This is a genomic window from Mycobacterium sp. C31M (genome assembly GCF_053345865.1).
Genome location: NZ_JBKFAX010000014.1, coordinates 113,909 through 199,314 on the forward strand (window position 1 = coordinate 113,909; position 85,406 = coordinate 199,314).

At 67.6% G+C, this 85,406-nt stretch carries 89 protein-coding genes, 1 pseudogene and 2 riboswitches; of the genes and pseudogenes, 45 read left to right on the plus strand and 45 right to left on the minus strand.

Annotated elements, in window-relative coordinates:
- Positions 1 to 67: 67 nt before the first annotated feature.
- On the minus strand, positions 68 to 511 hold the full coding sequence (locus tag ACLBYA_RS21300; RefSeq protein ID WP_447711431.1) for an SRPBCC family protein: 444 nt from the start codon (positions 509 to 511) through the stop codon (positions 68 to 70).
- A 105-nt stretch (positions 512 to 616) separates the two neighbouring features.
- Between ACLBYA_RS21300 and ACLBYA_RS21305 the strand changes: the two genes are divergently transcribed.
- The 7 genes from ACLBYA_RS21305 to ACLBYA_RS21335 are packed head-to-tail and all read left to right on the plus strand — an operon-like array spanning position 617 to position 7,782.
- Entirely contained in the window at positions 617 to 3,484 is a 2,868-nt protein-coding gene (locus ACLBYA_RS21305) for a Na+/H+ antiporter subunit A (RefSeq protein ID WP_447711432.1), read from the plus strand.
- Positions 3,481 to 3,945: a Na(+)/H(+) antiporter subunit C gene (locus tag ACLBYA_RS21310; protein WP_447711433.1), complete on the plus strand. Its 465-nt coding sequence runs from the start codon at positions 3,481 to 3,483 to the stop codon at positions 3,943 to 3,945. Before ACLBYA_RS21305 ends, ACLBYA_RS21310 begins: the two co-directional genes overlap by 4 nt.
- Positions 3,945 to 5,537: a Na+/H+ antiporter subunit D gene (locus tag ACLBYA_RS21315; protein ID WP_447711434.1), complete on the plus strand. Its 1,593-nt coding sequence runs from the start codon at positions 3,945 to 3,947 to the stop codon at positions 5,535 to 5,537. The genes ACLBYA_RS21310 and ACLBYA_RS21315 overlap by 1 nt, the downstream gene beginning before the upstream one ends.
- Entirely contained in the window at positions 5,534 to 6,067 is a 534-nt protein-coding gene (locus ACLBYA_RS21320) for a Na+/H+ antiporter subunit E (protein ID WP_447711435.1), read from the plus strand. The genes ACLBYA_RS21315 and ACLBYA_RS21320 overlap by 4 nt, the downstream gene beginning before the upstream one ends.
- Entirely contained in the window at positions 6,067 to 6,336 is a 270-nt protein-coding gene (locus ACLBYA_RS21325) for a monovalent cation/H+ antiporter complex subunit F (RefSeq protein ID WP_447711436.1), read from the plus strand. Before ACLBYA_RS21320 ends, ACLBYA_RS21325 begins: the two co-directional genes overlap by 1 nt.
- Positions 6,333 to 6,647 (plus strand): monovalent cation/H(+) antiporter subunit G, encoded by a 315-nt coding sequence (mnhG, locus tag ACLBYA_RS21330; RefSeq protein WP_447711437.1) that lies wholly within the window; start codon positions 6,333 to 6,335, stop codon positions 6,645 to 6,647. Before ACLBYA_RS21325 ends, mnhG begins: the two co-directional genes overlap by 4 nt.
- Positions 6,625 to 7,782 (plus strand): alanine racemase, encoded by a 1,158-nt coding sequence (locus tag ACLBYA_RS21335; protein WP_447711438.1) that lies wholly within the window; start codon positions 6,625 to 6,627, stop codon positions 7,780 to 7,782. Before mnhG ends, ACLBYA_RS21335 begins: the two co-directional genes overlap by 23 nt.
- Here ACLBYA_RS21335 and ACLBYA_RS21340 read toward each other — a convergent pair.
- From ACLBYA_RS21340 to ACLBYA_RS21360, 5 genes are read right to left on the minus strand one after another with little or no spacing between them, the layout of a single operon-like run.
- Complete coding sequence (locus ACLBYA_RS21340; RefSeq protein WP_447711439.1) at positions 7,779 to 8,411, minus strand: LON peptidase substrate-binding domain-containing protein; 633 nt, start codon at positions 8,409 to 8,411, stop codon at positions 7,779 to 7,781. The two genes, ACLBYA_RS21335 and ACLBYA_RS21340, sit on opposite strands and share 4 nt — an antisense overlap.
- 5 nt (positions 8,412 to 8,416) lie before the next feature.
- Positions 8,417 to 9,547 (minus strand): glutamate--cysteine ligase, encoded by a 1,131-nt coding sequence (locus ACLBYA_RS21345; RefSeq protein ID WP_447711440.1) that lies wholly within the window; start codon positions 9,545 to 9,547, stop codon positions 8,417 to 8,419.
- Entirely contained in the window at positions 9,528 to 10,205 is a 678-nt protein-coding gene (gene sodC, locus ACLBYA_RS21350; RefSeq protein ID WP_447711441.1) for a superoxide dismutase[Cu-Zn], read from the minus strand. Before sodC ends, ACLBYA_RS21345 begins: the two co-directional genes overlap by 20 nt.
- A 10-nt stretch (positions 10,206 to 10,215) precedes the next feature.
- The gene (locus tag ACLBYA_RS21355) at positions 10,216 to 10,686 is read right to left on the minus strand and encodes a LytR C-terminal domain-containing protein (RefSeq protein WP_447711442.1); all 471 of its coding nucleotides are present in this window, start codon (positions 10,684 to 10,686) and stop codon (positions 10,216 to 10,218) included.
- An 18-nt stretch (positions 10,687 to 10,704) separates the two neighbouring features.
- Entirely contained in the window at positions 10,705 to 11,013 is a 309-nt protein-coding gene (locus ACLBYA_RS21360; RefSeq protein WP_019513723.1) for a DUF3263 domain-containing protein, read from the minus strand.
- Between the two features lie 127 nt (positions 11,014 to 11,140).
- Between ACLBYA_RS21360 and ACLBYA_RS21365 the strand changes: the two genes are divergently transcribed.
- Genes ACLBYA_RS21365 through ACLBYA_RS21395 form a run of 7 tightly spaced genes read left to right on the plus strand, consistent with a single transcriptional unit; the run spans position 11,141 to position 19,426 of the window.
- Entirely contained in the window at positions 11,141 to 11,734 is a 594-nt protein-coding gene (locus ACLBYA_RS21365) for a peptide deformylase (protein WP_447711443.1), read from the plus strand.
- Between the two features lie 3 nt (positions 11,735 to 11,737).
- A complete protein-coding gene (locus ACLBYA_RS21370) occupies positions 11,738 to 12,616 on the plus strand; it encodes an N-acetylglutamate synthase, CG3035 family (RefSeq protein WP_447711444.1) in 879 nt (292 codons plus the stop codon).
- Positions 12,609 to 14,009 (plus strand): DUF3375 domain-containing protein, encoded by a 1,401-nt coding sequence (locus ACLBYA_RS21375; protein WP_447711445.1) that lies wholly within the window; start codon positions 12,609 to 12,611, stop codon positions 14,007 to 14,009. Before ACLBYA_RS21370 ends, ACLBYA_RS21375 begins: the two co-directional genes overlap by 8 nt.
- Positions 14,006 to 14,665, plus strand: coding sequence for a DUF4194 domain-containing protein (locus tag ACLBYA_RS21380; protein ID WP_447711446.1), 660 nt, complete (start codon positions 14,006 to 14,008; stop codon positions 14,663 to 14,665). The genes ACLBYA_RS21375 and ACLBYA_RS21380 overlap by 4 nt, the downstream gene beginning before the upstream one ends.
- Complete coding sequence (locus ACLBYA_RS21385) at positions 14,662 to 18,000, plus strand: ATP-binding protein (protein WP_447711447.1); 3,339 nt, start codon at positions 14,662 to 14,664, stop codon at positions 17,998 to 18,000. Before ACLBYA_RS21380 ends, ACLBYA_RS21385 begins: the two co-directional genes overlap by 4 nt.
- A complete protein-coding gene (locus ACLBYA_RS21390) occupies positions 18,000 to 18,767 on the plus strand; it encodes an exodeoxyribonuclease III (protein WP_447711448.1) in 768 nt (255 codons plus the stop codon). The genes ACLBYA_RS21385 and ACLBYA_RS21390 overlap by 1 nt, the downstream gene beginning before the upstream one ends.
- Positions 18,767 to 19,426: a hypothetical protein gene (locus tag ACLBYA_RS21395; RefSeq protein WP_447711449.1), complete on the plus strand. Its 660-nt coding sequence runs from the start codon at positions 18,767 to 18,769 to the stop codon at positions 19,424 to 19,426. Before ACLBYA_RS21390 ends, ACLBYA_RS21395 begins: the two co-directional genes overlap by 1 nt.
- On the opposite strand, the gene ACLBYA_RS21400 is transcribed toward ACLBYA_RS21395, so the two are convergent.
- From ACLBYA_RS21400 to ACLBYA_RS21410, 3 genes are all read right to left on the minus strand, one after another.
- On the minus strand, positions 19,401 to 20,039 hold the full coding sequence (locus tag ACLBYA_RS21400; RefSeq protein ID WP_447711450.1) for a class I SAM-dependent methyltransferase: 639 nt from the start codon (positions 20,037 to 20,039) through the stop codon (positions 19,401 to 19,403). The genes ACLBYA_RS21395 and ACLBYA_RS21400 overlap by 26 nt on opposite strands.
- 39 nt (positions 20,040 to 20,078) lie before the next feature.
- Positions 20,079 to 20,393, minus strand: coding sequence for a hypothetical protein (locus tag ACLBYA_RS21405; RefSeq protein WP_447711451.1), 315 nt, complete (start codon positions 20,391 to 20,393; stop codon positions 20,079 to 20,081).
- 297 nt (positions 20,394 to 20,690) lie between these two features.
- A complete protein-coding gene (locus tag ACLBYA_RS21410; RefSeq protein ID WP_447711452.1) occupies positions 20,691 to 21,011 on the minus strand; it encodes a hypothetical protein in 321 nt (106 codons plus the stop codon).
- On the opposite strand from ACLBYA_RS21410, the gene ACLBYA_RS21415 reads away from it, so the two are divergent.
- Positions 21,010 to 21,216, plus strand: coding sequence for a hypothetical protein (locus ACLBYA_RS21415; protein WP_447711453.1), 207 nt, complete (start codon positions 21,010 to 21,012; stop codon positions 21,214 to 21,216). The genes ACLBYA_RS21410 and ACLBYA_RS21415 overlap by 2 nt on opposite strands.
- Positions 21,217 to 21,335: 119 nt before the next feature.
- Positions 21,336 to 22,772 (plus strand): DUF222 domain-containing protein, encoded by a 1,437-nt coding sequence (locus ACLBYA_RS21420; RefSeq protein ID WP_447711454.1) that lies wholly within the window; start codon positions 21,336 to 21,338, stop codon positions 22,770 to 22,772.
- On the opposite strand, the gene ACLBYA_RS21425 is transcribed toward ACLBYA_RS21420, so the two are convergent.
- Positions 22,751 to 24,487 carry an MFS transporter gene (locus ACLBYA_RS21425; protein WP_447711455.1) on the minus strand — a complete coding sequence of 579 codons (1,737 nt, stop codon included), beginning with the start codon at positions 24,485 to 24,487 and terminating at the stop codon, positions 22,751 to 22,753. The genes ACLBYA_RS21420 and ACLBYA_RS21425 overlap by 22 nt on opposite strands.
- Before the next feature lie 79 nt (positions 24,488 to 24,566).
- A riboswitch (TPP riboswitch) is annotated at positions 24,567 to 24,675 on the plus strand.
- Here ACLBYA_RS21425 and thiC point away from each other — a divergent pair.
- From thiC to ACLBYA_RS21470, 9 genes and pseudogenes are all read left to right on the plus strand, one after another.
- Positions 24,668 to 26,233, plus strand: coding sequence for a phosphomethylpyrimidine synthase ThiC (thiC, locus tag ACLBYA_RS21430; RefSeq protein ID WP_447711456.1), 1,566 nt, complete (start codon positions 24,668 to 24,670; stop codon positions 26,231 to 26,233). (Overlaps the previous riboswitch by 8 nt.)
- Positions 26,230 to 27,072 carry a bifunctional hydroxymethylpyrimidine kinase/phosphomethylpyrimidine kinase gene (gene thiD / locus ACLBYA_RS21435; RefSeq protein WP_447711457.1) on the plus strand — a complete coding sequence of 281 codons (843 nt, stop codon included), beginning with the start codon at positions 26,230 to 26,232 and terminating at the stop codon, positions 27,070 to 27,072. Before thiC ends, thiD begins: the two co-directional genes overlap by 4 nt.
- Positions 27,062 to 27,679, plus strand: a complete 618-nt coding sequence (locus ACLBYA_RS21440) for an alpha/beta hydrolase family protein (protein WP_447711458.1) — start codon at positions 27,062 to 27,064, stop codon at positions 27,677 to 27,679. The genes thiD and ACLBYA_RS21440 overlap by 11 nt, the downstream gene beginning before the upstream one ends.
- Positions 27,676 to 28,365, plus strand: a complete 690-nt coding sequence (locus tag ACLBYA_RS21445; protein ID WP_447711459.1) for a septum formation family protein — start codon at positions 27,676 to 27,678, stop codon at positions 28,363 to 28,365. Before ACLBYA_RS21440 ends, ACLBYA_RS21445 begins: the two co-directional genes overlap by 4 nt.
- Before the next feature lie 18 nt (positions 28,366 to 28,383).
- A complete protein-coding gene (locus ACLBYA_RS21450) occupies positions 28,384 to 29,859 on the plus strand; it encodes a flavin-containing monooxygenase (RefSeq protein WP_447711460.1) in 1,476 nt (491 codons plus the stop codon).
- Positions 29,860 to 29,870: 11 nt separating this feature from the next.
- A complete protein-coding gene (locus ACLBYA_RS21455; RefSeq protein ID WP_447711461.1) occupies positions 29,871 to 30,140 on the plus strand; it encodes a hypothetical protein in 270 nt (89 codons plus the stop codon).
- 24 nt (positions 30,141 to 30,164) lie between these two features.
- Positions 30,165 to 31,373 (plus strand): APC family permease, encoded by a 1,209-nt coding sequence (locus tag ACLBYA_RS21460; protein ID WP_447711522.1) that lies wholly within the window; start codon positions 30,165 to 30,167, stop codon positions 31,371 to 31,373.
- The gene (locus ACLBYA_RS21465; RefSeq protein ID WP_447711462.1) at positions 31,373 to 32,611 is read left to right on the plus strand and encodes a uracil-xanthine permease family protein; all 1,239 of its coding nucleotides are present in this window, start codon (positions 31,373 to 31,375) and stop codon (positions 32,609 to 32,611) included. The genes ACLBYA_RS21460 and ACLBYA_RS21465 overlap by 1 nt, the downstream gene beginning before the upstream one ends.
- Position 32,612: 1 nt before the next feature.
- Positions 32,613 to 33,473, plus strand: a pseudogene (locus ACLBYA_RS21470) (PE-PPE domain-containing protein); the annotation flags it as partial.
- A gap of 217 nt (positions 33,474 to 33,690) precedes the next feature.
- Here the strand turns inward: ACLBYA_RS21470 and ACLBYA_RS21475 are convergent.
- The 12 genes from ACLBYA_RS21475 to thiO form a co-directional block, all read right to left on the minus strand.
- Positions 33,691 to 34,707 carry an NAD(P)/FAD-dependent oxidoreductase gene (locus ACLBYA_RS21475; RefSeq protein ID WP_447711463.1) on the minus strand — a complete coding sequence of 339 codons (1,017 nt, stop codon included), beginning with the start codon at positions 34,705 to 34,707 and terminating at the stop codon, positions 33,691 to 33,693.
- Positions 34,704 to 35,198 (minus strand): isoprenylcysteine carboxyl methyltransferase family protein, encoded by a 495-nt coding sequence (locus ACLBYA_RS21480; protein ID WP_447711464.1) that lies wholly within the window; start codon positions 35,196 to 35,198, stop codon positions 34,704 to 34,706. Before ACLBYA_RS21480 ends, ACLBYA_RS21475 begins: the two co-directional genes overlap by 4 nt.
- 1 nt (position 35,199) lies before the next feature.
- Positions 35,200 to 36,267 carry a type III polyketide synthase gene (locus ACLBYA_RS21485; protein WP_447711465.1) on the minus strand — a complete coding sequence of 356 codons (1,068 nt, stop codon included), beginning with the start codon at positions 36,265 to 36,267 and terminating at the stop codon, positions 35,200 to 35,202.
- A gap of 52 nt (positions 36,268 to 36,319) precedes the next feature.
- On the minus strand, positions 36,320 to 38,443 hold the full coding sequence (locus tag ACLBYA_RS21490; protein WP_447711523.1) for an MMPL family transporter: 2,124 nt from the start codon (positions 38,441 to 38,443) through the stop codon (positions 36,320 to 36,322).
- 41 nt (positions 38,444 to 38,484) lie between these two features.
- On the minus strand, positions 38,485 to 38,745 hold the full coding sequence (locus ACLBYA_RS21495; protein WP_447711466.1) for a hypothetical protein: 261 nt from the start codon (positions 38,743 to 38,745) through the stop codon (positions 38,485 to 38,487).
- A 7-nt stretch (positions 38,746 to 38,752) separates the two neighbouring features.
- Entirely contained in the window at positions 38,753 to 40,174 is a 1,422-nt protein-coding gene (locus tag ACLBYA_RS21500; protein WP_447711467.1) for a M28 family peptidase, read from the minus strand.
- Positions 40,171 to 41,676 (minus strand): M28 family metallopeptidase, encoded by a 1,506-nt coding sequence (locus tag ACLBYA_RS21505; RefSeq protein WP_447711468.1) that lies wholly within the window; start codon positions 41,674 to 41,676, stop codon positions 40,171 to 40,173. The genes ACLBYA_RS21500 and ACLBYA_RS21505 overlap by 4 nt, the downstream gene beginning before the upstream one ends.
- Positions 41,677 to 41,691: 15 nt before the next feature.
- Positions 41,692 to 42,369 (minus strand): ABC transporter permease, encoded by a 678-nt coding sequence (locus tag ACLBYA_RS21510; RefSeq protein ID WP_447711469.1) that lies wholly within the window; start codon positions 42,367 to 42,369, stop codon positions 41,692 to 41,694.
- Positions 42,366 to 43,253, minus strand: coding sequence for an ABC transporter ATP-binding protein (locus ACLBYA_RS21515; protein WP_447711470.1), 888 nt, complete (start codon positions 43,251 to 43,253; stop codon positions 42,366 to 42,368). Before ACLBYA_RS21515 ends, ACLBYA_RS21510 begins: the two co-directional genes overlap by 4 nt.
- Positions 43,250 to 44,008: a thiazole synthase gene (gene thiG, locus ACLBYA_RS21520; RefSeq protein ID WP_447711471.1), complete on the minus strand. Its 759-nt coding sequence runs from the start codon at positions 44,006 to 44,008 to the stop codon at positions 43,250 to 43,252. Before thiG ends, ACLBYA_RS21515 begins: the two co-directional genes overlap by 4 nt.
- Positions 44,001 to 44,198, minus strand: a complete 198-nt coding sequence (gene thiS / locus ACLBYA_RS21525; protein ID WP_447711472.1) for a sulfur carrier protein ThiS — start codon at positions 44,196 to 44,198, stop codon at positions 44,001 to 44,003. Before thiS ends, thiG begins: the two co-directional genes overlap by 8 nt.
- The gene (gene thiO, locus ACLBYA_RS21530) at positions 44,195 to 45,196 is read right to left on the minus strand and encodes a glycine oxidase ThiO (RefSeq protein WP_447711473.1); all 1,002 of its coding nucleotides are present in this window, start codon (positions 45,194 to 45,196) and stop codon (positions 44,195 to 44,197) included. Before thiO ends, thiS begins: the two co-directional genes overlap by 4 nt.
- Positions 45,186 to 45,297: riboswitch (TPP riboswitch) on the minus strand. (Overlaps the previous gene by 11 nt.)
- An 11-nt stretch (positions 45,298 to 45,308) precedes the next feature.
- Between thiO and thiE the strand changes: the two genes are divergently transcribed.
- On the plus strand, positions 45,309 to 45,950 hold the full coding sequence (gene thiE / locus ACLBYA_RS21535) for a thiamine phosphate synthase (RefSeq protein WP_447711474.1): 642 nt from the start codon (positions 45,309 to 45,311) through the stop codon (positions 45,948 to 45,950).
- Here the strand turns inward: thiE and ACLBYA_RS21540 are convergent.
- A complete protein-coding gene (locus ACLBYA_RS21540) occupies positions 45,919 to 46,401 on the minus strand; it encodes an NUDIX domain-containing protein (protein WP_447711475.1) in 483 nt (160 codons plus the stop codon). The two genes, thiE and ACLBYA_RS21540, sit on opposite strands and share 32 nt — an antisense overlap.
- A gap of 86 nt (positions 46,402 to 46,487) precedes the next feature.
- Here ACLBYA_RS21540 and glnX point away from each other — a divergent pair, with 86 nt between their 5' ends.
- Genes glnX through ACLBYA_RS21560 form a run of 4 tightly spaced genes read left to right on the plus strand, consistent with a single transcriptional unit; the run spans position 46,488 to position 51,234 of the window.
- Positions 46,488 to 47,807, plus strand: a complete 1,320-nt coding sequence (gene glnX / locus ACLBYA_RS21545) for a protein kinase G-activating protein GlnX (protein WP_447711476.1) — start codon at positions 46,488 to 46,490, stop codon at positions 47,805 to 47,807.
- Entirely contained in the window at positions 47,807 to 48,763 is a 957-nt protein-coding gene (locus ACLBYA_RS21550; protein WP_447711477.1) for a transporter substrate-binding domain-containing protein, read from the plus strand. Before glnX ends, ACLBYA_RS21550 begins: the two co-directional genes overlap by 1 nt.
- Complete coding sequence (locus tag ACLBYA_RS21555; protein ID WP_447711478.1) at positions 48,763 to 51,021, plus strand: serine/threonine-protein kinase PknG; 2,259 nt, start codon at positions 48,763 to 48,765, stop codon at positions 51,019 to 51,021. The genes ACLBYA_RS21550 and ACLBYA_RS21555 overlap by 1 nt, the downstream gene beginning before the upstream one ends.
- Entirely contained in the window at positions 51,022 to 51,234 is a 213-nt protein-coding gene (locus ACLBYA_RS21560) for a hypothetical protein (protein ID WP_447711479.1), read from the plus strand.
- Here ACLBYA_RS21560 and ACLBYA_RS21565 read toward each other — a convergent pair.
- Genes ACLBYA_RS21565 through ACLBYA_RS21575 form a run of 3 tightly spaced genes read right to left on the minus strand, consistent with a single transcriptional unit; the run spans position 51,194 to position 55,616 of the window.
- Complete coding sequence (locus ACLBYA_RS21565) at positions 51,194 to 52,309, minus strand: acetate kinase (protein ID WP_447711480.1); 1,116 nt, start codon at positions 52,307 to 52,309, stop codon at positions 51,194 to 51,196. The two genes, ACLBYA_RS21560 and ACLBYA_RS21565, sit on opposite strands and share 41 nt — an antisense overlap.
- Positions 52,306 to 54,375 (minus strand): phosphate acetyltransferase, encoded by a 2,070-nt coding sequence (pta, locus tag ACLBYA_RS21570; protein ID WP_447711481.1) that lies wholly within the window; start codon positions 54,373 to 54,375, stop codon positions 52,306 to 52,308. Before pta ends, ACLBYA_RS21565 begins: the two co-directional genes overlap by 4 nt.
- Entirely contained in the window at positions 54,372 to 55,616 is a 1,245-nt protein-coding gene (locus ACLBYA_RS21575) for an aspartate aminotransferase family protein (protein WP_447711482.1), read from the minus strand. Before ACLBYA_RS21575 ends, pta begins: the two co-directional genes overlap by 4 nt.
- A gap of 141 nt (positions 55,617 to 55,757) precedes the next feature.
- Here ACLBYA_RS21575 and ACLBYA_RS21580 point away from each other — a divergent pair, with 141 nt between their 5' ends.
- Genes ACLBYA_RS21580 through ACLBYA_RS21590 form a run of 3 tightly spaced genes read left to right on the plus strand, consistent with a single transcriptional unit; the run spans position 55,758 to position 58,337 of the window.
- Positions 55,758 to 56,738: a phosphotransferase enzyme family protein gene (locus ACLBYA_RS21580; RefSeq protein WP_447711483.1), complete on the plus strand. Its 981-nt coding sequence runs from the start codon at positions 55,758 to 55,760 to the stop codon at positions 56,736 to 56,738.
- An 8-nt stretch (positions 56,739 to 56,746) separates the two neighbouring features.
- Positions 56,747 to 57,511 carry a 3-oxoacyl-ACP reductase FabG gene (gene fabG / locus ACLBYA_RS21585; protein ID WP_447711484.1) on the plus strand — a complete coding sequence of 255 codons (765 nt, stop codon included), beginning with the start codon at positions 56,747 to 56,749 and terminating at the stop codon, positions 57,509 to 57,511.
- A gap of 4 nt (positions 57,512 to 57,515) precedes the next feature.
- Positions 57,516 to 58,337 (plus strand): GntR family transcriptional regulator, encoded by an 822-nt coding sequence (locus tag ACLBYA_RS21590; RefSeq protein ID WP_447711485.1) that lies wholly within the window; start codon positions 57,516 to 57,518, stop codon positions 58,335 to 58,337.
- Here ACLBYA_RS21590 and fgd read toward each other — a convergent pair.
- Positions 58,240 to 59,250 carry a glucose-6-phosphate dehydrogenase (coenzyme-F420) gene (gene fgd, locus ACLBYA_RS21595; protein WP_447711486.1) on the minus strand — a complete coding sequence of 337 codons (1,011 nt, stop codon included), beginning with the start codon at positions 59,248 to 59,250 and terminating at the stop codon, positions 58,240 to 58,242. The two genes, ACLBYA_RS21590 and fgd, sit on opposite strands and share 98 nt — an antisense overlap.
- A 23-nt stretch (positions 59,251 to 59,273) precedes the next feature.
- Between fgd and ACLBYA_RS21600 the strand changes: the two genes are divergently transcribed.
- Positions 59,274 to 60,005, plus strand: coding sequence for an MBL fold metallo-hydrolase (locus ACLBYA_RS21600; protein WP_447711487.1), 732 nt, complete (start codon positions 59,274 to 59,276; stop codon positions 60,003 to 60,005).
- Here ACLBYA_RS21600 and ACLBYA_RS21605 read toward each other — a convergent pair.
- The 3 genes from ACLBYA_RS21605 to ACLBYA_RS21615 are packed head-to-tail and all read right to left on the minus strand — an operon-like array spanning position 59,995 to position 61,822.
- Entirely contained in the window at positions 59,995 to 60,204 is a 210-nt protein-coding gene (locus ACLBYA_RS21605) for a hypothetical protein (RefSeq protein WP_447711488.1), read from the minus strand. The two genes, ACLBYA_RS21600 and ACLBYA_RS21605, sit on opposite strands and share 11 nt — an antisense overlap.
- 17 nt (positions 60,205 to 60,221) lie before the next feature.
- Positions 60,222 to 61,331, minus strand: coding sequence for an LLM class flavin-dependent oxidoreductase (locus ACLBYA_RS21610; RefSeq protein WP_447711489.1), 1,110 nt, complete (start codon positions 61,329 to 61,331; stop codon positions 60,222 to 60,224).
- Complete coding sequence (locus tag ACLBYA_RS21615; RefSeq protein ID WP_447711490.1) at positions 61,328 to 61,822, minus strand: GNAT family N-acetyltransferase; 495 nt, start codon at positions 61,820 to 61,822, stop codon at positions 61,328 to 61,330. The genes ACLBYA_RS21610 and ACLBYA_RS21615 overlap by 4 nt, the downstream gene beginning before the upstream one ends.
- Positions 61,823 to 61,949: 127 nt before the next feature.
- On the opposite strand from ACLBYA_RS21615, the gene ACLBYA_RS21620 reads away from it, so the two are divergent.
- Positions 61,950 to 62,822 (plus strand): SDR family oxidoreductase, encoded by an 873-nt coding sequence (locus ACLBYA_RS21620; RefSeq protein WP_447711491.1) that lies wholly within the window; start codon positions 61,950 to 61,952, stop codon positions 62,820 to 62,822.
- Here the strand turns inward: ACLBYA_RS21620 and ACLBYA_RS21625 are convergent.
- Genes ACLBYA_RS21625 through ACLBYA_RS21655 form a run of 7 tightly spaced genes read right to left on the minus strand, consistent with a single transcriptional unit; the run spans position 62,768 to position 66,825 of the window.
- Positions 62,768 to 63,025, minus strand: coding sequence for a hypothetical protein (locus ACLBYA_RS21625; protein WP_447711492.1), 258 nt, complete (start codon positions 63,023 to 63,025; stop codon positions 62,768 to 62,770). The two genes, ACLBYA_RS21620 and ACLBYA_RS21625, sit on opposite strands and share 55 nt — an antisense overlap.
- Before the next feature lie 16 nt (positions 63,026 to 63,041).
- The gene (locus tag ACLBYA_RS21630) at positions 63,042 to 63,446 is read right to left on the minus strand and encodes a hypothetical protein (RefSeq protein WP_447711493.1); all 405 of its coding nucleotides are present in this window, start codon (positions 63,444 to 63,446) and stop codon (positions 63,042 to 63,044) included.
- A gap of 3 nt (positions 63,447 to 63,449) precedes the next feature.
- The gene (locus ACLBYA_RS21635) at positions 63,450 to 64,670 is read right to left on the minus strand and encodes an O-succinylhomoserine sulfhydrylase (protein ID WP_447711494.1); all 1,221 of its coding nucleotides are present in this window, start codon (positions 64,668 to 64,670) and stop codon (positions 63,450 to 63,452) included.
- Entirely contained in the window at positions 64,667 to 65,098 is a 432-nt protein-coding gene (locus ACLBYA_RS21640; RefSeq protein ID WP_447711495.1) for a rhodanese-like domain-containing protein, read from the minus strand. The genes ACLBYA_RS21635 and ACLBYA_RS21640 overlap by 4 nt, the downstream gene beginning before the upstream one ends.
- A 16-nt stretch (positions 65,099 to 65,114) precedes the next feature.
- Positions 65,115 to 65,585 carry an Rv0361 family membrane protein gene (locus ACLBYA_RS21645; RefSeq protein WP_447711524.1) on the minus strand — a complete coding sequence of 157 codons (471 nt, stop codon included), beginning with the start codon at positions 65,583 to 65,585 and terminating at the stop codon, positions 65,115 to 65,117.
- Positions 65,573 to 66,580 carry an ATP-grasp domain-containing protein gene (locus ACLBYA_RS21650; protein ID WP_447711496.1) on the minus strand — a complete coding sequence of 336 codons (1,008 nt, stop codon included), beginning with the start codon at positions 66,578 to 66,580 and terminating at the stop codon, positions 65,573 to 65,575. Before ACLBYA_RS21650 ends, ACLBYA_RS21645 begins: the two co-directional genes overlap by 13 nt.
- A 23-nt stretch (positions 66,581 to 66,603) precedes the next feature.
- On the minus strand, positions 66,604 to 66,825 hold the full coding sequence (locus tag ACLBYA_RS21655; RefSeq protein ID WP_447711497.1) for a UBP-type zinc finger domain-containing protein: 222 nt from the start codon (positions 66,823 to 66,825) through the stop codon (positions 66,604 to 66,606).
- 26 nt (positions 66,826 to 66,851) lie between these two features.
- Between ACLBYA_RS21655 and ACLBYA_RS21660 the strand changes: the two genes are divergently transcribed.
- The gene (locus ACLBYA_RS21660) at positions 66,852 to 68,420 is read left to right on the plus strand and encodes a Na+/H+ antiporter (RefSeq protein WP_447711498.1); all 1,569 of its coding nucleotides are present in this window, start codon (positions 66,852 to 66,854) and stop codon (positions 68,418 to 68,420) included.
- Here the strand turns inward: ACLBYA_RS21660 and ACLBYA_RS21665 are convergent.
- Entirely contained in the window at positions 68,407 to 68,871 is a 465-nt protein-coding gene (locus ACLBYA_RS21665) for a MarR family winged helix-turn-helix transcriptional regulator (RefSeq protein ID WP_447711499.1), read from the minus strand. The genes ACLBYA_RS21660 and ACLBYA_RS21665 overlap by 14 nt on opposite strands.
- 48 nt (positions 68,872 to 68,919) lie before the next feature.
- Between ACLBYA_RS21665 and ACLBYA_RS21670 the strand changes: the two genes are divergently transcribed.
- The 4 genes from ACLBYA_RS21670 (at position 68,920) to ACLBYA_RS21685 (ending at position 73,131) form a co-directional block, all read left to right on the plus strand.
- Complete coding sequence (locus ACLBYA_RS21670; RefSeq protein ID WP_447711500.1) at positions 68,920 to 70,896, plus strand: MMPL family transporter; 1,977 nt, start codon at positions 68,920 to 68,922, stop codon at positions 70,894 to 70,896.
- Positions 70,897 to 70,975: 79 nt separating this feature from the next.
- Positions 70,976 to 71,713: an alpha/beta fold hydrolase gene (locus ACLBYA_RS21675; protein WP_447711525.1), complete on the plus strand. Its 738-nt coding sequence runs from the start codon at positions 70,976 to 70,978 to the stop codon at positions 71,711 to 71,713.
- 9 nt (positions 71,714 to 71,722) lie between these two features.
- On the plus strand, positions 71,723 to 72,928 hold the full coding sequence (locus tag ACLBYA_RS21680) for a cytochrome P450 (protein ID WP_447711501.1): 1,206 nt from the start codon (positions 71,723 to 71,725) through the stop codon (positions 72,926 to 72,928).
- A gap of 2 nt (positions 72,929 to 72,930) precedes the next feature.
- Positions 72,931 to 73,131 carry a ferredoxin gene (locus ACLBYA_RS21685; RefSeq protein ID WP_447711502.1) on the plus strand — a complete coding sequence of 67 codons (201 nt, stop codon included), beginning with the start codon at positions 72,931 to 72,933 and terminating at the stop codon, positions 73,129 to 73,131.
- A gap of 7 nt (positions 73,132 to 73,138) precedes the next feature.
- Here ACLBYA_RS21685 and ACLBYA_RS21690 read toward each other — a convergent pair whose 3' ends face one another.
- The 3 genes from ACLBYA_RS21690 to ACLBYA_RS21700 are packed head-to-tail and all read right to left on the minus strand — an operon-like array spanning position 73,139 to position 77,147.
- Entirely contained in the window at positions 73,139 to 75,055 is a 1,917-nt protein-coding gene (locus ACLBYA_RS21690; protein ID WP_447711503.1) for an acetoacetate--CoA ligase, read from the minus strand.
- On the minus strand, positions 75,052 to 75,795 hold the full coding sequence (locus tag ACLBYA_RS21695) for a 3-hydroxybutyrate dehydrogenase (protein WP_447711504.1): 744 nt from the start codon (positions 75,793 to 75,795) through the stop codon (positions 75,052 to 75,054). The genes ACLBYA_RS21690 and ACLBYA_RS21695 overlap by 4 nt, the downstream gene beginning before the upstream one ends.
- Positions 75,792 to 77,147 carry an MFS transporter gene (locus tag ACLBYA_RS21700; protein ID WP_447711505.1) on the minus strand — a complete coding sequence of 452 codons (1,356 nt, stop codon included), beginning with the start codon at positions 77,145 to 77,147 and terminating at the stop codon, positions 75,792 to 75,794. Before ACLBYA_RS21700 ends, ACLBYA_RS21695 begins: the two co-directional genes overlap by 4 nt.
- 74 nt (positions 77,148 to 77,221) lie before the next feature.
- On the opposite strand from ACLBYA_RS21700, the gene ACLBYA_RS21705 reads away from it, so the two are divergent.
- Genes ACLBYA_RS21705 through ACLBYA_RS21715 form a run of 3 tightly spaced genes read left to right on the plus strand, consistent with a single transcriptional unit; the run spans position 77,222 to position 79,903 of the window.
- A complete protein-coding gene (locus ACLBYA_RS21705; protein ID WP_447711506.1) occupies positions 77,222 to 78,115 on the plus strand; it encodes a LysR family transcriptional regulator in 894 nt (297 codons plus the stop codon).
- 13 nt (positions 78,116 to 78,128) lie between these two features.
- Positions 78,129 to 78,908: an alpha/beta fold hydrolase gene (locus ACLBYA_RS21710; protein ID WP_447711507.1), complete on the plus strand. Its 780-nt coding sequence runs from the start codon at positions 78,129 to 78,131 to the stop codon at positions 78,906 to 78,908.
- Positions 78,896 to 79,903, plus strand: coding sequence for an Rv2253/PknI dimerization domain-containing protein (locus ACLBYA_RS21715; RefSeq protein WP_447711508.1), 1,008 nt, complete (start codon positions 78,896 to 78,898; stop codon positions 79,901 to 79,903). Before ACLBYA_RS21710 ends, ACLBYA_RS21715 begins: the two co-directional genes overlap by 13 nt.
- Positions 79,904 to 79,916: 13 nt before the next feature.
- On the opposite strand, the gene hsaB is transcribed toward ACLBYA_RS21715, so the two are convergent.
- The 4 genes from hsaB to hsaA are packed head-to-tail and all read right to left on the minus strand — an operon-like array spanning position 79,917 to position 83,492.
- Positions 79,917 to 80,510, minus strand: coding sequence for a 3-hydroxy-9,10-secoandrosta-1,3,5(10)-triene-9,17-dione monooxygenase reductase subunit (gene hsaB, locus ACLBYA_RS21720; protein WP_447711509.1), 594 nt, complete (start codon positions 80,508 to 80,510; stop codon positions 79,917 to 79,919).
- A 2-nt stretch (positions 80,511 to 80,512) separates the two neighbouring features.
- Positions 80,513 to 81,412 carry an iron-dependent extradiol dioxygenase HsaC gene (hsaC, locus tag ACLBYA_RS21725; protein WP_447711510.1) on the minus strand — a complete coding sequence of 300 codons (900 nt, stop codon included), beginning with the start codon at positions 81,410 to 81,412 and terminating at the stop codon, positions 80,513 to 80,515.
- Between the two features lie 20 nt (positions 81,413 to 81,432).
- Positions 81,433 to 82,305, minus strand: a complete 873-nt coding sequence (gene hsaD / locus ACLBYA_RS21730; RefSeq protein ID WP_447711511.1) for a 4,5:9,10-diseco-3-hydroxy-5,9,17-trioxoandrosta-1(10),2-diene-4-oate hydrolase — start codon at positions 82,303 to 82,305, stop codon at positions 81,433 to 81,435.
- A gap of 2 nt (positions 82,306 to 82,307) precedes the next feature.
- On the minus strand, positions 82,308 to 83,492 hold the full coding sequence (gene hsaA / locus ACLBYA_RS21735) for a 3-hydroxy-9,10-secoandrosta-1,3,5(10)-triene-9,17-dione monooxygenase oxygenase subunit (protein ID WP_447711512.1): 1,185 nt from the start codon (positions 83,490 to 83,492) through the stop codon (positions 82,308 to 82,310).
- A gap of 149 nt (positions 83,493 to 83,641) precedes the next feature.
- On the opposite strand from hsaA, the gene ACLBYA_RS21740 reads away from it, so the two are divergent.
- Both ACLBYA_RS21740 and ACLBYA_RS21745 read left to right on the plus strand, forming a co-directional pair.
- Positions 83,642 to 84,697 carry a 2Fe-2S iron-sulfur cluster-binding protein gene (locus ACLBYA_RS21740; protein WP_447711513.1) on the plus strand — a complete coding sequence of 352 codons (1,056 nt, stop codon included), beginning with the start codon at positions 83,642 to 83,644 and terminating at the stop codon, positions 84,695 to 84,697.
- 37 nt (positions 84,698 to 84,734) lie between these two features.
- Complete coding sequence (locus tag ACLBYA_RS21745; RefSeq protein WP_447711514.1) at positions 84,735 to 85,310, plus strand: hypothetical protein; 576 nt, start codon at positions 84,735 to 84,737, stop codon at positions 85,308 to 85,310.
- Positions 85,311 to 85,406: the final 96 nt, after the last annotated feature.

Here is an 85,406-nt window from a genome sequence, read left to right on the forward strand (position 1 = left end):
TTTGTCCCCCTCGTCAATCTGAAGAATCAGGATGGGGGACCGCGGTGGCGGCGAGCTGAGTAGAGCGCTACTCGGATCCGGTGGCCAGTGCCGCCAGCCGGTCGATCGAGGCCGCCAGCTTGTCCGCAGTGGTGGCCCGGGCCCGCACCAGGCGCTGCTCATCGGTCAGCCGGGTCCAATCGTAGGTGTGGGTCACCCGCGAGCCGCCGTCGGCCAGCGGCTCGATCTGCCAGCGCCACAGATGCCCCGGCGGCTCTTTGCCCTCCTCGGACGGCAGCCAGGCGATCAGCCTGCCCTCGGCGAATTCGACGATGTGGTTGACCCGCACGGCGCCGGTGTAGATGGTCATCGCGAACACGTCGCCGACGGCATGCACCCGTTGCCCGGCGGCCGCCTCGACATTGTTGTCGTTACCGTCCCAACGGGGATGCTGGGCCGGATCGGCGATCAGCTCGAAGATGACGTCGGCGGCCGCGGCGATATCCCGGCCGGCACTCACGATCTTGGTCACCGCATCAGCCTACGGTTCGATGACGCCAAAACCGCCCAGGTAGGATGGCATCTGAACCAATCGTCATGCCTCTATGACACCCCGACCCAACACGATCGGAGTGCCATGCTCGTCGTCCTGCTCGCCCATGTCATCGCCACCGCGGTGGCGCCCCTTCTGGTCGCCAGATGGGGTCGACTCGCCTTCTACCCGCTGGCCCTGGTACCCCTCGGATCGCTCGTCTGGGTGGGACTGAACTGGCCGAGCGACGAGCACGTCCCGACGGTGCACATCCCGTGGGTGCCCGAACTGTCGATGGACATCACGCTGCGGTTCGATTCGCTGGCCGCAATCATGAGCGTGCTGGTGCTGGCGATCGGCGCGCTGGTGCTGTTCTACTGCGCCGAATACTTCCACCATCACGAGGGCCGCATCGAGAAGCGGCTGCCCAGCTTCGCCGCCGAACTGGTGGCCTTCTCCGGTGCGATGTTCGGCCTGGTGGTCAGCGACAACATGCTGCTGCTCTACATCTTCTGGGAGACGACGACGGTGTTGTCGTTCCTGCTGGTCGGGCACTATGCCGAACGGGCCACCAGCCGGCGCGCCGCCACCCAGGCGCTGCTGGTGACGACCTTCGGCGGGCTGGCCATGCTGGTCGGCATCATCGTGCTGGGTGAGATGGCCGGCACCTACCTGCTGTCCGAACTGATCGCGGCGCCCCCGACGGGTGTGGCCGCCAGCGTCGGCATCGCGCTGATCCTGATCGGCGCACTGTCCAAGTCGGCGATCGTGCCGATGCACTTCTGGCTGCCGGGCGCGATGGCCGCCCCCACCCCGGTCAGCGCCTACCTGCACGCCGCGGCGATGGTCAAGGCCGGTGTCTATCTGGTGGCGCGGCTGACGCCGGGGTTCGCCGACACCGCGTTCTGGCGGCCCATGGTGGTCGGGCTCGGGCTGCTCACCATGCTGTTGGCCGGTTGGCGTGCCGTCCGCGAGTACGACCTGAAGTTGATCCTGGCCTTCGGGACCGTCAGCCAACTGGGTCTGATCACGATCATGGTCGGCACCGGCGGGCCGGACATGATGCTCGCCGGGTTGGCCATGCTGTGCGCGCATGCCATGTTCAAGGCGGCGCTGTTCATGGTGGTCGGCGTCATCGACCACGCCACCGGCACCCGCGATATCCGCAAGCTGTCCGGTCTGGGCCGGGCACACCGGCCCCTGCTGGTGATCGCCGTCGGGGCCACCGCCAGCATGGCCGCGCTGCCGCCGTTCTTCGGGTTCGTCGCCAAGGAAGCCGATCTGGAAACCGTGCTGCACAGCCAGGTGCTCGGCCCGGCCGCCCCCCTGGTCCTCACCGGCATCGTCATCGGCTCGGTGTTCACCACCATCTACAGCCTGCGGTTCCTGTGGGGCGCCTTCGCAGACAAGGGGGCAACCGAGCCCAGCGTCCGGGTGGCCGAGATGCACCGGCCGCCGGTCACCTTCCTGCTGCCGCCGGCCATCCTGGCCGCCGCCGGCCTGCTCTTCGGCCTGTTCCCGGCCGGCCTGGACACGGTGCTCGACGACTACGCCGAGACCATCCCGGGCGGCTCGGACTACTACCTGGCGCTGTGGCACGGCTTCGGTGTGCCACTGCTGCTGTCGGTGCTCATCCTCACCGTCGGCACCGCGGTGTTCTTCGGTCGGCACAAGTTGCCGCGCGGTCGGCCCGGGTTCACCCCGCTGGGCAATGCCGACCGCATCTACGACGAGGTGATGCGCGGTCTGGACGTGTTGGCGGTCCGACTCACCGCGACGACCCAGCGCGGTTCACTGCCGGCCACCCAATCGGTCATCCTGTGCACGCTGGTCCTGCTGCCGGTGGCCGCATTGCTGTTCGGGGCGCGCAACCGGCCCGAGCTCGCGCTGTGGGATTCACCGCTGCAGGTGGTCGTCGGCGCGGTCATCCTGGCCGCCGCACTCGGCGCGACGGTGATGCGTAACCGCCTGGCCGCGGTGCTGCTGGTGGGTGTCACCGGCTACGGCTGCGGTGTCATCTTCGCCTTCCACGGCGCCCCGGATCTGGCGCTGACCCAATTCCTGGTCGAGACCCTGCTGCTGGTCATCTTCGTCCTGGTGCTGCGCACGCTGCCCGCCGAGGCCGATCGTGTCAACATCAAACGCAACCGGTTGCCCCGGGCGGCGCTGGCGATCGCAGTCGGCACGAGCGTCACCGCGCTGGCGGTGTTCGCGATGGCCGCCCGCGACACCCGGCCGATCGCCGAATTGCTGCCCGATGCCGCCTACTACCGCGGGTTCGGAGCCAACACGGTCAACGTGCTGCTGGTCGACATCCGCGCCTGGGACACCATGGGTGAGATCTCGGTACTGGTGGTGGCCGCCACCGGGGTGGCCTCGATGGTGTTCCGGCACAGACGATTCGGGGCCGCACCGCGGGTCTCCCAGGCAAATCCGGCAGCGGCCGGGCAGCCCGATATCGGGCTGGTCGGTTCCTACAGCCCGGCGGTCGGCGGGGTCACCTGGCTGCGCGGTAGCGACCTGCGTGATCCGCGGCACCGCTCGCTGGTCATGGAGGTGGCGACCCGGATCATCTTCCCGCTCATCATGGTGCTCTCGGCGTACCTGTTCTTCGCCGGCCACAACACGCCCGGCGGCGGGTTCGCCGGCGGACTGACGGCCGGGCTCGCGCTGGTGCTGCGCTACCTGGCCGGCGGCCGCTACGAGTTGGGCGAGACGCTGCCGCTGGATGCCGGCAAGGTGCTCGGCACCGGACTGGCGCTGTCGGCCGGCACCGCGGTCACCTCACTGTTCCTGGGCGCACCGGTGTTGTCCTCGGCGGTGTTCCAACTGGAGGTGCCGGTGCTCGGCGACATCAAGTTCGTCACCGCTCTGTTCTTCGACCTCGGTGTCTATCTGATCGTGGTCGGCCTGGTGCTCGACATCCTGCGCAGCCTGGGTGCCCGCGTCGACGTGGAGATGGCCCGCCCATGATCACCTACCTTGTCCCCCTGGTCCTCATCGGCGGTCTCACCAGCACCGGGGTCTACCTGCTGCTGGAACGCAACCTGACCCGGATGTTGTTGGGGCTGTTGCTGGTCGGCAATGCCGTGAACCTGCTGATCCTCACCGTCGGTGGGCCGTCGGGCAGCCCGCCGATCTACGGCCGCTCCAGCGAGGCCGCCGATTCCACCGCCGATCCGCTGGCCCAGGGCATGATCCTGACCGCGATCGTCATCTCGATGGGTGTCGCGTCGTTCGTGCTCGCGCTGGCCTACCGGTCGTATCAGCTGACCACCGCCGAGGAGGTCAGCAACGATCCCGAGGACACCCGGGTCGCCGAACGCGCCGACGAGGACCCCACCGACCGCGACGTACCCGATGTGGTGCCCGCCCGGGACACCGATCTGCCCGACGAACTGGACGCGCTGCCCGGTGCGGAGGGGTCACGCTGATGGCACTCGCCCAGATCCTCACCCCGCTACCGGTCCTGATCCCGACCATCGCCGCGGCGATTGCCATGGTGGCCGGCCGCAGTCCCCGCGTCCAGCAATTGATCTCGCTGACCGCGTTGTCCGCCGTGGTCGCGGTCTGCGCGGTCCTGCTCTACCTGGTCGACCGCGACGGTGTCGTCGCCGTCCAGGTCGGCGGCTGGGGCCAGAGCGAGCCCGGAATGGGTCCGCTGGGTATCACCCTGGTGGCCGACCGGCTTTCGGTGCTGATGCTGGTGGTGTCCTCCATCGTGCTGCTCGCCGTCGTCTTCTACGCCATCGGCCAGGGCATCAGCGATGGTGATGAACGCCAACCGGTCTCGATCTTCCAGCCGACGTATCTGATCCTGTCCGCGGGCGTCTGCACGGCCTTCCTGGCCGGCGACCTGTTCAACCTGTTCGTCGGTTTCGAGGTGTTGCTGGCGGCCAGCTTCGTGCTGTTGACCATCGGCGGCAGCTCCGAACGGGTCCGCGCCGGCATCGCCTACGTGATGGTGTCCATGGTGTCCTCGCTGATCTTCCTGATCGGCATCGCGTTGGTGTACGCGGCGACCGGCACGCTGAACCTCGCCGAACTCGCGGTCCGGCTCGATGATGTCCCCGACGGCACCCGCACCGCGTTGTTCGCGGTGCTGCTGGTGGCCTTCGGCATCAAGGCCGCGGTGTTCCCGTTGTCGGCATGGCTGCCCGATTCCTACCCCACCGCACCGGCTCCGGTGACGGCGGTGTTCGCGGGCCTGCTCACCAAGGTCGGTGTGTACGCGATCATCCGGGCGCATTCGCTGCTGTTCCCCGGCGGCGGACTCGACGATGTGCTGCTGGTGGCGGCGCTGCTGACGATGTTGGTCGGCATCCTGGGTGCCATCGCGCAGAACGACATCAAGCGACTGCTGTCCTTCACCCTGGTCAGCCATATCGGCTACATGGTCTTCGGGATCGCGCTGGGCAATCAGCTGGGCATGTCCGGAGCCGTCTACTACGTGGCCCACCACATCGTCGTACAGACCACCCTGTTCCTGGTGGTCGGCCTGATCGAACGCCAGGCCGGGGCCTCGACACTGCAACGCCTCGGCGGACTCGCCGCGGCCAGCCCGCTGCTGGCGTTCATCTTCGTGGTACCGGCCCTCAATCTCGGTGGCATTCCCCCGTTCTCGGGGTTCATCGGCAAGGTGGCGTTGCTGGAGGCGGGCGCGCAGTCGGGCACGACGCTGGCCTGGGTGCTGGTGGCCGGCGGTGTCATCACCAGCCTGCTGACGCTGTACGCCGTCACCCGGGTGTGGACCAAGGCGTTCTGGCGGGCCCGTGCCGATGCCCCCGAGGGGGCGCTGTCGAACACCGTCCCAGCGGCGCTCATCGACGATGACGACGATATCGACTTCGCCGACCGCAACGACGTCGGCAAGATGCCGGTCGGCATGCTGCTGCCCACCGGCGCGCTCATCGTCGTCGGCCTGGCGCTCACCGTGTTCGCCGGTCCCATCTACGCCTACAGCGAGCGCGCCGCCCACGAGGTGCTCGATCGCGGCCAGTACATCTCGGCGGTGGTGCAGCCATGAGAAAAGTGACACTGCGGATCTGGAGCCTGTGCTGGCTGACGCTGGTGTGGATTCTGTTGTGGGGCACGTTCTCCGCGGCGAACATCATCAGCGGTCTTGTGGTCGCACTGATCATCACGGTGCTGCTGCCACTGCCCCGGGTGCCCGTCGAGGGCCGACTGCGGCCGCTGGCCCTGCTACGGCTGATCTGGTATGTCTCATACTCGTTGGTGATCTCCTCGGCCCAGGTGGCCTGGCTGGCCATCCGGCCCGGACCACCACCGGCCACCGCCGTGCTGCGGGCACACCTCGGCATCAAATCCGATCTGGTGCTGGCCCTGGCCGTCGGTGTGCTGACCCTGATCCCCGGTTCGGTGGTGCTGGAGATCGACCAGCGTCGCCGACTCATCTACGTGCACGTGCTGAACACCGGCTCGGAGAAGACGGTCAGCGACTTCTACCGCAGCGTGCAGACGGTGGAGCGGTTGATGGTGGCTGCGTTCGAGCGTGACGACGACTGGCGGCCGTCGGCGGAGAAGGAGGACGCCTGATGCACGTGGTGTGGATCATTGCGGCGGTGATGCTGTGTGCGGCAGCGGTCATCACGATGTTCCGGCTGCTGGCCGGGCCGAGCACCCTGGACCGACTGGTCGCCCTGGACGCCTTCATCGCGGTGTCGATGTGCGGTATCGGCACCTGGGCGGCCTTCAGCCTGGACACGACGGTGACCTACAGCCTGACCGCGCTCGCGCTCATCAGCTTCGTCGGTTCGGTGAGCGTCGCCCGATTCCGGGTGCGTGACGACGGGAACCGGTCATGACCTTCATCGACATCATCGTCGCGGTGCTCATCCTGAGCGGCTCCGCGCTGGCACTGACCGCCGCGATCGGCGTGGTCCGCTTCCCGGACACGTTGTCGCGCATGCACGCCGCGTCCAAGCCTCAGGTGTTGGGGCTGCTGCTCGTGCTGGCCGGCGCGGCCATCCGACTGTCCGGTCACCCCGATGTCGGGATGATCATCCTGGCCGGTCTGTTCACCCTGATCACTGCTCCGGTGGTGGCCAACCGGGTCGGGCAACTGGCCTACCGGGAGCAGAAGGTGGGCGATGATGCCCGCGATTCCCTGGACTGAGCTGGAGCAGGAACCGATCGACCATCGGTTCAAGGGTTTTCTGTTCGACCCGCCCGTGACCATCGCCGACCTCGCCGGCCTGCATCTCGCCGACCCCAGCGTCCGCCGTCCCCTGCTGCTGCTGCGCGAATCCGCCTTGGCACACAACCTCGTCGCCATGCGCGACTTCTGCGTCCGCCACCATGCTGCCCTGATGCCGCATGCCAAGACCACCATGAGCCCACAACTCGTGGCCCGTCAGCTCGACGCCGGGGCCGCCGGTATCACGGTCGCCACGGTGGCCCAGGCCCGCGTCATACGCCGCTATGCCGACGCGGAGGTGATCATCGCCAATCAGGTCACCCACCCCGGTGACCTGGCCTGGATCGCCGAGAACTCGCCCGGTATCACCACATTGGTCGACTCGGTCGCCACCGTCGAGCAGATGTCGCGGCACCTGAGCGCACCGCTACCGGTACTGATCGAGGTCGGTTACGACGGCGGCCGCGCGGGTGGCCGAACGCTGGACACCGTCGTCGCGGTCGCCGAGGCCGTCCGGGCGACCTCGTACCTGACCGCGGTCGGGCTGGAGGGTTTCGAGGGGCTGATGCCGCGCGGGCAGGTCGCCTGCTACCTGGACCGGGTACGCGCCGCATACATCACGTTGCGCGAGCGGAACCTGCTGGCCGACAACGCCGTGCTGAGCTTCGGGGGCAGCAAGTTCTTCGACGTCATCGTCGAGGCCCTCGACACCGACTGGCGCCGCGCCCACGGTGCCGAACTGATCCTGCGCAGCGGCTGCTACCTGACCCACGATCACGGCACCTATCACGAGCTGGCGCCGCCGGGGATGCTGCAACCGGCGCTGGAGCTGCGTGCCGATATCGTTGCCACCCCCGAGAACGGTTTGGCCATCGCCAATTTCGGCAAACGTGATGCGGCGTCGGACGCCGGGTTCCCCATCGTGCTGAGCACACCGGAGGCGACCGTCACCGCCATGGACGATCAGCATGCCTATATCCGAGGCAGCTTCACCGTCGGCGACGAGGTGGTGCTCGGGATCTCACACCCCTGCACGGCCTTCGACAAATGGTCCCTGATCCCAGTCGTCGACGATGACGACCGCATCATCACGGCGGTCCGGACATTCTTCTAATCCGACAGCTGGAACTCGACCATGGCCGCGACCGTCTCGACGGCCTCACGCAGCGCCTCCAACCGCGCCGACGCGCTGGGCGCGGCCAGCACCGCGTACCGGTCGGCCTGCCCGATCGGGATGCGGGCGGCCAACGCGTACAGCCGATCTCCGGCCTCCTGCCCGGGTTCGGGCCCGCCGAGCAGCACCTCCCGCGCCGGCAGGGTGGCCTCCTTCGCCGCGGCGATCCGCTCGAACAGCGCCATCAGATCGTCCTCCACCGTGGCGATATCCGCCCCGGTGACCGAAGGACCGGCTTCGTCGGGCCACACCTGCGTCTCGGCCCGCGGGTACGGCGCGTCGTCCAGCCATTGCGTCACCCGGATCCGCTCGCCGAGGATGCAGCGCAACCGGTACTTCCCGCCGCCGAGGTCGGAGTGCTCGACGATGCGCGCCAGCGCACCCACGTCGCTGCGGGTGTCCCCGCCACCGACCTCACGGCCGGCCGCGATGAGGACCACCCCGAACACCGGATCGCCGGCCAGACAGTCCGACACCATTGCGCTGTACCGCGGTTCGAAGATGCGCAGCGGCAGTTCCTCACCCGGCAGCATGGCCACCTCGAGCGGGAACATTGCAGTTGGCGGCATGGCCGTCACAGTTCCAGCTCCCCGATCAGCAAGTCGACCACCGCACGCAGGTCGCCGTCGTGCTCCTCGGCCACCCGGCGCTGCCGCTGATACGAACCGCCCTCGGCGTAGATCCGCTCCACGTGCCGCAACTCATCGGCACAACCCAGCGAGGCCGCCACCGGTTCCAACCGGGTCAGCAGATCGTCGAGATCCTCGGTGACCAACCGTTCGTTGCTGTCGGCGTCCAGGATGATCACCGCGTCCAGCCCGTAACGCGCTGCGCGCCACTTGTTCTCCTGCACATGCCAGGGTGGCATGGTGGGCAGCTGCTCGCCGGCATCGAGTCGCCGATCCAGATCCACGATCAGGCAGTGCGTCAGGGCCACCAAAGCGCCGAGCTCGGCGATATTGGACACCCCGTCGAAGATGCGCACCTCGATGGTCCCGAGATGCGGGGACGGCCGGATGTCCCACCGGATCTCGTTCATGTGGTCGATGATGCCGGTCTTCTTCTGGTCGTAGACGAACCGTTCGAAGTGCGACCACTTCTGGAAATGGAAGGGTAGGCCGGCGGTCGGCAGCTGCTGGAACATCATGGCCCGGTTGCTGGCGTACCCGGTGTCCTCGCCGTCCCAGTACGGCGACGAGGAAGACAGCGCCAGCAGATGCGGGTACTGGTTCAGCAGCGAGGTGATGATCGGCATCACCTTGTGCGCCGAGGAGATCCCGACGTGCACGTGCACGCCCCAGATCAGCATCTGGCGGCCCCACCACTGGGTGCGCTTGATCAGCTCGGCGTACCGCGGTCCCTCGGTGAGCTGCTGCATCTCCCACTCGGCGAACGGGTGGGTGCCCGCGCAGAACAGCTCCATGCCGCGTGCGCGGGTGATGCGGCGCACGGGTACCAGGGTGTCGTGCAGGTCCTGCATCGCCTGCGGGACGGTATCGCAGATGCCGGTCACGATCTCGACGGTGTTGCGCAGCAATTCTTTGTGCACATGCGGTGTTTCGCCCAGTTCGGCGATCACCGCGGCGGCCTCGTTCGCCAGGTCCCGGGTGACAGGGTCGATGAGCGCGAACTCCCATTCGACGCCGAGCGTCGGCCGGGGGGACCCGGCGAAGTCGATGCGGTTGTTATTCCGCGGAGATGACACCGCAGGCCACCCGGGCGCCGGCGTCACCGGTCGACAGCGTCTGCTGATCGGGGCCAGGTGTGCCGTTGATCTGCTGGTACTTCTCCGGCGGGATGTTGCCGAAGTTGTCCGGTCCTTCGTGGATCATCAGCGAGGTGCCGGTGCCGTCCAGCAGGTCCTCGGCGGTGAACGCATCGGTGGTGGTGACCAACTTGGCCGAACCGTCGCTGCGCACCTGCAGCGAGCTGAGGTCACCGCTGAACGGGTGCCCGGTGTGTCCCTGCACCTGGAAGTGTCCACCGGCGCTGGTGAAGTCGCCCTCACAGGTGCCGACCTGGTGGATGTGCAGACCGTGGAAGCCCGGCGTCAGCTCACCGGCGGTGGCCTCCACGGTGACGGTGGCGAAGCCGTCGGCGAAGTCGATGGTCGCGGTGGCGATATCGGTGCCGTCGCCGGACTTCAGATCGGCGGTCAGCGTCTCGGCGTGTGCCGCCCCCGAGCCGTGCGATTCGCCGTGCCCACCCTCGGCGGCCGGAGCCGACGGCGACGGCGATCCGGTCCACACCGGCGGGGTGGTTCCGGGCGAGGTGGCCTCGGGCTCGTAGGGCGCGCAGGCGGCAGCGATCGGCACGGTCAGAGCGGCGGCGGCGAGGAGACGGATCGAGGCTGAGATCGGCATGCCCGAGAGCCTAGCCGGTGACCGCCACGATGACGCCCGGCGGCTGCTCGGCGACCTCGGGTCGGCGCGGTTCAACCGGTGCGTCGAGTAGTCGGCCGACCTCCTCGGCGGCCTCCCGCTCACCGGGCTCCTCACCGAAGAAGACCGTCGTACCCGGAAGTCCCTCGATGACCAGGTTGCCGGTCTCGGTCACGTTCCAGCCGTCCTCGCGCAGCCGGTTCGCGGCGCCCTCGGCGGCGCCGGCGACCTCGGAGACGTTGAACACGCGCACCTCGGCGGCGCGGGCATCGGGTTCGGGTTCGGCCTCGGCACTGGCCGTCGGGCTGCTCGTGGTGGTGCTGATGGCCACGGCTTCGTCGGCATCATCACTGCTGTCGGAGCCCATGTACTGGAAGGCGACCAGCAGGAACACCACACCCAAGAAGAGCAGCACCATGACCATGGCGCGCAAGGGCAGCCCGGAAGAGTCTCGCTGGTTCATCGGGGCCAGCCTAACGGCTCACGTGATGTCGAAACCGAGCCGCCGGGCCGCCTTGGCCTTCTGCCGGCTCGCCCGCACCCGGCGCAGCCGCTTGACCAGCATGGGGTCGGCGGCCAGCGCCTCGGGTCGATCGACGAGGGCGTTGAGTACCTGGTAGTACCGGGTCGCCGACATCGAGAACAGTTCCTTGATGGCGTCTTCCTTGGACCCCGCGTACTTCCACCACTGGCGTTCGAACGCCAGAATGTCGTGTTCGCGGCGGGTCAGCCCGTCCGCGGGTTCGGAGTCGTCCCCGGATTGGCCGGTCCGCGCGATGGCGCCATCCATATCGCTGTTTGGACCCTTCCGATAACTCACAAATGACATTGGTGTGGTTCGGCGATCATTCAATCACGGCGCCGGGAGTTGAGGCGTGATCGTTACCCGCGAGTCGGCTGACTTACGATTGCCAATCGTGGCTGTCGTACCTATCCGCATCGTGGGCGATCCTGTCCTGCACGCCCCGACCACCCCCGTGCCTCTGGGCGCCGACGGGACATTACCTGCCGAACTCGCTGCGCTCATCTCGGACATGTTCGACACGATGGACGCCGCGAACGGGGTTGGCCTGGCCGCCAACCAGATCGGCCGCACCGAGCGCGTGTTCGTTTATGACTGCGCCGACGACCGCGGCAAGACCGCGCGGCGCCGCGGAGTGGTGATCAACCCGGTGCTGGAGACCTCCGAGATTCCCGAGACCATGCCGGATCCCGATGACGACGACGAGGGTTGTCTGTCGGTGCCCGGTGAGTCCTTCCCGACCGGCCGCGCGTCCTGGGCGAAGGTCACCGGCCTGGACGCCGACGGCACCGCCATCGAGCTGGAGGGCACCGGGCTGTTCGCCCGGATGCTGCAGCACGAGACCGGGCACCTGGACGGGTTCACCTACCTGGACCGGTTGATCGGCCGGCACGCCCGCGCTGCGAAGCGGATGGTGAAGTCCAACCAGTGGGGGGTTGCGGGCAACAGCTGGTTGCCCGGCGAGGATCCCGACCCCTTCGGCCACTAGGTGATGGCGTCCGTCGGCGCCCGGGTGTCCCTGCGTTACCGGTTGGCCGACTCGCTGACCGATGTGGTCGGGCATCTGGAGGCGCTCGACCCTGTCATCGTGGTGCGCACCAAATCCGGTGAGGTCGTCGAGATCGATCCCGCCGCGGTGGTGTCGGTGCGCGAACTGTCGCACGCTCCGGTGCGCAATTCCGAGATCCGCGCCCTGGAGCATGCCGCCGCGCTGGCCTGGCCGGGCACCGAACAGCAGTGGTGCGATGGCTGGCTGCTGCGCGCCGGTGGCGGTGCGACGAGCCGGGCCAATTCGGCGGTCCCGCTGCTGTTCTCCTCGTCCACCGATGCCCTGGGCGCCGTCATCGCGTGGTACGCCGACCGCGGCCTGGAACCCTGGCTGGCGCTCCCCGAACGCCTGCTGCCCATCACGGCGCCCGGGACCAAGCCGACCCGCATGCTGGTGTGCGACCTGTCCTCCGCCTCCGCCCCCGACGCCGCGCTGGCCGAACGCCCGTCGGACGACTGGCTGCGCACCTACCAACGCGACGTCCCCGCCGACATCCTGACCGCCGTCCTGGACGGCACCGTGACCTTCGCCTCGCTCGGTGACGACGCGGTGGGCCGCGGCGCGGTCACCACCGCCCCGGACGGCACCCGCTGGCTCGGCGTGTCGTGCGTGCGTGTCGCCGAGGAGTCGCGCCGCCGCGGTCTGGCCCGAACGATCTTCGCCGCGCTGGCCGCCTGGGGCGCCGACCAGGGCGCAACCCGCGCCTACGTCCAGGTGCTCGACGACAACACCGCCGCACTGGCGCTTTACCAGTCGTTGGGTTTGCGGCTGCATCATCGTCACCGCTACGTCCGCGCAGATAACCTCGTGCCCCATGCGTGAGTTACTCGATGCCAACCGCGAGGTGCAGGCCTCCCAGGCCCTGCGCCTGCTGGCGACATCGAATCTCGCCGTGTACGCCACCCTGATGGAGCGGCACCTGTTCGACGGCCTGGTCGGCGAAGCCGAACTGGTGGTCCGCCTGGAACGCGATCTGGAGGAAGTGCACGAGACCGGCGAACAGTCCGGGTTGGCGCTGATCAAGACCTGGGCCGCCCAGGGCTGGCTGCACCGCGTCGCTTCCGGGGAACGCAACGTCTGCTATCTCACCCAGGACGCCCGCCGGGCGCTGGACTTCGTGCGGGGCGTGCGGCGCAACGACACCATCGCCACCGGCGGCTCGATCAACGGCATCGCGTCGCGCCTCAAGCAGGTCGCCATCCGCTCCGGCGACGATCCCGACCGGATCCGGGCCGGAATCGAGGCCGAGATCGCCGTGTTGCATGCCGAACTCGACGAGCTCGACGCCGGTCTGCGACCGGAACCGGATGTCACGGCGATGTACGACGAGGCCCGCGCGATCGCCATGCAGATGGAACGGCTGATCACCGATATCGGCTTGTACGGCAACATGATCGAGCAGGCCACCGCCGCGCTCGACGACCCCATCGATACAAACGTCGAGTACCGCGACCGGCAGCGCCAGATGTACGCCGACTATCAGGCGGCCTGGGATTCGGCGGGCCGCGACTCGCACCGGGCGTTCCTGCGGATGATCAACGACCCGGACCAGCGCGCCGAATTCGAGGCCGATATCGCGACGGTGGCCTCGACACTGCCCGAACTCGACCCGGCGTTGCGTCGGGTGATGGCCGGCTTCTTTGAACTCGTCGGCCATCAGATCGACGAGGTGGAGCGCATCCAGCAGCGCTGCGCGCAGCGGGTCAAGCGGTTCACCGCGTTCGGCACGCTGGAACAGAGCCGCGGGGTGGCCCGTCAACTCAACGAGGCCATCGGCGCGGCACGCACGCTGCTCAAGGAGTCGCTGACCGACTCCCGGCTGGCCGTCGAGGTCCCGCTGGCCCGGCATGCCATCAGTTCGGTTGGGGCGCTGAGCTTCCGGATCAACGATCTGTCCAATCCCAAGCCCGCCGAGATCGCCGCCGGAGAGGTGGACCTGACCACCTTCTCCGCGCTGACCACCCAGGTTGATGCGCCGGCGTTGACCGAGATGCTCAATTCCGCTCTGCCGGTGTCTCTTCCGGATGCCTTGTCGATGCTCGACGCGCCGTATCTGGGCCACGTCATCGTGCTCTGGTCGTGGGCGTTGAAACAGCCGGCTCCGGCCGCACCGGAGTCGGTCACCGTGCGCTTCTGTTCGCTGGACGGCCATGACCGCGAGATGGAGGTCCCGCACCTGATGTTCACCGAGCCGATCACCGAGGTTGCGTCATGACCGAAACCGATATCGATTTCGCCTCTCTGCCCGAGGTGGACCGTTCCGGGCGCAGCACCGGCGGCACCCGCAAACCCCGCTTCGACGGTGATGTCTCGGCGCTGCCCGACCGCGCGTGCTGGGCGCTGCAGCACCTGCTGACCCGGCGCTACATCAGCAGCGAATCCGATCCCGACATCTACGCCTGGGTTCTGGAGTACCGGTCCGATCTCGCTGTCCGGCTCTCCGAACTGGATCTGCAACTGCAGATCGCCGAGCAGGTCGACATCGCCTATATCGAGCAGGCCCGCTACGAACCGACCAAGGGCGCCAAGCTGTTACGTCGGGAGCCGTTGGGCACCTACGACTCCATCCTGGCGCTGCACCTGGCTCAGATGATGCGTGCCGGTGGCGATCTCGGCTTCCTGATCACCCGTGACGAGATACACGGCCTGTTCGCCGGAGTGCTGAACGACACCGACCGCGACACCGTCACCTTCACCGCCCGTATCGATGCCGCGATCGCCCGGCTGGCCGGTCTGGACATCCTGCGGCGCACCCGCGACGACGAGGACTCCTACACCGTCTCCCCCGTCATCACCGCGATCATGACGGCATCGGTCATCACCGAACTGCAGCAACAGTTCGAACAGCTGCTGAGGGGTAACGACCAGTGAGCGAACAGTTCCACCTGTCCCGGCTGCAGGTCATCAACTGGGGGGTGTTCGACGGATACCACTCGATCCCGTTCACAGCCGGCGGCTCACTGATCGCCGGATCCTCCGGCAGCGGTAAATCCTCACTGCTGGATGCCATCTCACTGGGTTTCCTGCCGTTCAACCGGCGCAACTTCAACGCCTCCGGCGACAACACCGCGGCCGGGTCGAGTGCCGGGCGCCGCACCGTCGACAAGTACGTGCGCGGTGCCTGGGGCCAGCGCAGCGACGGTGGCACCAGCCAGGTGATGTATCTACGCGGTGACGGCACCACCTGGTCGGCGGTGGCGGTCAGTTACACCTCCGATACCGGCCGCACCATCACCGGCCTGGTGCTCAAGTGGCTGACCGGTGAATCCCGTTCCGATTCGTCGAGCCGGTTCGTGCTCGGTGACGGCGACCTGGACATCGAGGGTGTCTGCAACCGTTGGGCGGCAGGCCGTTTCGACAGCAAGGTGTTCACTGATAGCTGGCGGTTCTCCACCAAGGTCGAATCGCAGTATCTGGCCCAGCTGTACGCCTCGATCGGCATCCGGGCCTCCGAGGCCGCCCAGCAGCTGCTTGGCAAGGCGAAATCGCTCAAGAGCGTCGGCGGCCTGGAGCAGTTCGTCCGCGATTTCATGCTCGACGAGCCGGACAGCCTGGCCCGACTTCCAGAGGCGCTCAAGCAGATCGACCCGCTGGTCGAGGCGCGCGAACTGCTGGCCGTCGCGCAACGCAAGCGCAAGATCCTCGGCGATATCGAGGCCATCCAGGTCCGATACGCCTCGGAATCCTCTGATCTGGGCATCATCGACCTGGTCGACATGCCGATGGTGCGCGCCCACACCGATGCGCAGCGCGTGGCTCAGGCCCCGGCGCAGATCGAATCGCTGGACGGCACCATCGATCAGCTGGAGAACGAATACGCCGATATCACCCGGCAACTCAACCTGGCCAAGGCCGAGGGTGATGCGTTGAACGCCCAGATCAGCGGTGCGAGCGCGAATATCGGCCCGCTGCAGTCCCAGGTGGCGGCCGCCGACGCGCAGGCCGAGGAGGTCACCCGCCGGTACGCCGCCTACGCGGAGATGGTGACCGCGCACGGTGTCGAGGTTCCCGGGACCGCCGACGAGTTCTGGAATCTGCGCGAGGAGCTGTCCAAACAGGCCGCCGGGCTGGCGGTCCAGCTGGATCGCGGCCGGGAGTCGTCGACCGACGCCGAGTACGCCCAGAAGGCGGCCCGGATGGCCCGCGACCATGCCGCCAAGGAGCTCAAGCGCGTCGAGCAGGTCGGGTCGGCACTGCCGGAGTTCGCCGTCACCATGCGCGAACACATCTGCAGCACTTTGGGTATCGACCCGGCCGCACTGCCGTATGTCGCCGAGCTGATGGATCTGCGCCCCGAGGAGTCGCGCTGGCGGGCGGCCGCCGAGAAGGTGCTGCGTTCGGTGGGGCTGCGGCTGCTGGTCCCCGATCAGCACTACGCGAAGGTGTTGCGGTTCGTCAACGAGAACAACATGCGGGGGCGGCTGGCGCTGCACCATGTGCGGATCAACCCGCCCCAGCGCACCCCGGAGCCCAACACGCTGGCCGGCAAGCTGTTCATCGTCAACCCGGAAAATCCCTGCGCTGCAGAGGCTCTGGATATCCTGGCTGCCGCCGGTGACCATGTCTGCGTCGATACGCCGGACCTGTTCACCCGGTTCCGCCGCGCTGTCACCGATACCGGTCTGTACAAGGATTCCGATCGGCTGGCCATCAAGGACGACCGTCGGGCGCTGAAGCCCTCGGAGTACATCTACCAGGGTGACATCACCGCCAAGCTCGATGCGCTGACCGCCGAACTGGCCGAGGCCGAAGAGGTTTTCGCCACCGCCCGCACCGCGGCCGACGATATCGCCGCCGGCCGGCAGCGCTGGCGTGATCAGGCCGCGGCCTGCAAGGCGATCTGCGAGCAGTTCCCGCAGTGGAGCCATGTCGACACCGAGACCGCCGACGGGCACGCCGACCGGCTGCGCGAACAGTACGACCTGCTGATCGCCGACAATCCCGATGTCGAGGCGCTCAGCATCCGCGCCGAGGAATGCTGGAACGACATCCAGACGCTGATGACCCGACGCGGCGCCATCGCGACCCGCCGCGACGATCTGGACGGTCGGCGCACCCAACTGCTGGATCTGCAGGACCGGCTGGCACCGGCCGAGATCTCGGAGGCCGCGACCGACCTGCTGCGCCGCTATTCGGCGCAGATTCCCGTCACGCTGGAACTGCTCAACCCGGAACCACACCGCGAGGCGCTGTTCACCGCGATCCGACGCGAGCGGGACCGACTGACCGAGAGCCGCAGGCGATCTCACGACGAGCTGGCCCGCATCATCTCGACGTACGACACCTCGTTCCCGGACGCGATCCCCAACGATTCCGATGATCTCGATGAGCGGGTGCACGACTACGTGGCGGTGTGCCGACACATCGACGAGCGTGAGCTGCCCGATGCGTACGAGCGGATGATGCGGCTGATCACCGAACAGGCCCCCGACGCGATCCTCACCTTGCACCGGGTCGCCGAGCAGGAGGCCCGGCGGATCAGCGAGCAGATCGACCGAGTGAACACCGGCCTGGGCGCGGTGGAGTTCAACCGGGGTACCCGGCTGACGCTGCGGGCCACCCCGCGCAGCCTGACCGCGGTCTCGGAGTTGACCGATATCGTCAAGGCCATCTCGCGGCGCATCGCCGAGGTCGGCCTGGGCGACAAGAAGGCGATCCTGGAGCAGTACGCCGATATCCTGCGACTGCGGAACCGGTTGGCGGGCAACACTCCCGAGGACCGGGTGTGGACGCGCGACGCGCTCGACGTGCGCAACCGGTTCACCTTCGACTGCGCGGAATGGGATGTGCGCACCGAGGATCTGATCCGCACGCACAGCAATGCCGGCGACAACTCCGGCGGCGAGCAGGAGAAGCTGATGGCGTTCTGCTTGGCGGGCGCGCTGAGCTTCAACCTTGCGAACCCAGACAGCGGGGACAACAAACCGGTGTTCGCGCAGCTGATGCTCGACGAGGCATTCTCGAAATCCGATCCGCAGTTCGCCCAGCAGGCCCTGCAGGCGTTCCGCAAGTTCGGTTTCCAGCTCGTCATCGTCGCGACGGTGCAGAACGCCACCACGATCCAGCCCTATATCGACGGGGTGGTCATGGTGTCCAAGACCGAGGCCAGCGGCCGCAACGCCCGACCGGTCGCCCACGTCACCACCAAGACGATCAGTGATTTCACCGCGCTCAAGCGCGATCTCAAGGTCCCGGAGCCCGTCTGATGCGCATCGCCACCTGGAACGTCAACTCCATCCGGACCCGGGTGGACCGGGTCACCGATTGGCTGGCCCGTGCCGATGTGGATGTGCTGGCTATGCAAGAGACCAAGTGCACCGACGCCCAGTTCCCGACGATGCCGTTCGCGGCGCTGGGGTATGACGTCGCGCATGTCGGGCTGAATCAGTGGAACGGGGTCGCCATCGCCTCCCGCGTCGGGCTGGACGATGTCACCGTGGGATTCCCCGGCCAGCCCAGTTGGAACGATGTCGCCGAGGCCCGCGCGATCGGCGCCACGTGCAACGGTGTCCGGATCTGGAGCCTGTATATTCCCAATGGCCGCGCGCTGGCCGATCCGCATTATCCCTATAAGCTCGAATGGCTTGAAGCCCTGCGTGTCTCGGCGGCGTCGTGGCCAGGTCCGGTCGCGCTGACCGGCGACTGGAACATCGCCCCAACCGACGAGGACGTCTGGGATATGGAGGTCTTCTCTGACTCTACGCACGTGTCCGCACCGGAACGCGCGGCATTCCAGGCCATGCTCGACGCCGGCTTCACCGACGTCGTGCGCCCGTACACGCCCGGGCCCGGGGTGTACACCTACTGGGATTACACGCAGCTGCGGTTCCCCAAACGGCAGGGCATGCGCATCGATTTCATCCTGGGATCTCCCGAGTTCGCCACCCGGGTGACGCATGCCGAGATCGTGCGGGAGGAACGAAAAGGCAAGGCGCCCAGCGACCATGCCCCCGTACTGGTGGAGGTGTCCTGATGGAGTTGTTACCGAAGGTCGCGATCTCGGATGCCGACGTCGCCGAAACCCTGGGCCGGGCCGCAGGGTTGGCGGGCCTGATCCTCGACGTGCTGGCCGAGTTCGATCCGCTGGACATACGCGACCGGCTGGAGTTCCTGGACATCCCGGGCACCGATGCCTGGCATCAGAAGACCCGTGATGAGCGGATCAGTTGGTGGATCTGGCGGGTGGGGGCGTTGGACACCGTGGCGGTGGCCTGGCCCGGTGCGCTGGGTGCGTTGGCCGCTCGGCTGCCCATCCAGGACCTGCTGGGCTTCGCCTCGCAGGCGCTGATCCTGTGTGCGGTGGCCCGCGAGTACGGGGTGACCGATCGCACCACTGTGGCCCGACTGCTGGCGGCGGTGTTGTGCGAGCGGGATATCCCGGATCCGCCGCCGGCCGACGCCGACGAACCGTGGCCGGAGGGTGTCGTCCAGAAGCTGTGGCATTTGGCCGGGATCCTGAACTCTGTCGGGGACGAGTTGGCCAAGCGCCCGCGTCCGCGCGCGGTCTTCCGCTATATAGGCATGCTGCCGTTGTTGGGAGCGCTGTCCGCCTACGTGGGCGAGTACGGCGCGCTGCATCGGGCCGCCAAGGCGGGACGGCAGTGGCTCAGCGGGCCTTCACGCCCACAGTGATCAGATCGGAGACGGGCGTCCAGACCGGCCGCTTGACCCGGTGCTGATCGGCGACCTCGAACCCGGCGTCTTCGAAGAGTTTGCGCATGGCCTCCGGGGTCGGCGCGTGCGCCGGTGCGCCGAGGCCGGCAGAGATGGCGTGTAGCGGCGGGAACGCCTGGCGGGGGCTCATGGTCGTCACCGCGGCCATGCCGCCGGGTTGGAGGACGCGGTGGAACTCCGTCAGTGCGGCGGGCTGGTCGAAGAAGTGGAAGGCCGAGGTGGTGACGACGGCATCGAGAAACTCGTCGGTGAACGGCAGTTGTTCGGCGGGCGCGGACATCCAACGGATCTGGTCGGAGCGCTTGCGGGCCTGAGCCAGCATGCCGTCGGACATGTCCAGCCCGTAGACCTCGTCGGGCTGGAGTTCGCGCTGGATGCGGTCGGCCAGGATGCCGGTACCGCAGGCGATATCCGCGATCTGCCGGGCACCGCGCTGCCGGAGTTGGGCGATCACCTCGTCCTGGGCCGGCCGGTAGACCAGGCGCTGCAAGCAGCCCTGGTCGTATGCCGGCGCGGCGAAGCTCCAGAACTTGGTGATCGCGTCGTTGAAGGCCCGGCGTTGCGTCGTCACCGCCCCGAGTGTAGGCGCGGGTCAGGTCAGCAACTCCGGCTATCCGGGTGCACCTGCCGACCGCGGCCCGCTGCGGTCGGCTCCACGCGATCCTTTGTGTCCCTGGAAGCCCGGGCCGAAATCGCCGTCGTAGTTCACGATCTGTAGGCGGCCACCGAAGGGCAGCTCGATCGAGTCGTTGGCGAAGTCCCATGGGCTGGGGTTGGTGTCCAGAATCGTGCCGTCATCCTGCAGGATGTCGAACGGGCTCGGGTTGTCGATGTAGTCGAACGGAGCCGCCTGCGCTACCCCGGCCCCCGCCAGTGCACACACGGCAAATGCTCCGGAGATTGCCCCCACGATGGTTTTCTTCATTTTGCTGACCCCCCTGGAAAAAGATACTGACCAGCCAGACTGTACATCTTTTCCGTTCACCAATGATCATTATTTCCACTGCTCATGATCATTTCAGCCAGTTTTCGTTCTCATTTCAAGCTATTACGTTGCACTGTCAATCAACTTTCTTTACAGCGACTGTTAATGATCTTGAATATGCGGACAAAAGGCCATTCGGCGATTTGCAAAAGCAATTCTTAGCAAAGCTGCGCACCCATACGGACCAGCCACGATGAGCTCACCTCAAGTGACCGCCGTCACATCATCCACAAAGCGCTACGCCGCCGGCCTGATCGATCGGTGCGCACGAGCGGGCAAACTGTTGGCAAAACCTGCCACGCGACACGGCGCGCCAAGTCGGCCAGCATGTGCCCATCGGCGCCCAGCAGAGCTCGCCAGCTTCAACGCCGGCACCGCGGCGAGCGCGAAGACCAGCCCCGCCAACACGACATACAGGCTTGGTCCCGCGGTCAGTACTTCGCGGCCCACGAAGGTGAAGAACACCGATCCGAGAGCCGTCATCACCGAGACCAGTCCGGTGATCGTCCCGTGCCGCTCGGGCACCACGAGGCCGATTGCCAGGTTGTAGCCCGCCATGCGACAGCGCGTGGATGCCGCCGTCATGAGGGGCGAACTACCGGCGGTGGACAGCGGGTTCCTCGGCGAGCTGATCTCCGGTCCCGTTCACCTCATCATCGACCGGGGCGCCCAGCGGTTCACCCGTACCGATGCCGAGCCCGTCGTGAGCGTGGTACTGGCCGGGATCCGCAAGACCGGGGCGAAACAGGTCCCCGTCGATTAGGTGAGCTAGCCAATAGCGGCCGATACGACTGCGGCCCCGACCTTTTCGCTAGGCGAGCCAATCGACGGGGACGGCTGCGCGGCCCCGAACTTGTCGATTATCGAATGTATGTTCGATAAATGTACGACACGGGGTTGGATATCGAGGAAGAAGAGGACCGCGCCTGGCTGGCGGTCGAGAACATGGGCGCCGAGTCGCGGGAGGAGAACGCCTGCGGAGCACGCCGACTGTTCGCGATCGGCCAGCTCTACGAGGTGCGCTCTCCCGAGGACGACACCGAGAAACTGTGCTGGGCCATCGACGGGCACACCAGCCTGGTCGCCGAGGTCGCCACCGGCCTGGCGATCAGCCGCTGTCGCGCCGCGGCGCAGGTCAAGATGGCCATCGCGCTCTACACCCGACTGCCGCGGGTCTTACATGTCGCCAAGACCGGATTGCTTGACTACCGGATGCTGTCGACCATCGTCTCGCACACCTGCCTGATCGTCGACGACGAGATCATGGCGCGCGTCGACGACCGACTGGCCGAGTGTGTGCCCAAATGGGTGCGATTATCTGACCCGAAACTGGAGTCCCGGATCAACGGTGTGATCGCCGCCCAAGACCCCGACGCCGTGCGAATCCGTGAAGAGATCCGGGCCGAGCGGCACATCGGGTCCTGCCCCAACGGCGACGGCACCGCCGAGGTCTACGGCACCCTCGACGCCGCAGCCGTCGCAGCGATGGAGGCAGTATTGGAAGCGATGGCCGCCACCGTGTGTTCCGGCGACCCTCGCACCAAGAAACAGCTGCGGGCCGATGCGTTCCTGGCAGTGTTCGCCGGACAGGTCTGGACCTGTCAGTGCGACCAATCCGATTGCCCGGTCGAGCCTTTACCGCCGACCGGCACGACACCGCGCGCCAAACTGATCGTGCACGTCGTCGCCGACCGGGCGCGCACGACGGCGATAATGCCCGGCTACGGAATGATCACAGCCTCGGCATTACAGGCGCTGTGCACGCAGGGAACAGTCAGCGATGTCAGCATTCCCCCCGATTGCTGCGAAGGTCGACACGACCCCTCGACCAAGCTCGCCGAATTCGTGCGCACGCGTGATCTGACCTGCCGCTGGCCGGGCTGCGAGGTCTCGGCGTGGAACTGCGATATCGACCACACCGTGCCGTATCCCGCAGGTCCGACGCATCCGTCGAACCTGAAATGCCTATGCCGACTCCATCATTTGATCAAAACTTTCCTGCTCGGCTGGTCCGATGAGCAGTTGCCCGGTGGCACAATCGTCTGGACATCACCCACCGGGCACGTGTACACCACCGAACCCGAAGGCGGACACTGGTTCCCGGCATTGGGCGATCCGACCGGCGAACCAGGTTTGCAACCCGTCCCACCCGCGACCGCCGGCAGGTGCCTCAAAATGCCACTGCGGCAACGCTCCCGGAAGCAGAGCCGCCTTGATGCCGTCAACGCCGAACGCACGGCCAACGACCGCAGGCGCGAACAGGCCGAATTCGAGCAACAGGCCTGGCTGGAGGCGACCTACGAACCACCACCGTTCTGAGCACCCGCGCTGTACCGGCCTGCGCTGAACATCGACGCCACCGCCCCGATCAGCATCATCACCGCCGCGGCCAGGAACACGACTGTCAGCCCGGAATGGAAGGGTTCGGTGATCAATTCGGGAAAGAAGGTCTTGCCGGTCAACACCTCGGCGTTGACGGCCGGGTTCTCCAGCACACCCGACGGCCCGAGCAGTTCGTCGATCGGGTTGTAGCCCAGAAACGCGGCGAACAGGCTGCCCACCGGCGGCATATTGGCCACTTCATGGGCCACCGACGCCGGAACACCCTGCGCCTGCAGCCCACTGCTCATCGCAGACGGCAGCGAGTTGGCCAAACCGACGATCATCAGCGAGAAGAAGATGCCGATGGAAAGCGAGGACCCGGCGTTGAAAAAGGTCGCCCGCACACCCGAGGCGGCGCCACGCTGCGACGCGGGCACGCTCGACATGATGGCCGCGGTATTGGGTGCAGTGAAGATGCCACCACCGAGTCCGTTCAGGAAGACCAGCAGCGCGAAGATCCAGTAGTCGAAGTTGACCGGGATCATCAGCAGGGCAACGAAAGACAGTGCCATCAGCAGCATGCCGCCGACGGTCAACGGCCGGGCACCGAACCGGTCGGCCAGTGTTCCGGCCAGCGGCGCGGCCACCAGGAAGCCGACCGTCACCGGCAACAGATAAATACCCGCCCACAGCGGTGTCGACTCGAAGCTGTAGCCGTGCAACGGCAGCCAGATGCCCTGCAACCAGATGATGAGCATGAACTGCAACCCGCCACGCCCCACCGAGGACATCAGCCCGGCGAGGTTACCCATCCCGAATGCCGCCGAGCGGAACAACCGGATGTCCACCATCGGTTGGTCGACCCGCAGCTCGATCAGGCAGAACGCCACCAGGATCGCCAGCCCGGCAATGATCGATCCGAGCACCCAGGGATTCGTCCACCCGGTGCTCGAATCACCATGCGGCTGAATGCCATAGGTGATGCCGATCAGCAGCACGGTCAGGCCGACACCGAAGGTCAGGGTGCCGGCCCAGTCCAGCCGGCCCGGCGTGCGCACCCCGAGCTCGACCAGTGACCGCACACTCCAGATGGTGCCCAGCACACCGATCGGCACCCCCACCCAGAAGATGGCCTGCCAATGCCATTCGGACAGGAAGCCACCGATCAGCAACCCCAGGAACGAGCCCGCCACGGCGGCCACCATGTTCACCCCGAGCGCCATCCCCCGCTGGTTCGCCGGGAAGGCATCGGTCAGGATCGCCGAGGACGAGGCCATCAGCATGGCGCCGCCGATGCCCTGGATCACCCGCCAGCCGATCAGCCAGATCGCCCCACCGTCGAGGTGGAACGGGTCGAAGGACAGCGCCACTGCGGCGACGGTGAACACCACGAACCCGAGGTTGTAGATACGCACCCGACCGAACATGTCGCCGAGTCGGCCGAACGGCACCACCAGCACGGCGGTCACCACCAGATACCCCATCAGCATCCACAGCAGATAGCTGATATTGCCGCTGTCCAGCGGGTTCAGCCCGATACCGCGGAAGATCGCCGGCAGCGAGATCAATACGATGGACGCGTTGATCGACGCCAGCAGGATGCCCAGGGTGGTGTTCGAAAGGACGACCCACTTGTAGAACGGGTGGTCGTGATCCATCCGCCGGCGGCGGCCGTCGGTCACGACAGAACTCACGTCGACATCAGTAGCCATGAAATCTCCGAATCGGTAAAAGCATATGTTAGCTATTCAAACGATCTCTCGGCAATCCGAGCGGAGTGCGCTACGTTGTACGGGTCCACACGGGAGCGCACACCAGCGCGCTGAGAGGACGGCTAGGGCCGTCGACCGTACGAACCTGACCGGGTAATGCCGGCGTAGGGAGATGTGTAGATGAGTGTTTCCATTGATGCTGTGACGACGGGCCCCATCGCGGGCAGTTCCAAGGTCTACTCACCCACCGGTGTGCCGTCACGCCGTGTGCACCTGAGCACCGGCGAGCATTTCGACCTGTACGACACCTCCGGCCCGTACACCGATACGAATGCCGTCATCGACCTGGACAAGGGCCTGCCCCCACGTGCCGGCATCGTCCGGGACCGGGGCACCCAGTTGCAGCGGGCCCGCATGGGTGAGATCACCGCGGAGATGGCGTTCATTGCCGAACGTGAAGGTGTCCCAGCCGAACTGGTGCGCGACGAGGTCGCCCGCGGCCGGGCAGTCATCCCAGCCAACCACAACCACCCGGAGAGCGAGCCGATGATCATCGGCAAGGCATTCGGCGTGAAAGTCAATGCCAATATCGGTAATTCGGCCGTCACCAGCTCCATCGCCGAGGAAGTCGACAAGATGGTGTGGGCAACCCGCTGGGGCGCGGACACCATCATGGACCTGTCCACCGGTAAGGACATCCACCTCACCCGCGAATGGATCCTGCGCAACTCCCCCGTCCCAGTCGGCACCGTCCCGATGTACCAGGCGCTGGAGAAGGTCAACGGCGATCCGACCAAGATGACCTGGGAGTCCTACCGCGACACCGTGATCGAGCAGTGCGAGCAGGGTGTCGACTATATGACCGTGCACGCCGGGGTCCTGTTGCGCTACATCCCGCTGACAGTCAAGCGGGTCACCGGCATCGTCAGCCGCGGCGGATCCATCATGGCCGCGTGGATGCTGGCCCACCACCAGGAATCGTTCCTGTACACCCACTTCGACGAGCTCTGCGAAATCCTGGCACGCTACGACGTGACGTTCTCACTCGGCGACGGGCTGCGGCCCGGCTCCATCGCCGACGCCAACGACGCCGCCCAGTTCGCCGAGCTGGAGACCCTCGGCGAGCTCACCAAGATCGCGAAATCCCATGGTGTACAGGTGATGATCGAAGGCCCCGGACACGTCCCGATGCACAAGATCGTGGAGAACGTCCGCCTCGAAGAGGAACTCTGCGAGGAGGCCCCGTTCTACACGCTGGGCCCGCTGGCCACCGATATCGCACCCGCCTACGACCACATCACCAGCGCCATCGGCGCGGCGATCATCGCCCAGGCCGGCACCGCGATGCTCTGTTATGTCACCCCCAAGGAACACCTCGGCCTACCCAACCGCAAGGACGTCAAGGACGGGGTGATCGCCTACCGGATCGCCGCGCACGCCGCCGACCTCGCCAAGGGACACCCCCGGGCCCAACAACGTGATGACGCGCTGAGCATGGCCCGCTTCGAATTCCGCTGGGCCGATCAGTTCGCACTCTCCCTGGACCCCGATACCGCCCGCGAGTTCCACGACGAGACGCTGCCCGCCGAGCCCGCCAAGACCGCACACTTCTGCTCGATGTGCGGACCCAAGTTCTGCTCGATGCGCATCACGCAGGACATTCGTGATGCCATGAACGACAAATCCCTGGAGTTCGCGGAACAGGGCAACCGCGTCTATCTCCCCTTGGCAGACTCTTCGGTATGAAGCTCCTCCCGTTGACCCCGCCGGGGCAGACACCCATCCGGGTGATGACCATCGCCGGGTCCGATTCCGGCGGCGGCGCCGGCATCCAGGCCGATATGCGCACCTTCGCCATGCTGGGTGTGCACGGCACCGTGGCGATGACCGCGGTGACGGTGCAGAACTCGGTGGGGGTCAAGGCCTTCCACGAAATCCCGTTGGACATCATCGCCGGCCAGATCAGCGCGGTCGTCTCCGACATCGGGATCCAGGCCGCCAAGACCGGCATGCTGGCGTCGGCCGAGATCATCGGCGTCGTGGCCGAGGCCTGGCACGCCGAGGGCCTGGCCGGCAATGTCCCCCTGGTGGTCGACCCGGTGTGCGCGTCGATGCACGGCGACCCGCTGCTGCACCCGTCGGCGCTGAACTCCGTTCGCACCGAACTGTTTCCGATCGCCACGCTGGTCACGCCGAATCTGGACGAGGTGCGACTGATCACCGGGATCGACGTGGTCGACGAGGCCTCCCAGCGGGATGCGGCGCGCGCGCTGCACGATCTGGGCCCGCAGTGGACGCTGGTCAAGGGCGGCCACCTGCGGTCCTCACAGCTCAGCCCGGACCTGTTGTTCGACGGCTCGGAGTTCTATGAGTTCAGCGAACCCCGCGTCGACACCGGGCATGACCACGGCGCTGGGGACACCTTGGCCGCGGCCACCGCGACGGCTCTGGCGCATGGCTTTTCGGTTCCCGACGCGGTGGCGTTCGGGAAATCCTGGGTCACCGAGTGCATCCGGGCGGCCTACCCGCTGGGCCACGGCCACGGACCGGTGAACCCGCTGTTCCGGCTCGCCCATGAGTCTTGACGAGATTGCCGGTGTCGCGCACCCACCGGCGGGAACCCCGAACGGCATCGTGCTGTTGACGCACGGCGCCGGAAGCAACCGGGAGGCGCCGCTGCTGGTCGGGCTGTGCGACGAGTGGGCCCGACAGGGATACCTGGCGATCCGCTACAACCTGCCCTACCGGCGCCGCCGCCCCAAGGGACCGCCGTCGAACTCCGCCAATACCGATCAGCAGGGCATCGCCGAGGCCATCGCCTGGGCGCGCACCCAGACCGACGGGCCCGTCATCGCCGGTGGGCATTCCTACGGCGGCCGGATGACGTCGATGGTCGCCGCCGGTTCGGGCGCGGGCCCCGACCTGCTGGCGCTGACCTCATATCCCCTGCACCCACCCGGTAAGCCCGAACGCGCCCGCACCGAGCATCTGCCAGATATCACCGTGCCGTCGGTGTTCACCCACGGCACCTCGGACCCGTTCGGCACCATCGACGAGATCCGCGCGGCCGCCGAACTCGTGGCCGGCCGGACCGAGATCGTGGAGATCACCGGGGCACGCCATGATCTGGGCTCCAAGACTTTGGACGTGCCGGTGCTTGCGGTGTCCGCCGCGGTTATCTTCATTGCATGACTCAGCCGCCGGAGTACCCGCAGGGCTACCCGCCGCCGCCACCCCAGCCGTATTCGACCGGATACGGCCAGCACTATCCGGCCCACCCCCCGGGCACCAACTGGTGGGCCGTCGTCGCGCTGATCTTCGGTGTCCTCGGCGGCGTCCTGATCAGCGTCATCGCCGGGTTCGTCGGGTTGAGCAAGGCCAAGCAGGGCCAGGGCGGACGCGGCATGGCCATCGCCGGCCTGGTGCTGTCGGCGCTGTGGGTGGTCGTCGGTATCGCCCTGATCGCCATCGTGGTGGCCAACAAGGACCAGATCGCCGACAGCGAGTTCGGTGACATCTTCGACCCGAACTCGGTGAGCGCCTCCGATATCGGGCTGGGCGACTGTCTGTCGGAGATCCCGTCGGATGCCAGCCTGGTGGCCTCGGTCAAGACCGTCGACTGCGCCGAACCCCACAAGGGTGAGGTCTACTTCGTCGTCGACGTCCCCGGCAGCGAATTCCCGGGGCAGGCCGAGATCATCGACTACCAGGATCGGTGCCAGCCGGCGCTGGAGGAGTTCTCCCCGGCGGCAATGGCCGATCCCGAGGTCGGCATGTTCGTGCTGTACCCGACCGAGGACTCGTGGAAGCGCGGGGATCGCGCCGTGACCTGCATCGCCACCACCGACGTGCCGCGGACGGGATCGCTGCAGGAGTAGGCGGGTACCGTCTACCCCATGTTCGACGCCGTCATCGTGGGCGCGGGTTTCGCCGGTATCGGCGCCGCGATCCAGCTCAAACGCCTCGGGATCGAGAACATCGTCCTGCTCGACCGCAAGGACGACCTGGGTGGCACCTGGTACGTCAACCACTACCCCGGGCTGGCCGTCGACGTCCCCACCACCACCTACTCGTACTTCTTCGAACCGAACCCGAACTGGTCGCGGCTGTTCTCCACCGGCGACGAGATCAAGCAGTACGCCGACGATGTCGCCGACAAGTACGACGTGCGCCGTCACATCCGGTTCAACACGGTCGTCGAGGGTGCCCGCTGGGATGACGACGCCAAGGTCTGGCAGGTCGCGCTCGCCGATGGGGAGACCCTGACGGCCCGCTACCTGATCACCGCGACCGGGTTCCTGTCCCAGCCGAAGACCCCCGAGATCCCGGGTATCGACAGCTTCGCCGGCAAGGTCATCCACACCGCCGAATGGGACGACAGCTTCGACGCTCGCGGTCGGCGGATCGCGATCATCGGCACCGGCGCGACTGCGGTGCAGCTCATCCCCGAGCTCGCCAAGTCCGCGGCCGAGCTGACCGTCTACCAGCGCACCCCGATCTGGGTGGTGCCCAAGATCGACATGCGGTTCGGCCCACGGATCAAGAAGCTGTTCGCCCGTGTTCCCGCGACGCAGCGGGTGCTGCGCTGGTTCACCGATTCGGTCTACGAGTGGATGGTCACCATCGGTGTCGTGCACTACCGGACCTTCCGCGGCCGCGGCAACATCTCGGCCGCCGACCTGTCCAAGCTGCACCGGTTCGTCACCATCCGGGACAAGGAACTGCGCCGCAGGCTCACCCCGAACTACGACTTCGGTTGCAAGCGACCGACCTTCAGCAACGGCTACTACAAGTCCTTCACCCTGGACAACGTCGCGCTGCAGGATGTCGGCATCGACCACATCCAGAGCGACGGCATCGTCGGCAACGACGGCACCAAGGTCGAGGTCGACACCCTGGTGCTGGCCACCGGATTCGACCTGTGGGAGGCCAACTTCCCAGCCATCGAGGTGATCGGACGGGACGGCCGTAGTCTCGGGAAATGGTGGCGTGACACCAGGTTCCAGGCTTACCAGGGTGTGTCCATGCCGTACTTCCCCAACTACCTGAGCCTGGCCAGCCCGTACGCGTTCCTCGGTCTGAACTTCTTCAACACCATGGAGTATCAGATGCGGCTGATGGACCGACTTTTCAGCGAGGTGCAGCGCCGTGGGGCCAGCACCTTCGAGGTCACCGAGCAGGCCAACACCGCCTACCTGGACCGGATGACCGAGCTGCTCGGCAATTCGCTGTTCACACTGGGCAATTGCGCCAGCGCACGGTCCTATTACTACAACCCCGCCGGTGAGCCGACCCTGCTGCGGCCGACCACCACCGAGAAGGCGATCACCGAGGCATCCACCTTCCCCCTGAGCGATTACACCATCTCCTGAAAGGACCTGCGTTGGCCGAGAAGAAGAGTTCACCGGGTATCACGCTGGCCGGAGTATCCCTGGTCGGCGCCGGTCTGGCCCATTTCGTCGCACCGCAACTCCTCGAACCGATCACCAAACCGGCCTTCCCCAACGACACAGCACGCCACATCAAGACCAACGGCAGCATCGAAACCGCCATCGGTGTCGGGCTGCTGGTGCCCAAGACCCGCAAGCTCGCGGCCGTCGGGGCGCTGGGGTACATCGTGTACCTGGGTGCAAACGCTGCGCGTAACAGGTAACAGCTCTACACTGCCGGCGTGCAAATGCTCAGGCGGCTGGGCACTTTCGATGCCGTCGTCATCGGACTGGGCTCGATGGTCGGGGCCGGTATCTTCGTCGCCCTCGGCCCGGCGGCGGCAGCAGCCGGTTCCGGTCTGCTGATCGGGCTGGCCATCGCCGCGGTGGTCGCCTACTGCAACGCCACCTCCACGGCCCGGCTCGCCGCGCTGTATCCGCAGTCCGGCGGCAGCTACGTGTACGGCCGGGAGCGGCTGGGCCCGTTCTGGGGCCATGCCGCCGGTTGGAGTTTCATCGTCGGCAAGACGGCGTCCTGCGCGGCCATGGCGTTGACCGTCGGGGTGTACGTCTGGCCGCAGTATGCGCACGCCGTCGCGGTGGCCGCGGTGGTGGCGCTGACCGCGGTGAACTATGCGGGGGTGCAGAAGTCGGCGCTGCTCACCCGGGTCATCGTCGCAGTGGTTCTGGCGGTGTTGGCCGCCGTGGTGGTGATGCTGGCCGGGGCGGGCGACCCGGGCCGGCTGAACGTATCCGCGGACGTCAGCGCAGGCGGTGTGCTGCAGGCCGCGGGCCTGCTGTTCTTCGCGTTCGCCGGGTACGCCCGCATCGCCACACTCGGTGAGGAGGTCCGCGACCCGGCCCACACCATTCCCCGCGCCATCCCGATCGCGCTCGGTATCACCCTGGCGGTGTACGCGGTGGTCGCCGTGGCGGTGCTGTCGGTGCTCGGTGGCGACGGGCTCGCGTCGGCGACCGCACCACTCGCCGACGCTGTCACGGCGGCTGGGCATCAGGATTGGGCGCCGGTGGTCCGGGCCGGGGCGGCGGTGGCCGCGCTGGGGGCGTTGCTCTCGCTGGTGCTCGGGGTGTCGCGGACAACGCTCGCAATGGCGCGGGACCGGCATCTGCCGACGGCACTGGCCGCCGTGCATCCGCGGTTCGGCGGTCCGCACCGCGCCGAAGTGGCGGTCGGGGCAATCGTCGCGGTGCTCGCCGCGTTCGTCGATATCCGTGGCGCGATCGGGTTTTCGTCGTTCGCGGTGCTGACCTACTACGCGATCGCCAACGCCGGCGCATGGACGCTGCAGCCGAACCGACGGATCATCCCGGCGATCGGGCTGGCCGGATGTGTGCTGTTGGCGTTCACCCTGCCCGTCGCCTCGGTGCTGTGGGGCTGCGTCGTCATCGCGCTCGGCGCCGCGCTGTACGCGGTGCGACGGTTTACCGTGTCCTGATGACCATGCTGCGCTGGAAGTATGTCGGGCCCGATGCCGATGTCGTCGCCCCGGATGAACGGCTGAGCTGGCCGCGCACCCTGGGCATCGGCGCCCAGCATGTGGTGGCGATGTTCGGTGCCACCTTCCTGGTGCCGGTGCTGACCGGGTTCCCGCCGGCGACCACGCTGTTGTTCTCCGGTGTCGGCACCATCCTGTTCCTGCTGATCACCGGTAACCGGCTGCCCAGCTACCTGGGGTCCAGCTTCTCGGTGATCGCACCGGTCACCGCGGCCGTCGCGTCGAACGGGACGGGTAGCGCGCTCGGCGGTCTCATCGCGGTGGGGCTGCTGTTGATCCTGATCGGCGTGGTGGTGCATCTGGCCGGTACCCACTGGATCGACCTGGTGCTGCCGCCGGTGGTGACCGGTGCGGTGGTGGCGTTGATCGGGTTCAACCTGGCGCCGGCGGCCAAGAACAACTTCGAGCAGGGACCCCTGGTCGGCATGGTCACGCTGGTGCTGCTGGTCGCCGCGCTGGCGTTCTTCAAGGGCTTGATCGGTCGGCTCGCGATCTTCCTGGCGGTGGTGCTCGGGTACCTGCTGGCGCTCGCGCTCGGTGAGGTGGACACCTCCGGAATCGCCGCGGCGGCCTGGATCGGGTTGCCGGAGTTCCAGACGCCGACGTTCAGTCTCGCGGTCCTGCCGCTGTTCCTGCCGGCGGTCATCGCACTGGTCGCAGAGAACATCGGGCACGTGAAATCGGTGGGTCAGATGACCGGTACCGATCTGGATCCGATGATGGGTCGGGCGCTGGCGGCCGACGGTGTCGCCACGGTGCTGGCCGGGGCCGGCGGCGGATCGGCGACGACGACCTATGCCGAGAACATCGGCGTGATGGCCGCCACCCGCATCTATTCCACGGCCGCGTACTGGGTGGCCGCCGCCGTGGCGATCGTGCTGTCGTTGTGCCCCAAGGTCGGTGCCACCATCTCGGCCATCCCGCCGGGCGTGCTGGGCGGCGCGACCATCGTGCTGTACGGGCTGGTGGGTGTGCTGGGCATCCGCATCTGGCTGACCAACCACGTGGACTTCTCCAAGCCGGTCAATCAGATGACCGCGGCCATCCCGCTGATCATCGGTATCGCCGACTTCACCTGGCAGGCCGGGTCGTTGACGTTCACCGGCATCGCGCTGGGTTCGATTGCGGCACTGGTGGTCTACCACGGGATGACACTGCTCGCCGCGGCGCGGCGCTGACATGCGCCGACTGGGCGCCCTGCTGGCCATCCTGGGCACCGCACTCGCGCTGTGCATACCGCCGCCCGCTACCGCGGGGACCACTCTGGGCGTGGGTCCGAGCTTCGACGGGTTCGGGTTGACCGTCCCGTTGTTCGCACGCGGCTCACTCATCCCCGCGGGCGACACCTATCGATCGGTGCCCTATCCTGCGGCATTCAACATCGACTACCCACTGGTCTCGCAGTTGCCGTTCTTCTCCACACTGCCGTACTGGCCGCAGAGCCAGGTGCGGTCCACCAACACCGGCGCCGAATTCGTGCTGCGCGATCTGGCCGGCATCACTGCCGGTGAGCTCGTGACGTTGCTCGGGATGTCACAGGGATCCCAGGTGTTGGAGACCGCCCGTGCCGCCATGGCGCAGGATCCGCACTACGTGGCGCATGCCGAGGACTACCGATTCATCATGCTCGGCAACCCATTTCGGCCGAACGGCGGCATCCTGGCCCGTTTCGCCGTGCTGGATTCCGTGCCGATCGTGCGGGACATCTTCCCCTTCGGCCGCCCCGGACCGTCCGACAGCCCGTTCCGCACCACCGATATCGTCAACCAGTACGACGGCCTCGCCGACTTCCCGCAGTACTTCAATCCGCTCGCGATCGCCAATGCGCTGGTGGGTATTCCGCTGCAACACGTGTTCCCCGGTTACGTGCTGACCGATCCCGACCATCCACACGCGGTGTCGACGACGGTCGGCAACACCACCTACGTCACCATCCCGAAACTGCTACCGCTGCTGCAGCCGTTCCACTATGCCGCGGCGCTGGTCGGGGCACAACGATTCGTCGACTTCCTGGATCCGGTGTTACGGGTGTTCGTCGAGGCCGGCTACGACCGGGCCGCCGATCCCAGTGTGGCGCAACCATTCCGGTGGCACACCCCGCCGGAGAAGTTCAGACAGGCGCTGGCACAGCTACCCGCCGCCATCGAGCAGGGCAAGGCCATCCTGCGTGGCGAACCGTACGAGCCGACGCTGACCGGTGAACCCGCAGCGGAGCCGGAGGCAGAAGTGGAACCGACCGAAGAGGCGGAACCCGAACCTAGTGTCCGAGTGCATTCACCGCAGCCGAGAACAGTGCGGGAATCGCGGCGGACACCGGAGTCAGCGAAGACCGCACCGGCCCGATCCCGGTCGCATGCAGCAAGGCCGCAGTCAGGAACCGGTACCGACGGGTGAGCGTTCGCCATTGGCGGTCATAGTCGGCCACCCGGTTCCCGGACACACAGTCCACCGCCAGTCGGGCGGCACCGAAGGCCAGACCCATACCTTCCCCGGTCAGCGCATCGACGTACCCGGCGGCGTCACCGACGAGCAGCACCCGACCCGCTGCGCGCCGGGTGACCCGTTGGCGCAGTGGGCCGGCGGCCCGGTCCTGACCGTGCGGCAGCCCGTGCAATCGGTCCATCAGCTCCGGAAACTGTTGCAGGTGTTGCTCGAACCCGCCCTTGCTGGATTTCAGGATGGCGACGCCGACACTGTCGTCGGACACCGGGGTCACATAAGCTTCGGTGCTCTTGCCCCAGTACACCTCGACACAATCCGACCACGGGGCGATCTGGATATGTCGGCGGATGCCCCACCGGCGCCGCTGGGGTTCGGCCGCCTGCAGGCCCAGCGAGCGGCGGATCGGTGAGTGCAGACCGTCGGCCGCGGCCAGGTAGCGGGCCCGAAAACCGGCGGCGTACACCGTATCCACATCCTGGGACACCTCGCCGATGTCACCGTGCACCACCTGGACACCGACGTCGGCGGCAGCCTTGGACAGGGCCTCGTGCAGGACGGTCCGGCGGACGCCACGACCCGGCCCGTGGGCGAACCGGGCCTCGGCGACACGGCGGCCGTCGAGGTAGCGGATGCCATGGAACGTTCGGCCTTCGGCCGACGCACCGAGCCGGTCCAGGTGGGCCAGCGAATGCGGCATCAGCCCTTCCCCGCAGGCCTTGTCGATCGGTCCGCGCCGGTGTTCGACGACGACGGCCTCCAGCCCGGCCTGCGCCGCGTAGATCGCGGTGGCCAAGCCCGCCGGTCCGCCGCCGGCGACCAGCAGATCGATCAACTCAGACTCCGCAGCGCCTCATCTTCCACCCGGATCCGGGTACGTAGCAGCAGCGCGTTGGCCACCGAGAACACCCCGGCGGTGATCCAGGCTCCGCCGACCAGCGGCAGCGCGGCACCCTCCAACACAACCGCCACGTAGTTCGGGTGCGGCACAAGGCGATACGGGCCGCCGGTGATACGGGGCGCACCGGGGACGACCACCACCCGGGTGTTCCACTGCTTGCCGAGTGTGGTGATACACCACCAGCGCAGCACCTGCGCGACGATGACGACCCAGAACGCGGGCCAGATCCAGCGCTTGCGCACACGCGCCTCGGCCACCGCACCCACCAGCAGTCCGGTGTGCAGGGCGACCATCACCGGGTAGTGTCCGGCACCGAACTCCCGGCCGCCGTTGGCCAAGCTCCAGTTCAGGTTGCGCTTGGACACCACCAGTTCGGCCACCCGCTCCACGGCGACCAGCAGGATCAGCGCGAGAAAGCCGCGCATATCAGCGCCACCGCAGCAGCACGAGTTCGGAACAGAAACCGGGCCCCATCGCCATCAGCACACCGGGGCTGCCGGGGGCCGGTTTCTTACCGATGGTGTCGCGCAGCACGTGCAGCACCGACGACGAGGACATGTTGCCGACCTCGGCCAGCGACTGCCAGGTGAGATCGAGTGCGTCGGTGGGCAGCGACAGGGTGTCGATGATGGCCTCGATGACCTTGGGCCCGCCCGGATGGCTGACCCAGGTGCCGATATCGGGCACGGTGAGATCATGTGCGCCAAGGAATTCCGTGACATCGTCGCCCAGGTAGCGGCTGACGAAGGCGGGCACCTCGGCACTGAGCACGATCTCGAAACCTTTGGTGCCGATATCCCAGCCCATGGTTCCCAGCGAATCGGGGTACAGGTGGCTGCGCGAGTCCAGCACGTCCGGGCCGGTCGGGTTGAGCTGTTGGGCCCGCTCGGAGCCGACGGCGACCACGGCGGAGGCACCATCACCGAACAGCGCGCCGGCGACCACGGTCGGCATGGACGGATTGTGTTTGCTGCTCAGCGAACACAGCTCCACCGACACCAGCACGGCCACCTTGTCCGGGGCGCCGCGCAGGTAGTCGTGCAGCCGGGCGATGCCGGCCGCACCGGCCACACAGCCCAGCCCGAAGATCGGCACCCGGCGGACATCGGGGCGCAGCCCCACCACCCCGGCGATGCGGGCATCCAGCGAGGGCACCGCCGCGCCGGTCACGGTTGTGGTGATGATCAGGTCGACATCGGCGGGCGTCAAACCCGCCTCGGCGAGCGCGCCCTGCAGCGCCGCGGCGCCGAGTTCGGTGGCGTGTTCGATGAACAGGCTGTTGGTCACACCGAAATCGGTGAGGGTCGCGTACTCCTCGATCGGTCGGACAAAATACCTGCTGTCCACTCTGGCGCTCTTGTGGAGCTTGCGGACGGCATCCTCGAAACCCGCGTAACCGGGCAGCTTGAGGATCTCCTCGGTGATCTCGTCCTGGGTGTAGCGGTGCGGCGGCAGAACGCCATGCACCCCGGCGATGGTGCTGAAGTTGGGCATTTCCGCGAGATTAGTTGACATATCACCTACACGGGGTGCTACCCCATCCGGTTCAATGCTCCAAGCCGATCCGGGCATGCAGACGCGCCAACGGTTTGGGCGCCCACCAGTTCCACTTGCCCATCAACTGCATGAACGCAGGTACCAGGACCATCCGGACCAGCGTGGCATCCATCAGGACCGCCAGCGTGAGGCCCAGCCCGAACATCCGCATGAACGACACATTGGCCGCGATCAGGGCCGCGAACGAGATCGACATCACAAGGGCCGCAGCGGTTACCACTCGCCCGGTGCGGGCCAATCCGAGGGCGACGCTCTCACCCACGTCGGCCGAGGTCTGTCCCGAGGCCAGCCAGTATTCGCGGATGCGCGCGAGCAGAAACACCTCGTAGTCCATCGACAAGCCGAACGCGATACAGAACAGCAGGACCGGGATGTTGGCCACCAGCGTCCCGGTGGCCGTGGTGCCCAGCGCCCCCAGATGGCCCTCCTGGAAGATCCACACCATCGCCCCGAAAGTGGCAGTCAGCGACAAAATGTTGAGCACCAACGCCTTCAGCGGTAACACCACACTGCCGGTCAGCAGGAACAGCAGACAGAACGTGATCAGCGCGATCAGGCCCAGCACCAGTGGCAGCGTCGCCCCGATCGCCGCAACGCTGTCGCGGTCGGTCTGGGCCACCCCACCCAGCACCACCCGGTGGCCGTCGGGGCCGGCGATCTCGTGCAACCGGTCCAATTGGGCGTCGGAGGCATCGGAGAACAGCGGGGCCGCGCTGGCGACCCGCAGGAACATGCTGCCGTCGCGTTCCACCGGCGGCGAAACCCCGAGAACATCTGGTGCGTCCGCCAACTCGCGGGTGAAGCGGTCCAGCTCGGCCCGCGCCAGTCCGGCGGCATCGGGGATGACCACACTGACCTCAGTGGCTGAGTTGTTGGCGAAATCCTCCCGCAGGCGGTCGCCGACCTGATGGGCAGACGCCGACATCGGCAGCACCCGGTCGTCGGGGAAACCCCACTTCACCCCGGTGAACGGTAATCCGAGCAGAACCAGCAACACCACCACGGCGATGCCGATGGGCGCGGCGCGTCGCAGCACGAACTTGGTTGAGCGATACCAGAACTGCTGTTGTACCGGTTTGGGATCGCGGCGACGCTTACCGCGGACCCGGTCGCCGAGCAGTGCCAGCGCGGCAGGTGTGACAACCAGGGCGGCGACGGCCGCGAACACCACCGTCGCGACGCCTGCGTAGGCGAAGGATTTCAGGAAGTACATCGGGAACAGCACGAGCGTCGACATCGGCAACGCGACCGTCGTCGCCGAGAACACCACCGTGCGCCCCGCCGTCACCATCGTGCGCACCAGGGCGTCCGCGGGTTCGGTCCCCTCGGCCAGTTCGTCGCGGTACCGGCTGATCATCAGCAACGTGTAATCGATTGCCAGCGCCAGGCCCATCGCCATGCACAGGTTGAGCGCGAACACCGAGACGTCGGTGGCAAAGGTGATCAGCCGCAACACCGCCAGCGAACCCAGAATCGCCATCACGCCGACGGCCACCGGCACCGCCGCGGCCAGCAGTCCGCCGAACACCCACACCAGCACCAGGAAGCTCAGCGGGATCGCGATGGACTCCATGACCAGCAGATCCCGCTGGGATTGTTCGGTGATCTGCGTGTTGACCATCGCGATACCGCCGGCCTGCACCGTGACGTCGCCGCGGTCACGGACCAGCCGGTCGGTGAGTTCCTTGGCGTGCTCTTGTGCATGCTGCTCACCGCCGGTGATACCGGCGACGATCAGGCCGGCGGTACCGTCCTTGCTGACCAGCTCGGCAGCAGGTCGGGCGGGGGCGTCCCACGCCGAGGTCACCTCTGCGACATACTCGGATTCACGTAGCGCCGTGGCGATCTCGGTACCCACGTCGCGGCCGGCCGGCCCCAGCGCGCCGGCCGGATCGGAGACGAGGATCAGCAATTGCATATCGCCCTGGCCGAACTTCTGCATCAGCAACTCGGCGGCTTCCGACGATTCGGCGGCCGGGTCGCCAAAGCCGCCGGCGGCGAGTTCCCGGGTGACCGGCACCCCGAAAATTGCTGCAGCAACGGCGATCAGTGCCGAGATCACCAGGATCCGCTTGGGTGCCGCCATGGCGTAGCGGGCGAGGCGTTCGAGCACGCCGGGGTTGTTCACCCGAACATGGTGCCCGATGGCGGTGGTTAAGGGGTGTGCACCTCGACGTGTGCGCGGATCCTGCCCTGCCCGTCGAGCCAGCCCTTGGCTCCGGCGTAGTCGATCATGCCCGCCAACTGCTGTCGCCACTGCGGGTCATCGGTGCGGCCGGCGAGTGCGGTCAGGTCGTCAGGATCAACCCAGGAGTGCTCGTCGGTGACCAGCACGACCTTGAAGGAGGTGAAGTCCTCGGGTTCGACGACCTCGACGGCCGGCGGCACCACGGTGGTGTCGATGCGCAGATACATGAGCGTCCTATCGGTTGCGTTTGTCCCGCGGGGGGACGCCGTTGGGACCCTCGATGGACTGTGCGTAGGTGCCGATCGCGAACGCTATCGCCGGCCCGGTGATCGACAGCGCCCGATGATCGACATTGTCCATACCGTCGCGCGGGCCGCCGGCGTTCGGGTCGAAGGGCGCGCCGGCCCGGCCGCCCCACAGCCTGGCCTGCACCGGGGTCTTCTGCTGGTTCCCGCCGGTGGTCAGCCCGCCCACGGGTATCCCGGCGGTCAGGAACGGGCCGTAGTCGCCGGCCGAGTCCAGCGGCATGTCCGCCGGCCGCACCCCGTCCAAGTTGAGGTAGCCGGCCAGGGTGCGTTCGATCCCGGCCGAACCCTCGGGCACCGAATCGGCCGCGATGGCCGGGTTGGGTTGGCCGGACTGATCCCCGTCGAGGGTGAAGAAGCCCGGGTTCGGCGATCCGATCATGTTGGCGTCCAGGTAGGCTGCGATATCGTCGCGGCCGCCGGCGTCCAGGCCGGCCAGGTATTTGCCCGCGGCCCCCAGCCGTTGTGATCCCCAAAACGCGAACCGGACGGCGTTGTCGACCTCGGGTGCCGCGCCGAGGGCGTCGGCGATGGCCAGCAGTGCGGCCACCCCGCTGCCGTTGTCGTTGATACCGGGGCTGCGCGGCGCGCTGTCCAGATGTGCACCCGCCACCACGATATTGGCGGTGTCACCCGTCGAGGTCTGAGCGATCACGCTCTTGGAGCGGGCCACGCTCGCCTGGCCGTCCAGCACCAGTCGCACCGGGTCGTTGGTGCGTCGCAGCGCGGCATCGGTGGTGCGGTCGATCACGGCGACCGGCAGTGTCAGCTTCTGGTAGTAGCCGGGTTCGAACAGCCCCTTGGTCCCGCCGGCGCTCACCACCAGCAGCCCGACCGCACCCTTGGCCACCGCGGCGTTCTGTTTGGCCACCACCGAGCAGCCGGTGTCGTCGACGATGGCCAGCGCGCCGCGCACATTACCGTAATCCCCGGCGGCACAGCCCGCGGGTCGGCGGGGCCGCAGTGACAATCCGCTGACCCCGCCGCGCGGGGTCGAGGCCAGCGGGGAGGCCTGGGTGACCGGGAAGGCACGGCCGGCGACGGTCAGGGTCGGCTTGCCCGGGTCACCCATCTTCAGCCACTCGAATTCCGGCGTGCTGATCTCGAAGCCTCTGCTGCGCAGCGCTTCCGAGACATAGTCCACGGTGGCGTCGTAGCCGGGGGTGCCGACGGCACGGCTGCCGTCATTGTCCTCGGCGATGCCGCTGAACTGTTCGAGGTGGGCGAAGATGGCCTCGGCGGTGACCTTGTCGGCGAGATCGCGCGCCGGATCGGCGGGTGCGGGCTGCGGCGGGGTGCTGCACGACGCCAGCATCAGCGCGGTGATGACGGCGGCGAGCAGCCGTCTCATGAGCCGGTCAGCACGTGACGGGTGCGGTCCTCGCGCACCGGAACTCCGTTGCGGCCGCCGGTGTCCTGGGCGTACAGCGCGGTCGCATACGCGACGCCGCGGCCCTGGATCTCCATCGCGGTGGTGTCGATGTGCTCGAGGGTGTCGCCGGCCTTGTGGTAGTTGGGGTCGAACGGGGCGTCGGCCTGACCGCCCCACAGCTCGGCCTGCTCGGCGGTCATGTTCTCCTCGGCGCCGGAGAAGATTCCGCCGGAAGGGATTCCGGCCTTGGTGAAGGCATCGTAATCGGAGCGGCCGTTGAAGCTGGTGTCCTGCGCGGGTTTTCCGGCACCGTCGAGATAGGCGACCAGCATCCGTTCGATCCCGGCCGAGCCCTCCGGCACCCTCGGCACGCTGTTGTCTGCGGCCGGCGGTGTCGACTGGTTGCCGTCGTAGGTGAAGTAACCGGGGTTCGGGGAACCGATCATGTCGAAGTTCAGGTACAGCGCAATATCCTTGAGCCCGTCGGCATCCAGCGACGAGATGTAGCGGTCGGAGCCGACCAGGCCCACCTCCTCGGCACCCCAGAAACCGAACCGCACCGCGTTGCGCACATCGGGTGCGCTACCGAGTTGCAACGCGGTCTCCAGCACCCCGGCCACCCCGGAACCGTTGTCGTTGATACCGGGCCCCTCCGGCACGCTGTCCAGGTGCGCCCCGACCATCACGACGTTGTCGGTGTCGCCGGTGCTGGTCTGGGCGATGACGTTGTGGCTGCGTTCGGTGTTCACACCCGCCTTGAGGCGAATCTGCGCCTCGGCCGGGTTGGCCCGCAGCCGCGCACCTTCTTCCTTGGTGATGCCCAACACCGGGATCTTGACATCGGTGCCGCTGCCCAAGGTCCCACCGAACTCCTCGACGGGACGGTCGACGTTGTCGGCGACCAACAGCGCGACGGCACCCCGTTTGGCGGCGATGGCCTGTTTGTCGCTGAACTGGCAGGACCCCCGGTCGACCAGCACCACCGCGCCCTGCACCGGCAGACCCTGGTAATCGGCATCGGCACACCCCGGCGTCTCATCGACGGGGGCGGCGACCAGTGGCCCGCGCACCCCGTTATCCGGTGTGCCGATGGTGTAACTCATCGGCAGTGCCGCCACCCGGGTGCCTGCGACCTGGACGTCGGGCTCCTCGGCGAACGGGATGCGCACCTCGAACTCCGGGGTCTGCACCTCGAAACCCTTGTCACGCAGCGCATCAGCCACGTAGCCGACGCTGGCCTGGTAGCCCGGGGTGCCCAGGGCCCGGTTCCCGCCGTGTTGATCGGCGATCTCCTGCAACTTGGTCAGATGCGCCATCATGGCGTCAGTCTGCACCCGCTCGCTGATCTCGGTGGCGTAATCCGCCGCGGCGACGCCGCCCGACTCCGGCGGCGGCGCCGTCGGTCCGGCCTGGCTGTCACAGGCCGCGACGAGGGTGACCACGGCGAGCAGGGCCGCCGCGGTTCGGGATCTGCGCTGCATGCAACCCACGGTAGCTCAGGGGTCCCGGCGGTCGACCACGACGACGGCCGCGGTGAACACCGCGGCGGCGACGGTGGCGAAGTAGGCCGCCGATCCGGCCGGCCCCCACCACATCGAAAAGTTCTGCAACCAGCCGAAAATGGATGCCTCGGTGAAGGCACCGGCATTGACGAACGGCAGCAGCGGCCCCACCTTCTCGGCAATGTCCGGCGTCACCGACAACAGCGGTTCCACCACGAACGGCACGATCAGCAGCACCGCCACGGCAGCGGCGGTGTGCCGCAGCAGTGCGCCGAGGCCGACGGCCAGGACCGCGCCGAGCACGGCGTACAGCGTGACCGCCGCGACCGAACGCCAGCTGTCCGATCCCACCAGCAGGTTCGCCGCGGCGACCATGACGGCGGTGACGACACCGGAGAACAGCGCGCTGACAATGGCTTTCGCGGCCAGCACCGATACCCGGCGCGGGGTGGCCATGAAGGTGGTGCGGATCATGCCGGTGCGGTACTCGCCGGTCACCGTCAGCGCGGACAGCACCATCAGCACCGGTACCCCGAAGTTCGCGATGCCCAGCGCCGGGTCGGCGGTCTGGGTGGCCAGCCCCAGGCTGAGCACCGCCACGGTGAGCGCCAGCCACAGCGCCGAGCGGGTGGTCAGCAGTTTGATGCGTTCGGCGTCGATCGCGGCGATCATGAACCGTCCCCCGCCCGGTACTGCACGGCATCGTTGGTGAGGCCCAGATAGGCCTCCTCCAGTGAGGTCTGCCGGGCGGACAGTTCGTGCAGCACGATGCCGTGTGCAGCGGCCAGCTCCCCGATCGCTTCGGTGCTGCCCTCGACCAGCAGCGCGTCACCGTCGCGGCGGGCCTGCGGTAGCAGTCGGGCGAGTTCGTCCAGTTGCGGACTGCGGACCCGGACCTCGGAGTCCCGACGCAGGAACTCGGCCATCGACGACGCGGTGATCAGCCGGCCGCGGCCGATCACCACCAGCTCGTCGGCGGTGTTGGCCATCTCGGCGAGCAGGTGACTGGACACCAGCACGGTCCGCCCCTCGGCGGCCAGGTCGCGCATCAGCGTGCGGATCCACCGGATGCCCTCCGGGTCCAGCCCGTTGACCGGCTCGTCGAACAGCAGTACCGGCGGGTCGCCGAGCAGCGCGGCGGCGATACCGAGGCGCTGCATCATGCCCAGCGAGAACGACCCGGCCCGGCGGCCTGCGGCGTCGGAGAGGCCGACCTGTCCCAGCACCGCATCGACCCGGGCCTGCGCGATCCGGTTGGTGGCGGCGATCCAGCGCAGATGCGCCTGCGCGGTCCGGTTCGGGTGCACCTGGCGTGCGTCGAGCAGGGCGCCGACGGTGCGCAGCGGGTGCTTCAGCTCGCGGTAGCGCTTACCGGCGACGGTGACCGAGCCGGCGCTGGGCCGGTCCAGCCCGACGATCATCCGCATGGTGGTCGACTTGCCCGCACCGTTGGGCCCCAGGAAACCGGTCACCACACCGGGCCTGATGGTGCAGGTCAAACCGTCAACCGCACGGGTGCGGCCGTAGGACTTGGTGAGGTCGACCAGCTCGATCACAGTGCGGGGCTGGAGGCCTGCGCCCAGAATCGCTTCGGGATGCGCCCGGCGGCCCGCGCCAGATGGCCGGCGGTGACCGCCGATGCCATGGCCGCGGCCATGGTGGCCGGGTCGGCGGCGCGGGTCACCGCGGTCGCCAGCAGTACGGCGTCACAGCCGAGCTCCATGGCCAGGGCGGCGTCACTGGCCGTCCCGATGCCGGCGTCCAGGATCACCGGCACGTTCGCGGCGTCGACGATCATCTCGATGTGGTGCGGGTTGGAGATGCCCAGCCCGGTGCCGATCGGCGAACCCAACGGCATGACCGCGGCGCACCCGGTGTCCTCCAGCCGCTTGGCCAGCACCGGATCGTCGTTGGTGTAGGGCAGCACGACAAATCCGTCATCGACGAGTTGTTCTGCGGCTCTGACCAATTCGATGGCATCGGGCAGCAGCGTGCGTTCGTCGGCGATGACCTCGAGCTTCACCCAGTCGGTGCCCAGCGCCTCGCGCGCCAGCTGTGCGGTCAGCACCGCCTCGGCGGCGCCGCGGCAGCCTGCGGTGTTCGGCAGGGCCGCGATGCCGAGCCGGTTCAGCAGATCGAGCACGCCGGTCCCGGTTTCGGCGTCCACCCGACGCATCGCGACGGTGGTCAATTCGGTACCCGAGGCGATCAACGCCTCCTCCAGCACCGCCAGATTGGCCGCGCCGCCGGTACCCATGATCAGCCGGGACCCGAACTCGCGACCGGCGATGGTCAGGTTCGAGTCAGCCACCCTGCACCGCCGTCACGACCTCGACCCGCGCGCCATCGGTCAGCACGGTGTCCCAGGACGACCGCGGCAGGACCTCCCAGTCGACCGCCACGGCGATGCCCTTGTCGCCGAAGCCCAATTGCCGCACCAGTTCCTCGATCGTGGTGCCGTCGGGCACATCGGCGTCTTCGCCGTTGACCAGCACTATCATCTCGCTCCCGCGGTTAGTTCGGCGGCGATCCGCTCGGCGGTCCAGGGCGCCAGCAGAAAGCCGTTGCGTCCGTGGCCGGTGGCGACCAGGGTGCGCTCGTCGAGCCTACCGACGAGCGGCAGCCCGTCAGGTGTCATCGGACGCAATCCGGCGGCGCATTCGGCCAACTCGTATTCACCGAGCGCCGGCATCACGGTGCAGGCGTCGTCGAGCAGATCCCGGACACCGGTCACCACAACCGTGGTGTCGCGGCCGTGTTCATACTGGGTGGCGCCCACCACCACGCCGTCCGGTCGCGGCACCAGATAGACCTGCCTGCCGTGCACCCGGGCGCGAACCACTATCTGCGGCAACGGCATACAGCCCTTGCGCCAGCGTAGCCGCAGCACCTCACCCTTGACGGGGCGCACCGGCAGCCCCGGCCACAGTGTCGGCGCGTCGATACCGTTGGCGATCACCAGTACGTCGGCGTCGACCTCGGCGAGGTCGGTGACCGGTGGGGCCCACTGCACACCGGCGGCCGCGCAGGCCTGCTCCAACGCGCTGACCAGCGCCCGGTTGTCCACCGCCAGTTCGGTGTCGGCCGTGAACCCGTGCCGGATGCCTTGGGCCAGAAGAGGTTCCAGGTCACGCGCGGCGGTCGTCGCGGTGACGGGATGCCCCTGCCCCGACAGCCAGCCCGCGACGGTCCGCACATCGGCGACATCGGCCCGGTCCACGGCCACCACCAGCGATTTCCGTGCGGTCACGATGCCGTCGGGCAGCCCGGTCAGGAAGCCGGTGTGCCAGAGCTTCAGCGATTCCAGGCCGATCGCGAGTTGGGCCTCCTCACCGGGCCAACCCTCGCTGTGCGGGGCCAGCATGCCGCCGGCCACCCAGGACGCGCCGCGTTCGTCGGTCCGGTGCACCCGCACCGTCCACCCGTCGGCCGCGGCTCGACGCGCGACGGCCAGTCCGATGACGCCGCCGCCGATCACGGCCAGCATTCGATCACTCATTTCCTCTCCCTTCGCCGGCATGACCCGGATCAGGTTTGACGGTCAGGGCAGGTGCGCGCCCACTCTCAGTCCCCGGTCCCGGGACTCCCGTGTCTGCTGAAAGGATACCCGGGTGTCCCGACTCGATTCCGCCACGCTCTATCTGTGCACCGATGCCCGCACCGCACGCGGTGACCTCCCTGCCTTCGCGGATGCGGCGCTGGCCGGCGGGGTGGACATCATCCAGTTGCGGGACAAGGGCCTGGAAGCCCGCCAGGAACTCGAGGCGCTCGAGGTGCTGGCCGACGCCGCCCGGCGGCACGGTGCATTGCTGGCGGTCAACGACCGGGCCGATATCGCGCGCGCCGCGGGTTCCGACGTGTTGCACCTCGGGCAGGACGATCTGCCGCTCGACATCGCGCGGACGGTGACACCGGGTGTGTTGATCGGCCGGTCCACCCACGACGAGACGCAGGTCGAGGCGGCGGTCGCCGAAGATGTCGACTATTTCTGTGTGGGTCCGTGCTGGCCGACACCGACCAAGCCCGGCCGCCCGGCCCCGGGGCTGGAGCTGGTGCGGTATGCGGCGGCGCTGGCACCGGCCAAGCCGTGGTTCGCGATCGGCGGGATCGACATGGAACGACTGCCGGAGGTGCTCGATGCCGGGGCGCGGCGCATCGTGGTGGTGCGTGCCATCACCGAGGCCGAGGACCCCGAGGCCGCGGCCCGGGCACTCAAGGCCGCTATCCGAGCAGCAGCGGAAGATCGGCAGTGACGGCGCGTAGCCGGTCCCAGCTGGCGGCGAATCCGGGATGCAGCGGCAGCGCGGTCACCTCGGACTCGATGACCCAGCGCAGTTCCGCGCTTTCCCGGTTGGCGGTCGTCGACAGCTGTTCGGCGGCGTCGGCGATGACGGTCGTATAGCTCCAGCCGGGGACCTCATGGGTGACGACGCAGACACGCACCGTCAACTGGTCCTCGGTGAGCCCGGCCTCCTCGGCGGCTTCGCGGACCGCGGCCTGCTCAGGTGTCTCGTGCGAGTCGCGGGCCCCACCGGGCAATCCCCAGGTGCCGCCCTGATGACTCCACGGCGCTCGATGCTGCAGCAGCAGCGCGAAGCTACCGTTGGGTGCAGGTGCTCGCAGAAACAGGCCGGCGGCTCCGTGTCGGCCCCAGAAGTGGGCACCGCCGTCCGACAACACCCATCCGTCACCGTCACCCCGCACCGTTCCAGAATAGGGGCCCGCGAATTCCCACACGTCACTCCAATGTCTCTTAGACTTCTTAGAAACGCAGAGGAGGTTCGCGTCAGGTGACCGTGGAGTTGGCGCACCCCTCGACCGAACCGCTGGCATCACGTTCGCCGACCAACCCGGTGCATCCGCGGTGGTGGTTCATGTGGACCACCCCGGGCCGCATCCTGACCATCGGCGTCGTACTGTCCGCTCTGGTGATCGCCTGCGCGTTCGCGACGTCGACGACGATCAACGATCGCCAGGAGGCACTGACCACGGTGCTCGACCACAGCGAGCCGCTGGCCTTCGCGGCCGGGCAGCTGTACACCACGCTGTCGGTCGCCGATGCCGCCGCGGCCACCGCGTTCATCGCCGGGGCCGAACCCCAGGATGTCCGCGAGCGCTACGAGCAGGCGATCACCGACGCCTCGGTGGCGGTCACCCGGGCCTCGGCCGGTCTGACCACCGAGCCGATGATCGAACTGCTGGGCCGGGTGAATGCCGAGCTGGCCGTCTACACCGGATTGGTGGAGACCGCCCGCACCAACAACCGGGCGGGCAACCCGGTGGGCTCGTCGTATCTGTCCGAGGCCTCGGCGCTGATGCAGACCAAGATCCTGCCCGAGGCGCAACGGCTGTACGAGGCGACCTCGGCGCGGGTGGACACCGAGACGACGACGTCGACCCGGATCCCGGCGCCGGTGATCCTGGTGGTGTTGGCCACCATCCTGTTCGGGCTGTTCGCCAACCGGTGGTTGAGCAAGCGGACGCGGCGCCGGATCAACATGGGTTTTGTCGCCGGTGGCCTGGCGGTGCTGATTATGGTGGTCTGGGTGGGCACTGCACTGGTCATCTCCACCGCGGACAGCCGCAGCGCGAAAAACACTGCGGCGCAGTCGCTGAAGACCGTGACGACCATGCAGATCACCGCGCAGCAGGCGCGCGCTGACGAGACACTGGCGCTGGTGCGGCGCGGGGACGAGGACGTCCGCAAGCAGTCCTACTATCAGCGCATCGACACCATCTCTCAGCAGCTGACGGCGTATCTGGGTGCCGACAACGACATCGACAAGGGCGATCTGGCCGGCGCCGACGATCTGCTGCGCAAGTGGCGGGCCTCCAACGACCGGATCAACGCCTATATCTCGGTCGGCGACTATCAGGCGGCAACCCAGGTGGCGCTGGGCACCGGGGAGGACGATTCCACCCCGGCGTTCGGGACGCTGGACGCGGCGCTGTCCCAGGCGATCGAGGAGAGCCGCAGCCAGCTGCGCACCGACATCGTCAACGCGCGCCGGGTGCTGTCGGGAACCACGGTCGGCGCCGCCGCGCTGTCGGTCATCGCGGCCATCGCGGTGATGTTGGGGCTGTGGCCGAGGCTGAGCGAGTACCGCTGATGAGCAGAATCCTCGGTCTCGTCGTCACCGCGCTGCTGTTGGCGGGGTGCCAGCAGAGCACGCCGCCCGACCCGATCCCCGAGGTGACGCTGGCGCCGCCCACACCCGCGGGTATGGAGGAGGCCCCGCCGGAGCCCACCCCGGAGCTGCCGAACAACGACGACTGCGACCGCACCGCCAGCCTGCGGCCGTTCCCCAACCCGGCCGACGCCGACGCGGCCGTGGAGAACATCCGTAACCGCGGCCGGCTGATCGTCGGACTCGACATCGGCAGCAACCTGTTCTCCTTCCGGGATCCGATCACCGGGGAGATCACCGGGTTCGATGTCGACGTCGCCGGTGAGGTGGCCCGCGATATCTTCGGCACCCCGTCACAGGTCGAATACCGCATCCTGTCCTCGGCCGACCGCATCGAGGCGATGGAGAACAATCAGGTCGACATCGTGGTGAAGACGATGAGCATCACCTGCGAGCGCAAGGAGCGGGTCGCGTTCTCCACCGAGTACTTGTCGGCCAACCAGCGCATACTGGCCGCCCGCGATTCGCAGATCCGCCAGGCGTCGGACCTGTCCGGCAAGCGGGTCTGCGCGGTGAAGGGCACCACCTCACGCAAGCGCGTGCAGCAGATCCAGCCACCGGTGAATCTGGTGGACGTGGTCACCTGGGCGGACTGTCTGGTGGCCCTGCAGCAGCGGCAGGTCGACGCCGTCAGCACCGACGACTCGATCCTGGCCGGGCTGGTCAGTCAGGACCCGTACCTACACATCGTGGGTCCGTCGATGAATCAGGAGCCCTACGGTATCGGGATCAACAAGGACAACCCGGATCTGGTCCGGTTCGTCAACGGCACCCTGGACCGGATCCGCCGGGACGGCACATGGAACACGTTGTACCGCAAATGGTTGACGGTCCTCGGGCCGACGCCGGCGCCGCCGGTGGCGAGGTACTACAACTGATGAGCGAAGATCCCGGCACCCAGCCGGCCGGCCTGGCCGAGTTGGAGGACCTCGACGACGAGTCCGTGGCGACCATCCGGCCGATGGCCACCCAGGCGGTGTACCGGCCCGATTTCGACGACACCGACCGGACCACGACGGCGTCGACGGAACCGTCGGTCACCACGCTGGGCGTGCTGACGCGGCCGCGCTCTCGCGTCCGCAGACTGGGCGGTGGGCTGGTCGAGGTGCCGCGGGTGTACGAGAAGGACCCGCTGACGGCGCTGATGACCAACCCCGTGGTCGCCGAGTCCAAACGGTTCTGCTGGAACTGCGGCAAGCGGGTGGGCCGCGCCACCAGAGAAAAGCCAGACGGACCGGCCCGCACGGGGCTTCTGGAGGGCAACTGCCCGCACTGCGGCAGCCCGTATTCCTTTGTGCCGCAGCTGTCCCCCGGCGATATGGTGATCGGCCAGTACCAGATCAAGGGGTGTATCGCGCACGGTGGACTGGGCTGGGTCTACCTGGCCTTCGACACCAACGTCAACGAACGCCCGGTGGTGCTCAAGGGTCTGGTGCACTCCGGGGACGCCGAGGCCCAGGCCACCGCGATGGCCGAGCGGCAGTTCCTCGCCGAGGTGACCCACCCGGCCATCGTGAAGATCTTCAACTTCGTCGAGCACGACGACAAGCACGGTGAGCCGGTCGGCTACATCGTGATGGAGTATGTCGGCGGCAGCTCGCTGAAGCAGGCCAAGGGTGTCAAACTGCCTGTCTCGCAGGCGATCGCCTACATGATGGAGATCCTGCCCGCGCTCGGTTATCTGCATTCGCTCGGTCTGGTCTACAACGACCTCAAGCCGGAGAACATCATGGTCACCGAGGAGCAGCTCAAGCTGATCGACCTCGGTGCGGTATCGCGGATCAACTCGTTCGGATACCTCTACGGCACCCCGGGCTACCAGGCGCCGGAGATCGTCCGGACCGGCCCGACGGTGCAGACCGACATCTACACGGTGGGCCGCACGCTGGCCGCGCTGACCCTGAACCTGCGCACCCGCAAGGGCCGGTATGTCGACGGGCTGCCCGACGACGACCCGGTGCTGGCCAAATACGATTCATATGCCCGGTTGCTGCGCCGCGCCATCGACCCGGATCCGCACCGCCGGTTCGCCAGCGCCGAGGAGATGTCCAGTCAGCTGCTGGGTGTGTTGCGCGAGGTGGTCGCCCAGGACACCGGGGTGGCCCGGTCGGGTCTGTCCACCGTGTTCAGCCCACCGCGGTCGACGTTCGGGGTCGACCTGCTGGTCGCGCATACCGATGTGTACCTGGACGGGCAGGTGCACTCGGAGAAGCTGACCGCGCCGGAAATCGTGAAGGCCCTGCAGGTTCCGCTGGTGGACCCCGCCGATGTCGGTGCGCCGATCCTGTCGGCGACGGTGCTCAGCCAACCGGTGCAGACGCTGGATTCGTTGCGGGCTGCGCGGCACGGCACCTTGGATTCCGAGGGTGTCGACCTGTCGGATTCGGTGGAGCTGCCATTGATGGAGGCCCGGGCGCTGCTGGACCTCGGCGATGTCGCCAAGGCCACCCGCAAGCTCGACGATCTCGCCGAGCGGGTCGGCTGGCGCTGGCGGCTGGCCTGGTTCCGCGGGGTCGCCGCGCTGCTGACCGCCGACTATGACACGGCCACAAAGTATTTCACCGAGGTGCTGGACACCCTGCCCGGGGAGCTGGCACCCAAGCTGGCGCTGGCCGCCACCGCCGAGCTGGCCGGTACCTCCGATGAGCGCCGGTTCTATCAGACGGTGTGGCGCACCGACAATGGGGTGATCTCGGCGGGTTTCGGGCTGGCCCGCGCGCAGTCCGCGGCCGGCGAGCGTGATGACGCGGTGCGCACACTGGACCAGGTGCCGCCCACCTCACGGCATTTCACCACCGCCCGGCTGACCAGTTCGGTGACGCTGCTGTCCGGGCGCTCCATCAACGAGGTGTCCGAACAGCAGATCCGCAGTGCCGCACGCCGCGTCGAGGCGCTGCCGGACAGTGAACCGCGGGTGCTGCAGATCCGGGCGCTGGTGCTGGGCACCGCGATGGACTGGCTGGCCGACAACACCGCCAGCACCAACCACATCCTGGGTTTCCCGTTCACCCAGCACGGACTGCAACTCGGTGTGGAGGCCTCACTGCGCGGGTTGGCGCGGGTGGCCCCGACCCAGGAACATCGTTATGCCCTGGTCGATCTGGCCAACAGCGTGCGGCCGATGAGCACCTTCTAGATGGACACCTTCAAGTCCTACCTGAAGATCCAGGGCCAGATGTTCGTCTACGGCGTTGTCGGCCCGATCTTCCTGCTGCTCTATTTCGCGATCAGCCCCAATGACGATGTGAAGTGGATGTACTGGTCGGGCCTGTTGATCACCGCGGCCGATGTGCTGATCGCGCTGGGGATCACCGAGCGTCGAGTACAGCACAACAGGACCGCGCGATAGCCAACTCTTCGTTGGTCGGGATCACCAGCACAGCCACCGGCGACCCGTCGGTCGAGATGCGGCGCGGAGCTCGGGATGTGGCGGTGTTGCGGTCTTCGTCCAGCTCGATGCCCAGCGCCGCCAGCCCGGTGAGCGCGTCGCGGCGCACCGCCGCGTCATTCTCCCCCACTCCGGCGGTGAAGGTGATGGTGTCCGCGCCGCCCAGCACCGCGAGGTAGGCGCCGACATACTTGCGCAGCCGGTGGATGTAGACCTCATAGGCCAGTTGCGCCGCCTCGTCACCGGAGTCGATTTTCTTGTGCAGCTCCCTGAAGTCGATCTCCCCGCCGAGTCCGAACACCCCCGAACGCCGGTTGAGCATGTTCTCGATATCCTCCACCGACATCCCGGCGGTGCGCCACAGGTACATGATGATGCCCGGATCGATGTCCCCGGCCCGGGTACCCATCACCAGACCCTCCATCGGGGTCAGTCCCATCGAGGTGTCCACCGCACGGCCGTCACGGATGGCCGAGGCAGAGGCGCCGTTGCCCAGATGCAGCACAATCTGTTTCAGCTCGCCGTACGGCCGGTCCAGGAACAGCGCCGCCTGTTCGCTGACGTACCGGTGCGAGGTGCCGTGAAATCCGTAGCGCCGGATGTGCCACTGCTCGGCGATACCGCGGTCGATCGCGTACTCGGCGGCCGCCGCGGGCAGGTCGTGGAAGAACGCGGTGTCGAACACCGCGATATGCGGCAGATCCGGAAGCGCCTTGCGGGCCTCGGTGATCCCGAGCAGCGCCGGCGGATTGTGCAGCGGGGCCAGCGGGGCCAGCTCTTCGATGGTCTTGATGGTCCGCTCATCGATCAGGGTGGGCTCGTAGAGCTTGTTGCCACCGTGCACCACCCGGTGCCCGACGGCCACCAGCCCGTCCAGGCTCGGCAGCGCGGCGAACACCTCTGCCAGCGCCTTGCTGTAGTCGGTCACCCGCTCGACGATGCCGTCGGCCACCGATCTACCCGAATCCGGTGCCAGCAGTTCGTACTTCACCGATGACGAGCCGCTGTTGAGCACGAGTACCGAACGAGTGGTCATCGCCGTGCCGCCTGGATCGCGGTGATGGCCACGGTGTTGACGATATCCTCCACCAACGCGCCTCGGGACAGATCGTTGACCGGCTTGTTCAGCCCCTGCAGCACCGGGCCGATCGCGATGGCGCCGGCACTGCGCTGCACCGCCTTGTAGGTGTTGTTACCGGTGTTGAGGTCCGGGAAGATCAGCACCGTGGCTCGGCCGGCCACCGCCGAGTCGGGCATCTTGGTCGCCGCCGTCGACGGATCCACCGCCGCGTCGTACTGGATGGGCCCCTCCACCAGTAGTTCGGGTTCCCGTTCCCGCACGAGTTCGGTTGCCGCACGCACCTTGTCGACGTCGGCACCGGTGCCCGAGGTGCCCGTCGAGTAGGACAGCATGGCCACCCGGGGATCGATGCCGAACTGGGCGGCGGTGCGCGCCGAGGAGATGGCGATATCGGCCAGCTGTTCCGAGGTCGGGTCCGGCACTATGGCGCAGTCGCCGTAGGCCAGCACCCGATCCTCCAGGCACATCAGGAAGATGCTGGACACCGTGGAAACCCCTGGCGCCGTCCGTATTATCTCGAAGGACGGCCGCACCGTGTGCGCGGTGGTGTGTCGGGCACCGGACACCATGCCGTCGACCATGTCATTGTGCACCAGCATGGTGCCGAAATAGGAGACGTCGTGGATGGTCTCGCGGGCCTGATCGACGGTGACACCCTTGTGCTTACGCAACTCGGCGTACTGCTCGGCGAACAGATCGCACAGCTCACTGGTCTGCGGATTCAGCACGATCGCCGCCGACAGGTCGACACCGAGTTCGGCGGCACGGGCCCGCACCGCCGGTTCGTCACCGAGGATGGTCAGTTCGGCCACCCGGTGCGCCAACAACCGGCCGGCCGCGCGCAGGATCCGGTCGTCGTCGCCCTCCGGCAGCACGATGCGCTGCGCATCGGCGCGGGCCTGATCGATCAGCTGGTAGGTGAACATCTGCGGGGTGACCACGCTGGGGATCGGAATCGACAGCCGGGCAATCAGATCGGCGGTGTCCACATGCTCTTCCATCAGCGCCAGCGCGGTGTCGATCTTGCGCGGGGTGTCAACGGTGACCCGGCCGCGGGTGTAGGCCACCGCCCGCGCCGTGTCATATGTACCCAGGTCGGTGCTGATGATCGGCAGCCGGGACCCCAGTCCCGCCACCAGCCTGGCGATCTCGGGATGCAAAGGCAGACCACCGTTGAGGATCACACAGGCCAGCGACGGGAAGCCTTCGGCCACATGCGCTCCCATCACGGCCATCACCACATCGGAGCGATCACCGGGGGTGATGACGGCCATCCCCTCACGCAGCCGTTCCAGCACATGTTCGGCGGTCATGCCGGCCACCAGGACCTTCAGCGCCTCACGGCCCAACAACTCGTCGTCACCGCCGGTCAACACACCACCCACCGCCTCACGCAACTCGGCCACCGACGGGGCGACCAGCAGCGGTTCCTCCGGCAGCACATAGCCGTGCGGGCCGAGCGCCTTCAGCGCCTCGGCGACGGCGGCCAATTGGGTCGGATCGCAGCGGTTGGCGACCACGGCGGCGGTGTGTGCGTGCTGGGCGGCCAGTTCGGCCAGGCACAGTTCGACCACCTGGGCGACCTCGGCCGGGGTGCGGTCCTGTCCCTTGACCGCAAGTACCACGGGCGCACCCAGATTCACCGCGATCCGGGCGTTCACGCTCAGTTCACTCGGCGTTGCGACATCGGTGTAGTCGCTGCCGACGATGACCACCGCGTCGGCACGTTCGGCGACGGCGTGGAAGCGTTCCACGATCTCGGCGATGGCCGCCTCGGGATCCTCGTGCAGCTGCTGGTAGCCGACGCCGACACATTCCTCGTAGCTCAGGCCTGCGGTGGTGTGGGCCAGCAGGAGCTCCAGGATGTAGTCACGATCGCCCTGGCGGGTGATGGGCCGGAACACCGCCACCCTGGCCACGGTGGCGGCCAGCCGGTGCAGAATGCCCAGCGCGATGGTCGATTTTCCGGTGTCGCCCTCGGGCGAGGCGATGTAGATGGCCGAAGCTGCGGGCGCGGTCACTCCGCCAAGCTTGCCAGCACCCCGGTGAGTTCGGCAATGAACCAGTCGACGTCGGACAGTGAGAACACCATCGGCGGCCGGATCTTGAGAACGTTCCCGCCGGCACCACACACCGAGATCAGCACCCGACGCTCCCGCATACCGTTGACCACCCGGCGGGCGGTCTCCCGGTCAGGTAGGTCGACACCCAGGTAGAGGCCCGTCCCGCGGACATCACCTACGCGCGGATCGTCGAGCGCAACGATCGCCGAGCGCAGTGCCGCGCCCACAGTGGCGGCGTTGGCGATCAACTGTTCGCCCTCGATGACGTCGAGCACCGCGGCCGCGGCGGCCATCGATACCGGGTTGCCACCGAAGGTGTTGAAGTAGGGCACCCCCTCGGCGAAGGCGGCCAACACATCACCGCGGGCGGCCATGGCGGCCACCGGCATGCCGTTGGCCATCGGTTTGCCCATGGTGACCAGATCGGGGACCACCCCGTGCCGGCCGAAACCCCACATCCCGGCGCCGGTGCGTCCGAAGCCGGGCTGCACCTCGTCGGCGATCAGCACCCCGCCGGCGGCCCGGACGAGTTCGGTGGCCGGCGCGAGCACCGTCGGGTCGGGGTAGATGCCGTCGGAGGAGAAGATTGTGTCCACGATCAGCGCACTGACACCGTGGCCGGCGGCCTGCAGGTCGGCGATCGCCGCACCCACATCCGCGAGGTCCGGGGCCACGGTGCGGACATGCTCACCCAGGGCCGTCAGCCCGCCGATGGACGGTGAAATCGCCGTCACCGCTTCGGTATTGCCGTGGTAGGCCTCGGCGGTGACGATGACGCCACGGGCGCCGGTGTGCATGGCCGCCACACGCAGTGCGAGGTCGTTGACCTCGGAGCCGGTGCAGGCGTACATCACCTGATCGACCTGCTCCGGCATACTCGCCAGCAGCCGCTGTGAATAGTCGACGATACCTTCGTGCAGATACCTGGTGTGGGTGTTGAGCGCACCCAACTGCCTTGTCACCGCGTCGATCACGTGTGGGTGACAGTGCCCCACGCTGGCGACGTTGTTATAGGCGTCCAGGTAGCACTGCCCGTCGGCATCGTAGAGCCGGGTGCCCTCGCCGCGGACCAGGTGCACCGGCTTGTCGTAGAACAGCCGGTACGCCGGACCAAGCACGCGGGTCCTGGCAGCCATCAGGGGGTCGTCGACCTGACCGCCCCGATAGCTGTTGGAGTCCATGATGTTGGAGAAGGCCACCGCGCCCATCCTTTTTTGGTCTGGTCTGCCCATTGTCACCGACGCCGAATCATTGGTCAAATTGCACGAACCCGTGTTTCGTGCCGGTTAATGTCCGCTATTTGGTCTGCTCTGTGCGCCTATGTGCCGCACAATGGGTGCATGACCGGACTGCCGACCGACCACGTGCTGTTCGCCCGGGCGGCGTTACCCGCCTATGGCCGTGATCCGGATTCGGAGTTGCGCCTGCTCAGCCTGTCCGAGAACGCCACCTACCTGGCCGGCGGGACCGATCCGTTTGTGGTGCGGGTCCACCGCCCCGGCTACCACAGCGTGGCGGCCATCGAATCCGAGCTGGCCTGGATGTCGGCGCTGCGTCGCCAGACATCGGTGCGGACACCGGAATTGGTGCCTGCCCGGTCCGGTGAGCAGGTGGTGGCCGCTGCCGTCGACGACCGCACCCTGTACGTGGATGCCGTCAGCTTCATCCCCGGATGTACCGCCGAGGAGGCACCCCCGGAATCGGTCGGGTTCACCGCACTGGGCGAACTGACGGCCGCCATGCACGACCACGCCATGGCCTGGGGCCGCCCCGACGGGTTCACCCGGTTCCGCTGGGATCTGGAGACCATGGTCGGGCCGCACGGCCGCTGGGGGAACTGGCGGGCCGCCCCCGGACTGGGCCGGGCCGACCACACGCTCATCGAGCGGGCCCTGGCCGTCATCACCGAGCGGATCACCGAATTCGGCACCGCACCAGACCGATTCGGTCTGGTGCATGCCGACCTGCGGCTGGCCAATCTGATGATCGATACCGGCGGGATCACCGTCATCGACTTCGACGATTGCGGCTGGTCCTGGCATCTGGCCGATCTCGGCGCGGCACTGTCGTTCATCGAGGACACCCCGGAGGCCCAAGAGCGGGTGGCCCAGTGGTTGGCGGGTTACCGGGCCGTCCGGCCGCTGCCCGACGATCATCTGGACATGGTCGCAACCTTCGTGATGATGCGGCGGCTGCAACTCACCGCCTGGATCGCCTCACATTCCGATGCCGATGCCGCCATCGCCATCGGTCCCGAGTTCGTAAGCGGCACAGTGCAACTGGCGCATCGCTACCTCACCGACCAGAGCTGGATGAGATAAGGAGAGACATGTTCGACCTGTTGGGGCGTTCGGTTGTGGTGACCGGCGGCAGCAAGGGTATCGGGCTGGGCATCGCGAAGGTGTTCGCCCGCGCCGGAGCGAATGTCGCGGTCGCGGCCCGCAATGTGACGGATCTGTCCGCGCTGGACGGTCTGGGCGCGGGCCGGGTGATCGGGGTGACCACCGATGTCAGCGACCGGCAGTCCTGTGTGGACATGGCTGCCACCGTGGCCGAGGCGTTCGGCAGAATCGACGTGGTGTGCGCCAACGCCGGGATCTTCCCGGAGGCGCCGCTGGCGACCATGACGACCGCCGAACTCGACCAGACCCTCGACGTCAACGTCAAGGGCACCTTTTACACGGTGCAGGCCTGCCTGGACGCGCTGAAGTCCGCCGATCACGGCCGGGTGATCCTCACCTCGTCGATCACCGGTCCGATCACCGGATATCCGGGCTGGACGCACTACGGCGCGTCGAAAGCCGCCCAGCTGGGCTTCATGCGAACGGCGGCAATCGAATTGGCACCGCACGGCATCACCGTCAACGCGATCCTGCCGGGCAACATCCTCACCGAAGGCCTGGCCGAGATGGGCGATGACTACATCGACGGGATGACCAAGGTGATCCCGGCCGGTGCGCTCGGCACCCCGGAGGACATCGGTCATCTCGCCGCGTTCCTGGCCACCCGCGAGGCGGGCTACATCACCGGGCAGTCCATCGCCGTGGACGGTGGTCAGGTGCTGCCGGAGTCACCCGACGCCGTCCGCCCCTGACCTGATGGAGGAGTCCGCGGGCGGACCGGTCGCCGAGGATGTGCGCCGACGCATCCTGGCGATGCTGGCCGGCGGTGCGCTGCGACCCGGTTCCCGGTTGGGGACCGAACGGGACATGGCCGAGACTTTCTCGGTGTCGCGGTCCACTCTGCGTAGCGCACTGTTGCCGTTGAGCGAGGCCGGGGTGCTGGAGCGGCGTACCGGACGCGCCGGCGGTACCTTCGTCCGGGCAGATATGGTGCAGCGCAACGCCGCCGAGCAGATCGGCCTGCCGGCCCGGCTGCACAGCACCGGACATACCAGTGCCACCACGGTGCTGGCCGCCGAACGCCGGGCGGCCTCCGACGTCGAGGCCGACGCGCTGGAGATCCCGTCCGACACCGAGATCTTCGCGATCCGCCGGTTGCGGTTCGCCGACGGGGTACCGCTGTCGGTGGACCTGTCCTGCTTCGTCGTCGCGCACGCACCGGACCTGCTGGAGCAACCGCTGGACCAGTCCATCTACGAGCTGTTCCGGCAGCGCTACAGGCTGGAACCGGCCGCCACCACCGAGACCATCGAGGTGGTCAGCGCCAACCCGCGCGAGGCGGACTGGTTGCACATCGCCGACCGCAAACCACTGCTGGCAATCACCCGGGTGACTCGCGATCACCGCGCGCGCCCGTTCGAGTACGCCTACGACCTGTTCCGGGCGGACCGGGTGCGGCTGACTGCGACCAGTGCCGGCGTCAGCCCAGTTTGCGCAAGCGTGGTTCCAGATCCCGCGCGAACAGCTCCAGGAAGCGACGCTGGTCATGCCCGGGAGCGTGGAAAACCAGGTGGTTGAGCCCCCAGTCGACGTAATCCTTGACCTTGGCCACGGCCTCGTCGGGATCTGAGGCGACGATCCACCGCTTGGCCACCTGCTCGATGGGCAGCGCGTCGGCGGCCTTCTCCATCTCGATCGGATCATCGATGGAGTGCTTCTGCTCGGCGGTCAGCGACAGCGGCGCCCAGAACCGGGTGTTCTCCAGCGCCGCCTCCGGATCGGTGTCATAGGAGATCTTGATCTCGATCATCCGGTCGACGTCATCGGGATTCTTGTCGGCGGCCTCGGCCCCCTCGCGCATCGCCGGGATCAGCTTGTCCTTGTAGAGCTCCTCGCCCTTGCCGGAGGTGCAGATGAACCCGTCCCCGGCCCGGCCGGCGTACTTGGCCACCTGCGGCCCGCCGGCGGCGATGTAGATCGGGATCCCGCCCTCGGGCACGTCGTAGATCGAGGCGCCCTTGGTCTTGTAGTACTCGCCGTCGAAGTCCACCCGGTCACCCAGCCACAGCTCACGCATCAGCCGCACCGACTCGCGCAGCCGGGCGTAGCGCTCCTTGAACTCGGGCCATTCACCCTCGTAGCCGGTGGCGATCTCGTTGAGCGCCTCACCTGTGCCGACCCCGAGGAAGATCCGGTTCGGGTACAGACACCCCATGGTGGCGAACGCCTGCGCGATGACGGCCGGGTTGTAGCGGAAGGTCGGGGTCAGCACCGAGGTGCCCAGCTGCAGCCGCTTGGTGCGCTCGCCGACCGCGGTCATCCAGGCCAGCGACCACGGGGCATGCCCGCCCTCATGCCGCCACGGCTGGAAGTGATCGGAAACGGTGGCGCTGTCCATGCCGTGTTCCTCGGCGGCGACACCCAGTTCGACGAGTTCACGCGGCGCGAACTGCTCCGCCGACGCCTTGTAGCCCAGTTTCAGTTCAGCCATACCTATGTTTCTACACTCGCCCTATGGCACCGGTTCTGACGGCCGTCACCGAGCACGTCCACTTCGCCCAGACCGACCTGGTGAACTGGACGCTGGTCACCGACGATTCCGGGGTACTGCTGATCGACTCGGGCTATCCGGGACACCGCGGCGAGGTCGTCGATTCGGTGCGTCAACTGGGCTTCGGTCCCGAGGATGTGCGGGCGATCCTGCTGACCCATGCGCATGTGGATCACCTGGGTTCGGCGATCTGGTTCGCGAAAACCCATGGCACGCCGGTGTATACGCATGCCGCCGAGGTCGGGCATGCCCAGCGGCAGTATCTGGAGCAGGTCGCCCCGATCGATGTGCTGGCCCGGGCCTGGAATCCGCGTTATCTCGCGTGGACGCTGGCGCTGGTGCGCAAGGGCGGGCTGAGCCATGAGGGCATCCCCACCACACAGGCCCTCGACGAAGCCGTCGCGGCCACCCTGCCCGGCACACCGGTCGCGGTGCCGTCCCCGGGGCACACCGGCGGGCACTGTTCGTATCTGGTCGACGGTGTGCTCGTCGCCGGTGACGCGTTGGTGACCGGGCACCCGTTGAGCACCCGGCGCGGCCCGCAGCTGTTGCCGACGATCTTCAACCACGATCAGGACGGGTGCCTGCGCAGCCTGGCCGCGCTGGGCCTGCTGGACACCGAGGTGCTGTTACCCGGACACGGACCGGTGTGGCACGGCTCGATACGTGAGGCGGCCGAGCGCGCTAGCCGATGAGGTCATAACCGAACAGGAACACCGCCGTGACCACCAGTCCGCAGGCCACGGCGATGGTCGGCATCAGGACCTTCTCGTCGAGTTCGGCGTCATCGGCGATACCGCGCCTGCGGGCGAGCAATGCACGTAGACCGACACCGAGCAGCACCACGATCACGGCGCCGACCAGGATCAGTACGCCGACGAGGGGCAGGGGCACGGGACCAGTTTACGAAATCATCCTGCCCACACCTTGGCGATCAGCTCGTGTGAGCGCAGCCGGTCGCCGTGGTTGTGCGCCACCGAGGTGATGACGAGTTCGTCGGCACCGGTGACCCGGGCCAGCGCGGCCAGCCGCTGTGCCACCTCGTCCGGGTCGCCGACGAACTGGGTCTCGGTGCGGTCGGCGACCAGCGCCCGCTGCTCATCGGTGAGTGGGGCGACGGTGTCCGGGTCCGGATAGGGCACCGCACCGCCGCCGGCCCGGATGGAATGCACCCAGTGGCCGTAGCTGCTCGCCAGATGGCGCGCGGTGGCCGAATCTTCGGCTGCCAGCACATCGGCGGACACCACGACATACGGCTCGGGCAGTGCATCGGACGGGCGAAATGCGTTGCGGTAGGCCTCGATCGCCTCCAGCGCAGTGGCCGGGGCAATGTGGTAGGCGGCCACGAACGGTAGTCCATGCACGCCGGCCACCTGCGCGCTCTGGCTGCGACTGCTACCGAAAACCCAGGGCCGCAACGCGGTTCCCTCACCGGGAGTGGCGTGCGCATGGTGGCCCTCGACCTGGAAACTACCGTCGAGCAGCGCGAGGATATCGGCCACCTGATCACCGAAGTCGGGGGCCACGGCCTCGGGCTGCTGCAGCGTGCCCATGGTGGCCTTCAGCCGTGGATTACGCAGTAGCGCCGCGATATCGAACGGTGCGGGGATCAGCACACCGTCGATCTCATGGCGGACGCGAGCAGGTTTGGGTTCGCGGGGCTTCTCCTTGTCCGCCTCGGTGCGGCGCTGTCCGGAGCGGCCCACCCCGAGATCGATACGGCCGGGATGGAAAGCGTCCAGCGTCGCGAAGCTTTCGACGACGGCGATCGCGGTGGTATGGCCCAACTGAACCGCGGCGGCGCCGACGTGGATGGTCTCGGTGGCCGCGGCGATCTGACCGATCAGCACCGCCGGTGACGCGCTGGCGACCGCGACATAGTGGTGTTCGGCGACCCAGTACCGGCGATACCCCCACCGCTCGGCGTGCTGGGCCAGGTCCACGGTGTTGCGCAGCGCAGTCGCGGCATCGCTGCCCGCGGTGACCGGTGCCAGGTCCAGGATGGAGAGCGGGATCGTCATGTCAACGCCTTCTCGAATGCGATGGGGTAGATGTCGCCTTCGGCAGGCAGCGGCTCGGCAAGTCGGGTGTAACCCGCCGATTCGTAGAGTTTCTCGGCCTCGGGCTGGCGGTCTCCGGTGGTCAGATAGACCCGGCGGTATCCGCGATCGGCGGCCAGTGCCTCCAGTTCGACCAGCAGCACCTTGGCGTAGCCGCGCTGGCGATGCCCGCTGGCGGTCCAGATGCGTTTCAGTTCGGCGGTGTCGGCGTCGAACCGTTGGAACGCGCCACCGGTGACGGGCACGCCGTCGAGCAGCCCGATCAGCAGCGCACCGTCGGGAGCGGCGAACTCGGCGGCCGGGTGACCGCGCAGCCAGCGCGCGACACCGGCCTCGGTGCCGCCATATCGGGTGGAGTACTCGACGGCGAGTTCGGCCAGCAGCGGTTCGGCCCGCGGATCGTCCTGACCCACGGCGACGAAGCGCACAGTCTCCACAGTTGCTCCTGCCATCACCTGAATGTCCAACGTGTCGCGGCCCGGCGCATTCCGGACCGCACCATCTGCTCAGCCTGATCGTAAGTAACACCAGGCCGGCCCCTCTTCCGCGAAAAACTTGACACGTGTAAAGTTCGCCGCCATGGACAACATCAGGGGCAAGACCATCGCGATCACCGGCGCCGCTCGGGGTATCGGTTATGCCACCGCCAAGGCCCTGCTCGCCCGCGGCGCCCGCGTCGTCATCGGCGACCGTGACGTGGCCCTGCAGGAGTCGGCGGTCGTCGAACTGACCAAGCTCGGCCAGGTATCCGGCTACCCACTCGACGTCACCGACCGCCAGTCCTTCGAGACGTTCCTGGACAAGGCGCGCACCGACGCGGGAGCTGGGTCGGCTGGGCATATCGACGTCCTGATCAACAATGCCGGCGTCATGCCCGTGGGCCCCTTCCTGGAAGAGACCGAGCAGTCGGTGCGGTCCTCGCTGGAGGTCAACGTCTACGGCGTGCTCACCGGTTGCCAGCTCGCGCTGCCGGATATGGTCCGCCGCCGCAGCGGCCACATCATCAACATCGCCTCACTGTCCGGGCTGATCCCGCTGCCCGGACAGGTCGTCTACGTCGGCGCCAAGTACGCCGTCGTCGGGTTGTCCACCGCGCTGGCCGACGAGATGGCACCGCACGGAGTCAACGTCTCGGTGGTCATGCCGCCGTTCACCAACACCGACCTGATCTCGGGCACCAAATCCGGTGGCGCGATCAAGCCGGTCGAGCCCGAGGAGATCGCCACCGCGATCGTCAAGACGCTGGACAAGCCCAAGACCCATGTGTCGGTGCCCCCGCCGCTGCGGTTCACCGCGCAGGCCGCGCAGATGCTGCCGCCCAAGGGCCGCCGCTTGATGAACAAGGCTCTTGGCCTGGACACGGTGTTCCTGGACTTCGACAAGAGCAAGCGTCAGGCCTATGAGGATCGCGCCCGCGCCGCGCAGGGTGTCATCGAGTCCGACGGCAAGTAACGGCGTTCCGTCCGGCCGCCCATCCCGGTGAAGATCTCGTAGTCGATGGTGCCCGCCGCCCGCGCCCAGTCACCGGCGGTAGGGTCGGCGAAATCGAACTCGATGGGTTCGACGGTGACCTCGGGGTAGGCGGATTCGAAATGCCGCACCAGCCGGAACAGCAGATCGGCACCGGTACCGATGAGGTAGCCGACCCGCAGCACGCCACGCCGGCCTTCCTCAGGCGAACTCCGGGTCGCCGTTGCGGTAGGCCTCGATGGCATCCAGTCGGGCGAACAGATCGTCATGACTGAAGGTGTGTTTGGCCGTCGTCCCGACGAAGGTCACGTGCACCAGGGTGCCGTCCTCGGCCGCATCCAGCCACAGTGAGGTGACCGCGACGCCCGCCTCGACCTGCGCCCCGGACGGCTCGTAGAACCAGATGGCGTAATCGTCATCGGATTCTTCTTCGTCGAAGGTCCAGCCGCGCTCGGTGATTCGCTCGTCGAACTCGGCCAGGTCGGCGACCACCGCGTCCTGGATGGCCGACAGTTGGTCGATGACGGCCTCCGGGACCCAGCGGGCGTCACCGGCGGTCTTGCGTTTCTTGCGACGCGCTTTTTTCGCATCCGAGGCCTTGGACATGTACTAACCGAGCGCCTGGTCCAGATCGGCGATCAGATCCTCGGTGCCCTCCAGGCCCACCGAGATGCGCACCACACCGTCGCCGAGGCCGATCGCCGCGCGGCCCTCCGGCCCCATCGCACGGTGCGTGGTGGTGGCCGGATGGGTGATCAGTGTCTTGGCATCGCCCAGGTTGTTGGAGATGTCGACGACGCGCAGCTTGTCGAGCACCTTGAAGGCCGCATCCTTGCCGCCATTTAGCTCGAAGGTGACCACGGTGCCACCGCCGCGCATCTGTTTGCGCGCCAGGTCGTACTGCGGATGTGACTGCAGGAAAGGGTATTTCACCCAGTTCACACCCGAGACGTCCTCCAGGAACTCGGCCACCCGCTGCGCCGACCGGTTCGCGTAGTCCACCCGGACCGCCAGCGTCTCAAGGCCTTTGAGCAGGGTCCAGGCGTTGAAGGCACTGATCGCCGGACCGGTGTGGCGCATCAGCTTCTGCACAGGGCCGTCGATGTACTCCTTGTCGCCCAGGATGGCACCGCCGAGCACCCGGCCCTGCCCGTCGATGTGCTTGGTGCCGGAGTAGACCACCACGTCGGCACCCAGCGGCATGCCCTGTTGCAGCAGCGGGGTGGCGAAGACGTTGTCCAGCACCACCTTTGCCCCGGCGGCATGTGCCAGCTCGGAGACCGCCGCGATATCGACCAGCGACTGCATCGGGTTCGACGGTGTCTCGAAGAACACCGCCTGGGTGGGCACACTGAGTGCCTGCTCCCACTGGGACAGGTCGTCACCGTCGACGAAGACGGTCTCCACACCCCAGCGCGGCAGGATCTCGTTACACACCACAAAACAGGAACCGAACAGGCTGCGGGCGGCGACCAGCCGGTCACCGGCGCCCAGCAGCGCACCGAGCGCGGTGAACACCGCCGCCATGCCTGTCGCGGTCGCGAAGGCGGCCGGGGCATCCTCGATGAGCCGTAGGCGCTCCTCGAACATGGAGATGGTCGGGTTGCCGTAACGCGAATAGACGTAGCGGTCGATCTCGCCGGTGAAGGCCTTCTCGGCGTCGGCGGCGGAGTCGTAGACGTAACCCGAGGTCAGGTACATCGCCTCGGCGGTCTCTTCGAAACCCGACCGCAGCAGTCCGCCGCGCACCCCGATGGTGGCCTGGCTGACACCGTCGGGCAGCGGGGCCGGGATGCGGACCGAGGGCACCGGCTGGTCAGGGGCGCTCATGACTGCCTCCAGGGAAGACCGACGGCTTTCCAGCCGGTCGCGCCGCGGTGCCCGTTCTCGTCGAGATTGCCCTCGAAGCCGTCGAGCACGTTGTAGGACGGACCGATACCTGCGGCGGTGGCCGCCACCGCCGACCCGATGGAGCGGTTGCCGGAGCGGCACAGGAACACCACCGCACGCTCACCCGGGGCGACGCCGGCCTTGCCGAGATCGTCGATGAAGTCGTCGTTGTGCGACCCGTCGGTCTTGGTCCATTCGACGTACACCACGTCGCGGCGCAGCGGCGCCAGGTCGGGTACCCCGACGAAGCGCCATTCGGCCTCGGTACGACAGTCGACGAGCACGGCTTCGGGATTGGCGGACAGCAGCTCCCAGGCCTGCTCGGGCGTGATGTCTCCGGCGTAACCCGGACTCTCGGATGTGGACACTCCCATACCGTAACGGCTAGGCCGGACCCGGCGAGCAGACCTTCCAGGCACCGTCCTCGCGGATGAAGGTCATCTCCACGGTCTCCTGGGTCTTCTCGGCGGCATCTTCCTCGTCGCCGAAGTGATACTTCACCGTCGCCCAGGCCTTGTTGCCGTCATCGCCGACCCGGACGTTTCCGGCACCGTCGACATAACGCTCGCCCTTGTCGGCCACCGAATCGCGCTGCCGTTGCAGCACCTCGTCCTCGGTGCTGTGCTGGGCGGCGCAGGTGCTCGCCGTGAACCCCGCGTAGTCCTGCCGTTGCAGGGCGTCGTTCTGGGCGACGACGGCCCGACCGATCTGCTCGGGGTCCCCGTCACCACCGCCGCTGTTGATCACAAAAATCCCGGTGATCACAATCACGATGATGACGAGCGCCAGCAGAAACGGTGTCGCCGTCGGTCGATCGCGGTCGGTATCCCCGCTGTCATCGTTCACGACTGCCAGAGCTTACGCAGCGCCACCGCGGTGCGTTGCGCACGGTCACGGGCCACCGTGACGTCCGGTGCGGTCGCGAACGCCGCGCCAAGTCCCTGGTCGAAGAGCCACACATCGCTCTCGGCCACTTCCAATGCCTGGGTCAGAACGGCGGCGACCTCCGGCGTGGCCGGCGGAGCGTCACCGGTCGCGCCCACCGCGGCGGCACCTGGGGTGACCATGATGGTGTCGACCGGCAGGCCGAGCACCGCGCGGGCATGCAGATCGAAGACCGACAGGCGCTGGGTGCGCAGCGTCAGCAGGGTGGCGTCGACCGGCCGCGGCCGCACCCCGGCGAAGTAGACCTCGTCACCGCGCACCAGCAGTTCCACCGCGAAGGCACCCTGGCCGCCGAGCGAGTTGACGATGCGGGCGGCGATCGACTTGGCGGCATCGGCCGCCGCCGGGGTCAGCCGGTGCGGCTGCCACGCCGACAGCGTGCCGTCCTCGGCGACCCGGTGCCCGATCGGCTCGGCGAAATGCACGACGGGTCCGGTGGCGCTGGCCGTCCGCACGGTCAGCAGGGTCACCTCGTCATCGATGTCGACGACGGTCTCGGCCATCACCCGGCCGCGGCCTGCGGCCTCCCAGGCCGGTCGGACATCCTCGGGACGTAACAGCACCGAGCGGTCCGCACCGGGTGCACCGGCGACCGGGGTGACCGTCAGCGGGAATCCGGCGTGGTCGACGATGGCCGTCAACTCGTCGAGGGTGCCGGCGAACCAGAACGGCGCGGTCGGCAGACCGAGTTCGTCGGCGGCCAGCGTGCGCAGTGCCTCGCGGTCCAGATCGAGATCCAGCGACACCACGGCATCGTGCGCATCGGACTCGTCGGTGGTGACCACCGCGCCGAGGCGTTCGAAAGCCGACGTCAACTCACGCAGCGTCGCGATCTCCCCGCGCAGCAGCACCACCGGTGCCGCCGGGGTGGCGTGCGGATCAGCTTTCTCGGCGTGCCTTGTCATCGCCAGACCAGCCTGCCAGATCCTCAGCCGACCCGGGCGTCGACATAGCACCAGCGCCACGACTCGCCGGGTTCCGCCGAGCGCATCACCGGATGACCGGCCTGACGGAAGTGCGCGGTCGCGTGCTGATACGGGCTGGAATCGCAGCACCCGGGAGTAACCGGTGCCGGTTCTACGCTTTCTACCGTCGACAGCAGGTGTTCGCAGCGGCTCGCGGTAGCGCGTCGTCGTGATCGCTTGAGCATGGTGATCGAGGATAGGTGGGCCGGGTGTGGGAGTGACGCTGCTGGCGGTGTTGGTGGCCGGGGTGCTGCTCGCCGGGATCAGCCGCCGGTTCGATGTGTCGGCTCCACTGGCGCTGGTCCTGGCGGGGCTGGCAGCCAGCAACATCCCCGGTTTCGACGGTGTCGAACTGGATCCCGAGCTGGTGCTGTTCGTGATCCTGCCGCCGCTGCTGTGGTCGGCGGGGCTGGAGAGCAGCTATGTGAACATGCGTCGGCGGGCCGGCGCGATCGGCATGTTGGCGGTCGGTATGCCGCTGATCACGACGCTCGCGGTGGGATTCGTCGCCTACCGGGTGGTGCCCGAGTTCACGCTGGCCGCGGCGCTGACGTTGGGTGCCATCGTGGCCCCGCCCGATGCGGTGTCGGCGACGGCGGTGGGCCGTCGGCTCGGGCTGCCGCGCCGGGTGATGACGCTGCTGGGCGGCGAGAGTCTGCTCAACGATGCCACCGCGCTCACCGCCTACAAGGTCGCCCTGACGGCCGCGATCGGAGCGTCGACCGGCTGGGTGTCCGGGCTGGGGACCTTCGTGCTGGCCGCCGCCGGTGGTGTGGTCGTCGGGGTGGTGGCGGGCTCGGCGATCACCTTCCTGCGGTCGCGGCTCAACGACCCGCTGGTCGAGAGCGCGATCGGGCTGCTGGCCCCATTCGTGGTGTATCTGCTGGCCGAGGAGGTGCACACCTCCGGGGTGCTGGCCGTTGTGATCGCGGCGCTGATGATCGGGCAGCGCAGCACCACCCACGCCGGGTACGCCACCCGACTGCAGGACGATGCGGTGTGGCGGGCGCTGCAGCTGATCCTGGAGTCGTTCGCCTTCCTGCTGATCGGCCTGCAACTTCCGTCGGTGGTACATCAATTGTCGGATCTGTCCGCCACACGGATCGTGGTGTCCGCCGTCGCCGTGCTGGCCACCACCATCGCGGTGCGGGTCGTGTGGGTGTACGCGTTTGCGTTCATCCGGTCGCCGCGCCCCTCGGTCGGTGAGACGTTTGTGGTCGCCTGGGCCGGGATGCGCGGGGTGGTGTCGCTGGCCGCGGCGTTCGGTGTGCCGTTGACAACGCTGTCCGGCGAGGCCTTCCCGGGCCGGGATCAGTTGGTGTTCCTGACCTTTGTGGTGGTGGTCGGCACGTTGCTGCTGCACGGGCTGACGCTGCCGTGGGTGATCCGGCGGTTCGGTGTTCAGGGTGACGATGCGCAGTCGGATGCGCTGGCTCAGGCCGCCGCGCAGGACAAGGCGGCCCGGGCGGCGGCCGAGCGGCTCGACGAACTGCTCGAGCGGCAGCGCACCGAGGGCGCAGCGATCCAGGAAAGCGCCGCCGAGGTGCTGCGCAAGTGGAACACCGCGCGTCGTAATGCGGCGTGGGAACGGTTGGGCCGCAGCGAGGACGAGATCGGGCAGAGCCCGGCCGCGGCATTCCGCGCACTGCGCCTGGAGATGCTGGCCGCCGAACGCGAGGTGTTCATCGCCGAGCGTGATGCCGGCAATATCGACGACGAGGTGCTGCGTGAGGTGCTGCACGGGTTGGATCTGGAGGAGGCGACCCTCAATCGCGGTTAGCGGTGCGGAACTCCTGCATGGCGCCGCGCAGCGCGGTGAACACCCGGTGCGCGGCGACCAGGTCGGCATCGGGTAGGTCGGCCATCGCCCGGCTGTTGATCTCGGCCAACGGGGTGAAGAAATCCCTGGCCACCGCCAGACCGTGATCGTCGTAGCGCAGGATGACCTTGCGGCGGTCATCGGGATGGGTCTCGCGACGCAGATGCCCGGCCGCGATCATCCGTTCCACCAGATAGGTGACGGCCGCGCCAGAGGTGCCCACCAGTTTGCGCAGCTCGCCCGCGGTCAGCGGCTCACCTGCGGCGTCGGCCACCATGACATGCAGAAGCGCACGAAAATCGTTGGCGCTCACGTCATGTCGACTCGCGAAGTCGCGGCCGATCTGATCGGACTCGGCCGTCAGGGCACGCACGTCGGCGGCGATCACGCGCTCGAGGTCCTCACGGGGCATCCGGGCAGCTTAGTTGATAAATAGTTAAGTTTCTGAAATATTCTGGTCATGTCCAGTCGCGTTTCCTGGCTCGTGGCGCTGTTGGTGATCGTCGTCTCCGGCTCCGGTCTGGCACTGCTCAGCGGCGGTGACGCCGCCTCGCAGTCGCCGGTGGCAGTCCCCGCCTCGGCGGAATCCGCGCGGGTCGACGCTCTGCGCAGCGAGTTCCCCGGTGGTGATCAGGCGCCGGCGATCATCGTGTTCACCCGGACCGACGGCGGCGCGCTGAACCCGGCCGATACCGCCGCGGCCGGTCCAGGCGCGCAGGTATCGCTGGACGGCCTGGCCGCGGTGTCGGTGTCACCGCTGCCTGCCGAGCTGTCCGGGTTCGCGCTCAACGACGCCGTCGAGGAGTTGCGGACGGCGACAACTGACCGACTGCCCGAGGGGCTACAGGCGCAGGTGACCGGCGGGCCGGCCTTCGGCGCCGATATCGCGAATTCCTTTGCCGGAGCCAACTTCACGCTGCTCGCGGTCACGGCGGCGGTGGTGGCACTGCTGCTCATCGTCACCTACCGCTCCCCTGTGCTGTGGCTGGTGCCGCTGCTGGCCATCGCGTTCGCCGACCGGGTCGGCTCGGTGGTGGGTACGGCGGTGGCCTCGGGGTTCGGTCTGAATCCCGACGGGTCCACCGGCGGTATCACCAGTGTGCTGGTGTTCGGTGCGGGCACGAACTATGCGCTGCTGCTCATTTCGCGCTACCGCGAGGAACTCGGTGTCCGGGTCGATCACCGCGAGGCGGTCCGGGTGGCGGTCCGTGCCGCCGGCCCGGCCATCCTGGCCAGCAATGCCACCGTGGTGCTGGCCCTGCTGACACTGGCGTTCGCGTCGGCGCCGAGCAACCGCAGCCTGGGTGTACAGGCCGCCTCGGGTCTGGTGGTCGCGGCGGTGTTCGTGCTGCTGGTGCTGCCGCCGTTCCTGGGGTTGTTCGGCCGGAAGTTGTTCTGGCCCTTCATCCCCGCCGTCGGCGCCAAGGCGCTCACCGACAACGGTGTCTGGCACCGGATCGCCTCCTGGGTGGCGGCGCGACCGGGCTGGGTCTCCGGTGGCGCGTTCGCCGCGCTGGCCGCGTTGTGCCTCGGGCTGGTGGGCACCCCGGTCGGACTGTCACAGACCGAGCAGTTCCGCGTGCAGGCCGAGTCGGTGACCGGGTATGACACGCTGTCCCGACACTTCCCGAGCGGGCTGACCGATCCCACGGTTGTCATCGCACCCACCGCCGACGCCGGCGCCGTGACCCAGGCGATCGGTCAGACCGACGGCGTGGTGTCGGCCAGGCCGGCAGGCGTATCGGACACCGGGCTGAGTCAGTGGTCGGTGGTCCTGGGAGCCGCACCCGCCTCGGATGAGGCGTTCGAAACCGTTGATGCGCTCCGCTCTTCGGTCCATGCCGCCAGCCCGGACGCGCTGGTCGGCGGGTCCGATGCCAAGGCGCGGGACTCGGCCACCGCCGCACAGCGTGACCGCATGGTGGTGATCCCGGCGATCCTGGCGGTGGTGCTGGCCGTGCTGTTCGTACTGCTGCGCTCGGTGCTGGCGCCGCTGATCCTGGTGGCCGTCACGGTGCTCAGCGCGCTGGCTGCCCTGGGCATCGGCGGTTGGGCCAGCGTGCACCTGTTCGGCTTCCCCGCCCTGGACAACGGCACCCCGCTGTTCGCGTTCCTGTTCCTGGTCGCCCTCGGGGTGGATTACACGATCTTCCTGGTGACCCGGGCGCGGGAGGAGACCCCGCAGTACGGCAACGCCCACGGCATCGTGCGGGCCGTCTCGGCGACCGGCGCGGTGATCACCAGCGCCGGCATAGTGCTGGCCGCGGTGTTCTGCGTGCTGGGTGTGCTGCCGCTGATCGTGCTGACCCAGATCGGCATCATCGTCGGCCTGGGCATCGTGCTGGACACCTTCGTGGTGCGCACCGTGATCATCCCGGCACTGTTCACCCTGATCGGTCCGCGGATCTGGTGGCCGGGGCTGCACGCCGAACGTTAACGTGAGGTCCGTGGACGCACGGACCGTGACGACCAGGCTGGGCCGACTGCGGGTGCAGACCGCAGGCACCGGGGACACGATGCTGTTCTGGCCCAGTCTGTTGATGACCGGCGACATGTGGGCCGGTCAGGCCGCGGCGTTCGGCGAGCGCGCACGGGTGGTGTTGATCGACCCACCGGGGCACGGCGGCAGCGAGAAGCTCACGGCAGGTTTCACTTTCACCGATTGTGCGCAGTGTGTCGTGGACGTGCTGGACGGGCTCGGGGTCGACCGGGCGCATTTCGTCGGGAACTCCTGGGGTGGGATGATCGGTGGCACGTTCGCCGCGCTGCACCCGGACCGGGTCGGGCGGGCGGTGCTGATGAACTGCACCGGTTCGGCGGCCGGGCGACGGCAGCGGCTCGAGTACGGGTTGTTGCTGCGGGCGGCCAAGGCGCTGGGCGGGATTCGGGGTCCGCTGACCGGCGAGGTGCTCAAGGCGTTTCTCGGTCCGACGACGTTCCGCGAGCGCTCCGAGGTGGTGGCGTTTGTGCGCGGAGCGGCCGGCGCCGTCGACGTGCGATCGAGTGCGTGGGCGGTCACCAGTGTGGTCCCGCGACGGCCGGATCAACTCGACCTGCTGGGCCGTATCCGCACCCCGGTACTGGTCGTCGCCGGCGCCGAGGATGCCACATTCCCGGTGGCCGAGACGCTGGCAATGGCGGCCGCCATCCCAGGCGCCGCGAGCGCTGTGCTCGACGGCGTCGCGCATCTGGCTGCGCTGGAGAATCCGCGCCTCGTCAACGCGCTGATCTCCAACTTTGTGTTCGGCGCGTAGCGTGTGGACATGACAGCCAGCCAGGTGTTGCCCCCGGTGCATATGCGGCGCAACGGTTTCGACCCGGTACCCGAACTCGGCGCGATCCGCTCCGAGGCCGGTGTGCAGTCGGTCATCAGCGCGTTGGGTAACCCGGTGTACCTGATCACCCGGTACGAGGACGTCAAGGCGGTGCTGGCCGACCACGAGCATTTCTCCAACACCCGGCCGCCGGGCTTCGCGCTGCCCGGTGCGCCGGCGATGTCCGAGGAGGAGGCGGCCCGCGCCCGGGCCGGCAACCTGCTCGGTCAGGACCCGCCCGAACATCAGCGGCTGCGACGCATGCTGACCCCGGAGTTCACCATCCGCCGGATGAAGCGGCTGGAACCACGCATCACCGAGATCGTCGAACAGCGCCTGGATGCCATGGCTGCCGCCGGGCCGCCGGTGGACCTCATCTCCGAATTCGCTTTGCCGGTAACGTCATTGGTGATCTGTGAGCTGCTCGGGGTGCCCATCGAGGACCGCCCGGATTTCGAGGCCCGCTCGGCGCGTCAGCTCGATCTGTCGCTGCCCATCGCCGACCGGATGGAACTGCAGCGCCGCAGCCGGGAGTACATGCACAGCCTGGTGGCACGCGCACGGCGTGATCCGGGCGAGGACATCCTGGGCATGCTGATCCGCGAACACGGCACCGAACTGACCGATGACGAACTCGTCGGCATCGCCGGGCTACTGTTGCTGGCCGGGCATGAGACGACGTCGAACATGTTGGGGCTGGGGACTTTGGCGCTGCTGCGGTCCCCCGATCAGCTGGCGCTGGTGCGCGACGACCCGGACGCCATCGGCCCGGCCATCGAGGAGTTGCTGCGCTGGCTCTCGGTGGTGCACCACGCGATCCCGCGCTTCACCACCACCGAGGTGGAGGTGGCCGGGGTGCGGATCCCGCCGGGGATGCTGGTGTTCGCCTCGCTGCCCGCGGGCAACCGGGATCCGGGGTTCGTCGACCACCCCGACGACCTGGACCTGCGCCGGGGCGCGGCCGGACATCTGGCGTTCGGGCACGGCGTGCACCACTGCCTGGGCGCGCCGCTGGCCCGGATGCAGATGCGGATCGCCTTCCCTGCTCTGCTGCGCCGGTTCCCGGGGTTGGCACTGGCCGAACCCTTCGAGGATGTCGATTTCCGCTCGTTCCACTTCATCTACGGGTTACGGTCGTTGGCAGTGAGGTGGTGACGATGAGAGTTGAAGCCGATCAGGACAGCTGCATCACCGCGGGTAACTGCGTCATGGTGGCCGATGCGCTGTTCGACCAGGATGACGACGGTGTCGTGATGGTGCTCGCCGAGGATGTCCCCGCCGCCGAGGAAGGCCATGCCCGCGAGGCCGTGAAGCTGTGCCCCGCCTCGGCACTGAAACTTGTCGGAGACGGCGCGTAGCTTCGCGTCAGGTTCGACGCTGCGAGACGTACCAGTCGAGCAGGTCCGGGTTGTCGACGGCGCTGCGCTCGACCACCTTGGCGGCGTCGGCGCCCTGGAACAGCTTCTTGATCGGCACCTCGAGCTTCTTGCCGGTACGGGTGTGCGGGATGCCGGGGGCGTCGATGACCTCATCGGGCACATGCCGTGGCGAGACCTCGGTGCGGATGGTCGCCTTGATCTTGTCGCGCAGCTCGTCGGTGAGCGTGTTCCCGTCGGCCAACACCACGAACAGCGGCATCCAGTAACCGCCGTCGGGCTGCTCGGCCCCGATCACGAGCGCCTCGGCGATCTCGGGTAGCCGCTCGACGGACTGATAGATGTCCGCGCTGCCCATCCGGATACCATGCCGGTTCAGGGTCGAATCCGACCGTCCGTGCACGATCACGCTGCCGTGCTCGGTGATGGTGATCCAGTCACCGTGGCGCCAGACACCGGGGAACATCTCGAAATACGCCTCCCGATAACGGGATCCGTCCGGGTCGTTCCAGAAGGCCACCGGCATCGACGGCAACGGCTTGGTGATGACGAGCTCGCCGACCTCGCCGCGCACCGGATTTCCCGACTCGTCCCAGGCGTCCAGCGCGGCACCGAGGAACGGCGCGGAGAGCTCACCGGGCCACACCGGCACGGTGCGCACCCCGCCGATGAATGCCGACACCACGTCGGTGCCGCCGCTGATCGAGGCGACCTGTACATGCGCGCCGAGGTTGTCGCGCATCCACAGCGCGGTGGACGGCGGCAACGACGAGCCGGTGATGCCGACGGTCTTCAGGGAAGACAGATCGTGATCGGTGCGCGGGACCGCACCGGACTTGGCGCAGCCCAGTACGTAGCCGGGGCTGGTGCCCAGCACGGTGACCCCCAGTCGTGCCGCCAACTCCCACAGCGCATCCGGGGTGGGAGCCGACGGGCTGCCGTCGTAGCAGACGATGGTGGCGCCCACCAGCAGGCCGGCGACCTGGAAGTTCCACATCATCCAGCTCGGGCTGGTGTACCAGAAGAAGGTGTCGCCTGGGCCGATATCACTCTGCAGGGCAACGGCTTTAAGATGTTCGACGAGCACCCCGCCGTGACCGTGCATGATGCCCTTGGGTAGCCCGGTGGTGCCCGAGGAGAACAGGATCCACAGCGGATGGTCGAAATCGACCGGCGTCGTGGACAACTCGGCCTCTGCCGCGCTGACGGCGGCGAAATCCAGGTACTCGGCCGGCGTCGGCGCCAGTCGCGACACCGAGATGCAGGCCTTGAGTGTGGGCAGCCCGGCGCGCAGTGCGGCGACATCGGCGCTCTTGTCGTGGGTCTTGCCGCCGAAGCGGTAGCCGTCGGCGGTCACCAAGACCACTGGCTCCAGCTGGCCCAGCCGGTCCAGGGCCGCCTTGGCCGAATAGTCCTGCCCGCACGCGCTCCACACCGCACCGATCGACGCGGTGGCCAGGAACGCGATGACCGTCTCGGCAATATTGGGCAAGTACCCCACCACGCGGTCACCGGGCCGCACCCCGAGGTTGGTGAGCGTGGCCGCCAAAGCTGCTGTGCGACCGAGCAGTTCGGCCCAGGACAGCTCGACGGTGCCGGCGCCCTCACTGACACCCAGGATGGCGGGGCGGTCCGCGCGGGCCTGCCGCACGATCTGGTCGACATAGTTGAGTTGCACACCGGGGAACCACGTCGCGCCCGGCATCGCATCGTCTTCCAGTACCTCCCCGGGGATGTCACCGAGACCGAAGTAACGCCACAGCGCACCCCAGAACGCCGCGGGATCGTCGACCGACCACTGCCACAGCGCGTGGTAGTCACCGTCGACCTCGGCGAATCGGGCGAACGCGTTGACCTGCGCGTCGGCGATATCGGTTGCGGTCGGCACCCACTGGGGTTCGGTCACCGGGCGCTCCACCCGCCGTCCATGGTGTAGGACGCGCCGGTCACCATGCAGGCCTCTTCGGAGGCCAACCAGGCCACCAGCGAGGCCACCTCGGTCGGTTCGACAAGTCGTTTGATGGCGCTCTCCTTGAGCAGGATCTGCTCGACGACCTGCTGCTCGTCGATGCCGTGGGTGCGGGCCTGATCGGCAATCTGCTTGTCCACCAATGCCGTCCGCACGTAGCCGGGGTTCACGCAGTTGCTGGTGACCCCGCGCGGGCCACCCTCGAGCGCGGTCACCTTGGACAGCCCCTCCAGTGCGTGCTTGGCCGTCACATAGGCGACCTTATATTCCGAGGCCCGCAGTCCGTGCACCGATGAGAGATTGATGATCCGGCCGAAACCGCCTGCGTACATGTACGGCAGCGCCGCCCGGATCAGCAGGAAGGGCACCTCGGTCATCAGCGTCAGCAGCATGCGGAACGCCTCGGGCGGGAATTCGGCGATGGGCGCCACCCGTTGCACACCGGCATTGTTGACCAGGATGTCGACGTCGAGACGCAGCGTTTCCAGTGCGGCGGTGTCGAGCAGGTCGACCGCCCACACGGTGCCGCCGATCTCGTCGGCCAGTGCCGCGGCGTTCTCGGCGTCCCGGTCGGCGACGGTGACCTTGGCGCCGCGGGCGGCGAGTTCGCGGGCGCAGGCCGCCCCGATCCCCGCCGCCGCGCCGGTGACCAGTGCGGTCTTTCCGGCAAGGCTCACACCCGCACCCCGGCGATATCGCGGGCATCGGCCTCGTCGAGAGTCTTCAGGTCGATGCCCTTGGTCTCCCGGCTGATCAGCGCGGCCAGCAGTGACACCAGGCACGCCAGGCCGAGGTAGACCGCGATCGGCACCGACGAGTCATAGATGTCCAGCAGTTTCACCGCGATGATCGGCGCCAGCGAACCGGCCACGATCGAGGTCACCTGATAGCCGAGGGATACACCGGAATAGCGCATCCGGGTCGGGAACATCTCGGACATGATCGCCGGTTGCGGCGCGTACATCAGGGCGTGGATGACCAGGCCGATGGTGACCGAGGCGGTGACGACGGCGTAGTTGCCACTGTTCATCATCGGGAAGGCGAAGAAGCCCCAGGTCGCGCCCAGCACCGCGCCGACGATGTAGATGGGCCGACGACCGAAGATGTCCGAGGCCCGGCCGACCAACGGTATGACGGCGAAGTGCACGGCGTGCGCGATCAGCAGGTACCAGAGAATCGTGCTGGTGTCGGCACCCACCTGGGTCTTGAGGTACGTGATCGAGAAGGTGACCACCAGGTAGTACATGATGTTCTCGCCGAAGCGCAGGCCCATCGCGGTGAAAACACCACGCGGATAACGCTTGAGCACCTCGACGACGGACATCGAGGTGGCCTTGATGCGCTCGGCCTCCTGCTGGGCCTCGACGAAGATCGGGGCGTCGGTGACCTTGGTGCGGATGTAGTAACCGATCAGCACCACCACCGCCGAGAGCCAGAACGCGACGCGCCAGCCCCAGGACAGGAAGGCCGCGTCCGACAGGGTGGTGGTCAGGACCAGCAGCACGACGGTGGCCAGCAGGTTGCCGGCGGGCACCCCGGCCTGCGGCCAGCTGGCCCAGAAACCGCGCTGGTGTTTGGGGCTGTGCTCGGCGACCAGCAGCACCGCGCCGCCCCATTCGCCGCCGACCGCGAAGCCCTGGATGAACCGTAGGGTGACCAGCAGCGCGGGCGCCCAGTAGCCGATCTGGTTGAACGTCGGCAGACAGCCCATCGCGAAGGTGGCGACACCGACGAGCAGCAGACTGAACTGCAGCAGTTTCTTGCGCCCGTACTTGTCGCCGAAGTGGCCGAACACGATGCCGCCCAGCGGGCGGGCGATGAAGCCCACGGCGTAGGTGACGAAGGCGGCCAGGATGGCATCGAGCTCACTGCCCGTCTGGGCGAAGAACACCTTGCTGAACACCAGCGTCGCCGCGGTGCCGTAGAGGAAGAACTCGTACCACTCGACGACCGTGCCGGCCATCGAGGCGGTCACCACACGTTTGAGCCCTGTGGTGGGCTGAAGGGAATTGTGATCGGCAGCACACATGGACCTGAGTATTCATGCAGGTAACAGTCGACACAATGACCAGAAACGCACTCTTGATCTGCAAAACTGCAGATATGCCTGTTCCCAGCGCTGACGATCTGCTGATCCTGCTCGCAGTCGGCCGCACTGGGCGCTACATCAGCGCGGCCGATCAACTCGGCGTCAACCACACCACCATCTCGCGCCGGATCGCCGCGCTGGAACAGGCCATCGGTGCGCGGGTGCTGACCCGGGTGGGCGCGGGTTGGGAGCTCACCGACCGTGGCCGGGAGGTGCTGTCGGCCGCCGAGGCCGTGGAGGCCGCGGTGCACTCGCTGGCCGGCGCGGGCTCGCGCGCCCTCGAAGGGGTGGTGCGCATCTCGGCGACCGACGGTTTCAGTGCCTATATCGCGGCGCCGGCTGCGGCCGAGGTGCAGCGCAGCCATCCGGCGGTGGCCGTCGAGATCGTCGCCGCCACCCGACGCGCCAGCCAGCAACGCGCCAGCGTCGATATCGAGGTCGTGGTGGGTGAACCGACGGTGCAGCGGGCGCAGGCGTTCCGGCTCGGCGACTACTGCCTGGGTCTGTACGGCTCGCGGCACTACCTCGCCGGACACGGCACACCCCGGACACTGGCCGATCTGGCCGAACATCCACTGGTCTACTTCATCGACGCCATGTTGCAGGTCGACGATCTGGATCTGGCCACCAGCTTCGCGCCCGCCATGCGTCAGTCGGTGTCCTCGACGAATGTGTTCGTCCATGTCGAGGCGACCCGCGCCGACGCCGGGCTGGGCCTGCTGCCCTGTTTCATGGCCGATCGCCACGACGATCTGGTCCGGGTGTTGGCCGCGGAGGTGTCGGTGCGGCTGACCTACTGGCTGGTGACCCGCGCCGAGACACTGCGCCGTCCGGAGGTGGCCGCCATCGTCGACGCGATCGGTGACCGGATGCGCGATCAACAGGCTGTGCTGCTCGGCGCGGGCTGAATAGGCTTGACCCATGCCGTTCCTGGAGACCTCCGCGGGCCGCGTGTACTACCGGCACTGGGCCACCGCCGAACCCCGCGCCGCGCTGATCTTCCTGCACGGCTTCGGTGAGCACACCGGCATGTATCACCGCTACGCGTTCAGCCTGAACGCCGCGGGCATCGACGTGTGGGCGGTCGATCAGCTTGGCCACGGCCTGAGCCCGGGCACCCGTGGGGATTTCGGCACACTCGCCGAGAGTTCGGCACTGGCCGAGGCGCTGACCGAGCTTGCCGAACGGGAGCGGCCGGGGCTGCCACTCATCGCCGCGGGGCATTCTTTCGGGTCGGTGGTGACCCTGCTGCGTCTCATCGAACAACCAGACCGGTACCGCGCGGGCATCATCTCCGGTGCGCCGCTGGCGCCGATCGCGGATCTTCTGGACGTGAACACCGCCCTCGAGCTGGATCCGGCGTGGCTGTCGGCCGACCCGTTCTATCTCGATGCGCTGGAAAACGATCCGCTGGCCTTCGTCGAATCCGACAGCGCCCCACTGGCCCGGGCGCTGGACGCGGCCTGGGACCGGTTCGGTACCGAACTGCCGACATTGAGCGTGCCCACCCTGGCCGTGCACGGCGTCAACGATCCGATCGCACCGATCGGCCCGGTGCGGGCCTATGCCGAACAGGTCGCGGCCCTGCAGATCACCGAATTCCCGCACGCCCGTCACGACGTTCTCAACGAATCGGTACATCGAGAGGTCGCCACTGCGGTGATTGCGTTCATGACAGCCACTCTGGGATGGCATCCTTAGCCGCGATGGCACTCGGGCTGAACAAAGACACCAAGCGCACCCTCGTCAAACTACTGGCGGCGGCCGCGTTGGTCGCCGTCCTGCTCGGCGGTTTCGCGGCATGCCTGTACACGGTCCGCGGCGGCGGTGACGAACCGGAGGCGGCCAAGACCGGACCCGCCCTGGACGGCACCTTCAAGGTCGACGTCGGCCCCACCGCGACGCCGGACGGTAAGCCGGTCGCCGGGACGGCCCGCACCGAAACCTGGGTCGCCAGCTCGGTCTGCAAGGGCAGCGAGTGTGTCGCAACGGTCGCGGTGGTGAATCCGAAGGATCCGGGCGGCCCGGCACTGCAGACGATGGTGTTCGACTATCTGGGCGGGGACTGGCTGATGGTCCGCGAGGCACCCGACAAGTGCAAGGTCGGCGATATCGAGACCGATGTCGCGGGCTGGACCGTGATCACCCTCAAGCCGCAGCTGGACGGGTCGATGACCGGTGAATACACCTGGGCGACCGCTCCGGCGCTCTGTGCCAACAAGCGTGCCATCCATCTGACCCCGACGACCGGCAACGGGGTCACCCTCACCCCACCGGACCCGTCCGCCGAACCGCCACTGCGTAAGTCACCGGGCGCCGCGCTGCGGGGCACCTACACCTATTCGCAGACCTACCCGGAGACCGGACAGACGTTCCCGCCGCACGACTACAAGGCGACGACCTACTGTCTGCGCAACGGCGACCGGTGCGTCATCCTGATGTCCACCGTCGACACCAACAATCTGTTCGTGATGCTGTACGGGGCCGGGCGTTTCACCGCCAGCTTCCCCGAGGGGGCCGCCGAGTGCACCGATGGTATCGGCAAGGTGCGCCAGACTTCCCGCGATGACCTGCCGCTGCCGCAGGGACCGCAGGATCCGATCATGGCGCTGGCCGGGACGTCGTTCCAGGAGTACACCGGGGACTGCCCGGCGCAGGTGGAGCTGGATGTGAAGTTGCAGCGGGTCGGGGACTAGGACACCTACGGGATCAAAGCCAGGTATCCGAGGTCGTGGTGGTCAGGAATGCCTCCAGGTCATCACGCCACTGCGCCGGGGTGTTCTTGTCCGGTTCGATACCGGTGTACTGACCCCGGTAGAACAAGAGTGGACGAGCTGTCAGCCGTGACCCATGCTCCTCGCGCAAGCGCTCGTCGGCCGGTTCCGACATGGAGTGCACCGCACCGAACACCACAAAATGATCGCCGCCGTCATGCACCGAGGCGACCGTGCAGTCGATGTGGGCCAGGCTGCCCTCGATCACCGGTGACCCGAGTTCGGAAGGGCTCCAGTCGATCCCGGCGAACTTGTCGGGAGCCTTGGAGCCGAACTGGGCCGAGACGTGCTGCTGGTTCTCGTGCAGCATGTTGACGCAGAAACGCCCGCCGGCCTCGATCGCCTGCCAGGCCCGCGACTGTTTGGTCGGGCAGAACAGCACCAGTGGCGGGTCCAGCGACAGCGCCGCAAAGGACTGGCAGGCAAAGCCGATCGGCGTCTCGTCATGGGTGGTGGTGATGACCGTGACGCCGGTGCAGAACTGGCCCAGCACATTTCGGAATGTGCGTGGGTCGATCGGCGCGGCCATGGCTACTTGAAGCCGACGCTGAAGTCGTGACCCCACAGGCTGACCGCGGTACTTTCCCGCGCCACCCAGTTCTGGTCCTCGACTTCGAGTCCCTCGCAGCCGAATTCGATATCGAAGCCACCCGGGGTCTTGATGTAGAAGGACAACATCTTGTCGTTGATGTGCCGGCCCAACGTGGCCGACATCTTCACGTTGCGGCGCAGCGCGCGGTCCAGGCACAGGCCGACATCGTCGGACTCCTCGACCTCCACCATCAGGTGCACGATGCCCGTCGGGTTGGGCATCGGCATGAAGGCCAGCGCGTGATGACGCGGGTTGCAGCCGTAGAAGCGCAACCACACCGGGTCACCGTCGGCGGGCCGGCCGGCCAGCTGCGGCGGCAGGCTCATCGAATCACGCAGCCGGAAGCCCAGCACCTCCTGATAGAAGGCCTGTGCGGCGGCATCGTCATCGCAGGTCAACACCACGTGACCGAGCCCCTGCTCACCGGTGACGAACTTGTGCCCGTACGGGCTGACGAACCGGCGGCCCAGATACTGGGCGCCGTGGAAGGCCTCCAGCACATTGCCTGCCGGATCGTTGAACCGGATCAGGCCCTCGACGCGGCGTTCGGATTTCTCCTCGCGGGTGCCCTCGAGGAAGTCGACCCCGGCCTTGGACAGCGTCTCGCGCAGCGCCTGCAGGGCAGGCGCATCGGCAACCTCCCAGCCGGAGATGAGCAGCCGGTCCCGGTCGCCGGGCACGATGACCAGCCGCGCGGCGACCTCGTCCATGCGCAGGTACAGCGCACCCGGCGTCGCGCCATCACCTTCGACCATGCCGAGCACCTTCAGCGCGAACTCGCGCCACGCCGCCACATCGGTTGCCTCGATGCGCATGTACCCCAGCGACTTGATGCTCATGGCTTCCCCGCTTACCCTTTCTAGCCCAGGAAATCGATGGTGAGCTTGTTGAACTCGTCGAACTTCTCGACCTGCGCCCAGTGTCCACACTGCCCGAACACGTGCAGTTGCACCCGCGGAATCTGCTTCACCGCGACCAGCGCCCCGTCGAGCGGGTTGACGCGGTCCTCGCGGCCCCAGATCAGCAGCACCGGCTGGCGCAGCTTGTACACCTCGCGCCACATCATGCCGAGCTCGAAGTCCGGGCCCGCGAAGGATTTACCCATCGCGCGGGTGGCGGCCAGCGACTCCGGGGTGCTGGCGATCTTGAATCGCTCCTCGACCAGTTCCGGGGTGACCAGCTTCTGGTCGAACACCATGATGCGGATGAACGCCTCGAGGTTCTCCCGGGTCGGCTCGTAGTTGAACTTCGCCAGCGCCTTGACACCCTCGGTCGGGTCCGGCGCGAACAGGTTGACGCTCAGCCCGCCGGGGCCCATCAGGATCAGCTTGCCTGCCCGGTCGGGATAGTCCAGCGCGAACCGCACCGCGGTTCCGCCGCCGAGCGAATTGCCCAGCAGCGGAACCCGCCCGGTGATCTCCAGCTTGTCGAGCAGACCCAACACCGCCTTGGCGCTGTACCGGTTGTACTGCTCGTGCTCGGTGTGTTTGTCGGACAGGCCGTAACCGGGTTGATCGATGGCCAGCACGTGATAGTGCTCGGCCAGCACCGCGATATTGCGGCCGAAGTTCGACCAGCTGGACGCACCGGGGCCACCGCCGTGCAGCAGCACGATGGTCTGCGAGGTCGGGTCACCGGCCTCGTGGTAGTGCAACCGCATGGCCAGCTCGCCGGCTTGGACGTCCGCGTACCTCGAGGTCGACTCGAACGTGATCTCCTGCGTGACAGTCACAATCAGACCATCGTGTCCGCGGGCGGCAGGCCGAACTCGTTGTTGCCGAAGATCAGGTAGGCACGCTCGGGTTCATTGGCGGCATGCACCCGACCGGCGTGCGCATCACGCCAGAAGCGCTGCAGCGGAGCGGTGTTGACCAACGCGGTGGCACCGGCCGATTCGAAGAGCAGGTCGATGGAGGCGATGGAGCGGGCGGTGGCGCGCACCTGATCGCGACGTGCCCGGGCCCGCAGCTCGAACGGAATCTCCTTGCCCGCCTGCAGCAGTGCGTACTCGTCGGCGACATTGCCGATCAGCTGACGCCAGGCCGCATCGATATCACTGGCGGCCTCGGCAATCCGGACCTTGGCGAACGGATCGTCCTTGGACTTCTCACCGGCGAAGGCCGCACGGACCCGCTTGCCCTGATGTTCGACATGCGCGTCGTACGCGCCGTAGGCCATGCCGACGATGGGCGCCGAGATGGTGGTGGGATGCATGGTGCCCCAAGGCATCTTGTAGACCGCGGCGGTGTTGTTCTCGTAGCCACCAGCGGTGCCGTCGTTCATCGCCTTGTAGGACAGGAAGCGGTGCGAGGGCACGAACACGTCCTTGACGACGACCGTGTTGCTGCCTGTTCCCTTGAGCCCCACCACATGCCAGACATCGTCGATGGTGTACTCGCTGCGCGGGATCAGGAAGCTGCCGAAGTCGACGGGACGGCCGTCCTTGATCACCGGGCCACCGAGGAATGCCCAGGTGGCGTGCTCGCTGCCGGAGGACCATTGCCACGCGCCGCTGACCAGGTAGCCGCCGTCGACGACGGTGCCGGCACCCATCGGGGCGTACGAGGAGGAGACCCGGACCGTCGGGTCCTCACCCCACACCTCGTCCTGGGCCCGCTGGTCGAACAGCGCCAGATGCCAGTTGTGCACACCGATGATCGAGCTGATCCAACCGGTGGAACCGCAGCCGCTGGCCAGCCGGCGGACGGCCTCGTAGAACACCGTCGGGTCGGCCTGCAGACCGCCCCACTGCTCGGGCTGGAGAAGTTTGAAGAAACCGATCTCGTCGAGTTCGTTGATCGTCTCGTAGGGAACCTGGCGCGCATCCTCGGCGGTCGGGGCGCGTTCACGCAGCTTCGGCAGCAGATCGTCGACACCGGCGAGAACCGCCTGCACGTCACGCTGTTCAATGGACGTCACTGATATGCCTCCTGGATCGAGATCCGCCACTAGCCAAAGATTAGAACACGTTACGATTTGTGTCGAGTAGCGCACTGAATCATCGGCTGGACCTGCATAAGTTCGGTTTTGTAACATGTTCTAGTTATGAGGGAAGTGAGGGGGTCGAGGTGACCGACGAGCCACTCGGCAGCCACGTGCTGGAACTGCAGGTGACCGATGTCGTCGAGGAGACCGCCGACGCACGGTCGCTGGTGTTCGGGATCCCGGAAGGCAGTGCGGTGCCGGCGGACCGACTGCGCTACTCCCCCGGCCAGTTCCTGACGCTGCGGGTGCCCAGTGAGCGCACCGGTTCGGTGGCCCGTTGCTACTCACTGTCGAGTTCGCCCGCGCACGGTGATGAGTTGACGGTGACGGTCAAGCGCACCGCCGACGGGTACGCGTCGAACTGGTTGTGCGACAACGCCCATGCCGGAATGCGGATGCACGTGCTGGCGCCGTCGGGCACCTTTGTGCCCAAGACGTTGGACACCGACTTCCTGCTGCTGGCCGCCGGCAGTGGCATCACCCCGATGATGTCGATCTGCAAATCCGCGCTCGCCGAGGGCAGCGGCCAGGTCGTGCTGGTGTACGCCAACCGGGACGAGAACTCGGTGATCTTCGCCGCGGCCCTGCGCGAGCTGGCGGCCGCGCACCCGGGCCGGCTGACGGTCATCCACTGGTTGGAGACCGTGCAGGGTCTGCCCAGCACCGATTCGTTGGCCACGTTGGTCCGCCCGTTTGCCGCGCACGAGGCCTTCATCTGCGGGCCGGGCCCGTTCATGGCCGCCGCCGAGGCCGCACTCAAGACCGTCGACGCCAAGCACATCCATATCGAGTTGTTCAAGTCACTCGACTCCGATCCGTTTGCGGAAGTGGTGATAGAGGTCGACGAGGACGACGACCGCGGGCCCGCGCAGGCCGTCGTCGAACTCGACGGCACCACTCACGAGATCGACTGGCCGCGCAAGGCCAAGCTGCTCGACGTGCTGCTCAACAAGGGTCTGGACGCGCCGTTCTCGTGCCGCGAAGGACATTGCGGTGCGTGCGCGGTGCTGATGCGCAAGGGCGATGTCGACATGGAGATCAACGATGTCCTGGAACCGTCGGATCTCGAGGAGGGACTGATCCTGGCCTGCCAGGCGCTGCCCAAGTCGGATTCGGTGGAAGTCACCTACGACGAATAGCGCTCGGGCTACCGTGCACACGACCGGAGGGATGGCTGTGAAGAAGATTCTGGGAGTTGCCGCGGCGGCGTGCGTCGCGGCCGCACTGAGCGGCCCGGCGGTGGCGACGGCGGCGGTGAACACCGCGACCACCTCGCTTCCGACCCCGCTGGGCACCCTGGAGATGCAGGTGACCGCGGACTGCCCGGGCGGTGACGGCAAGTGCTTCTTCCGGACCCAGGCCAGCCTGCTGACGCCGACCGGACCGATCGGGCTGCCGCAGGAGACCTGGGCCCGCCAGACGATCACGATCCGCAGCACCGACCGCGCCGTCTGGCAGGAGGCCTGGTTCAGCGCCCCCGCCGGCATGCCGCGAGAACTCAAGGGCGCCAACCACAACGGCGTGCTGTCACACGCCAACAAGTCGGTGTCGGACTACCTGATCTCGGTCACCTACTTCGGCGGCGGCCCCAGGGAACGCTTTGCGGTGGACGGGGATTCGGTGCAGACCGACTGGTCCACCGGCAAGCCCCGCACCGATGAGGGTTTCATCGTCTGCTCGGACATGCAGGTGGTCGTCGGCGGTGTCAACGTGCGCATCCCGGCGGCCTGCGCGCGGACCACCTTCGGTTAGCTGGCTGTAGGTCGAGTCAAGGGGTGTGGAGGCCGTAGTGGGTCGACGCCCCAAGGCCGGGCGTGTTTTCGTGCGGTCGGTGGTGCTGCTGGGTTG

Excerpts from the sequence above, each read along its gene's own strand:
- thiD (WP_447711457.1), top strand. The coding sequence starts at position 26,230 with ATGAAGCTCCTCCCGTTGACCCCGCCGGGGCAGACACCCATCCGGGTG.
- thiO (WP_447711473.1), bottom strand. The coding sequence starts at position 45,196 with ATGAGTGATCGAATGCTGGCCGTGATCGGCGGCGGCGTCATCGGACTG.
- ACLBYA_RS21405 (WP_447711451.1), bottom strand. The coding sequence starts at position 20,393 with ATGAAGAAAACCATCGTGGGGGCAATCTCCGGAGCATTTGCCGTGTGT.
- ACLBYA_RS21510 (WP_447711469.1), bottom strand. The coding sequence starts at position 42,369 with ATGATCGCCGCGATCGACGCCGAACGCATCAAACTGCTGACCACCCGC.
- ACLBYA_RS21680 (WP_447711501.1), top strand. The coding sequence starts at position 71,723 with ATGACAGCCAGCCAGGTGTTGCCCCCGGTGCATATGCGGCGCAACGGT.
- ACLBYA_RS21320 (WP_447711435.1), top strand. The coding sequence starts at position 5,534 with ATGAGAAAAGTGACACTGCGGATCTGGAGCCTGTGCTGGCTGACGCTG.
- ACLBYA_RS21615 (WP_447711490.1), bottom strand. The coding sequence starts at position 61,822 with ATGGCAGGAGCAACTGTGGAGACTGTGCGCTTCGTCGCCGTGGGTCAG.
- ACLBYA_RS21495 (WP_447711466.1), bottom strand. The coding sequence starts at position 38,745 with ATGTATCTGCGCATCGACACCACCGTGGTGCCGCCGGCCGTCGAGGTC.
- ACLBYA_RS21710 (WP_447711507.1), top strand. The coding sequence starts at position 78,129 with ATGCCGTTCCTGGAGACCTCCGCGGGCCGCGTGTACTACCGGCACTGG.
- ACLBYA_RS21610 (WP_447711489.1), bottom strand. The coding sequence starts at position 61,331 with ATGACGATCCCGCTCTCCATCCTGGACCTGGCACCGGTCACCGCGGGC.
- ACLBYA_RS21340 (WP_447711439.1), bottom strand. The coding sequence starts at position 8,411 with ATGCCGCCAACTGCAATGTTCCCGCTCGAGGTGGCCATGCTGCCGGGT.
- fabG (WP_447711484.1), top strand. The coding sequence starts at position 56,747 with ATGTTCGACCTGTTGGGGCGTTCGGTTGTGGTGACCGGCGGCAGCAAG.
- ACLBYA_RS21375 (WP_447711445.1), top strand. The coding sequence starts at position 12,609 with ATGCGTGAGTTACTCGATGCCAACCGCGAGGTGCAGGCCTCCCAGGCC.
- ACLBYA_RS21655 (WP_447711497.1), bottom strand. The coding sequence starts at position 66,825 with ATGCTCAAGCGATCACGACGACGCGCTACCGCGAGCCGCTGCGAACAC.
- ACLBYA_RS21505 (WP_447711468.1), bottom strand. The coding sequence starts at position 41,676 with ATGCAGCGCAGATCCCGAACCGCGGCGGCCCTGCTCGCCGTGGTCACC.
- ACLBYA_RS21360 (WP_019513723.1), bottom strand. The coding sequence starts at position 11,013 with ATGGATGGCGCCATCGCGCGGACCGGCCAATCCGGGGACGACTCCGAA.
- ACLBYA_RS21630 (WP_447711493.1), bottom strand. The coding sequence starts at position 63,446 with ATGTCCAAGGCCTCGGATGCGAAAAAAGCGCGTCGCAAGAAACGCAAG.
- fgd (WP_447711486.1), bottom strand. The coding sequence starts at position 59,250 with ATGGCTGAACTGAAACTGGGCTACAAGGCGTCGGCGGAGCAGTTCGCG.
- ACLBYA_RS21310 (WP_447711433.1), top strand. The coding sequence starts at position 3,481 with ATGATCACCTACCTTGTCCCCCTGGTCCTCATCGGCGGTCTCACCAGC.
- ACLBYA_RS21355 (WP_447711442.1), bottom strand. The coding sequence starts at position 10,686 with ATGAACCAGCGAGACTCTTCCGGGCTGCCCTTGCGCGCCATGGTCATG.
- ACLBYA_RS21415 (WP_447711453.1), top strand. The coding sequence starts at position 21,010 with ATGCGACAGCGCGTGGATGCCGCCGTCATGAGGGGCGAACTACCGGCG.
- ACLBYA_RS21395 (WP_447711449.1), top strand. The coding sequence starts at position 18,767 with ATGGAGTTGTTACCGAAGGTCGCGATCTCGGATGCCGACGTCGCCGAA.
- ACLBYA_RS21685 (WP_447711502.1), top strand. The coding sequence starts at position 72,931 with ATGAGAGTTGAAGCCGATCAGGACAGCTGCATCACCGCGGGTAACTGC.
- ACLBYA_RS21445 (WP_447711459.1), top strand. The coding sequence starts at position 27,676 with ATGACTCAGCCGCCGGAGTACCCGCAGGGCTACCCGCCGCCGCCACCC.
- ACLBYA_RS21460 (WP_447711522.1), top strand. The coding sequence starts at position 30,165 with ATGCTCAGGCGGCTGGGCACTTTCGATGCCGTCGTCATCGGACTGGGC.
- ACLBYA_RS21550 (WP_447711477.1), top strand. The coding sequence starts at position 47,807 with ATGAGCAGAATCCTCGGTCTCGTCGTCACCGCGCTGCTGTTGGCGGGG.
- ACLBYA_RS21450 (WP_447711460.1), top strand. The coding sequence starts at position 28,384 with ATGTTCGACGCCGTCATCGTGGGCGCGGGTTTCGCCGGTATCGGCGCC.
- ACLBYA_RS21670 (WP_447711500.1), top strand. The coding sequence starts at position 68,920 with ATGTCCAGTCGCGTTTCCTGGCTCGTGGCGCTGTTGGTGATCGTCGTC.
- ACLBYA_RS21700 (WP_447711505.1), bottom strand. The coding sequence starts at position 77,147 with ATGTGTGCTGCCGATCACAATTCCCTTCAGCCCACCACAGGGCTCAAA.
- ACLBYA_RS21380 (WP_447711446.1), top strand. The coding sequence starts at position 14,006 with ATGACCGAAACCGATATCGATTTCGCCTCTCTGCCCGAGGTGGACCGT.
- ACLBYA_RS21480 (WP_447711464.1), bottom strand. The coding sequence starts at position 35,198 with ATGCGCGGCTTTCTCGCGCTGATCCTGCTGGTCGCCGTGGAGCGGGTG.
- ACLBYA_RS21705 (WP_447711506.1), top strand. The coding sequence starts at position 77,222 with ATGCCTGTTCCCAGCGCTGACGATCTGCTGATCCTGCTCGCAGTCGGC.
- ACLBYA_RS21590 (WP_447711485.1), top strand. The coding sequence starts at position 57,516 with ATGGAGGAGTCCGCGGGCGGACCGGTCGCCGAGGATGTGCGCCGACGC.
- ACLBYA_RS21555 (WP_447711478.1), top strand. The coding sequence starts at position 48,763 with ATGAGCGAAGATCCCGGCACCCAGCCGGCCGGCCTGGCCGAGTTGGAG.
- ACLBYA_RS21620 (WP_447711491.1), top strand. The coding sequence starts at position 61,950 with ATGGACAACATCAGGGGCAAGACCATCGCGATCACCGGCGCCGCTCGG.
- ACLBYA_RS21650 (WP_447711496.1), bottom strand. The coding sequence starts at position 66,580 with ATGACAAGGCACGCCGAGAAAGCTGATCCGCACGCCACCCCGGCGGCA.
- ACLBYA_RS21390 (WP_447711448.1), top strand. The coding sequence starts at position 18,000 with ATGCGCATCGCCACCTGGAACGTCAACTCCATCCGGACCCGGGTGGAC.
- ACLBYA_RS21315 (WP_447711434.1), top strand. The coding sequence starts at position 3,945 with ATGGCACTCGCCCAGATCCTCACCCCGCTACCGGTCCTGATCCCGACC.
- hsaC (WP_447711510.1), bottom strand. The coding sequence starts at position 81,412 with ATGAGCATCAAGTCGCTGGGGTACATGCGCATCGAGGCAACCGATGTG.
- mnhG (WP_447711437.1), top strand. The coding sequence starts at position 6,333 with ATGACCTTCATCGACATCATCGTCGCGGTGCTCATCCTGAGCGGCTCC.
- ACLBYA_RS21600 (WP_447711487.1), top strand. The coding sequence starts at position 59,274 with ATGGCACCGGTTCTGACGGCCGTCACCGAGCACGTCCACTTCGCCCAG.
- ACLBYA_RS21465 (WP_447711462.1), top strand. The coding sequence starts at position 31,373 with ATGACCATGCTGCGCTGGAAGTATGTCGGGCCCGATGCCGATGTCGTC.
- ACLBYA_RS21580 (WP_447711483.1), top strand. The coding sequence starts at position 55,758 with ATGACCGGACTGCCGACCGACCACGTGCTGTTCGCCCGGGCGGCGTTA.
- ACLBYA_RS21410 (WP_447711452.1), bottom strand. The coding sequence starts at position 21,011 with ATGGCGGGCTACAACCTGGCAATCGGCCTCGTGGTGCCCGAGCGGCAC.
- ACLBYA_RS21440 (WP_447711458.1), top strand. The coding sequence starts at position 27,062 with ATGAGTCTTGACGAGATTGCCGGTGTCGCGCACCCACCGGCGGGAACC.
- hsaB (WP_447711509.1), bottom strand. The coding sequence starts at position 80,510 with ATGGCCGCGCCGATCGACCCACGCACATTCCGAAATGTGCTGGGCCAG.
- ACLBYA_RS21665 (WP_447711499.1), bottom strand. The coding sequence starts at position 68,871 with ATGCCCCGTGAGGACCTCGAGCGCGTGATCGCCGCCGACGTGCGTGCC.
- ACLBYA_RS21635 (WP_447711494.1), bottom strand. The coding sequence starts at position 64,670 with ATGAGCGCCCCTGACCAGCCGGTGCCCTCGGTCCGCATCCCGGCCCCG.
- ACLBYA_RS21420 (WP_447711454.1), top strand. The coding sequence starts at position 21,336 with ATGTACGACACGGGGTTGGATATCGAGGAAGAAGAGGACCGCGCCTGG.
- ACLBYA_RS21675 (WP_447711525.1), top strand. The coding sequence starts at position 70,976 with ATGCTGTTCTGGCCCAGTCTGTTGATGACCGGCGACATGTGGGCCGGT.
- ACLBYA_RS21485 (WP_447711465.1), bottom strand. The coding sequence starts at position 36,267 with ATGCCCAACTTCAGCACCATCGCCGGGGTGCATGGCGTTCTGCCGCCG.
- ACLBYA_RS21560 (WP_447711479.1), top strand. The coding sequence starts at position 51,022 with ATGGACACCTTCAAGTCCTACCTGAAGATCCAGGGCCAGATGTTCGTC.
- ACLBYA_RS21305 (WP_447711432.1), top strand. The coding sequence starts at position 617 with ATGCTCGTCGTCCTGCTCGCCCATGTCATCGCCACCGCGGTGGCGCCC.
- ACLBYA_RS21335 (WP_447711438.1), top strand. The coding sequence starts at position 6,625 with ATGCCCGCGATTCCCTGGACTGAGCTGGAGCAGGAACCGATCGACCAT.
- ACLBYA_RS21325 (WP_447711436.1), top strand. The coding sequence starts at position 6,067 with ATGCACGTGGTGTGGATCATTGCGGCGGTGATGCTGTGTGCGGCAGCG.
- sodC (WP_447711441.1), bottom strand. The coding sequence starts at position 10,205 with ATGCCGATCTCAGCCTCGATCCGTCTCCTCGCCGCCGCCGCTCTGACC.
- ACLBYA_RS21565 (WP_447711480.1), bottom strand. The coding sequence starts at position 52,309 with ATGACCACTCGTTCGGTACTCGTGCTCAACAGCGGCTCGTCATCGGTG.
- thiC (WP_447711456.1), top strand. The coding sequence starts at position 24,668 with ATGAGTGTTTCCATTGATGCTGTGACGACGGGCCCCATCGCGGGCAGT.
- ACLBYA_RS21500 (WP_447711467.1), bottom strand. The coding sequence starts at position 40,174 with ATGAGACGGCTGCTCGCCGCCGTCATCACCGCGCTGATGCTGGCGTCG.
- thiS (WP_447711472.1), bottom strand. The coding sequence starts at position 44,198 with ATGATAGTGCTGGTCAACGGCGAAGACGCCGATGTGCCCGACGGCACC.
- ACLBYA_RS21715 (WP_447711508.1), top strand. The coding sequence starts at position 78,896 with ATGGCATCCTTAGCCGCGATGGCACTCGGGCTGAACAAAGACACCAAG.
- ACLBYA_RS21425 (WP_447711455.1), bottom strand. The coding sequence starts at position 24,487 with ATGGCTACTGATGTCGACGTGAGTTCTGTCGTGACCGACGGCCGCCGC.
- ACLBYA_RS21370 (WP_447711444.1), top strand. The coding sequence starts at position 11,738 with ATGGCGTCCGTCGGCGCCCGGGTGTCCCTGCGTTACCGGTTGGCCGAC.